Consider the following 108,246-nt stretch of genomic DNA (forward strand, 5'->3'; position numbering starts at 1 on the left):
CAGGCCGCCGTCACCACCTGGGAGATCGAGCCCGGCCGCGTGGAACTCGTTGCCTACTACGCACCCAAGACCGGCCTGCCAGCGATCTCCCGCGCTGATCTCGCCCAGATGATGAAGCGGCGCCTGCCGGACTACATGGTGCCCTCCTATCTGGAGGAACTGCCGGCGATCCCGATGACCGTCTCCAACAAGGTGGACCTTCGCCAGCTTCCGAAACCGACAAGCGTTCGGCTTTCGGCCGATCGCACGATGGTGCCGCCCGGTAACGACGACGAGCATTTCCTGGCTGATGCACTGGCCGCGGTGCTGAAATTCGACGCGGTGTCCGTCGAGGACAACTTCTTCGACGATCTCGGCGCCAACTCGCTGCTCATGGCGCATTTTTGCGCGCGCGTGCGCACCAGGAAGGAATGGGCGACGACGTCGATGCGCGACATCTATCTCTATCCGACGGTGGCGCGCCTCGCCAAGCATTTGTGCGTACCGGAGGAGATGACGACGGCCACCAATGAGCCGGTTCTCACCCGCCGCACGTCGAACCTTGTCTACTGGACCTGCGGAATGGCGCAGCTGCTGTTCTATGGTCTCTACAGCTACTTCGGATTGTGGTCGCTCAACTTTGGCCTCAACTGGGTCTATGACGCCCTCGACGAACCTCTGAAGCTCTACCTGCGCTGCGTGTCGCTCTCGGCTGGCGTGTTCTTCGGCATGACGGGCTTTGCCGTCCTTGCGAAATGGGTGCTCGTCGGCCGCTGGAAAGCGGAAGTATTTCCCATCTGGGGCCTGCGCTACTATCGCTTCTGGGTGGTCAAGACACTGATCCGCACCGCGCCCGTCGTCCTGTTCCGCGGCAGCCCGCTCTACAGCATCTATCTGCAGCTTCTCGGCACCAGGCTCGGGCGCAACGCCGTCATCGAATCGCGTTCGGTGCCCGTCTGCACGGACCTGATTTCGATTGGCGACAACACGATCCTGCGCAAGGAATCGATGATCCTCGGCTACCGCGCCCAGTCCGGCTATATCCATACCGGGCCGATCGCCATCGGCCGCGAGGCTTTCGTGGGTGTGGGCTGCACGATCGACATCGACACAAGCATCGGCAACAGCGCCCAGCTCGGCCATTCATCCTCGCTGCAGCGCGGGCAAAGCATTCCGGACGGCGAGCACTGGCACGGATCGCCACCCGTGCCGACCACGGCCGACTATTGCAAGGTGCGCAACGTCAATCCGTCCCATGTCCGGCGCGTGCTCTACGAGACGGTGCAACTGGTGGGCCTGTTTACCTTCGTGACCCCTCTGCCGCTTCTGTTCCACAGCTATTGGCAGAACGTCAGCGACGATTATCAGGAGACGATCGGCATCGTCGCGATCGGCACCGTGGTCACGCTGTTTGGCTACATTGCCTTGGCCTTCCTTGCGGCAACGCTGGTGCCGCGGCTGGTGAGCCTGCTTCTGAAGCCAGGCCGCACCTATGCGCTTTATGGTTTCCGGTACTGGCTGCAGACTGTCGCCGAATTCTCCAGCAATTCGCGCGTCCTCAATCTCCTGTGCGGCGACAGCTCGGCGATCGTGCATTACATGCGCGCCATTGGCTGGAACCTCAACAAGGTGGTGCAGACCGGCTCCAACTTCGGCAGCAACCAGCAGCACGAGAACCCGCTGCTGTGCGACATCGGCACCCAGACCATGGTGTCGGACGGACTTTTCATGATCAACATGCACAAGTCCGCCACCGCATTCAGGCTCGAGCGGACACGAATTGGCGAGCGCAACTATCTCGGCAACAACATCTACTATCCGCCGGACGGCCGCACCGGCGACAACTGCCTGCTCGGCACCAAGGTGATGGTCCCCATTGATGGACCGGTGCGTGAGAATGTCGGATTGCTGGGTTCGCCGTCCTTTGAAATCCCCCGCATGGTGAACCGCGACAAGGAACTGATCGCGGGCATAAGCGAGGAAGAGCGGCGTCAGCGCATCAGGCACAAGAACCTCTATAACGCCGTGACGGTGCTTCTGTTCGTGGCGGTTCAATGGATCATGCTGTTCGCCACGCTGGTGATCTGGGACCGCGCCCTCAACTATTATACCGACTGGGCGGAAGTAGCGCTGTTCGTCGCTGTGCTGCTCACCTCGGCGATCACCATTCCGTTCTACATTCTGATCGAGCGCGCAAGCCTTGGTTTCCGCAGGCTGAAGCCGCAGATGACGACGATCTATGACGTCACGTTCTGGCGCCATGAACGCCACTGGAAGCTGTCGGATTCGCCGATTGTCAGGCTTTTCGGCGGCACTCCATTCCGACCGTTGATCATGCGCCTGCTGGGCGTGAAGGTGGGCAAGAGGGTCTATGACGGCGGCAGCAACCTGACCGAGCGTTCCCTGGTGGAGATCGGCGATGACGTCACCCTCAACGAGGGGTGTGTCATCCAGGCCCATTCGCTGGAAGAAGGCGCGTTCAAGTCCGATTTCATCCGCATCGGCAAAGGCTGCACACTCGGACCTGCCGCCTTTGTCCATTACGGCGTCGTGATGGGCGAAGGGTCGGTGGTCGATGTCGACTCCTTCGTCATGAAGGGCGAAGAGCTTGAACCCAACTCCATATGGCGGGGCAATCCGGCCAAACTTCATCGGTTCGTGCAGCCGGTCACGGATGGTGGCTCCAAGACATCGGCTTGAGCCTTGGGCCAATCATCCCTCAGACCTCATCGGAGGCCGCGTGACAGAGCGATCCGGCAGTGTCATGGAAATCCGTATCGCTCCTGTGACCGAGGCCAATCGAGCCTTGGTCACGGCTCTGCGACTGGCCGCCGAACAGATGGATTTCGTCGCAAGCAATGCGGAGTCCCTCGATGAAGCCGAATCCGATGGGGACGCGCGGCCGCGCGTCGTGATGGCTGGGGGTAGTGTCGTCGGTTTCCTGATGTACGAGGCGCCGGAGGATGACGACGAGGCGCGGATCTACCGTTTCATGATCGACCGCACCTGGCAGGGCAGAGGTTACGGCAAGGCTGCGTTGCGTGAAGTGCTGGACGAAATCAGAAGCCTTGGCCACATCAGGCACGTTTCAATCTGCTACGAACCGGACAATGATGCAGCACGACAGCTCTACCGTACCGCCGGTTTCGTGGAAGAAGGGCTCGACGAGGATGGCGAAATGATCGCCGATCTGGTCCTTTCGACGGATGATCGTTGACGCGGCCGCCCCCCCTGAAATCGCGCTTGCGCAGACATCCCTGCTGCGGGCGATGATGGCCATTGCGCCCAAAAGTGTCCGGATCGGATGCCGGGTCATACGCGACGGAGACGAGGCCCATCTGCTGCCCGAGGAAGCGCGTTCCATCCTGGCGCGCCAGCCGGCCATGCGGCGCGCAAGCGGAGCGGCCCGCTGGATCGCACGCGGGCTGCTGGCGGATGTTGGTGTCAATGACTTCGCCATCCTGCGCGCGCCATCCGGCGCGCCGGTCTGGCCCAACGGGATAACGGGTTCGCTCGCGCATGACGACGAAATGGCGGTCGCGGCGGTCGCGCCTGTTGACCACGTCGCCTCCCTCGGCATCGACGTCGAGCCCCCCCAGCCCTTGCCCGACGACATCCTCGCGCTCGTTGCAGCCCGTGCTGATCAAGCAGACGCGGCGGACCGGCATCTTGCCGGTCGTATCCTCTTTTGCGCCAAGGAAGCAGTCTACAAGGCGGTCTATCCGCTCGATCGCGAGATCCTGGGCTATGAGGATATAGAAGTGGACCTCAACGCAGGCCGTGCGATGACGAAAACGGGCCGCGAGGTCAACCTCGCTTACTGCATTGCTCCGCGCGTGGTCGTATTGGCGTTTGTTGATGGCGCACCGCCGTATTCGCCAAGCTGAAGTTCACCTGCAACCACAAACGGGAGCCGAGGGGCAGCGCGCCTTCAAACCGGCAGCCTCACCTCTCCCACCGACATCTGGTTCTCAACCGCCACCAGCGCCTTCACCATTTCCCTGTCCCGCTGCCGGTGCCGCAGGTAGGCGACCACCAACCTGTCCAGCGAGATAGCGCCGGCGCCGGCGATAGCCAGCACCAACATGCCGCCTGATATCGCAAGATCTTTTTCGAAATGCAGCAACTCGTTCTGGCTGGCGAAGTTGGTGTGGAACAGCGTCGCTGTCGCCAGGCAGAACAGGCCGAGCCCGATGGCGCCGAGGCGTGTGAGCAGGCCGAATGCGATGGAAAGCCCTGCCCCCATTTGCAGGGCGATTGTCGCGACAAACAGCGGCAGGCTGACGCCCAGTGCAGCCATCGCCCTGGCGGCGCCGTCGAAATGGGTGGCCAGTGTCAGGCCTTCATGCAGGAAGAGCAGGGAAAGCAGCAGGCGGCCGGCAAGCAGTGCCACATCCTTGGCGTACAGCTTCGTGGCGAGTTCGGTCGGTGTCATGGTCAGGCTCCAATTCTTTAAACAGGCAGGCGCCGCGCGTCCGGTCGGACGCGCGAAATGGCGCTGTGTCTGATGTTTGAAAAAGGCCGGAGCCGGCGCGAGGGAGAGGATGCCAGCTCCGGCAATGGGCGCCAGCCACGAGCGCCCAAACTGCGGTGCATTAGAGGGCAGGCGCGGCGCCAAGGCCCCACTCCGGCCGCTTCGCGGCCACCCCCCTCACATTTCGTGGGCGAGAGGAAACGCCTTACTTCGTCACCTTGGTGTCGATGGCCTTCTGCAGGTCCGAAAGCTCCTCGCAGCCGGCCGGGCAGAGTTTTTCCAGCGACGCCAGTTGCTCGTTGGCCTTGGCCATGTCGCCGGTCTCGACATAGAGCTCGCCCAGATATTCTCGGGCGGCCTTGTGGTCGGGCTTCAGCTCCAGCGCCTTGCTGTAGTAGGTGAGCGCGGTCTTGTAGTCGCCGGTCTTGCGCAGCGTGAAGCCGAGCAGGTTGTAGACGTCGGGCTGCTGCGTGTCCTGCGCCAGGTCGCGCAGATCGGCCAGGGCGCCCTTGTAGTCCTTGGCGGCGATCTTGGCCTGCACCGCGGTGAGGTCGGGCGCGTCGGCCCCCTCGATGTCGTCCACCGCATAGGCCGGCATGATTGTGGCGACGGGAACCACGGTCAGCACGGCAATGGCGCCGAGCAGGCCGACCAGGGCATGCTTGTTGAAGAGGGACTGTTTCATTGTCTTTCTCGCTTTGGGTGGGTTTCCGCGCTTAGATTTGCACTGGAGCGAAGCCGTAGGCATCGCCGTCCTTGACGAAGGTGCCGGTGCCCGGGAACGGGAAGTGCGAGCCCGAGATCCGGATGTTGTCGGCAATCACGCGGTCGATGATCTTGTGGCGCGTGGCGATCGCCGCCGGCCCGTCCTGGTCGTAGCTGCCCTGCCACTCCGGATGCGGCGCCAGAAGCGCCGGCACATACATGGTGTCGGCAGAGATCATGATCTGCTCCTTGCCGGAGTTCGCCAGGTAGACAGAATGGCCGGGTGTATGGCCGGGAGCGGCGATGATCTGGATGCCGGGCGCGACCTCGGCGCCGTCCTCGACCAGTTTCCAGTTCTTCCATCTCGGGAAATTTTCGGCGATGCGCTTGCCCGCCGGCTTGCGCCCTTCCGGCAGCTTGGCCAGCCGGCCGGGGTCGGTCCACCAGTTGTATTCGGTGGCGTTGACGATCAGCTCGGCATTCGGGAACACCGGCGCGTTGGTGCCCTTTTCCATCAGGCCCCAGACATGGTCGGGGTGGAAATGCGAGATCATGATGGTGTCGATCGCCTTATAGTCGATGCCGGCGGCGGCCATGTTGCCCGGCAGATGGGTGGCGTTGGTCTGCCATTGGCCGACGCCCGAGCCGGCGTCCATCATGATCAGTCTGCCGTTCATCTTGAGCACGACGACAGTAAGCGGGATGGGCATGAAGTCTGTGGTCAGCCCCGCCTTGGCGAGCGCCGCCTTGGTGTCGTCGACCGAGGCGTTGGCGAAGAAGGCCGGGTCGTGCGGCTTGCGCCAGATGCCGTCATAGATGGCGGTGACCTCGATATCGCCGACCTTGTATCTGTAGAAGCCGACGGCCGGCTCGACCGGCGTTTCGGCAAAGGCGGGCCGGGTGAATTCCAACTTTCCGGCAAGGCCGAAGGCGGTGGCGGCGGCGGCGGAACCAAGCAACGTGCGACGTGTCATGCTGAACATGGTGATCTCCTCTGGGTTGCGGAAGGGATGACGGAGGGCCAAGCCCTAGGCCCCTCCGTTCCGATGCGGTTGGGGGGCCGGCCCGTCGGGATCCGGTCGTGCCCCCCGGCGAACTCAACGGCCCCAGATGCCCTGGCCGGGTTCCTGCGCATCGGATTGCATCGGCGCGTGCCGCGGCCCGGTCATCACCGTGGTGTCGACGCCGTCTGGGCGTGCGGTGTAGGGGATCGACGCCGTGGCGTTGGTGTCGACGGAAGCGATGGGCTGATTGGCATTGTTTGCGCCGTGGTCACTGCCGGCAAAGGCAGCGCTTGAAGCAAGCAGTATGGCAGCCACGCTGAGAGCGAGCTTGGTCATTTTCGTAGGTCCTTGTTTCGTTTCTTCGGATTGCGGGCCGGGCGAATGGCCTCGCTGAAGGGAAGACCTGGCAGGGCTTGCCTTTATTCCCGGATGCGATGAGATTTTTGGGGGGCGAAGGATTTGAGTAGCAGTGGGGTGCCGCAGGCGGGAGATTGCTGAAGTTGGCGCCGCCCCTCATCCGCCTGCCGGCACCTTCTCCCCGTATACGGCAGGGGAATCGCATTTGAGTAAAAGTAGGTCTTGCGGGCGGTGGAAAGGTTGATTCTTTAGGGGCTTTGTCTTTGAAGGAGAGGCCCAATGCCATTGCTGCTTTCGATTTTGCGGGAAGTTCAAGACCCGCGTGACGTCAACGCGCGTCATGATCTGGCGGAGCTTCTGTTTTTGGCTTTGGCTGCGACGTTGTGCGGCGCCAAAAGCTGCGTGGATATTGCCGATTTCGTCGAGGGTCAGGAAGAAGAGCTGAAAGAGATCGTGGTGCTGGAGCATGGCTGTCCGAGCCACGACACGTTCAGCCGGGTGTTTCGACTTCTCGATGCCGATGAGCTTGCGCGCAGCTTTGCCGGCTTCATGGCGGCGCTGCGCCAAACGCTCGGACTTTCGCCGCCACGCGGCGTGGTGGCAGTCGACGGCAAGGCGTTGCGGCGCGGCTATGCGAAGGGGCGGGCTTTCATGCCACCTTTGGTGGTGAGCGTGTGGGACGCCGAGACGAGGCTGTCGATTGCCGCTGCCCGCGCGCCTGAGGGCGACGAGGTCAAAGCCACGCTGGATCTTCTGAAGAGCTTGGATTTGAAGGGCTGTACAGTGACGGCCGATGCGCTGCACTGCCGCCCCGACACCGCCAAGGCGCTGATCGGCAAGAAGGCGCATTATGCGCTGGGGCTGAAGCCCAATCGTCCCAAGCTGTTTGCCGCGGCCGAACGAAGCTTCGCCCAAGCCGGCGAGATCGCGTTCTTTGAGACCAGCGACAGCGCGCATGGCCGCACCGAGACGCGAAGGGCTTCGGTCCTGCCGCTCAAGCGGCTGCTCGACCTGCCGGGCTTTCCCGGCCTCAAGGCGATCGGACGCATTGAGGCCTCTCGCAGCGTGGCAGGCGGCAAATCCAGTACCTCCGTGCGCTATGTCGCGCTCTCCAAAGTGCTTACCCCTAAAAGACTGGCCGAGACGCTCAGAGCACATTGGACAATCGAGAACCAGTTGCATTGGAGCCTCGACGTCGTCTTCCATGAGGACGACGCTCGCTCCCGCAAGGACAACGCCCCGCAAAACCTCGCCGTCATCAGACGCCTCGCGCAAAACATCTTGCAAGCCCATCCTCTCGACAAACCCATCGCAAGCAAAATGCGCAGAGCCAGATGGAACAAAGACTTCTTCTTCCAGCTCTTTACTCATATGCGATAGCCCTGCCGTATACGGGGAGAAGGGTTGGCCGCACCTTTGGTGCGTTCTCTTGCAACGCCGGCGATTGGCGAAAGCGGCGACGAGCGCCCCTCTCCCCGTCACCATACGGGGAGAGGATGCCGGCAGGCAGGTGAGGGGCAGCACAGACGCCGAATTGATATCACTTTGACGCCAGAAATCGGCCGCATTCCCTAGTCGCCCACCACCTCCGCATATCCCCTCGCCTCGCCATCCAGCCCGCGAATGCGCCAGCTTTCCCCGTCCCGCGCCTCGACATAGCAAGGCCCGATCGGCACCTTGCCGCCACCTTCCGGCAGGTCCAGCACATAGACGGGGTTGCAGATGCCCGACAGGCGGGCGCGCAGCGCGCCGGCCAGCGCCTGGCCTTGCGCGATGGTGGTGCGCCGATGCGCCATGCCGCGGGCAAGGTCGCCGTGGTGCAGGTAATAGGGTTTGACGCCGAGGCGGTACATCAGCTCGCGGCAGAGCTCCTCGAGCACCTCGACCGTGTCGTTGACGCCTTTGAGCAGGACGCTCTGGTTGAGTAGCACGAAGCCGGCTTGCCGCAAGGTGCGGCAGGCCGCTTCCGTGGCGTCGGTGATCTCGCGCGGATGGTTGAAATGGGTGACGACGGTCACCATCAGCCGGCCCTGCAAAGCCGTGACCAGCCCTGACGTGATGCGCGAAGGAAGCGCCACCGGCACGCGCGTGTGGATGCGTAAGAGCCGCACATGCGCAATCGCCTCGATGCGGGCGCGGATTTCGGCCAGCGCCTTGTCGGGCAGCGACAGCGGATCGCCGCCGGTCAGGATCACTTCACGGATTTCCGGGTGATCGGCGATGTAGGCGAGCGCCGGCTCCAGCGCCTCGCGCGTATAGCCGCGGCCGATCGCGGTCAGCGATTCCTTGCGGAAGCAGAACCGGCAATAGACCGCGCATTGATAGGTCGGGAACAACAGCACCCGGTCGGCATGGCGATGCGTCAGGCGCGGCACCGGGCTGAACGCATGGTCGGCGATCGGATCGTCGAGCTCGCCGTCCTGTTCGACCAGTTCGTCGGGCGACGGGATGACCTGCGCCCGGATCGGATCGGCGGGGTCGTTCCAGTCGATCAGGTCGAGATAGGTTTTGGGGATGCGCACCTTGTGGTTCGCGGCAGCAGCTTGAGCCGCCGCGCGCTCGGACGGCGACAGCGGCAGCGACGCAAGATCGCGCGCATGGCGCACGCCGGCGCGCACATCGGTCTGCCAGGCAGCGTCGGCGGCGAGGGTGTGGAGAGTGGCGTTTGAAGTCATCGGATATCTCGGGTGGGTATGCTTGGGCGGAGCTATCGGGCGGATGGCTGGCGAGGTCAACCACATGCTTACCGCAGATTGTCACGCGTCGCGTTCTGTCGCGCCCCCCTCTGTCCTGCCGGACATCTCCCCCACGAGGGGGGAGATCGGATGTCGCGCCGGCTGTCGCCAATCTGCAACATTGCAAGGGAGAGCCGACGCCCGAACTGCCAATCTCCCCCCTCGTGGGGGAGATGTCCGGCAGGACAGAGGGGGCGCGACGGAGTGCCAACCTACCCCACCACCAACTTTCGCCGCATCGACCAAAGCCCCAATTTCAGGCATCTATAAACCGACAGCGCCTCACAGGGAGATGCGGCGCCGCCTGGGAGGATGCCATGAGCCAAACACCAGCGCACTTGCAGCCCTATGCCGATGCCGTTCAACGCTTTCGCATCGAGGATGAAGTCGCTCGGCTTCAGGGCGACCCCGCCACCGGCATCAATGCCTGCATCGAATGCTGCGATCGCCACGCCGGCCAAAACCGGCTGGCGTTGCGCGCGATCTCCGCCGACGGCGCGCTACGGGAATTCAGCTTCGACAAGCTTCGCGACATGTCGGCCCGCGTCGGCAATATGCTGAAGGAAGCAGGTGTCGGGCCTGGTGATGTCGTCGCCGGCATGCTGCCGCGCATTCCCGAACTGGTGGCGACCATTTTGGGCACCTGGCGCATCGGCGCTGTCTATCAGCCGCTATTCACCGCCTTCGGTCCAAAAGCCATCGACCACCGGCTGAAGACCAGCGGCGCTAAACTCGTCGTCACCAACATGGTCAATCGCGGCAAGCTCGACGCGGTGGAGGATTGCCCTCGCGTCGCGACCATCCTTGTCCCGGGCGAAGCCTTGCCGGCGGGCGACATCGATTTCCGCGCCGCGTTTGCCGCCGCCTCGCCCGACTGCCAGCCGGTGATGCGCAAGGGCGACGACCTGTTCATGATGATGTCGACCTCGGGCACGACGGGCCTGCCCAAGGGCGTGCCGGTGCCGCTTCGCGCCCTGCTGGCCTTCGGCGCCTATATGCGCGATGCCATCGGGCTGAGGCCCGACGACGTCTTCTGGAACATCGCCGATCCGGGCTGGGCCTATGGCCTCTACTATGCCATCACTGGCCCCTTGCTGCTCGGCATCGCCACGACCTTCAACGAGGGCGCCTTCACCGCCACAAGTACCTACGGCATCATCGAGCGCCTCGGCGTCACCAGCCTTGCCGGTTCGCCCACCGCCTTCCGCCTTCTGCTGGCCGAGGGCGCGGCGCCCGCCGCGCGCGTCAAGGGCCGGCTGCGCGTGGTGAGCAGCGCCGGCGAGCCGCTTAACCCGGAAGTGATCCGCTGGTTTGACGCTCATCTTGGCGTGCCGATCCATGACCATTACGGCCAGACCGAGAACGGCATGATGGTCAACAACCATCACGGCCTGTCGCACCTGGTGCGCCCGGGCTCGGCCGGCTTCGCCATGCCGGGCTACCGCATCGTCGTGCTCGACGAGATGGGCAACGAGCTTGGCCCCAACCAGCCCGGCATTCTCGCCGTCGACATCGCCAACTCGCCGCTGCGCTGGTTCGGCGGCTACCACCAGGCCGAAACGCCGGCCATAGCAGGCGGCTACTACCGCAGCGGCGACACGGTCGAGTTCGAGCCGGACGGTTCGATTAGCTTCATCGGCCGCGCCGACGACGTCATCACCTCTTCCGGCTATCGCATCGGGCCATTCGACGTCGAAAGCGCGCTGATCGAGCACCCGGCGGTCAACGAGGCAGCGGTGGTCGGCGTGCCACATCCGCAGCGCACCGAGATCGTCAAGGCCTTCGTCATCCTGGCGCCCGCCTGGCAAGGCAGCCCGGAACTGGCCGAAGAGCTGGCGCAGCATGTCCGCAAGCGGCTCTCGGCCCACGCCTATCCGCGCGAAATCGATTTCGTCACCGAGCTGCCGAAGACGCCGAGCGGCAAGATCCAGCGTTTCTTGCTGAGGAAGGCGGAGGTGGAGAAGCGCAAGGGGTGAGGCATGGTCCGCGAAGCGGACGGGACCGGCCAATGCATGCAATGCCTGGTTTCGACCTCCTGCCGCGCAATCGCCGCAAAGCTGCTCGATGGCTCCCAGCCTGTCGATTGCACAAGGGGTTATGTCATGCGGTTGATCTGGACCATGGTGTTCGCACTTGCCACCGGCGCGGCTTTCGCGGCCTCGCCGGAGGATGACTATATCGCCGCACGCGACAAGGCGATTTCCGCCATCGCGGCGCTGCAAAGCGCGAATGCACCCGTGGAAACGCTCGATGCCACAGGAACGAAGGCGCTGGCCGATCTCGAAGGGCGTCTTTCCGCCCTTCTCGGCCCCTTGGCGGTTGCGGATTTCCCGACGACCGGCAAGATCAATCTCGAAAGCCTGAGCGATTCCGATCTCGGATTCGGCATGCTCGACGGGTTGCGATACGCCAAAAGCGACGACGGCCCGAGCCTGGTGGCGACGACGCGGGGGCTTCTCGAGCGCTGGCTCCAGTCCAGGGCGGCCGAGCTAGACGACAGCTTCAAACTGCCCGCCGGCATCGATGCGGCGCTGAAGCTCGATTCCTTCTACACCCAGGCGATCAACAGCGACGCCGCGTTCACGGGCACGCTCGACTTTCCGCTGAAGAAGCCCGAAGGCGCCGACATCGCCTTTGCGCGCCTCGGCGGCTGGGCGCAGGACATAGGGCCGAATCCAGACCAGCAGGTCATCGTCACGCTCGTCAAGGGCAACAGCGTCATGATCGCCTCGGCGCCCGCGGCACCGCCTGTTCCGAAGATCGCGGCCTGCGACGCCTTGTGGGCCTCGGCGGACGCCGCCGCCCAGAAATTCCAGGAGGCCTACCAGGCCTCGGACCTCAAGGATGAAAAGGCGTATGAGGCCGGCAATGCCGCCTGGGAAAAAGGTGACGCCGACTATCGCGCCTGCATGGGTGAGCACCTGCCGGGCGAGCCGGTCTTCCCCGCACTTCTCAGCCAGGCGCAGGCTCTTGCCGATCACATGGCCGGCAAGTAGGCCTGCCCCGGCGGGTCGGCGCCGCGCCTCCTCAGCCACGGCCCGCCGCGTCAGCCATGGCCACCAAGGCGCTTTCGATGCTCTCGAAAGTCAGCTCCGGGTAGAGCGTACCGACTTCCGGGGTGGCCGTTTCAATCGCGGTCTCGCCGCGATCCAGAACGCCCGCAGCAATCTGAGGCCGGGAGCTGCCGCGACCCCGGCGCCTCCTGTCCGGTGCGCTCGACATATTCGGTATAGCCGTCGCCATAGGCGCGGTACGAAGGCAGTTCCGACTGGTGGGCTGAGGGCGCCTCGCAAGGTGCCGCCTCTACTGTGGCTTCGACCTACCCGACATCGAGGCACCGCAATTACAGCCGTCTTCATCACTATGAAGGGGGACGCGAACCGGCGGCCGTGAGATGGTGCCTGCAAGGCAAGCACGCCTTGCCCCGAGGACCCAGGCCGCAAAAAAAGCGGGCTGGTCAGGTCTGGTCGCCATGAGCAGTTTGATGCTCCAGACGCTTGAGTGGCATTTCCAGTTCGGCTGGCATCGCAGGACGCAGCCGCCGCCGTCGCGGCTGGCCGAAGATGTTCGGAGATCGAAATCGGAGGCTGCGATGAAGCGCCTCTATCTCATGCTTGGCTGTCTTCTGCTTGGTCTCTTGCCGGCCGGCAGTACTCTGGCAGCCGGCGCAGTCTTCCTCGGCGACGATGAGTCCTACGGTTGGTGCTCCGGCTACACAAGCAGGGAAGCCGCGCGCAAATGCGCGCTCGAGCAGTGCAAGGAAGCCGAAGGCGTCAATTGCCAGCTGGCCTTGGAATGCCAGGGGCGGATGGGGCGCGGTCGCCATCGGCGACAATGGCGGCTATGGCATAGCCTGTGAGGCCTCCACGGAGGTCAACGCGCGCATTCAGGCCCAGCTGGCATGCATCTTCGCGGTGAAAGGCATGTGCCACACACAAGCCACCTTCTCCGAGCGCAATCAGTCCATCAGCCAGGAGGATAACGCGCTGTTTGACCGCACGATTCTCGCGCAGGTCCTGCTGACCAGGCTGGGTTACTATAAGGGCAATATCGACGCCAACGCGGGATCGGACACAAAGAGCGCGCTGAGATCGTTTCAGAGCCAGGCGGGGTTGCCGGCTACCGGCGAACCCGACGAGAAATCGCTCGACCAACTGACGGCCAAGCTCGGCGGCGCCGGCGCGCTCGTGGCGGCCATCCTGGAGGGGAATCGCGATATCGATACTTCGGACTGGCACATGAAGACGGCGGCGCCGCGCGCCGAGGCCGCGCAGGCATCGACGTCGCAGAACATACCGACCTCCCCGCTCGATTCATTCGGCGTGAACGAGGAGGCCCTGAATGGAGCCCTGTCGCAGGGCGTCAGTAACATCAATGGCCAGACGGGCAATAATTTCAGTTTCCAGGGAACGTTCACCTGTGGCCGTCTGGCGGGCGACAGCAAGATCAGGTGCACGACGACGGTGACCGATCCGGCCAGTCCGGAGGCGGATGTCGTCGATCTCTACCATGTCGATGGATCGGACGTATTCGCCCAGATGGAGGCAATGGCCGACAAGAGCGCGCGCGAGGAAGGCGGCGCCGACCACCTCGACAGGAAGTCGCAGGTGACGTTCACGACCAAGGACGGAGAAAAACGGGTGGTCGATTTCGGTTGCGTGCAGCGCATCGGAGACCGGGTCTCGCACGGGATCTGCTATATCGAAGTCACGAAAAGCATCGGCCTGATGACGACCGTGGCGCCGCCGTCGCCAAATCCCGATCCGGGCGGCGTGAAAACCACGGATGAAGGAACAGCCGAAATGCAAAGAGCGTTCGGCCTGTTGGCAGGGATGTCGCTCGCCCTGCTCGACGTTCCGCTGAAGAAGTAGGGAACGAGAGGTTCTCCGTTACAAGGCCGCCCGAGCGACAGGTAGCCATTCCTACCTCCTGAGCTCCGGCGCTTCGTGCCCGGTCCGCTCGACATATCCGGTGTAGCCACCACCAAAGATGCGGATGGCTTCGGGCGTCAGTTCGAGCACGCCAATGGCGGCTATGGACAATATCCGCCCTGCCCGCTCAACTCCTTAGCCCCGGCGCCTCCTGCCCCGTCCGCTCGACATATTCGGTATAGCCGCCGCCATAGGTGTGGATGCCTTCGGGCGTCAGCTCCAGCACGCGGTTGGACAATGCTGCGAGAAAATGCCGGTCGTGCGAGACGAACAGCATGGTGCCTTCATATTGCGAGAGTGCGGTGATCAGCATTTCCTTGGTGGCGATGTCGAGATGGTTGGTTGGCTCGTCCAGCACCAAGAGGTTGGGCGGGTCGAACAGCATCAGCGCCATCACCAGCCGTGCCTTCTCGCCGCCTGACAGCACGCGGCATTTCTTCTCGATTTCGTCGCCGGAAAAGCCAAAGCAGCCGGCAAGCGCCCGAAGCGGCGCCTGGCCGGCCTGCGGGAACGCATCTTCCAGCGTCTGGAACACCGTGCGCTCGCCCTCCAGAAGCTCCATGGCGTGCTGGGCGAAATAGCCCATCTTGACGCTCGGACCGCGCGCCACCGTGCCGGTGTCGGGCTCGGAGGCGCCGGCGACCAGCTTCAGCAGTGTCGATTTGCCGGCGCCGTTGACGCCCATGATGCACCAGCGCTCGCGGCGGCGGACCTGGAAGTCGAGTCCCTCATAGATGCTGCGGCTGCCATAGCCCTTGTGGACGTTCTTCAGCGTCACGACATCCTCGCCGCAGCGCGGCGCCGGCTGGAAATCGAAGGAAACGGTCTGGCGGCGCTTGGGCGGCTCGACACGGTCGATCTTGTCGAGCTTCTTCACCCGGCTCTGCACCTGCGCGGCGTGCGAGGCGCGCGCCTTGAAGCGCTCGATGAAGGCGATCTCCTTGGCCAGCATCGCCTGCTGGCGTTCGAACTGCGCCTGCTGCTGCTTGTCGGCGATCGCCCGCTGCTGCTGGTAGAATTCGTAATTGCCGGAATAGGCGGTCAGCGAACCGGCGTCGATCTCGACCACCTTGTTGACGATGCGGTTCATGAACTCGCGGTCGTGCGAGGTCATCAGCAATGCGCCGTCATAATTCTTCAGGAAGGATTCCAGCCAGATCAGGCTTTCGAGGTCGAGATGGTTGCTCGGCTCGTCGAGCAGCATGGCATCGGGTCGCATCAACAGGATGCGGGCCAGCGCGACGCGCATCTTCCAGCCGCCGGACAGCTTGCCGACGTCGCCGTCCATCATCTCCTGGCTGAAGCCGAGGCCATCCAGCACCTCGCGGGCACGGCCGTCGAGCGCATAGCCGTCGAGTTCCTCGAACCGGTGCTGCGCCTCGCCATATTGCTCGATGATCTCGTCCATCCGGTCGGCCTGGTCGGGGTCGGCCATGGCAGCCTCGAGCGCGGCCATTTCAGCCGCCACGTCGCTGACCGGCCCGGCGCCGTTCATCACTTCGGCCACCGCGCTGTGGCCTTCCATGTCGCCGACATCCTGGCTGAAATAGCCGATGGTAACGCCGCGATCGACCTGCACCTGGCCCTCGTCAGGCTGTTCCTGCCCGGTGATCATGCGAAACAGCGTTGTCTTGCCGGCGCCGTTAGGCCCGACAAGGCCGACCTTCTCGCCCTTCTGCAGGGCGGCCGAGGCCTCGATGAAGACAAGCTGACGGCCGTTCTGCTTGCTGATGCTTTCCAGTCTGATCATACGGTTTCCGGGGGCTTGGAGCTTGGAAGGATTTCCCCGGGGCCATACGCGATGGCGAGCGCCAGAGGAAGAGGCGCAAGCGCCGCAGAGCCCTCACCCTCCCCACAAGAGGGAGCGTGAGGGCCCAAGACACAATCCGGAAACAAGATTCAACACTCCGGAAAAACTGGCGAAAAGATCGACTGTCATAAGCATCCCTGCGGCGGCCGGAAAATGGTCGCGGCACAACGCAAACGGGATGGTTAGCGGCAATGCAACGAGGTTCGAACGGATGGATGGGTGCCCTGCTCGGCATGTCGCTCGCCGGGTGACACCGGACGATCAAGCCCAGTGACATCAGATCCTTGAAACCAGTTTTTGAAACCCAGACTTTCGACAACCAGACTTCAACACAAGGAATGCCACCCATGAACAAGACCTTCCTCTCCGCTCTCGGCCTGGCCGTCGCACTCGCCTTCACCATGCCGGTTCTCGGCACCACCGCCGCCAATGCAGCCGCCACCACCACGGCCGCCGCCCCGGCGGCAGCCACCGCCGTCAGCAAGCCGGTCCAGGCGGCCGCGCACAAGCACGTCAGGAAGCATGTCAAGAAGCACCGCAAGCATGTGAAGAAGCACGCCCACAAGCACACGGGCAAGAAGCACGGCAACAAGCACGCCAAGGCTTATTGATCGCCCGCTCTTCCTGACCTCCTCCCGGGAAAGGCCGCCACTCGCAAAAGCGAGGGCGGCCTTTTCTTGCACGCGTTTCCGGCAAAGCGCGTGCCGCGGATTCCCGTTCGGAATTCAGCAAAAACAGACGCTTACAGCACCTCCGCGATTCAGGTGCACTTCAAGCAACGTGGAGCGCCGCCGAACCTGAGGTCCGCTCATGTCGCTGTCGAACCGCGGTACCGGATCGAAGCGCCTGGCCTGCGACAACGGCCCGACTATCCACTGTCACCACGGCAGCCTTTTGCCGTCGCGGAAGAAGCCGCCGGTCGGGCCACCGTCCGGCAATGTCGCGGCCCAGACGATACCCGCCGCCCCTTGCGCGACCGGGCGGCCGCCCGCCCCGCCCATGTCGGTGGCGACCCAGCCCGGGCAGACGGCGTTGACCAGCACGCCGGCGCCGCGCAGTTCGGCCGCTAGGATGCAGGTCAGTGCATTGAGGGTCGCCTTCGATGTCGAATAGGCCGGCGCTCCCGCTCCCATCGAGGCCAGCGAACCGCCTTCGGACGACACGTTGACCAGCCTGCCATGGCCGCCAGCCTTGAGCAGCGGCGCAAAGGCGGACGCCGCCCGCCAGGCGCCGAAGACATTGGTCTCGAACGCTTCGCGGATCACAGTCCAATCGGGCAGAAGCGCCCGCGAACCACTGTCGTAGTGGATCGCGGCGTTGTTGATCAGCACGTCGAGACGGCCAAACCGACGCTCGACCTCCGCAGCCGCCAATGCCGCCGCATCGGGCGCCGCGACGTCGAACGCGATAGCCTCGACATGGCCATCGAGCCCCCTTGCCGCCGCCTCGCCCTTGGCAAGATCGCGCACGCCAAGCAGCACGGTGAAGCCGAGTTTCGCAAGCTGGCGCGCGGTTTCCAATCCGATACCGCGATTGGCGCCGGTAACAAGGGCGGCCTTGCTGGAATGGGTGTTCATGTTCGGCTCCTGGAGTCGATTGCTTTGGGAGAAAGATGGCACGATCGGAATTGATTTTTTAGGTGGTGGGGATCGCAGTCATCATGCGATGGCGTGCATGAAATCAGGGGCTATTTGTGCGACGCCGCGTTCCGTCGCGCGCCCTCTGCCCTGCCCTAACGCAGGAATCGGGTGGTGGCCGGGCGGGGCCACATGCAAGGCTACCCCATCGCGCCAGAAGGATTGCCATGCTCACGCTTCATGATTATCTGCCGTCGCAGAATGGCTGGAAGGTCCGGGTTCTGCTCGGGCTGCTCAAGATTCCGTATGACAGCCGCACCGTCTCGATTTTCGAGGGCGAGAGCCACACCGATGGCTTCCTTCAGCTCAATCCGGCCGGTGCCGTCCCCGTGCTCCAGCTTGAAGACGGAAGCGCCATCGCCGAGTCCAATGCGATCCTCACCTACCTCGCTGAAGGCACGTCTTTTCTGCCTGCGGACCGCTATATGCGCAGCAAGGTCATGCAATGGCTGTTCTTCGAACAATACAATGTCGAGCCGGTCATCGGCTCGCTGCGCTTCTGGACCTTGACCGGACGGCTCGAGCGCAACCAGGGCATGGTTGCGGGCAAGCGCGAAGCTGGAGCCCGTACATTGGCCGCGATCAACCGCAGCCTCGCGGACACGCCGTTTCTCGTCGGAGAAGACCTCACGATCGCCGATATCGCTGTCCATGCCTACAGCCATCGCGCCGGGGATTGCGGCTTCCTTCTGACGGACTATCCGGCGCTCATGGCGTGGACTGGCCGCGTGCGCGACGCCATCGGTCCTGGCTATCCGGTGCATCCCTACAGCATCGACCCGCATTCCGGCGCATGAAGAGCCACGTCTTGCCTTGCCGACGATCGTCCCTTGCCGATGATTGTCTCGCCGCGCTTCAGCATCGCGGCGGGCGTTGCGTGCGCCGGAACCGAGACCTGTCTGTTTACAGCGTAGTGGAATAGGGATATTAAATATCCTTAATAAAGCTCGATCAGTATCGACCCCGGAATCAATTGATGATCCTGAAAAGCCAAGTCGAATGGGCGCTGCACTGCTGCGCCATTCTCGCAGGCCTGCCTGAGGGGCGTTATCTCTCCACAAAAGCGCTTGCCGAGTTCCACGGCCTTCCCAAGGAGTATCTTTCCAAAGCACTGCAAAGCCTGTCGCAGGCAGGTCTCGTCAATACGACACTGGGTCCGTCAGGTGGATATCGATTGGCGCGGACACCAGCCGAACTGACCTTCCTGGATATCGTCGAAGCGGTCGAGGGCAAGGCGCGAACGTTTGTCTGTAACAATATCCGCGCAAACAACCCGTGTCGTCCGCAGGGCTATTGCGAAAGCAGCCCTTGCGCTGTGTCGCGCATCATGTGGGAAGCCGACGAGGCCTGGCGTGCGAAATTGCGCAGCGTCAGGCTTTCCGAGCTCACCGAAGCGCTGGCGCAAGAAATTCCGGCGGACCTTTGGAAGAACAGTTTCGAATGGGTGCTGGAGCGCGCCGGATGAACGTAAGCGGTGGAGACGACCGACCGGTTTCTCATCGCGGACAGAAGCCCGCATGATCGGGGTTCACAGGCACGGGCCGGACGCCAGAGGGGCGCCCGGCAATTTCGGCCTACTTCTTGACCGGATAGGTTAGTTCTTTCTGAGCGGTATCGACCACGAAGACCGCCAGCAGCTTCGCGGGCTTCGTCTCGCTGCCGTTCTCGCTTACGCTGTGGCGATCGCCCGGCAGCTCCGAAAAGCTCTCGCCGGCCTTGTAGACCTTGACCGGGCCGTCATTGACCTGGCTGCGGATGGAGCCTTCCAGAACCGTTGCATAGATGAAGGCGGAGGTCGGATGGGTGTGCGCTTCCGAGTGACCGCCGGGACGATATTCGACCAGAATGCCCTTGATGCTCTTGCCGGGGACATTGGGCAGTTCATGCTCATAGACGAGCGTAACTTTGGCGGCCTTCTCGCCTGCGTCCTCGGCCGCGACCGGGCCTGCCAAGGCTGCCGTCACGACGAGGGCGGCGACGATTGACTTGATCATTTCGAAACTCCTTTTATGCGTTGAGCGGAACGCTGCGCCCGAAGCTGCGGCGCATCGTGATGGTCATTTCCGCGCCGAGGTCGCGAACCACTGCTCGAAGGTGATGCGGCCGAGACGGGGATTGTTGTCGGACACGAGCGACGTGTCGTTCAGCCTCGCACCGAAGTAGCGCGCCTCCGGATCAGCCACGACCCTGCGAGGATCCCCGGCAGCCTTGAGATAGCGGGCGACCAGCTCGTTCATTCGCACACGCTCCGGGCCGGAAATCTCGATCATGCCGTTGATCGGCGCGGCGAGCGCGACACCGGCCATGACGTCGGCGACGTCGTCGGACGCGATGGGCTGCACATAGGCCGGCGACAGATGCACCGCGTCGCCGACCGTGCCGGATTTGGCGATGCCTCCCAGGAACTCCATGAACTGCGTGGAATGCACGATGGTGTAGGGAATGCCGGAGGCCTTGATCAGCTTTTCCTGGGCGAGCTTGGCGCGGAAATAACCGCAGTCCTGCAGGCGTTCGGTTCCGACAACCGAGAGTGCGATATGGTGCCTGACGCCAGCAACCTTGTCCGCCGCGAGCAGGTTGTGGCCCGATGTCTCGAAGAATTCCATCGCGGCCTTGTCCTCGGAGGAGGGTGAGTTGGCGAGGTCGATCACGACCTCGGCGCCAGCGAGCGCTTCCCCGAGGCCTTCGCCGGTGATGGTGTTGACACCGGTATCAGGCGAGGCGGCGATCACCTCACACCCCTGCTTGCGCAGGCGTTCGACCGTCTTGGAACCGACAAGGCCGGTGCCTCCGATGATGACGATTTTCATAAGACTGCTCCGTTGGCGGCCGCGCCGTCGCGCCGCATCGATTGATGGGTTTGCCCTGGGAAGGGGTTAATTCAGGCCAGCCTTGTCGAGGCCGTAGAGTTTATCTGCAGAGCCGGGCACGGTCTTGAAGGCGATGTTGGCGCGGTTCCAGGCGTTGATGGCCATGATCGAGAAGGTCAGGTCGGAAATTTCCTTTTCCGAAAGCTGCCCGCGCACACGCTCATAGAGCTCGTCTGGAATACCGCCTTCGGGGAGCTTCGTGACGGCTTCGGTCCAGGCCAGGGCGGCGCGCTCGCGGGGGATGAAAAGGTTCGATTCCCGCCAGATGGCGACATGGTAGAGCCGCAGCTCGGTCTCGCCGTGGATCTTTGCTTCCTTGACATGCATGTCGAGGCAGAAGGCGCAGCCATTGATCTGCGACGCCCGGATGTGGACGAGATCGCGAATCTTCTCTTCGATAGCGCCGTGTGCCTCGGCCATGCTGAGGTCGACAAACTTCTTGAACAGCTCAGGCGATTGTTGGGCGAGGTTCGGGCGTTGTGTCATTGCTCTCTCCTTAATTGAGGATATTTGATATCCTTAAGGATAGATGTTATCCATAATTTCTGGACAGTAAAGCGCCTCCCGCCTGGGATGCGGACATAAGGCATATGTCGAAAAGTATGAGGGTGAGGGATGGACATCGTATCGGCACTACGAACGTTCCTGCGGGTGGCGGAGACAAGGTCCTTCTCAGCGGCCGCGATCGACCTCAATCTGACGCAGCCGGCCGTATCCCGGCAGGTCTCTGCGCTGGAAGCGCATCTGAACACGCGCCTTCTGCATCGCACGACGAGCGCGCTTGCCTTGACGGCCGAGGGTGAACAGATGCTCCCGATGGCGCTGCGCGTCATAGAAGCGGTCGAAACGCTCGGCGAAGCCAGCTGTGCCGAAGGAGCATCCGCATCTGGAAAAGTAAGGCTTAGCCTGCCCGCGCCGCTCGGACTCTACATGAGCGACCGCCTCGCAAGGTTGCTGGAGAGCCACCCGTCGCTTGTTGTCGAACTGATCTTTCGAGAGGAACCCTCAGATCTGGTCGCGGACGCAATCGATCTCGAGGTACGCCTCGGGCCGGTCGGCGACAGCAGCCTGATGTGCCGCCGGATCGGCTGGACGACCGCCTTTCTCGTCGCCTCGCCCTGCTATCGCAAGGGACGGAATACACCGCGGGCGCCGCAAGACATCAGTGGTCACCGCTGCATTTGTTATAGCCGTGCCGGCGACGGCCGGACATGGTCTTTCTCCAACGGAGCGGATGAAGTGGTTCTACCGATTGAGCCTCGCCTGGTCGCCAACAATTCAATGGCCGTCCATCGGGCAACGCTGGCTGGAGGAGGACTTGCAGTGCTCTCCCATATTCTGGCCGGGCCTGACATCGAAGCAGGGAGGCTGGTTAAGGTGATGCCGGATTTTCCGCCGACGCGCCTGCCGATCAACGTCGTCTATCCATCCCGCCGGAACATACCGTTGCGTGTGACAACGGTCCTCGACTTTCTTGTCCAGGCCGTCCGCGACGACGCTTTGATGGCGTCATCCGCGCCTTGATCGACTGCATGATCACCTGAAGCCTGCGTCCGATCCAGTCCTGCGGAATCGACCCGCATTCCGGCGCCTGAAGGCCTACTTCTTGCTCTGCGGATAGATCGTCTCGCCGCGCTTCAGCATCGCGACGAACGTCTCGATCTTCTTCGTGCGGCCAGCCTCGGTCTTCATGTTGTGGGTGCGAAAGGCGAGCGCGAAACGGTTCTGTGCGCTGAGCTTTGCCAGCATTTCTTTCGCCGCCGGTTCGGCGTCGATCGCCGCCTGCAGATCATCGGGGATTTTCATCTCCTTGCTGCTGCCATAGGCGCGCGCCCAGCGGCCGTCGGCCTTGGCCGCCTCGACCTGTTTGAGCCCATGTTCGGTCATGCGGCCCTCCTCGACCAGCCGCGCGACATTGTCGATGTTGATCAGGCTCCAGATGCTCTTCTTGCCGCGTGGCGTGTAGCGTTGCAAAAAACTCTTGTCGTCCAGCCCCTTGCGCACCGCATCGATCCAGCCGAAGCACAACACCACGTCGATGGCCTCCTTCGGCGTGATCGACTTGAGCCCCGAGCCGACCTTGTGGACCTTGATCCAGACTTCGGTTTCCGTGGCGTGGTGCTGGCCGAGCCAGGCGCGGAAGCTGGCCGGATCCGGGAACTCCCTGACCTTGTCGGGATCGACCTTGACCGGCGCCATCAGCCGGCCTGCCCGTTCAGTGCTCTTATTGCTTGCGTCACCCTGTCCCCCGCTTTCACTGTCGCCTCCGGCATCTTGCCCACCAATGTCGTGATTGGCCAGCATCGTCGCATGGATCCCTGTCAATTTCCGGCAGCAGCAGAGCTTGCCGGCGGATGACGACTGAACGCCCCACCTATCGCCGCGTCGCAGTGCCATCGACTGGGCGATAGCCTTTTCGGCGAAGATGGAATCAACCGATACCCCCTTGTCCAACATGTTCTCTACTGGCCGGTGAGCAAAAAGCCCCGCCCGATCTTGGTGCGAACCGCAGCACCAGGCACAAGCCGGTTTCGATCGAAAGCCAGACCATCGCCTTCAAGGACTGGAACCCGGGCACCGCCTGCATCGCTTGTGGCGAGTGAGCCGCACCCCCTTCCCTCCGCCGGCGTCAGGCCGGCGGCGGTGCTGCCGGCGTCAGCCCATGGCGGCGCATGATGTCCATCATTTTGGCCTTGTCCGGCGGACCGCCGGCGGCGGCGTTGAACACCGCGAAAGCCTCACGGAAATAGTCCGGACCAATCGCCGCCGGCGTGATGACGCACAGCGCCTTCGCATCCCTGGCACCATTGTTGTCGAACCGATGGACGGCGCCGCGTGGAATGCACAGCGCCTCCCCCGGTCCGACCTCGATTGCCTTGCCGTCGACGGTCCAGGTCAACACACCGTCGACGCCGTAGATCGTCTCTTCGTAGTGATCGTGGCTGTGCGCCGGCGCCGGCAGCCGCTGCGCGCCGGGCACCATCAGTTCGAAGGCGGCGACGCTGCCGTTCGAGCTGTCGCCCGACACCAGGAAGCGAACCGACAGCCCCTTGGTACCGATGGTTTCGTTGGCTGGATTGACCTGAATATCCAAGGCTGGCATTGCGCAAACTCCCCGGGTAAATTACATTTACCGCCAATAAGTAAACTCAATTTACCGGATCGTCAGTGGCCACATCCACGGAAGTTCTGCGGACCAGGACCGAGGATCTGCTGATCGGCGCCCTGCTGCGTGTGCCGGCGCAGGCGATCCAGCGCCGGTTGATCAAGGAACTCAACGCCGCCGGTTTCGACGAATTGCGCCTGCCGCACATGGCGGTGCTGCAGTTTCCCGGACCGGACGGCGTGCGCCCGGGCACCATCGCCGAGCGCGCCGGCATGAGCAAACAGGCCATCAACCAGCTGCTCAGCAGTCTCGAAGGTTACGGCTATCTCGTCCGCTCCGACATTCCGGGCGAAGGCAGCGCCCGTGTAGTGCGATCCACCGAACGTGGGCATGCCGCCTTCTGGAAAATGGTCGACATCCTGCGCGACATCGAGGAGGAGTGGCGTGCCGAGCTCGGAGCGGAACGCTTTGCCCAGCTGAAAGCGCTGTTGTTTGTCGTCTGGGACAGCCCGCTGGCGCGGTGAGCCACCAGCCGAGCTTGCATGGCCGAGCTTCCATTCCGCACAGGACTGAGAACCATCGGCATTTCCGAAAGCGCCATCGGTTTCTTCCGTTTTCCCTTGCCGCACCGAACTGCCAATCCCCTGCCCTTGTCCATGCAAACAAAGGCAGAGCGAAATGAGCATTTCAAACCAGAAAATCCTGATCGTCGGCGGCGGTTCGGGCATGGGTCTGGCGCTGGCGCGGCGATGCGTCGAGGCCGGTGCCGAAATCATCATCGCCGGGCGTGACGAGGACCGGCTGCGGCAGGCGTGCGAGACGCTGGGCAACCCCGTCGGCCTGGCGGTGGCCGCCGTCGACATCACGCGGGAGGACCAGGTGGTTGAGCTTTTCGCACGGATCGGCGATCTCGACCACATCGTTAGCACCGCCGCCGACATCGAAGGCGCTTACCGGCTGTTGCCGGAGCTTGACCTGAAGGCGGCGCAAAGGGTGGTGGAGAGCAAGCTCTACGGCCCGCTGCTGCTCGCCAAGCATGGCGCACCACGGCTTGGCGGCACCGGGTCGATGACTTTCGTCTCCGGCATCGCCGCCTATCGGCCGGCGGCCCGCGGCTCCGTCGTTGCCGCCGTTAATGCGGCGCTCGAAGGGCTGGTGCGGGCGCTCGCCGTGGAGCTCGCGCCAATCCGCGTCAACGCCGTGTCACCCGGCTGGGTCGACACCACGATCTGGGCGCAGGTTGCCGGCGACAGAAAAGCCGAGACGCTCGCCGCGATGGCCGAACGGCTGCCGGTCGGCAGGATCGGCCAAGCCGAAGATATCGCCGACGCCATTGTCTTCCTGATCGGCAACGGTTTTACCACGGGAACGACACTGCATGTCGAGGGCGGACACCGCCTTGTCTAGGATGACCCGGTGTCAGGAATTGCTTTTAAAGCAAGGCCTTGGAGTGGTTCGCCGATTCAGACTCTGAACTGGTTTGAGAGCGCCCCGAAGCAGGCGCCAGCGTGTCACGCGCGGCAGCAAGAAGCCGCCTGAGCGCCGGCGGCTGAACGCGGCGGCGTCGCCAGATCATCGCCAGCGGTGCCGTCCGCATCTGGCCGGGCCATGGCAGTTCAACGAGGTCGCCCCGCGCGAGCGCGTCGCTGACGGCAAGGCGCGGAACGAGGCCCAGCCCCGCGCCGGCCGCGACCAGCCGCGCGATGGTGCCGATGCTGCCGACCTCGGCGGCAAGCTTGGGCGCGGCGACGCCCGCCTCGGCAAAGGCGGTGTCGAACATATGCCGGTAGATGCATCCGGGCTCCGTTGCCACGAAGCGCAGTGTGGCAAGCGCGGCGAGGTCTGATAGTACCAGCCCCTGCCCCGGAGCCCCGACAAGCACCAGCGGCTCGGACCCTATTGTGCGCCTGGCGAGACGATCATCGGCGTCGCCCCTGGTCATGTCACGACGGTCGAAGCAGAATGCGACGTCGATGTCGCCATCCTCCAGCAGGTGCCGCAGCGCACCGCTATCTGCCACCTTCATCCGCACGGTGATGTCGGGATGGCGGGTCTGAAACCCCGGCAGCCAGGGCGCCAGCCTGCCCGAGGCAATCGTCTCCAGCGCACCGATGGTCAGCGACCCGTTCGCCTGCGCGGCAGCCGCCTGCACGGCCGCGCGCGCCTCGCCGTCGAGCCGCAACAGGTCTTCGGCGATGGGCTTCAGCGCCAGTCCCGCCTGCGTCAGGTCGAGACCCGTTTTCGAGCGCGTGAACAGGGCAGCTCCCAGCTCGGCCTCAAGCGACTAGATCTGGTCGCTGACACTGGATTGCGCGAGATGAACCGCCTCGGCGGCGCGTGTGATGTTGCGGCTCCGCGCTACCGCGAGGAAGGTCTTGAGCAGTCTGGGATGCAACGAAATGTCCTGGTGGATGCGCCTACTGCAGCTGCGGCTTTTTCAGGAAACTGCCACGGTCGGCCGATTTGACGCGCAGCCAGGTCTCGCGGCCGTCGCGCACCACCCGCATCGGGATCTCGGCGCCGGCCGAGCCGCTGTCCCACAGCTTGCGATAGAAATCGGCGAGCCCGTCGACCGCGCCGTCGCGGACCTCGGAGATGACATCGCCCTGGCGCAGGCCTGCCTTGGCCGCCGGGCCACCTTCGGTCACACTCATCACCACCACCTTGCCGTCGCTTTCGGCCGACAAGGCGCCGAGCCACGGGCGCGGCGGCCTGGCCACCTGACCACGCGTCAAAAGATCGTCGAGAATCGGCGGCAGCAGATCGATCGGCACCACCATGTTGATATCGGCGACTTCGCCGTTGCGGCTCATCTGCAGGCGCAGCGAGCCGATACCAAGCAGCGCGCCATCGGTGCCGAACAGCCCAGCACCGCCCCAGGACGGGTGCGCGGGCGCTATGAAGATCGCCTCGTCGAGCAGATACTCCCAGTAGCCGGCGAATTCCTGCTTGGTGACGATCTTGGCCTGCACCGACTGGCCGATGCCGTCGGCAAGCACGACGGCGTCGCCGACCCTGGCCTTGCCGGCATCGCCCAGCGCCACGGCCGGCAGGCCGAGCGGGGCCAGCGCCTGCACCAGGCCGAAGCCCGATTCCTGGTCATAAGCCAGCGCGTGCGCGGGGATGACGCGGCCGTCATGGCTGGTCAGCCAGACTTCCTCCGCCTCGGTAATGAGATAGCCGATGGTCAGCACCAGCCCGTCGTCGCGGATGACGACGCCGCTGCCTTCCCTGAGCGTGCCCAGCGCGCCAGCGGTGAAGGCATCCTCGGGAACGGTGGCCCGCACGGCAACGACCGAGCGCGGATTGGGATTGATGGTCATGCTGTCATTCCTGGTCGGGTGATATTTCTATAGGTATGCCGCGTCCGCCGGGGCGCAAGGGCAAAGGGAGTAGGAGAGTCCTTTTAGGGCCTGCGTCGATAACAGTTCAACACAAGTTGAACTTCCTCATCCGCAGCCCTAGGTGTAGGGCGACCTGCCCATCCTTTCCCCACGACACGAGGCCCCGAGATGACCGATTACACCCCGCCGAAAGTATGGACCTGGAACAAGGCGAATGGCGGCGCCTTTGCCAGCATCAACCGGCCGATCGCCGGGCCGACGCAAGACAAGGAATTGCCGGTCGGCAAGCACCCGTTGCAGCTCTATTCACTGGCAACGCCGAACGGCGTCAAGGTGACGATCATGCTGGAAGAGCTTCTGGCGCGCGGCCACAAGGGCGCTGAATACGATGCCTGGCTGATCAAGATCAACGATGGCGACCAGTTCGGCAGCGGCTTCGTCGAGGTCAATCCCAACTCCAAGATTCCCGCTTTGATGGACCGCGGCGGCAAGACCCCGGTGCGCATCTTCGAATCCGGCTCGATCCTCGTCTATCTCGCCGAAAAGTTCGGCGAATTCCTGCCCGCCGAACAACCGGCCCGCGCGGAAGTCCTGTCCTGGCTGTTCTGGCAGATGGGCTCGGCGCCGTATCTGGGCGACGGCTTCGGCCATTTCTACGCCTATGCGCCGGAAAAATTCGAATATGCCATCGACCGCTTCTCGATGGAGGTGAAGCGCCAGATGGACGTGCTCGACCGCCGGCTGGCTGTGTCAGAATATCTCGGCGGCAAGGATTACAGCATCGCCGACATGGCCGTGTGGCCCTGGTACGGCGGACTGGCGCTCGGCCGCATGTACAATGATTCCGCCGAGTTCCTGTCGGTGCAGGACTACAAGCATGTGCAGCGCTGGGCGCAGGCGATCGACGCACGCCCGGCGGTCAAGCGCGGCCGCATGGTCAACCGCGCCTTCGGCGAACCGTCGATGCAATTGCACGAGCGCCACGACGCCGGCGACTTCGAGACGAAGACGCAGGACAAGCTGGCTGCGGCGGCCGAGTAGGCCCGGTAAAGCCTGCTTCAAAAAGCCAGCTTAAAAAAGAAAGCCCGCCACCGACGCGAAGTCGTGGCGGGCTTTTCTCAAGACAAGCCGGCGCGAGCAACTCGCTCACTCCGCGTCAGGCCTTCAATCAGTTCAGGACCTCGACGATCTGATGGGTCTCGGGATCGACCAGGACAGTCTGGTCATTGATGACGGCGACACGATACTTGACGTTGGGCACCTCGCGCAGTTTGACCGTATCCGGCACCGGCGACCCAAGCTTGAGCTCGACGCCCAGAAGGTTGACCGACGCCAGCGGCTCCTTCTTGATGTATTCGCGAACGACAGTGTTCTGCTCCGGCTGGACGACGATGACGTCTTGCGCCACCGCTGCACCAATGCCGCTCATCAGGACGACCGCGGCCGCCGCACTCGAAAGATAAAGTTTCATGACAATCTCCATAGGGCCGTTTGAAAATCCGCCCTGCATGAAAACTCTATGGCTGCCTTGAAGTTCCATCTATATTTTTCGAATAAAGAGATAATTATATCGGCGGGGCCACCGACACGTATTATTCTTGCTTATTGGTACAAACGGCAGATATATTTTAAATATTGCAGATGGATTGGGCGTCATGGCGGTTTTTCAGGGCAGAAAAGCACGCCTGCCGAGCCGGCGGGGCTATTGTCCCGCCGCATCCGTCGAAGGCCGAGGTCGATTTGCTGCAACACCTTAGGAACAGCCAACGTAGAAAACGCGATGTCGTTCCTGCCGCCTTCATCCAGCGGCACGAAAAAGGCTCGCCCCGCCGGGAGCAGAGCGAGCCCTAGACGGCGCCGGCGGAGGTAGCAGCCTCACCGGTCGCGCTCGAAAAACGCGAACCGTATGGGCTTGGTTCCAACTTTTAGTGTCCTGCACCCCGACGCAGCAGAGATGCCTTGGCGCACGCAACCATGTGGTCACGATGACGTTGTGGCGAAAATCTCCAGCAAAGGATGTGCCCAGATGGCTCCCCGTCCCTCCGTGACCAAGCATCCCTTCACCCTGATGTTCGTCGTGATCGCGCTACTGGCGCCATTCGCCGGGCTTGCCTGGCGCAGCCGCGAATGGATGGGCTGGTAGCGCGGCGCCGACACGGGCTGACACGCATGAGCAGGGTATGGTCGATTGCAATGAGGTGCGTTTCGCGGTGCCCTCTGCCGGCGCGCTCACCGAAACGTGACCAATCACTAATATAAGCTATATCTAAATAAAGTGACGCAGGTGGTATTGATGGCGGTTGCTGCCAATCCGGCGGCAGGAACAGGGAGAGATACCCCATGAACATCAAAACTGTGTGCCTCGGAGTATTGGCTGCAACCGTGATTGCCGGCTCGGCACTGGCCGGCATCCTCGACGAGCCAAAGATGATGGCCCCCTTCTTCACCGACAAGACCATGAAAACCATGAAGTCGGACGCTGAGATGAAGAAGGTCTGGATGAAGGAATCCAAGAAACACAAGACCGCCATGATGAAAGAATGCCAAGACGCCGCGATGAGCAAACCGCACGCCGAGTTCTGCGCGAAGTTGAACGCGCTCGCCGGCAAGGCCTGACATCTTTCAGGCATCGGAAACCACGGTCACGCCGAGCCCTCTGGCCATCGCGCCCTTGACGGTCGCTGCCACGCAAAAATCGGTCTGCGCGCCAAGGATCACGACCGCACCGGCGCCCTGCCCGGCAACCCATTCGCCGAAGGCGGGATTGCTGAAGGCATCGCGCACGGATTTGGCGAAAGTTGGCTCGTCCTTGGCCTGGCCAAGTGCGGGCCACACCGGCCAGCCAGGCTCGCCCGGTGCCAGCGGATCGCCCGCCGGTCCGTCATGCCTGACAAAGGCGACCTTACGCCCGCCGCGCCGCGCCCAGTCGATGACCGCGCGGGCACGATCGGCAATGGCTGGCGCCTCATGGATCGGCGGCTCGTGCACGCCGTCGAACATGCCGGTCTGCAGGTCGATCACGATGAGCGGCGCTTTGTCCGCGAAGCTGGGTGCTGACATGGTTTTTACATAGCACGGCGAGCAAGGTGATCAAGGTTTCCTTCACCCCGGCGCGCCGGCAAACAGCACCACGCCGTCGCCGCCTGTAGCCGGCCAGTCGCGGATGGTGCGGTCGTTGCCTCCGGTGAGCACCGTGCCGTCGGCGGCGAAGGCCACCGCATAGATCGGGCCGGTCTGGCTGTCGAATAGGGCGATCTGGTTGCCGGTCTCCATGTCCCACAGGCGCGCCGTGCCGTCGAGCGAGCCGGAGATCAGTCGCTTGCCGTCGGCCGACAGCGCCAGCGTATAGACGGTGCCCTCATGGCCCTCGAAGCGGTGCACTTCGCGACCGCTGTCGAGATCCCAGAGCTTGATCGTGTCGTCGCCGCTGCCGGTGATCAGATGATGGCCATCGGCGGTGAACACGGCGCCATAGGTGCCTTGCTCATGCCCGTGCCAGCTGCGCAGCTGCTTGCCGCTGTCGATGTCCCAAAGCTTTAGCGTGCCATCGATGCTGCCGGAGACCGCGCGGGTGCCATCGGGCGAGACGGCGACCGCGCTGACCGACCAGTCGTGCCCGCTCATCACATGCAACACGGTGCCCTTCTGGAGATCCCAGACGATGACGTTGCCGGCCTGGTGACCGGTCACGGCCCGTTTGCCGTCCGGGCTGATCGCCAGCTTGTTGACGCCGCCATTCTCGCCGGCCGAGAAGACATGCAGCACGGTGCCGTCGGAAAGTTTCCGCTGCACGATCTCGCCGTCGTCGCCGGCGGTCAGCGCGCTGATGCCATCGGGCATGAAAAGCGCCGTACGCGCCATGTCCTTGTGGGCGCCGAGGGTGCGGATCAGGTGCTTGCCGGCGATATCCCACAGTTTGATCGTGTGGTCGGTGCTGGCGCTGATGATCGAATGTCCGTCGGGTGCCACCGCCAGCCAGACGACGGCGTCGCGATGGCCCTCCGGCTCAGTCGGCAGCGGTGGCGGCGCCGGGGGCAGAGGTGCGACCGTGGGCGGCGGAATGACCGCGACCTCCGGCGGCGTCGGAGCGACGGGCGTCGGCGGCACAAGCGCAGGCGGGGTTACAGGTTCCGGGGCCGGCGGCGCGCTGACAACATCCTGGCCCTTGGGCTCGCCTGGCTTGGGTTCGCCGGGCTTCGGTTCGCTGGGCTGGCTGGCAACTTCGCCGCCGTCATGTGCCCGCCAAGAACCGAACCGGTCAACGGCCAGCACCGCAAGCACAACCAGTGGCAGGACGAGAAACACCTTGCGCAAGCCAGGCCTGCCGGTGTCCGGCACCTCCGCCGCGCGGCCGAACAGCGGCGCTCCGGCGGCATGTGCCGGCCGGCCCGGCAGAAAACCGGCCCAGAACAACAGCGTACCAAACAGGCAGGCAAGCGCCGCCACCAGGAATCCGACAGCACGCAAAGAGGTGGCATCCCCGGCGAAAGACGAGACGCCGTGCCAGACGAAACCCGTGTCGCCCAGCGCCAGCCAGGCACGCCAGGCGCAAGCCACGGCCAGCACCACCAGGAGGATTGCAATCAGCCTGTCAGCACCCCTGTTCATCGGTCCCCCCTCGAACCGTCTGGATTGCAGGCCTCGCCCGACGTGGCCGTCACACAGTTCAGTTCATGAGATTACCCGTGGAAAAGGTGTTCGCAAAATGGCGCATCCGAAAGGGGCAGCATCAAGGGTCCCGGCAAGTTTGCGCCCGCTCTACTTCAACTCCACCCAAACCGGCGCGTGGTCGCTGGCGCCGTCTTGCCCACGAACGTCTCGGTCGATGTCGGCCGCGGTCAGCTGGCGCGCCAGTTTCTTGGACAGCAATATGTGGTCGAGCCTCAAGCCCGCATCGCGCGGCCAGCGGTTGCGGCGATAATCCCAGAACGTGTAGAGCGTTTCCTTCGGGTGCTTCTTGCGCAACGCATCAGTCCAGCCTTGCTCGATCAGCGCGGCGAACGCCGCCCGGCTTTCCGGCTGCACCAGTGCGTTGTCGTCATAGGAGCGGGTGGCGTAGATGTCGCGCGGCTCGGGCACGATGTTGTAGTCGCCGGCCAACACCACCGGCAGGCCGGTATCGAGCAACTGCTCGGCATGCGCTTCCAACCGTTCGTGCCAGGCGAGTTTGTACTGGAATTTCGGCCCCGGCTGCGGGTTGCCGTTCGGCGCGTAGAGGCAAGCGATGACGATGCCACTGATCGCCGCCTCGATGTAGCGGCTCTGCTTGTCGGCATCGTCGCCGGGCAGCACGTCGCGGGTCAGTACCGGTTCCGAACCCCGCGCCAAGATGGCGACGCCATTCCATGTCGGCTCACCCTTCCACACCGCGCCATAGCCTGCCGCCGCAAGGGCCGAGCGCGGAAACTGCGTGTCGCGCGCCTTCAGCTCCTGCAGGCACACGATATCGGGTTTCGCCTGCGCCAGCCACGCCAGCAGGTTCTCCAGCCGACTGTTGATGTTGTTGATGTTGAAGGAGGCGATTTTCATCGTCTCAAGAAACGATCCGGTCAGCCCACGCCTTCACCGCCTCGGCCAGCGTCTTCAAATGATCGGCGGCGGAGAAGCCCGAAATGCTCTTGCGCGGCTTGAGATCATGGTCGCCGTCCTCCAGCCACAGCACCTCGATGCTGTCGGAAAGGTCATAGCCGGCAACCTCGTCCCTGGTCCCGAACTCGTCGCGTGTGCCCTGGAAGATCAGCGTCGGCGTTTTCAGCCCGGCCAGATGTTTTGTACGCAATTGCTCAGGCTTTGCCGGCGGATGAAAGGGATAGCCGAGGCACAGCAGGCCCGAGATCTCGCCCTTGGCAAACAATTCGTCCGCGACCATCGAGGCGACGCGTCCGCCCATCGACTTGCCGCCGATGATGAGCGGGCCGGTCACGCCCTTAGCCCTGAGGTCAGCGATCGCCTTGATATATTCTGGATTCACGGTTTCCGCCCGTGGCGGCGGCTTGCGATGCCCGTAGCGACGGGCGGACATGTAATGGAATTCGAAGCGGGCAACGCGTAAGCCGGCCGCGGCCAGTGCCTTGGCGGTGGCGGTCATCGAGGCCGAGTCCATCGGCGCGCCGGCGCCATGGGCAAGCAGGATGGTGGTTGGGGCGGTGTCGGGGCCGTCGAGGAGGAAGGTGGTCATGGGGCGACCCATCGATGAAGGCCGAGTACCTTCGCGCCCCCCTCTGTCCTGCCGGACATCTCCCCCTCAAGGGGGGAGATTGGCAGCTCTGACGTTCCGCTCGCCTTCCAATACTGGCGATTGGCGAAAGCGACGGCGACAGCGACGGCGACAGCCGATCTCCCCCCTTGAGGGGGAGATGGCCGGCAGGCCAGAGGGAGGTGTTCAAGCGCAAACATGAATCCCCTCACCCCGCCGCCGTCCGCGCCAGTTGCAGATCCACGAACTGCACCCCCTTGGCCGCCACACGGGCCCATTCGGAATCCGCGTCGAGTTCCAGGTACCGCGCCCAGTTGCGGCGCGCCTCCAGCAAATTGCCGGCGTCGAATTCCAGCCGGGCGAGGTTGAACACCGGATCGGCATAGGTCTTGTCGAGCGCGATCGCCTTCTGCAGGTGCCTTCGCGCCGAAGCTTCGCGGCCTTGCTCGCTCATCAGCCCGGCGAGGTTGAACCAGGCTTCGACGAAGGCCGGGTCGAGTTTTATCGCGCTGATATAGTCGTGCGCGGCTTCCCTCCCGTGGCCGCCGGCGCGCAGGCAGTTGGCGCGGTTGAAGGCGGCAATGGCATCGTTTGGGTCGATGGCCAGACAGCGCTGGTAGAGCGCCGCCGCGCCGTCATGGTCGCCACCCGCCTCCGCCGCTTCGGCCTCGGAAAACAGCTCCTCCAGCGTGTCGTCGCCCACTGCCCCGGCCTTGCCCAAATCGAACAGCAATTGCCCGTCGAGTTCGCTCTGTCCGCCTTCGAGATAGATCGCGTCCGCGCGCCCATGTTGTGAGCCGACGGCGAGCGACTTGGCGGTCAGCGATGCAATCGGGCCGGAGCGGTGCACCGAACGCGCAATCGCGCCCCAGGTCGCACCGCCTGCCACCAGCCCGGCATATTTGCGGGCCAGGATCAGGTCGCGGAAGGAATAGGGTTCGGCGTCATGCTCGAAGGCGTCGAACAGCGACAACAAATCGAGGTCGGCGCCTGACAGCCGCGACTGGTCGATCAGCGATTGCCGCGACAGCGAGGACGCCTCCGGTGCTTTCATCAGCCCGAGCAGGCGCAAAAAGCCGTTCTCGCTGATCAGCGTTCGCCCAGCTGCGCGCTCGGCGGCGACACGGCGCTCGATCTCGGCATCGCCGTTCTTGGTGAAGTCGGCCTTTGCCAGATAGGTCCGCCCGAACACGACATGCGCGGTGCGCCTGGTGACGCCGCGCCGCAACTGGCCATGCTGGCGCTCGACCTCGCGCGCCGCCAGCCTGAGCGGAAACGCCGCCAGCGCGCCGATCGTGCCGAAAGCGGCCCCCGCGACCGAGAAGGCTGGCGCCGTCATTTCTTGCTCTTGCCGACCGCCTTCAGCAGATTGGCCTTCAGCGGATTTTCAGCCGCACCGCCCGCCGCCGCCTTCTTGGTCGCCGGCTTGGCGGCCTCGTCGGCCTTGCTCTTCGACTTGGCCGGCGGCTTCGACTGCGACAGGCTGGCCTTCAGCGCATCCATCAAATTGATGACATTGCCGCGCTCGGGAGCTGCCGCGATGATCGGCTTGTGGCCCTTCAATTTCTCGCGGATCATGGTCATCAGCGCGATCTCGTAGCGGTCCTCGTAGTTCTTCGGATCGAAGGTGGTTTCCTTCTGCTTGATCAGTGCTTCCGCCAGTTGCAGCATTTCCGCGTCGGGCTTGCCGGCCGGGATGTTGCCGAAATATTCAGCCGTTCCACGCACTTCGTTCGGGTTCCTCAAGGTACACACGAACATGCCGTTTTCGCGCGCGCCGATCGTCACCACGCGCTCGCGGCTGGAGAGCACCAGCCGGGCGATCGCCAGCTTGCCGGATTTGCGCATCGCTTCGCGCAGCACGGCGAAGGTTTCCTCCGCCATCGCGCCATCCGGCGCCATGTAATAGGGCGCATCCTGATAGATGACGTCGACCTCGCCCTCGTCGACGAAGGCCTCGATGTTCATCGTGTGGTTGGATTCGATGCGCACTGCGTCGAGGTCTGCGTCATCGATGATGATGTACTGCTTGTCCTCGTATTCGTAACCCTTGACCAGATCCGAGCGCTCGACCAGCCCCAGTTCGGGATCGACCGGCTTCATATTGATGCGGTTGTGGGTCTTCTTGTGCAGCTGGTTGAAGCTGATGCGCTCGCTCGTGCTGCTCGCCGGATAAAGCCGGACCGGACAGCTGACGAGACTGAGCTTGAGGTAACCCTTCCAACTTGCCCTGGGCGCCATGAAACACTCCTACGCGGCCATGCACTGATACATCCAGCGCGTTTTCGTCCGAAGGACGATTGGCGCCGCGGAAATCCTACACCGACCCCGCATGATACAGGCAAATCCCTGACGAAATCTTCCATGAAGGCGCGGGCGTCACTGGAACAGAATAATTCAAATTGTCCGAAGCGTCGATGGAGTCCGGTATCTGCTTCGCAGAGCCCGGGTTCCTCAAGGAAACCCAAGCTTATTTAAACACCGGCAAATCCCGCGCAAAATCCTCCATATCCGCCCAGGGATCGCCCGACGTCGCCAGCAAGCCCGGCAGCGAGGAATAGTTCAGGTCCTGCGGCGCATCGATCGACTCCAGATCCGCCCAGCTCACCGGTGTCGAGGCCGGCAGATTGGTGCGGGCGCGCAGCGAATAGGGGGCCGCCGAGGTGTGGCCGCGCGCATTGCGGTGATAGTCGATGAAGATGCGCTTCTTGCGGTTGTCCTTGCCCATGGTGGTGGTGAAGGTATCGGGCGCGGTTGCCGCAAGATGCGTGGAGATGGCGCTGGTCGCCTGGTGCAGCTTCTTCCAGTTCTGCTTGCCCGTTACCGGCACTGTGATGTGGATGCCGCTGCCGCCAGAGGTCTTGGCGAACGGCACCAGCCCAAGCCCCTCCAGCTCGCCCTTGATATGCACCGCCGCCTCGACCACCTCGCGCCAGGAAATCCCCTCGCCCGGGTCGAGGTCGAAGACGATCTGGTCGGGCTTGTCGAGGCTGGTGCGATGCGTGCCCCAGATGTGGAACTCGACGACGCCGAACTGCGCCAGCGCCAGATAGCCCTTGGCGCCTTCGACCGAGAGATAAGACTTGGTCTCGCCTTCGGAATTGGTCGCCTCGAACGTCACCACCGAGGGCGGCATGCCGGTAAAGGCATGCCGCTGGAAGAAGCAGTCCTTCGGCAGGCCGGTCGGGCAGCGCACCAGCGAGACCGGGCGGCCGAGAATGTGCGGCAGCATGAAATCTCCGACCAGCGCGTAGTACACGGCGATGTCGAGCTTGGTCGGTCCGGTCTTGCCGAACAGCCGCCGCGTCGGGTTGGTCACCCAGATGGTGGCGAGGTCGGCCTCCGAGATCAGCCGCTTGCGTTTGGCCGACACCGGCGTCGACAGGCCGATATCCCTCAAGCCGCGAAACACCGCATGGCGCAGCGCGTTGTCCGCGGTGCGGTTGGCATAGTGGATGCGCGCCGAGAACAGCGGCTTCACCCAGTTCATCTCGCGCATGATCTCGCGCGGCGCCCCTTCGGGCGCCATCGCGCCTGAAGTGAGCGGCTCCAGCCTGGCGAGCAGTTCGGCTGATGTCTCAGCATCGAAGCCGGTGCCGACCTTGCCGCGATAATGCAGTTCGCCGCCCTCGAACTCGGCAAGCCCGAGCGCTGCCAGCCCCTCGGCCGCGTCGGAGGTGGTGTAGCCGGCGATGACGAAGTCGTCGCTCTTCAGCGCCTTGGTCTTGGTCCAGCTCTTGGTGCGGCCGCTCTGGTAGGTTGCGGTGGCGCGCTTGGAAACCACGCCTTCCAAACCAAGGTCGCTGGCCTGATCGTAGAGCCCTTGGCCCGAGCCTTCGACATGGTCGGAAAACTGGATGGCGGAATTGGCGCCGAGGCCGGACAGCAATTGCGCCAGCAGCGCCTTGCGGCGGACCAGCGGCGCCTTGGTCAGGTCCCAGCCGTCGAGATGAAGCAGGTCGAAAGCGTAGAAATGCAGTCTGCTGCCGGCGCCTTCGGCCAGCGCATCCTGCAGCAGCGCGAAGCGGCTGATGCCCTTGGCGTCGAGCACGACGATCTCGCCATCGATGATGGCGTCGCGGCACGGCAGCTTGGCAAAGGCATGCGGCAGGTCGCCATAGCGCTTCGTCCAGTCGATGCCGCCCCGGGTGATCAGCTTGACCGAGCCGTCGCTCAGATGCGCCATGGTGCGGTAGCCGTCGAATTTTATTTCGTGCAGCCACAGCTCGCTTGTATTCTCCGCAGGGCCTTCGCCACCGGGCGGTTTCGGCACCTGGGTCGCCAGCTGCGGCTCGATGCGGCTGAGCGCTGGGGCCTTGAATGCGCCCGGCAGCGTGCCCGGCTTCAGCGAACCGGGCTTGGGCCTGGCCGCGGGTTTCGCGGGCGCCACCAGCTCTTCGATGCGCAATCCCGACTTCACGCTTTCCGGCCGTGCTTCCAGGATATCGAGCTTGGTGTCGGCGGCAAGGTCGCGCTCCTTGAACAGCAGCCAGTTCTTCTTGTTCTCGTCCTCGCCGGGTTTTGGCTTCAGCCGGGTCAGCATCCAGCCGCCATTGAGCTTCTCGCCGGCCAGCCGGAACTTGAAGGCGCCAGTCCGCAGGCTCTTCTCGACATCGTCCATCGGCGCCCAACTGCCGGTGTCCCAGACGATCATCGGCCCACCGCCATACTGGCCCTCGGGAATGACGCCCTCGAAGTCGATATATTCCAGCGGATGATCCTCGGTCTCGACCGCCAGCCGCTTGTCGGCCGGGTTGAGCGAAGGCCCGCGCGGCACCGCCCAGCTCTTCAGCACATCGCCGACTTGGAGGCGCAGATCATAGTGATCGGCGGTGGCATGATGCTTGTGGACGACGAAGCGGTTGCCTTCGTCGGTAACCAGCCCGCCGGCCGGCTCCGGCGTTTTCGAGAATTCGCGCCTGGCGCGGTAGGTTTTGAGCTTGGGGGGCATGGTCACGGTCAGGCACGACCGCCGGCGGGTGGTATCCATGCCGCGACTTTTGCCGGGAGGTAGAGCGGTGAAGAGCAGACCACGTTGACGACCGCCGTTCTCTTCGTGCGGCTCAATCGTCGGTGGCAGGCGTCAACTCGAGCTCGGCCGGCGACAGCCCTTGCTGCAACTGGGCGAGCCGGAATTCGTCGACCCAGTAAGCCTCGCCGTCGACGAGCACGCGCGCCTGGTAGGCGCCGCCCGAAAAACTCTGCGCGGTGATGTAGACCTTGTGGCGGTCGAGCGCCTTGCGCACGGCGGCACGCTTGGAATTCTGGCCGATGACGGGACTGAACATGACACTGCCCTCGGTCGCCCTGGTGTGGCCGCTGTCCGCAGCCTGGCGACTGGTCTCAAGGATGACGGAGACACGCGGTCCTGTCAATTTCGCGCAAACCGCCCTCAGCCCTTCAAACGCCGAAGGCCGCGCACCAAACTTTGGCCAGCCTTGAACAGCCGCGGATTGGATCGCATGAAAAGCTCGGCCCGCTCGCGAAGCGAAGCGACGCCTGCCACGCCCTTGCCGAGCAGGGTCAACGTTTCGTCGATCTCGGCCAGAGCGGAACCCTTGGCGCCGAACTGTTCTTTGTAGGACTGGCTTCCCACCGAAAGGTCGAAATAGTCGAGCCCCTCCACACGCGCCCACACCATCAATTGACCCATCATCAAAAGGCCGGGCGAGACGTTCTTCACCACGTCCTCGTCGATCCCGATCACGAGGGTATGCAAGGTGCCTTGTCGGAGCAGCGCGTACTGGGCGGCGACCCAATCGTTACCGGCACGCAATCCGAAGACCCGCACCGATCCGTCGGACAGGCCGCGAAGAGCAGCGTCTCGATAGAAATCGACAACTGCCGGCTGAGCCAGCAGGTCGAAACGCCCCAGTTGGCGAAAGCGCCTTAGCCGCATCTCGATGAGCGTGTCGAAGATGGTCTCCACCAGGGCCGGCGTGCTGCCCTCGATCATATCCACGCCACCGTGCCGTTCGAGCCGGCGCCAATCCTTGTTGAAGGCTTTGACGAAAGACGGCCTGCCATTGCGCTTGACCAGGGTCTCCGGATCGCCCTCCAGAACAAGGCCGGATGTGATCAGGCTGGACTCTTGTGCGACCGCCAGCATCGCCAGTGGGTTGGCCACCCCATATATCTGGTGGGGAATTGCGGTGACGTGGATCCGATCCGAGGGCGGCAGGGCGGACCGTATCGCCGCCCAAGCCGCTTCGGCAGCCTGCGGGGTCCACGGGTCCCTGTCCGCCAGAAGCGGTGCTGAATAATCGCAAACGCCGCAGCTCAGCCATTCGATCACCCGATGTCCGAACCTTGAGCTCCGCATCAGTGGCATCAGCATCTTGAGGTCGCCAGTCCCGGCATCCACCACTTCCACGACCAGGAGTTCAGCGCCTTCGGGCATCAGCCGCTTGGCGATCCCCTCGACCCACGCGTAGAGCTGATGGGCGGTGCACACCCCATTCGCCTGGCATTGCAGCCAGAGCGGCATGACGGCTTCGAGGCTGGTGTGCAGCCGCGCCGTGTAAACCTTTCCGGCAATGCTGGCGCCTCGGGGTGCATCAAAAGCCTGCCCGGCCAGTATCGGTGCTCCTGTCATTGGGGTTGCTTCCATCAGCGCGTCGGGTGCGGGCGCCATCGTCATTCTCTGGATCGACATGTCCGTACCTATCTTTTTCCGGTGGCAAGCGGGGCGGGTTCGGCCCGTCGCCACGACGTTGACTTGCTGTCATGCCGGCTGTCCCCGCCCTCAAGCGCGAGCATATGGCGGCGCGCGAAATACCATGAGGCCGCGAGCACAACGGTCTCGGAGACAGCGGCACCCGCAAGCGACCATGGCGGGGAAGCGATGGCGAGCAGGATTGCGATCAAGACCAGCCCGACGACCGCGCCGGCTGTCATGATGAGCGCGACGGTGCGGAATTCGCCGAGTATCTCGAGGACGATGCGCGGCATGATATAGAGCATGATCGGTACAAAGTTCGCCACGGCGAGAAGCCCGATGAAGCCGACCGATGCATCCGCGAGGGCCTGCGATCTTATCGTCGGCAGAACGAACAGGATGCCGGCTCCGTAAACCAGGCTTCCGAGCCCCATGACAAGGGACCACAGCTTGGCGTGCGTCCACACGCGCCCGAACTCATTGTTCGCCATCAACTTCGCAAGCTCCGGCTGTGTCATGTTGACGAAAGCAAGGCTGACGATGCGCAGTGGGGCAAACAGCACGAGAACCGCCGCGATCGGCGCGAAGGCAGCCGGTCCAGCGATGCCCGCGACCAGCAGCGCCAGGCACTGCCCCTGGATGTTGGCGGTTGTCGCGCTGAAGCCTGACCAGCGCAGCTGGCGCCAGAGCTTAGCGTAACGTCGCCGCACCGGCGCACGGAAGCTCAGCCGAAGCGGACGGGGTGCCAGGCGAGCGAGCACGGCTATGCCGATCAGATTGGCCGCTGCAAGGGCATAGAACACCATCTGCAGCACATTCGACGCCGTCCAGATCGCCAGCGCGGTCATCACGGCACCGGTGACGGTGAAGGTGAAATCGCTGATACTGACGACTATCTGCTGGCGACGCGCAAAGAAAGCCGTGCGCATATGACTGCGTAGCGACCACGCGCCGACGAAGCAGCCGGCCGCGACGCCGCCCGCGTCGCCCCACAGCAGCATCAGCAGCGCGGTCGCGGCACCCACGATCGCAGCGACGACCAACGCCGCCGCTCCAAACGTCACGTCGTGCGCGTCGACGCCTGCGCTGTTGGTGCTCTTGCCCATCCATATGCTGGCGGGAACGGCGGTGAGCGATCTGATGTAGGACAGGCCGACGCCTCCCATCACCATCGCGATTGCGAAGATGCCGTATCCTTCCGCCGACAGCACATGCAGCAGTGCGATGTTCAGCGCGAAGTGAAATCCGCTCTGCATGGCCTCGCCGCCGATCATCAGCACAAGGCGGCGCAGCAGATGGCCTGGAAACGTAAAGGTCACGGGCTGGTCTCCGCTTCGCGGGCGACATGCGCCCGGCCAGGCTTCGCCAGCGCCGCCCTCAGCTTGTCCGTGGCGATCGCCGCGATCGCCGCCGCCGCCACCGGCTCGCTGAAAATCGCCTCGTAGCGCAACCGGCTCGCGGCGACGAAACCACGCCAGGCATCGGGCTGCAGAATGATCTCCCGCAGTTTGTCGGCCAGGGCGGCTGCGTCGCCGGGCGGAACATGCCAACCCGTCTCGCCGTCGCGGACCACTTCCACCAGCCCGCCGATGGCCGACACCAGCGGCGGACGGCCATAGGCCATCGCTTCGATGGCAACGCGCCCCAGCGATTCCGGACGCCGCGACGGCACGGTGACGATGTCGGCCCAGCGGTAGTGCTCCGAAGGGTCCGGCACGAAGGGCATAACGCTGACGCATCCGGTGAGGCCCCTGCTCTCGACCAGTTCGGCCAGCGCGCGCTCGCGGTCGGCGCTTTCGAAGGCGCCGCCGACCAGCCGCACCTCGATCCTCGCCCGCAGCGCCGGCGGCATCGAGGCGATCGCCTCCAGCAGGACTTCCTGCCCCTTGATCCTGTTGATGCGGCCGAGCAGCAGCGCGCGCAGCGGGCGCTTGCCGTCATAGGTCGCCGGTTCGGCCGCCGCCGGCCCGGCAACGCCGTTGTAGACGACATGCGTGCGCGCGACCCGGGGATCGCCGAAGGCGGCTCGCGTCGCGTTCGAGTTGAAGATGAGATCCGCATGGCTCCAGTGCATCAGGCCGATAAGTATCCTGCGCATTGCGCCTTCGGGGATCTCGTGGATGTGCAGGACGGCCTTGTGGGGAAGAAGGCGCGCGGCCAGCGCATAGTCGGCCACGATCGAGGTGTTGACGTAGGTGAGATCGCAATCCCTGAGACGCCGCCATGCTCTCCACACAGCCATCGGCAATCGCGCCATCTCGACCGTCGCCAGGCGCGCGATGGCCTGGCGCCTCAGCACCCAGAGCGGTTCGAAGACGATCCGGCTGGCATGTGGTTCGAGGATTTGCACGATCGGTCCGCTGCGCGGCAGCACCACTTCGATGTCGGCGGCCGGAAACGCGGCGCGCAACGCAGCGACACTCTCCGCGAAGCTGCGGTCTGAACCATAGAGTTCATAACCCTGATGAACGCAGGCAATCCGCATCTTTGTATCCCGCCGGGCGCCGCAACCACCGCGCCAGGGCGGCGGCATGCAGGAACCTTGTCGCAAGAACCATGCCTGATTGATCCGTCCGGCTGCCGGACACCATCCCTGGCAATGCCTCGTTTCGACACAAATACGCACAGAAGGGTTGACCGATAATGAAACAACCATCGGGTCAATACAGTTTTTTTACAACCCGGCGCGATGATCACCGCCCGAACGCCGAATTTGTGAGATGGCACGGAAGTTGCCGTTTTGCTTTTTATTGATGCAGCAATCGCTAATATATTCAGACACCTGAAAGTGCCACCGGCCATGAAACCAGAGACGCCTGCCATTCTGATCCTGGGGACGCGCGGTATACCCGCGGCCCATGGCGGCTTTGAAACCCTGGCCGAAAGGCTGGCCCTTTTTCTTGTCGGGCGAGGCTGGAAGGTCAGCGTCTACTGCCAAGAGGAGGTCGATCGGGTCGAGCAGAGGGTGCGCAGCGAAACCTGGCGCGGCGTCGAGCTCATCCATGTCCAGGTCGCCTCCACGGGACCGCGCGCGACACTTGAATTTGACTGGGAATGTGTGCGCGACGCCGCCAGACGGCCGGGTGTCTGCCTGGTGCTCGGCTATAACGGCGCGATCTTCCTGACCTGGCTCAGGCTGAAGCGGCGCAAGATCATCACCAACATGGACGGCATCGAGTGGCGCCGCGCCAAATGGGGGATGGTGGCGCGCACATGGTTCTGGCTTAACGAATGGATCGGCGCCTGGGCCTCGCATCGCCTGATCGCCGATCATCCTGCCATATCAGACCATCTGGCGACGCGCCGCCCGCGCAGCGCCATCGCCACCATCGCCTATGGCGCCGATCCGGTGACATCGGCACCCGAGGCGCCGGTGCGGGCACTCGGCCTCGAGCCTGGGCGCTATCTGATCTCGATCGCGCGCATCGAACCCGACAACAACATCCTGCCGATCGTCGAAGCCTTTTGCAGCCGCAAGCGCGACATGAAGCTGGTGGTGCTGGGAACGCTGACCGACAAAATCCCCTATCACGCCGCCATCCGCAAGGCAGCGAACGGCTCGGTGGTTCTGCCTGGAGCCATCTACGACCAGGCGACGGTGAAGGCGCTGCGCTTTCACGCCCGCGCCTATCTGCATGGTCACACGGTCGGCGGCACCAATCCGTCGCTGGTCGAGGCGCTGGCGGCTGGCAACATGGTGATCGCGCACGACAATCCGTTCAATCGCTGGACCGCGGGTGCTGCCGCGATCTACTTCACCGACACCGACAGTTGCGCCGAGCGGATGCAACAGGCGCAGGACGATGACGACCTGGTCAGGAACTGCGGCATCTCGGCCAGGGCGCGCGCCCGCGAAGCCTTCCGCTGGGAGGATGTCCTGGTTGCCTATGAGAATGAAGCCTACCGCTTACTGGGCGTGACCGCCGCCGGGACGGTCGCGACCAAACGCGCATCGCGCCGCACCGCATGACAGGCTGGTCGCGCCGGCGGGTGCTGCGCACGGCGCTGTCGACGGCGGCGGCATTTGGCTGCCTCTCGATCGCACCATCTCGCGCGGCCGGCGTCGAGCCGCCTTTTCGGCGCGGCGTCAACGCCTGGCCCTGGTTCTCGCTGACGCGCGAATTCCCGGCGCCGCGCACCGACTATGACTGGCCGCCCTTCCAATCGCAGCGGCCGGTGCCGACCGCGCACGACCTGCGCCGGTTGCGCCAGACCGGGCTGGACTTCATCCGCCTGCCCGTCGATCCCGGCCCTTTCCTGGCCGCCGACGCCACCTCGCGCGGCCTGTTGCTGGACATGCTGGACGCGGCCGTCACCGCCACCCTCGATGCCGATCTCGGCATCATCGTCAACGTCCAGGCCAATGGCGCCACCCACTATTGGAATCCCGACCGGATGGTCGCAAGTGTCGACGCACCCGCCTTCGATCTCTATCGCGGGCTGGTCGGCGAGCTTGCCGGCAGGCTGGAGCGCTTCCAGCCCGCCAAGGTGGCGCTCGAAGCGGTCAACGAGCCGCCGCAGGCTTGCGCCTCCAACGTCTGGTCGGACGTCCAGCTCGCGCTTCTGACCGCCGCAAGGGCATCGGCCGCAACCTTGCCGCTGGTCGTCACCGGCGGCTGCGGCTCGATGGTGAGCGGGCTGACCGCGCTCGATCCGGCGCCGCTGTCGCCGTTCGAGCCGATCCTGTTCACCTTTCACTTCTACGAGCCCTATCTGTTCAGCCATCAAGGCGCGCCGTGGATGCGCGAGCCCGTCTACCGCTCGCTCAACAATGTGCCATGGCCGGCATCCGCCGGCTCATTGGAACTGACGCTGGCGTCTGTCAGGGCGCGCATGGCGCAGGATAGCGAAACGTCGGAGGCGGCCAAGCAGGCCGCCTATGCCGAAACCGAGCGCGTGCTGAAGATCTATTTCGACGCCCAGCCCGACCGCAGGTTTGTCGACAAATACCTCGCCCAGGTCCGCGCCTGGGGCGATGGCCACGGCCTTGCGCCGGAACGCATCATCATGGGCGAGTTCGGCGCGCTTCGCACCGACGCCCGCTATGTGGCCGCGCCCAACCCCGATCGCGCACGCTACATCGCCGACGTGCGCCAGGGCGCCGAGGATCTGGGCTTTGGCTGGGCCTTCTGGAATCTCTTCGACGGCATGGGCGTGATGGACGACACCACGCGGGCCCTCGACGCGGCGATCATCGACGCGCTTGGCCTGACCATGCCGGGGGACTGACCGGCCTGAGCATCGACCGAGTCGGACGGTAAAGGACCAGGCACAGCACCACGACCTTGGTGAGCAGCGTGGTCTTGGAGGAGATGCTTTCCGAGGTGTTGAGAAGAATGAGCCAGCCCACTACCGGCAGCCAGACGCCAGGATGGCAGCGGCGGGCCACCTCATGCATGAACAGCCCGAAGCTGGACATCATCAGGAGGGTGAAGAAGGCGCCCTGGTAGACCGTCATGCGGATGAATGGGTTCTCGATACCCCATTCAAGGCCATTGATCCGGCGCAGGCTCTCGACGAGATCGACGCTCGGCCCGACTATCACGTCGCGCAGCTCCAGATAGTTGAAGATCTCGAACATCTCGACGCGGGCATTGGCACTGCCGCCATCGGAAACGAAGCGGCCAAGCAGCGCATCGAAAAAGCCCTGCGAGGCCAATACGACGATGGCAACCGGCAGCAGCGCGGCCAACATCATCGCCAGGGCGGCGCCGAGCAGGTTGACGCGTCCCGTACGCAATTTGCGAAAGCCGTGGAAAAGCACGTAGCTGCCACCCAGAAGGACGGTCACCACCATCGCCGACCGGCCGCCGAACGCAACGAGCGCCGCGCATTGCAGGCCGACCATTGCCAGCCGCAGCGGCGGCGGCAGCGATCTTGCGCTACTCAAAAGGGCAAGCACGTAGATCGACGTCAGGGTGGCATTGACAAGCGGATGCCCCTGCAGCGCGCTCGAACGCGGATCGGTGGCAAACACCTCGCCATCGAAACGATAGGGAAACACCAGTATCTTGGTGGCGAATTCGACAAGGGCGAGCAGCGCATTGACCGTCATGACGGCGTGAACGACGGTGCGCAGCCGGGCGAATGTCCATTCGTCATCTTCGCCCAGCATAAGCACCAGGAGCGCGGAAGCCACGAAAGTGTCGATCATGCCGGCCATGCCTGGACGTTGCCTGACGATAACGACGACCAGGAGCACGACAGCGATGACGAGCATCAGCGCGGTGGCCAGCCGCCTGTCGGCGACGTGGACGCAATAGCCGACCGGATTGCCGAACGTGCACGAACGCCAGGCAAACAGCAGGATGATGAGATAGGTGGAGGGATGTATCTTGGTCGCCGCGCTGCCTGACAGGCCGTCGTAATTGTAGCCCAGCAGCCACAGCATGCCGCCCGAGACGCTGAACAGCACCACCACGGTCGCGATCAGTCCAAACTGGGTCACCGCATCGACGGACGTGCCGGCGCGGGGTGCGGCAGCGCCGAAATTCGTGGCGGTTCCGCTCCAGCCGGATGCCATGTCAGGCCACCTCGTCGACCAGCAAGGCTCCTGTCGGCAGCCGCCCCATGACGGAAATCGCCTGCATCGTCGCTGTCACGTCACGCATCGGGGTGGCGTTCAACCTGGCGACGAGCACGATCTCGTCGACCATGGCGACAAGTGGCGAGGCATTCAGATTCTCAGCGAGCGCGCCGCCATCGATGACGACCAGTTCGAAACTCCGGCTCGCTTGGGCCAGCATGTGCTGCGCGAAATAGACGCCGTGCGCTTCCTGGAAGATCGCCTTCGGCCGGCCCCTGCCCAGAAGGGCAACGTTGCTGTTCGGGGCGTAACGGCTGACGGCTTCAAACGCATACTCGCCGCGCAACACATCGAGTATCCCGGGCTGCGGGTCCGTCTGGCCGTTGCCGGTGTTGGTATCGACGAACAGCACCCGGCTGCCCCTGGCCGCCGCGGCGTTGGCGAGCAGCCGTGCGATCCTGTTGCGTTGCTGGCCATCTTCTGGCGGCGACGTCACCAGGATGGATGGCACCAGCGGCCAATCCGGCGGACGTCGGCCCGAACTGAACATGCGCCGGAGCGCAAGGCCCACGACTGCGTCCGTCTTCTGACTGGTCGCGACGGCCGGGCTCGTGCCGAAAGGCCACCAGCGCCGTCCTGCCTTTGCTCCCGCCGGCAGGATGCCAAGCACGGGGGCATCGATCGTGGATTGCATCTGGGCGCTGGAGAGCACTGTCGGCGAGAAGTACTCCGCGATCAGCGCCAGGCCGGTGCCCAGTCCCAATCCGCCGAACACAGCGCCAAACAAAAGCAGCCCCAGCGGCGGCCAGCTCTTTTTCTGGGCCGGCATGGCATCCGAAATGACGCGCGCATTGGTGCTGTCGACATTGACCTGCTCGCGCGTTTCCTGAGCCCGCTGCAGATAGGTTGCGTAGACGGAACGGACCGCCTCGAGATCGCGCTGCAATTCGCGCAGCCGCACGGATGCCTGGTCGGTGTCGAGCGACTTGCTCTTCAGGCCGGCGACTTTCGCTTCCAGCGCCTGCTGGTTGGCGAGCGCCCGCTCGTAGTCGGTCTCGGCGGCCGTCTGGATCCGGCCGAGCTCGCGCGCGATCAACTGCCGCGTGTCGCGCAACTGCTGCTGCGCGGCGATCATCGACGGATGGCGTGGTCCAAGCTCCGTGCCAAGCTGCGAAACCTGGTCGACAAGCGTTGCTTCCTGTGACCGCAAACTCGAAATCACCGATGAGCGCATCGCTTCCGAGGTTGCATCCGGCGCGCCGCCCTGCCGGCGCATCTGGTCGACCTGCGCCTTCAGCGTCGCGGTGCGGCTTTGTGCCGCCGAAAGCTGCGTGTTAAGCTCGGTCAGCTCCTGGTCGCTGACCAGATTGCCTGCTGCCATCACCATGTTGTTGGCGGACTTGTAGGCTTCGACGGCATTCTCGGCCTGCTGAACGCGCTTGCGCTGCTCGTCCAGCCGAGCGGCGATCGCCTTCGACGCATCGGTGGCGGCTTGCGCGCGCGCGCTCCTCTGGTCGGCCAGATAGGCCTGCGCGATGGCATTGGCCAGAAGTGCAGCCTTGTCGGCGCTCTTGGCGGTGACGATCACGTCGATGACCAGAACCTTGTCCGCCCGCTTCACCGCCAGGCGGCGGCGCAGGTTGTCGAGCGTTGCCACTGTCCCGTCGGTCGCGGCTGAACCCGAACCGAGGACGCGCGACAGCGCGCCCTGCCCGTTGAATTCCGGATCCTCGGTCAGGTTGGTCGCCGCGATGGCCCTGAGCAACACGCCCGTCGACTGGACGACGCTGACCTGGCTTTCAACCTGCGTGATGCCACCATCGGGCGAGACCCGGCTCGGATTGACATCGTTGGTGACCACTTGCAGGTCTTGCGGATCGATGATGATTTCCGCCACCGAGCTGTAGAGCGCGGGGGTGAGGAGGCCGTAGAGCATCGTTGCGAGCGTCAGCAGCACCGCGGTGCCGATGATCCAGAGGCGACGGCGCACCAATATGCGCTTCAGATCGCCAAGCTCGACAGTCGAAGGTTGGTATGATCCCGCTGATTCCATCGATCCCGCTTCCGGAAAGTATTGCTGAGGCGCCGCGGGCAGAGATGATAGCATAGCTGCCTCCTACAATACTCCATTTGCCTGCAAGACCAAATTGCGGCTTGATCCTAGCTATTCCCCCAATTGTTAAAACATTATTAATTATGTTCGGAGCTTTTGTGATTTTTGGCACGGAGTTTGCTTGGAATGAACCCGGAGTGTTGAGATTGCAAAACCGAGCAGGAGACGGACGTAGATGGGGCAACACTTCAACCAGGCCGGCCGCGTCGGCAATGACATGTGTCAAACCCTCGGATGTTCGGTATGCAGGTAAGCCTTCGCCTGGACAGCCGATGCGTCCGCGCTTTTCACGTCATGTTGCTTCAGCGACTGGCCTCGCTTGCGGACGTGACGGTGGTCATCGACGCCCGGCCAGCTGGCGGCGTCCCGCGCAGCGCCGAGGCCTTGTTCCAACTCGAAACAGCAATACATGGCTTGCCTCGCGACGGGCTGGCCAGGCACGTGCCAGTTTCGGAACTCGCTCCCTACCGCACGGAGCGGCCCGTTTCACCCGACCTGGTGCTCGATCTCTGCGGTGACGTCAGGCTGGAAGGCACGCGGGTCTGGCGTGTCACCTACGATGGCGCCAGTGGAGAAGCGGCCTTGTTGGCCTTGATCCTCAACGGCCAGACGCCGTTAGCCCGGATCGAGGAAAACGGCGTTGCGATTGCCGCCGGGCGCCTGGGAACCGAGTATGGCGGCATCGCACTGGCGTCCTTCCAGGACATGCTGGCGCGCACGGCAAGCCTGATCGTCGCGGCTATGTCAGGCGCGGCAAAGGCCGTGCCGGCGCTGCCCGAGCCGGCGCAAGCTGGTGCCCCGCCGCCAATGCCGTCGGCCGGCAAGCTTGGCGTCAGGGCAGCCAAGTCGCTGGCGCGGCGGATCGTCCAGAAGATCTACCATCTTTGCTACAACGCGCCGCACTGGAAGGTCGGCTGGCGGCAAACCGGGGGCCGGGATCTCTTCGACCTGCGCGCGCATCCGGCATCGGGCTGGCAGGTGCTGCCGGACGATGGCAGCCGCTTCTATGCCGATCCGTTCCCGATCCTTCATCAGGGCCAGCTCACCCTGTTCGTCGAGGACTATATCCACCGGCTTGGCAAGGCCATCATCTCCGCCGTGCCGTTCGGTCCGGCCGGGCCGCTTGGAAGCCCGGTGCCCGTGCTCGAACTGCCCTACCATCTCTCCTATCCCTTCGTCTTCGAGCGCGACGGCGCGGTCTGGATGATCCCGGAAAGCTGTGCCAACAGCACGGTCGACCTCTACCGGGCGACCGTGTTCCCCGGTGGCTGGGTCAAGGAAGCCACACTCCTGTCTGGCGTCGTTGCCAGCGACGCCACGCTGGTCGAACATGACGGACGCTGGTGGATGTTCGCCACCGTCAGGAACGGTGAAGGCACCACCCGGGACGGCGGAGGTGCCTTCTCCGACGCGCTGCATCTGTGGTCGGCGCCGGATTTTCGCGGCCCCTGGACGCCGCATCCGAACAATCCCGTGCTGATCGACATCGCCTCGGCGCGACCGGCCGGCCGCATGGTGAAACGCGGCAATGATCTGCTGCGCCCGGTGCAGGATTGCCGCAGGAGCTATGGCGCGGCCCTCGGCATCGCACGCATTTCTCACCTTGATTTGATCGGCATGGAGCAAGTTGTCGAGACCATCTTGAACCCGGGTGCGCTATGGGGTGGACGCAAGCTCCACACCCTCAACGAGGCGGGCGGCTTCGAGTTCATCGATGGCTCGGCGATCTCGCCGCGCTGGAAGCGTCGGGCCGATTAACCTAAACACCGGTTACTATCGGCCTCACGCAAAGGTTGCTTGAGGTTGATAGGGCCGGCAAGATACTCAAGGGACGAATACCCGGAGAGGCATGATGAGTAGCCAGAAGGTTTCTGAAGTGCCTGCCGGAAACACCGAGCCGACCATGGTCGACGTGGCGATTGTCGGCGCTGGAATGGCCGGCACAACCCTGGCCACGCTTCTGGGCAGAGCCGGACGTCGGGTGGCGCTGATCGATCCGCATCAGACCCATCCTGACGAGTTCAGGGCCGAGAAGCTCGGTACGGGCCAGGCGCGTCTGTTCGAGAAACTGGGTCTCGACGCGACCGTCCAGCCTCTCATGACGCCGATGGACGATATTCATGTCTTTCGCCTTGGCCAATTGTTCTCACGCGAACGGCGCCTGGAATACGGATTTTCCTATGGTGCGCTGATCAATGGCTTGCGAGCCGCCTTGCCGCATCAGGTGCCGCTGACCGTGGCCAAGGTCGCCGAGATCACGACCGGACCGGACAAGCAGCGGCTTGTTTTGAACACCGGCGCCATCATCGAGGCGCGGTTGGTGGTGGTGTCCACCGGCCATAGCGAGGCGCTGCGGCGCGCCGTCGGCGTCCGCCGCATCGAAGACTCCAAGGCCCATTCGCTTTCGATTGGATTCGATCTTGCCATCGCGCCGGGCGAATGCGCCTTTCAAACCGTCACTTGTTTTGGCCGGCGAGCCGAAGACCGTATCGCCTATCTCAGCGTGTTTCCCATCGGCGGCACCATGCGCGCGAACATGTTCGTGTATCGGCAGGCGGGCGAGCCGTGGACCAAGGCGTTTCGCAAGGAGCCGCAGAAAATGCTCTGCGAACTCATGCCGGAGATCGCGGCGCAATGCGGGAACTTCAAGGTCGGCGGGCCTGTCGAGATCAGGCCGATCGATCTGACGCGGACGGAAGGGCATCGGCGTGACGGGGTTGTCTTCATCGGCGACGCGTTCTGCACGACGTGTCCGACGCCCGGCGTCGGCATCGAGCGGGTGATGACCGATGTCGATCAGCTCCATTCGCTCCACATCCCGCGCTGGCTCGAAACACCAGGCATGGCGGCCGACAAGATCTGTGCCTTCTATGACGACCCGGTCAAAATCGCCGCCGATGAGAACGGCATGCGGGCGAGCTACTATGCCAAGGCGATCACCATCGGCACAGGGCTGGAATGGCGCATCCGCCGCCTGCGCAACAACACAGCCCGCCAGCTGATGATCGTCGGCCGCAAGATGAAGCATTTGGGACAGCGGCGGTCGCCCGGTCTGGCGTGAGGGTCCTCCACCTGTTCTCGTCTTCGAAGGCGACAGCGTCTTCCTTTCTCCCCCCCTGCGGAGAAAGGAAACGTCCCCGCGTGTCTCCGGCGTTGCAAGAGGATAGCCGGCGCCAGAGCTGCCGATCTCCCTCCTCATGCGGGTTGAGAAGTGGGCTGCGCAGCGGACGAAAAGCCAATTGCTTGGCTTGCCGACCGACGAACGTCAGGCAGGACAAGGGGCGCCGTAGAGCGCTGCTTTTGAACAGTTCGGGGAACCATCCCCCGGTTGCGATTTTGCGACAACGCCATGTACAAAGCAAAAAGCGCGACGCGCCTCGCGGGAGGAACACCCATGTCAGACAACACCTTGCCGCTGGTCATCAGCGCGCCGGAACCACGCACGCTCCACCTTATCTTCACGCCGCCGCAGCTGGCGCGCTTGCGGAAAAAATACCGCATCGTCGAGACCACGCCCGACGGCGTGACGAAACTGCCGGGCGAAGTGCTGGCTGAAGCCCGCTACATCGTCGGCCAGCCGCCGATCACGCCTGAGACGCTGGCGAGCATGAAAGCGCTGCGCTGCGTCTTCAATGTCGAGAGCAATCTCATCAACAACATGCCCTACGAGACGCTGTTCGCGCGCGGCATCCATGTCGTCACCACCGGCCTGGTGTTTGCCGAGCCGGTGGCCGAGCTTGGCCTGGCCATGGCGCTCAACCTCGCCCGAAACATCGTCGACGCCGACCTCGCCTTCCGCCAGGGCAAGGAACTGTGGGGCGGCGACGGCAACCAGACGGCGCGGCTGCTGTCGGGCGCCGATGTTGGCATCATCGGCTTCGGCGATCTCGGTCGCGCGCTGAACAGGCTGCTGTCGGGCTTCCGCACCCGCACAAAAGTCTTCGATCCCTGGCTGCCGCCATCGATCCTCATCGACAATGGCGTCGAACCGGCCTCGCTCGATGAGGTGCTGTCGACGAGCGACTTCGTCTTCGTCGTCGCTTCGGTGACCAGCGAGAACCAGGGCTTTCTTGGTGCAAATGCCTTTGCCAGCATGCGCAAGGGCGCCGCATTCATTCTGCTCAGCCGCGCCGGCGTCGTCGATTTTCCCGCCCTGATGGCGGCGGTGACGAGCGGCCACATCGTCGCCGCCAGCGACGTCTTCCCGGAGGAGCCGCTGGCGCAGCACCACCCGGTTCGTGCCCTGCCCGGCTTTCTGCGCTCGGCCCACCGCGCCGGTGCGCTCGACATCGCCTTCAAGCGCATGGGCGACATGGTGCTGGAGGACATGGACCTGATCGACCGTGGCCTGCCGCCTCTGCGCTCCAAGCGCGCCGAACGCGAGACGGTGTCGCGCATGCGGTCGAAGCCGGTGGATAAGAACTGACGGCGCAGGAGCAGATGACAAGGCTGTCCTCGACCGGGTCAGCCGGTGACAATCTTCGGCGGGATGCGGCCCCTGGTTCGGCACTCGTCGTAAAACACAGCCACCTCCCGAAACGGCACCACCAAGCTGCCGGGTGTCCTTGACTTCATTGTCCTTGCCAAGCACGGCGACACGGTCGCCATTGTTAAGTTCAAATACCTGTCGACTGGTGAGCGACGATGCCTGGCGAAGTTGCCTGACGCCAGCCGATTGAAGTCGTTCGCCCCAATTGATGGCACCAAAATTCGTAGGAACTGGGTGCAAGACGAAGAGCTGGCCACCATAGGCACGCTATTCAATCGGTCCCACGATAGACATGGCCGACTGCAGGTGCATTAGTGACGCAAGGATATCTCCCTCAAAATACAGACAGCGTGCGGTCCTTGGGTAATGGAGATCAGGCGTGCTACTGAACTTTGTTGAGGTCTTTCGTCGCGAACTGAGCGTTGTCAATTTTCGTCGCGCCGCCATACGCAGCGGCACCGTGGCCGGACTCAGATCGAAGGCCGCCAGCAACGCTGCTCCCCATTTTCTTGTCGATCGCGGCGATGCGGCACTCGACGACGCAAATTCCGCCCCCAAGCGCGGTACGGTTCGGACGAAGGGAAACAGCAATCTCACGGGGATAGCCCTATCGGGTGGCGGGGTGCGCTCGGCCTCGTATTGCCTCGGCGTCTTACAGGCTCTGGAGTCCCTGTCGCCGGCGGGCAGTCCACGCCCGCTTGATGCCGTCGACTATCTCTCCACTGTGTCGGGCGGCGGCTATATCGGCACTTCGGTCGTGACCGGGATGATGCAGGACAACCGCTCATTCCCGTTCGAAAGCCGGCTCGATGAAGCAGAGACGCCCGAAACGCAGCATTTGCGTGACTTCTCCAATTTTCTGGCACCAACGGGTGCGGCGGACTATCTGGTCAGCATCGCACTCGTGATGCGTGGCCTGCTGGTCAATGCCTTGATCGTTCTGCCGGCTCTGCTGTTGCTCGCGGTGCTTACCATCTCGATCAATCCAACGGTATCCGACCTGGTGACGCCTGGTATCTTCGGCATTTCAGCGGCGAAATTGCCAATGCTCAGCGGGACCATGAAATACTTTGCGCATACCGTTGCTCTCGCAGCGCTGGCGGCATTGCTGATGTTCGGCAGCGCACTCTACACGTCGATGACGTTCCGCAATGGCACGCTGAAGAGCCGCGAAGTTCTCGGACGCGCCCTTGGTGTGCTGGTTGCGGTGGTGTTCGCCTCGTTCGTCGTCGACATCCAACCCCTGGTGCTTTCCGGGATGCTTGCAAACGCAAACGACAAGGTGATCACCTCGGCCGATCAGACATTGGTTCTGGCGGAACCATTTCAGGGCCTACTTTCGGCGTTCGCGAGCATTCTGCCGTCGATTGCCACGGTGCTGGTTCCGGCGGTGGCGGTTCTGATTTCAGTCGCGCAGAAACTGGCCAAGCTTGCGGAGGCAGCGTTTGGCGACGTTACCTGGAGCGCGACGATCAAGAAGAACAGCAGCCGATTTGTATTGTACCTTGCCGCCGTGATTGTGCCGTTCCTGCTGTGGACAGCATACATATACCTAAGTTACTGGGCGATCCGAAAAGGCGGCGAGTGGTGCGGCGTGGAAACCCCACGCTGGCTGAAAACGATCACGCAATGCGAGGCGGATTGGTACATTGGGCCCCTTTCTCGACTTGGTCCGATCGGCGCAACATATCTGGGCCTGGCTTTGGCTCTCTCGCTTGTCTGCCTGTTGATTGGGCCGAATTCGAACTCCCTCCATAGACTCTATCGTGATCGTCTCAGCCGTGCCTTTCTCATGGAAAGAAAGACCATAGGCCAGCGGCCATCGGAATCGATCGACACGTGGAAATTCTCATCGTTGAAGCCGTTCGATGAGAAGATCGGAAGATGGAAGGAAGGCGCTGCGTTTTCGCCGTATTTCTTGGCGAATACCGCCATAAATCTTGAAGGTTCTGACGACCTGAACAAGCGTGGACGCAACGCTGACAATTTCATTTTCAGCCCACTCCACGTCGGCAGCCAGTCGACCGGCTATGTCAGGTCGCAGGATATCGAGCGTGTGGTGCCCGACCTCAGTCTTGCAACGGCGATGGCAACCTCTGGTGCGGCGGCGTCCGCGAATATGGGACGAAGGACCATCAAGATTCTTACGTTCAGCCTATCGCTGCTGAACATTCGCCTCGGCTACTGGTTGGCCAATCCTGCTCGCATCGACGCATTCAAGAATCGTCTGACTCGATGGATCGCAAATGTCGGCACATGGTACTTCGCGGCGGAGACAGCCGGGCTTCTGAATGAGAAACAGCTCAATGTTTACCTGACGGATGGTGGTCACATCGAGAATCTCGGCATCTACGAGCTGCTTCGCCGGCGCTGCAAGGTCATCCTCGCGGTCGACGCCGAGGCCGACCCGGCTTTGACGTTTCCATCGCTGGTGAACCTGGAAGTTATGGCCCGTATCGATCTCGGCGCGAGAATTGATCTGGGATGGCAAGCGATCCAGGCCAATGCACTCGGCGTCACGCCAGCCGCTCCTTATGGCCCTGGCGGTGCGCCTGGGCGGCATGGTCCGCATGCCGCTATTGGCATCATAAAGTATGACGACGACGAAGCGGGCGTCCTGATCTATATAAAATCATCATTAAGCGGGGATGAGAACGACTACATTCTCGACTACATGCGGCGAAATCCAACGTTTCCTCACGAAACGACCGTTGATCAGTTTTTCACTGAAGAACAGTTCGAGGCTTATCGCGCCTTGGGGTTCCATGCGGCACGTGGAATCCTGACCGGCGTCGACAACTTTGGAAAACCGGCAGCGGCTCCGGAGGGCTGGAGCAGCGAGGTTGCCGAGGCTCTCGCCTTGCTCAACGTGCCAGGATCAATGGCGGCGGCGGCCGTGGCTCATATTTGATTTGACTGAAGGCCGGCAGGCCATGAGCATGCCTGCCGGATGCTGGCACTCGGCACCCGGTGCGCGCGCTGCTCCGTGGATCATGGCGACTATCGCAGATATCCGACCACGAGCCGCGTGGCCTCGTCGATGAGCGTTCGGATCGCTTCCGCCCCAAGCCTTTCAGGGCCGTGCGCGCCCATTGGCGCTTCATTGGTTTTCTCACCCCGCAAGGCCAGCGTTCGTTGCGTTGTGCCGATCTATCCGCTGGCTCCGGGTGGCACAGCCAAGGAGGTCGTGCCGGCCACGGGTGAGTTGCTGCGGAAGCTTCTGGAAGAGCCCGGGCCTGCCAAGGTCATTGTGATCGGCAATTCGGCGGGCCGGACTGGGGCTGGCGGCGGCGCAATGGCTGAGAGATTCCGGATACCGGCAACCGAACGGGCTGGTGCTGATCTCGCTCGGGGTGAATGCCTCGCTGGGCGGCACGGAGCGGATGGCGATCGCCGCTCGTGATCCCTTGCTGGATATTCAGGGCACGATCGAAGGGGCACGTCTCTATCCCGGCGAGCTGGATGTCACCCATCCCTATGTCAGTCCGTTGAACGGCGATTTCTATCGCCTGGCGCCGATGCTCGTCTTCTCCGGCACATCAGACCTGCTCTATCCCGACAGCGTCGATCTGGCCGCCAAGGCGCGGGCGACAGGTGTGCCGGTCGAGCTGCATCTGCGACTGGACCAGCCCCACAATTATGCCGGGCTGCCGACGCCGGAAGGCCGCCAGGCGCGCGCGATCATCCTGCGTGCGGCTGCCAAGGGACTGGCGTGATCCGTCACCCTGGTGAGCACACACGGCGAACCGCCTCGGCAGGGCGCTGGAACCTTTTCGCGGCGCTTGCGTTCTTCACCCGGGTCGTTTCCCATTCGATCCAGAACTCCTCCAATCAAATACCCCGTCAGGCTCCGGCCGGCGGGGTTTTTTCATCCGCGCGGCCAGGACGCACCGGCTTCCTGTTTTGGCGGAACAATCGTCCTGCCCCAAGGTTATGAAAGCAGCCGGGCGGTGGGAAGCCCGGTGTGCTCCAGAAGGCCCGTCACGATTCGCGTCGGTGGCGGGCCTTTTCGTTTTGGTCTCCCACAACATCCGGAACTTTCCAAACAAAGCGACGTTGGTCCTCGCCGGTCAGGCAACAATCCACGAAAAGGAAAATTCCATGGGAAGCACCAGCGACAAGGCCTCGGGTCTCGCCAATGAGGCCGTAGGCAAAGCCAAGGAAGGCGTCGGCAAGGCCGTCGGCAATGACCGTCTGCGGGCCGAAGGCGCCGCGCAGGAAGCCAAGGGCAAGGTCCAGAAGGCTGTCGGCGACGCAAAGTCCGCCGTCAAGGACGCGACAAACAAGACAGCGGCCGCGATCAACAAGAACCTCTGAGGGCTCTTAGCTCAATCCAAATTCCGAGGGCCGTCCGGCAGGGCGGCCTTCGTCGTTGCAGAACAGAGACCTAATTGGGCATGTGCGCATTACGTGTCCGAGGACCCTTCCTGAACGATGTGCCGCCCGGTCCGAAAGATCCGCCTGAGGATGTGGCGCGCGATCTCGGCCCGGTGCTTGTCCTGGCCTCGTAACTCAACGCCGCCGAGCCTTGCCGGCGCGCCGCCCTTATGGTCCCACACCATCCAGCTACCAGGCGTTTCCTGCAGACACTCGAATCTGTCCTTTGGCATCAGGCGAGTTTGTCTCTCGGCATCAAGTGTCCCCGTTCGCATGGCCCGTCGATCGAGGCACCTCTATCGATGGCCGACGCGGGGGTTGGGTTGGGCGGGGGTGGCTGGGTCCCCGCATCGGCCAGGGCGGCTCCTGAGGTCCACCGCGTCGCGAACCTAACGAGTTGCCCGCCCCCGAACAATTAAGCGGCTCACTTGGTACGCTTTCGGACAGTTCGCGGGACTCGCTAACCAATTGTCGGAAGCGTACAGTCCGTTTGTCGCTGGCCGTTGAATGGGCGCTGGCGCTTGAAAGAGCAGATCGCGCTTTCGCCCCCAACGATGGGAGAAGCGCGATGATTTTCAACGGCTCAGCGGATTCAGATCAGCTTTCGATCTTGGCCAAAGTGCTCGATGACTATTGCCGTCAGGCCGGCATTGCCGCGGGTCACCCGGCCAGGGAACGTCTTGGGCGACGCGCCATGGAGCTGTTCCAGGATGGCATGGACAAGTCCGCGGAACTGCTTGCGGCCCTGAACTCCAGCTACGACGAGTGGCTTGGCGAGGTTGATCCCCCCTCTTCATCGTTTCAACGGGCCCCCTTGTGGGCTGTCGAGGCAGCAGGCGCGGAACCATCCCCTACCGAGACAGTTGGTTCAGGTGGCGGCGGAGCATCGTGCTTCCCTCAAGCTGATATAGCGGACCACTCCGCTAATTCGTCGCCACGCCTCCTCCAGAGAAAAGATCCTGGCAAGCAGCGTTTCTAGCAGCAGGGAATGACTCGCTATCCGATTGTCGGAAGCGTACATTACTCTGGTCGCTGGCCACTGAATGGGCGCTGGCGCTTGAGAGTGTCGATCGTGCTCCCGCCCCTGCGGGAGCTACACATTGAACTACGAAATTTCAAAATCGACTGTCATCGGCCAAGCACTGGCTCGCGAGACCTCCTCTCGGTCAAGATTCCGAAATGAACTGTTGCGAAAAATGAGCGCGGAAGACCTCGCGCTGCTTGAGCCGAGTTTGCAACGAGTAGCCCTGCCGCTGAGAATGCCGCTTGCGACGCCCGACGTGCCGATTGAAGCCGTTTATTTCATCGAGCACGGAATTGCGTCGGTGGTCGCGCGCACGGCCAGCGGACACGAGGCGGAGATCGGGTTCATTGGCTATGAGGGGATGGCTGGATATTCGCTGGTGATGGCCGACGACCGCTCGTCGCAAGCCTGCTTCGTGCAACTCGACGGCGAAGCAATGCGCATCGATGCAGGCAGCTTTAATGTGGCTCTGACGACCAGCCCTACATTGCGGTTGTTCCTGTTGCGCTTCGTCAATTATTTGCAGATCCAGACCGGATGCACAGCGCTAGTCAATGCGCGGCTGAGGCTAGGGCACCGTCTGGCTCGATGGTTACTGATGTGCGACGACCGTGTTGTGGGGGTGCGTTTTTCCATTACCCACGAGTTCCTCGCCACGATGCTTGGCGTAAGACGGCCAGGCGTCACGGTCGCCCTTCAACAGTTGGAAGGTCTTGCTCTGATCCGGTCGCGCCGGGGTGAGGTCATCATACTGGACCGCCCTGGCCTGATCGCGCTGGCCAATGGCGGATATGGGGAGCCGGAAGCTGAATATATCAGGCTTTTGGGAGAGATCGGTTCGCGGGACTGATGATCGACCACGGAGCCTGTTGCCGTTGGTCGGCCCAACATTGTCGGTTTCATACAAATAATCCCTAAAGAATTGTCGAAATCGTACGGTTGCATCAAAGTAAATTTTGAAGTTGAACCTAATTGGATATTGCTCGCATAATGCGTCATAGTTAATAGACGGCGGCTTGTTTAAGTGCTTAAACAAAATTGTCATCAGCCATTGCAAGGGCGCTGATGCTTGAGAGCGCATAACATTCTCCCGCCCCCGCGAGAGCTATGCAATGACATTCAGTCAACCCAATATGTTTTCTGGAATCCCGATCGAGAGAAGTGATGGCACTATCTCGGTCCTTTCTACGCTTCCCCAAATGGCCGACGCTTTGGCAAACGACTGGCCATCCGATGGTCCAATGTTTTTAGCTGCGCTTGCTGCCTTGGTGGGGGAAAGAGTGGGATGTTGCAGCACAAGGGACGTCCACCGAGCCTTCATTGCTGCGGCGGTCGAAGCCGATTGTCTTCCCGACAGCTACATGAAGAAGTGAGCGCGAAATGCCCCTCACCCTGCGGACGACACTTTGCGAAACGAGAGATGCGTTGCACGTGCTGCGAAGAGCTTTGTTTGTTCGCGGGCATGTCGAAGCAATGGAAGAGATCGATTCCCTCATAGGCATCGCGGAAGACAAGGCAGTCCACGCGATCGGCGACATCGACCGGGCCGAGTTTCGAAAACCAATCCTCGTGGTCGTGGCGAACTCGGCGATGTCCGAAGACATCGTGGTTCCAGTGGCACTGCCCACGAGGCTCGGCGAGCTTCGCGAACAAGGCATGGGCCTCAGTGCATATTGCGGCAGTGCGCGCTGCGGTCATTTGGGGTCGCTGGATCTCGATGGCCTGATCGAGATCTACGGTACTCACTACGATTTCATCACCGAAAAGCGGCTGGCGTCGAAGCTGGTATGCAAACGGTGCCAAAATGTTGGGGGAAGGCTGGTCGTGGTCTCCGACAAAAGGCCCCGCTATTGAACTTCGGTCGCCGGACCGAATCTCGGCCACTCGTGCCTTTTCGCGCATAGACGGAACCTCTTGCATGACAGCCCGTTCCTGGAGGCGCCTCGGAAGCCCCCCGGCCGACACGGCGCCGGAAAGTTGGTCAAACAGCTTTCATTAAGCCCGCCACTGACCCCTCGGTGGTGGGCTTACGTTTGTCGGCTTCGTGCCAAGACTTGCTATCCGATTGTCGGAAGCGTACATTTCTCTGGTCGCGGGCCACTGAATGGGCGCTGGCGCTTGAGAGTGTACATCGTACTCCCGCCCTTGGGAGCCAGACGATGAACGACGACGCCGACAGCTCGGTCTCCGCAATCGATTTCCACACCCTTCGGTGCGCATTCAAAAGTTTGGTCGCCGAAGGTTTGCTGCCTGAAGCCACCTGGGTCGACCATGCCGAGGAAATGGTCAGAGACCTGACGGGATCGAGTGCTGTCGACCCTGAGATTATCCTTCGGATCATCCGCAAGTGACGCCATGACGCATTGGCAGGCTACGAAGTAATCTGCGGTCGTGGCTTGATAGCGTCTGCAGGGCTTGGAGGATCAGTCCGCGGCATCAGCGCGTTTGACGTGGATCGGAGTGCCTGGCTTCTAACGGGCTGCCAAAAGCGTCGGCCCATTGTCACGCAAGGACCAGAATAAATGTCGGAAACGTACAATTTCGGTCAGGCAGCACGCCCAAACTCGTTCTCGACGATATCGAGAAGCAGGCCGTCATTGTTTCGGCCGACAGGTTTTCTCAATCGCCAATCGCACCCCGACCGGTCGAACTCGATGGGCGCTGAATAGAACTCGGCGAAACCGAGCACCAACCGTTCGGCATCAACCAGGGACAGGTCGCTGCGGCGGCCGATCAGTTGTGCCGCCAGAACCGGAACGTTGACGATTCCAAACTCGTAGATTGTCTTGACCAGCGTGTGATTGAGATCGTCACGCAGCTCGATCGGGCAATTGTACATGGCAAACTCCTGTCCAAGAGGACTGGGTTTTCCCTCACTTTCACCATGCGCCGAGCACTTCGTTAAAGCAAGACAAATATCAAAAATATATTAATAAAATCAATTAGTTAGTATACTTAGCCAGTGGCGCAACCCAAGCACTTTGAGTACGTGGTGCAACAAAAGCGTTTGACTGTCTCGGAACCAAATAGGCCATTGGCAAATTGTGAGGCAGATAAGTCGCTTACTCATTCGGCTCACCGGCCCTGATCGCCGGCAGAAGGAGGCCCACCATGACTGACAATCTAGAGCGCCCAGAACGGCTGCAGGTCATGCTGAACGAGGAGGAATTCGCCGCCCTGGACACTTGGCGCTTCGACAAGCGCATGCCGAGCCGCGCGGCTGCCGTGCGTGAGCTGCTTCGTCGCGGCCTGGTCGCCGAGGGCTTTCTGCATGCCAGCAGTGGAACGCGGTCTGGCGACTTCGGTCTTCTGAAAGGCGAAGAAGACAAGCTTGCCCGTAGCGCAAAGAATTCGAGCGGATGAAAATGCGGCGCGCTGGCGTCCTATGGCTTGATAGCGTCGGCCGGAGCCTCGAAGGTTAAAACCTCGACCAGCAATTCGACAGGAGCCGCCAGGCCCTGAGGGTTGCGTGTATGCCCAGCGTCACCGCGGCCAGGTGATCCCCGGGGTCTGGTGATCCCTCCGGCTTGCCATTGTCGTTCGCCAGGTCGGCGGCAACCGGCGGCTTCACTTGCGGATGATCCACTCGACGACGCCGGCATCGACGTGAACATTGTCCGTCAGTTCGCGCATCATTGCCGTGGCGTGTTCCGCCCATTTCGTTTCGGGCAGTTGCAATTCGGCAATCGACGCCTTGAAGGCATTCCTCAGAATGTGGAAATCGAGCGCGGATATCACACCACTTTGGCTGTCGTCGTCTTCCATCGCATGTCTCCCGGCGGGGCGGGAGTACACGGCACTCTCAAGCACCGGCGCCCGTTTCGTGGCCGGTGACCTTTGGCCTCTTAGAGACTCTGCGCGCGCCCTCAACAACAAATGAGACCTGAGCGCGATGATGTTCTTTTCGTACAGAGCCGCTTGCGGTCGGAACGTTTTCTTGTCGCCGGCATTTTGAGTGCCACCGAACGACAGGAGACTTACTTGACCCGGCTGCCGCAGGACAAAGACCGGATTGAGCGCGCCACCCGCGAAGCCCAATCCATCATCGCCATCGAACGCGAGGCGCGTGCGGCAAAGACAGCCCGGCTGCGAGAGCAGCGGCTTTTGTCGGAGGCATCAGTTTCGACTGGGGCGGCCGCGGCAAAGCGCAAGCCCAACGCCCGAAAAGCGTCGCGGAAAATCATTGACGGGGACTGACGCTTCCGCATTCAACTGCTTGCTGAAACCGGCAAGGGCTACTTGCGCACGATCCAGTCGACAATGTCGTCGTCGATATCGTCAAGTTCGGTCAATTCGCGCGCCAGAAGCGTGGCCTGCATTCGCCATTCCCTTTCGGCGATGCGTCTTTCCACGACCGATTTTCTGAAGGCGCTACGAAGGATATCGCACTCGAAAGCCGATATTCTGTTGTCTGAATGGTCTAGCGCCATTTCAGTCTCCCGCGCAGAGGGCGGGAGCACCTGAGTTGGCTTCCAAGCGTCCGTGTGCCGTAGAAGGCGGACGACATGAGAAGCGTACGCTTTCGTACAGAAATAGCGAGTCAATTCGCAGTGGAACGTTGTCATCTCTTGGCGGTTGTAGAACGCAAGGGAGGGCTACCGGTGTCAGACCAGCCCAGCATTGTCGACACGCTCCGGATTGTCAGGGGGTTCCTGCGCCTTGCCCGCAAGGCCGTTGTCGACGCTCGCCATATCGAGGCGATGATTGAAATCGATACGCTTATGCAAATCGCTCAAGCTGAAGCGGAAAGACAGATTGCCATCATCGAACGGGCTGCCGGTTTGTCAAAGACATAGTCGCCGCGCATTGCCGCTGGCCTAACAATTGCGCGGGTCTTTGGCCGCTTTCGGACAGGTCGCGAGTCCGGACCTGGTGTGCCGGACTTGATAGCGCTTTGTTGTTAGCCGGCGGATTTTCTCGACGCGGCGCCCTCAGGGATATGTCGGTTTTGTACCATGCAGTGCTTGGTACGTTTCCGACACTAACGCTCAGGTCGATCTTTTCGTATGCGAACGGTGTTTGGGGGCCGCCGTGCATCGAATTCCATACCGCATTCCTAGGTTTCTCCGGTCCGAGTCCCTATGTGTAGCCGATCGTCGGCACGTTGTTACGGGCGCGGACGGCTGGGAGATCGGATGGCTCTTGCCCTGCATTGGGCCGCGCCATGTCTGATCCCCGCAAAATGTCTGATCCCGACAAAAACCACCAATACCGAAATCAACTCCTGCGGCTCATGCCTGCGGATGATCTGGCGCTGCTCGAGCCGCATATGCAGCGCTGCGACCTGCCGTTGCGCAAGATGCTGGTAACCCCCAATGTCCCGATCGAGGCCGTCTATTTCATCGAACAGGGCATTGGTTCGGTGGTCGCCAGGACGACGAGCGGCCACGAGGCCGAAGTGGGCTTCATCGGCCTCGAAGGCATGACCGGATCTTCGCTGGTGATGGGCGACGACCGTGCCGTGCATGCCTGCTTCGTGCAACTCCAAGGCGAAGCAATCCGCGTCGATGCCGGCCCTTTCAATGCGGCACTTGCGGCAAGTGCGACCTTGCGACTGTTCCTGCTGCGCTTCGTCAACGCCCTGCAGACCCAGACCGGCTGCACCGCGCTGGTCAACGCACGGCTGAAGCTCGAGGAGCGGCTGGCGCGCTGGCTGCTGATGTGCGACGACCGGGTGCCCGGCGAACGCCTCACCATCACGCACGAATTCCTGTCCATCATGCTTGGCGTGCGGCGGCCAGGCGTCACCGTTGCCCTCCAGTTGCTCGAAGGCCGCGCGCTCATCCACTCGCGCCGCGGTGAGATCGTCATTCGCGACCGCACCGGGCTGCTGGAACTCGCCAACGGCGGTTACGGCGAACCGGAGGCCGAGTATGCCAGGCTGATCGGCGAGGCCTGATCAAGGGCGCCCCGCGGCCGGCTTGCCCGATGGCGTCAGTTTGCCGGGCCGTGCCACACCGCCTTCAAATTCATCCGCCGCGCTATGCCGGCCAATTGGCCCATTTCTGCCAATCGGCAAGCCGGCATGCTCCAGGCTTGCCAGCTTGCATTTCGTCTGTTCGGCCGCTGCTCCGACAAGGCAATCGATGGCGAACATGGCACCGGCATGATCGCTCGCCGCGACCGCCTGGCGTATCTTGCTCAATTGAGCGTGCGTGTAGTCCAGAAGCTCGACTAGGCCGGTATGATCCAAACCGCCCTCCATCACAGGATGTCGAGAGGCCGATCGGGGTCGCTCTTGGTACCGAAATACGCCCATTTGCATGGCTTGCATAGCCAAACTGTCCAAAACGTACAGTCTCACGATGCCGGACCGGTCGCGGTATTGGCCAAAGGTCCCCTTTCGCCAAATCGTCGCGGCGTGCCAATTGATATATAAGCTAGCGCTTTAATACACGGTCCGTACGTCTGCCGCGGGGACGATGTCGTGCCAATTCGCGAGAATCTCGCCGCCAATCTCTGGCGGCTGATCCAACGCCACGCCTTCGACCGCCGACCGGCTCCTTCCCGTCGCCTCCCTTTTCCGACCATGTTGCACTGCGAAAGATTTGTTGCATTGCGATGCCGGCCTGCCCGGCCGACACTCCCGAGGGGTCGGGCCAAGGGGCGGGCTTACACGAAGGAGCCATCTTGGCAGCATCGTTCCGGCCGGACATACAGGGATTGCGCGCGCTCGCCGTCGGCGGCGTCGTCGCCTATCATTTCGGCCTCACCGGCCTGCCCGGCGGCTTTGCCGGCGTCGATATCTTCTTCGTCATCTCCGGCTGGCTGATCACCACCCACCTCATGCAGGAGATCACCGAGACCGGCAGGCTCGACCTCTGGCGCTTCTATGCCAGGCGTGCCCGGCGCCTTTTGCCGGCAGCATTGTTCGTCATCCTGGCCACGCTTGCCGCCGGCCATTTCATCCTGGCGCCACAGGAGCAGGCGCTCTATTCGCGCGGCGCCATGTTTGCCTCCGCCTACGCCATCAATCTGTGGCTGCTGCGCTGGTCGTTCGACTATTTCGCCGCTGATGCCACCAGCAATCCCTTCATCCACTTCTGGTCGCTGTCGGTGGAGGAGCAGTTCTATCTGGCCTGGCCGGCACTACTCCTGCTGGCCGCCTGGTTGCGTCCGGGCCGGCGCACGGCCGTGGCGGTGATCGGCGCGGCTGGCCTCGCCTCCTTTGCCGCCTGCGCCTGGTTGACCGTGGTCGCGCCAGCCTGGGCCTTCTATTTCTCGCCGCTGCGCGCCTGGGAGTTCGCCGCCGGCGGCCTGGCAACGCTGGTCCCAGTGACTTTCCTGCATCACCGCGCAGGGCTGCGGGCCGTGCAAGGCTGGCTCGGCCTGACGCTGATCGCGGTGGCCTATCTGCTGCTCAGCGAGGACCTGCCCTTCCCCGGCTATTACGCGCTGCTGCCGGTTGCCGGCACGATGCTGGTGCTGTTGAGCAGCGCAGGCGAGGAGCAGAACGGCAGCCCCTGCCGGCAGGCCTTTGGCCCGACCGCCGCCTTGTCGCTGCCACCCCTGCAATGGATCGGCGCGCTCTCCTATTCGCTGTACCTCTGGCATTGGCCGGTCATCGTCTATGCGCAGATGCTGGCGCCGGATCTTTCTGGCCCGCAGCGCCTCGGCTGCGGCGCGCTGGCGCTGGCGCTGTCGGTGTTCACCTATCACCTGATCGAGAACCCGGTGCGGCGCGGCGGCTGGTTGACGGCGGGTGCAAGGAGTCTTTATTTTAGCGCAATTCCGGACGGAAAACCGCGTCTCACTTTTCCTGGAATTGCGCTGGTGCCCGCACTGGCGCTGACCGGTGCCGGCGTGGCGGTGGCTTACGCCAATGCGCATCTGGCCCAGCGCAACGTCGACCCGCAGCAACGCGGCATCGAGCAGGCGGCCGAAAAACCCTCCATCGCACGTGCCGCAGACAAGGGCTGCCTGCTCGACTTCCACACGGTGACACCCAAGCCTTGCACGTTTGGCGCGGCTGACGCCGCCCACACCATCGTGCTGTTCGGCGATTCGCATGCCGACCACTGGTCGACGCCGCTGATCGAGGCGGCGAAGCGCAACGACACCAGGGTGGTCACCTATCTCAAATCGTCGTGCCGCGCCTCGCGGCTCTCCACCTTCAACACGGTGCTGAAGCGCGACTACACCGAATGCGACGCCTGGCGCGAGCAGGCGATATCAGACATCATCGCCCGCAAGCCGCGCCTGGTGGTGATCTCGGAATTCTCGATCGGCAATCTGACGCGCGACATGCCCGCCGCCCGCCGCATCGCCGAGACCGCGCGCTGGCAGGCCGGTCTGCGCTCGACATTGCAGGCCTTCAGCCGGGCCGGCGTCGAGACGGCGGTGATCCGCGACACGCCGATCAGCGACAGCTTCGCCGACTCCTGCGTGGCGCGCACGCTGTGGTGGCGCGAGGCGCCGTCACCGCATTGCGACACGCCAAGGACGGAAGCCGCCAATGACGGTGCCGCCGCCGCCGAGCGCGCCATCGTGGCCAGCGTGCCCGACACGCTCTATGTCGACCTCACCGACCGCTTCTGCGGGCGCACAGCCTGCCACGTCTTCATCGGCGGTAAACTCGCCTTCCGCGACCGCCATCATCTGGCCACCGCGTTTGCCGAGACGCTGGAGGGACCGCTGGAGCGGGCGCTGTTTTAGGGGTGGACTCCCTTCTCCCGGTTCACGGGAAGAAGGTGCCGGCAGGCGGATGAGGGGCAGCGCTGCCCTATCCCTTTGCGGCAAAGTCCCCCTCTCAGCCAAATGCACGCATCTCGAATTGATGAGCGACAACATTGGGCTCAACGGCGGCCAAGGTTCACCCATCACCGCCTCCCCATCATCATCCCATAGTGCACCGCCAGCAAATCCAGCCCGACCTTCAACAGCTTCGTCACGACGTCCCGCCCCTCGCCGGTCTGCTCGGCCAGGCTCTTGATCGAGCCGCCGGCGCAGCAGACTTTCTGCACCACGGCGGCAACCTCCCAGTGGCCTAGCGCCTTGGTGGCGGCGCCGTGCGCGCGGCCGGCGTCGAGCACGTTGTCGGCGATGCCGCCGCCGTGCCGGCCGCCGTCGACGCGTTCGGTCCAGCGCATCGGCTTGACGCTCGCCTGCTGGCTGCAGCGGAAATCCCCGCGGTAGCGCAGGCCGGCCTCGCGCTGCTGGCGCGACAGCGAGGTGATGCCGATAAGCGGATCGATGGTGCGCACCCGCACGATGCCGCCGGTGGAGGTGTGGCCGTCATTCGACACCTCGTAGACGCGGCTGGCCTCGAGCGTGCCGGCGGCCAGGCGTTTGCGGCCGAAGTCGTCGTCCTTCAGCGCGAAATCATGGCCGATCTCGCGGCGTATGCGCACCTGCTCGGCCTCGCCCTTCAGCAGTTTTGGCGCCTGCGGTTTTGCGGCTCTGGTTTTTTTGGGCATGGGTGGCTCCTCGTTTGGGGTCGGAGTTTGGTATGATGGCTCGGGCCTTGCAGGACTTGGGTTCCTCGCCCCCGCAGAGCGGGGGAGAGGTGGCCGCGAAGCGGTCGGAGAGGGGGCAGCGCGGCGAATCGTGGTCTGGTGCCTTATCCCTCAGCCCGCTTTGACTCACTGAGGTTGCCCCCTCTCCGTCTCGGCTGGGCCGAGCCACCTCTCCCCACTCCGTGGGGCGAGGAACCCAGGTTCTTGAGCGCCGCCCTTCTGGCGAGCAGCTCGCGGATGGCGCGGCGCTCGCGCAGTTCGATGCAGAGCTGGGCGCTGGAGGGCGCTGCCGGGGCGCGCCGCAGCCCCCGCATCCGGGCCGATGGAACCAGAGCGAATTCGCGACGTTATGCGGCGTCCATCAACACGGGAGACATGTCGATGACAGCCTTCATGCCGGTTACCCTGCGCTTTTGCGACAACAGAACCATGCTGGTCGGTTCGGTGGCCGCGGCCGCGACAGCACTTGGCCTGCAATGGCCTGACAAGACAGCACCCGCCTATGTCGAGGCGGCCCGGCTCGTCGCGCTCGCCGTCGATGGCACTTGCAGCCAGCGCATCGCCTTCGACGCCCTCACCAGGGCGGCCAGGCAACAGAACATACTGGTTGCCAGACCCAAGAGCCGCGCCCATGATTGGCTGGACGCCGTGGCCAGTTCGTGAGGACCGCGAGCCGGCCAAAAATGTGATGCAACCGCCTGGCAGCGTGGCGCGTTGATCATAGCGAGGTTTCATGCCTCGCGCAGAGTGAAGGTGAACGCCGTGGGTACGATGAAGACCGGAGTGCCGCTCAAGGTGCGGATGGACGGCCAGATCGAAGAGATCGACAGTGTCAGCGAGGCCGCCGACTTCCTGAAGCGCTGGCCGGTAGAGCGGCGCGGCCATGTCTACCGCAGCGCCCTCAACGCCTGCAGCGCCGCCATTGCCGCGCAGATTTCCGAATCCGACGCCATGAAAGTGTTCACCGGCTTTGCCCGGGTGGCCGACATCCTGGTCGCCGAAGGTGGGCCGGCCATGATGCTCGAGGCCAGGACGGTGCAAAGCCGCATGCCCAAGCAAGGCCGCCAGGCGCCGAAATAGGGTTGCGGCGCTTTCGTTTTTGGCTTGATTCATCTCAGATCCTCGCGGGTCGCTCATTGGTTTGGTTGCTGCGTCAGCGTCGCCCTCATCCGCTTGGGAGGGAGAAGGATTAAGCTCCGCGCCGACGTCCCCCTCTCCCCGTCCCTATACGGGGTGAGGGTGAGGGGCAGCGCCTGCGCCTTGGTAAGTGGCGTCTGACTGACGTTCCAAGTCACAAGCTGAGCTCTCAATTCTGCTACGCCGGCACCGCCCCTCATCCGCCTGCCGGCACCTTCTCCCCGTATAGTGACGGGGAGAAGGGATGCTCACCCGGCGTCGCTTCAAAAACGCGCCGGCGGAAGCGGGCCTGGTGGTAGGTGCAATAGCTTTTCAGCGCCCTGGTGCGCATGCCGCAGCACAGCATGTCGGCGCCCGGCCGGCCGCCCGGCGCATCCCCCTCTTCGGCAATGGACTTGTCGGGATCCTCTTCCAGCGTCAGGTCCAGCGGCGCGCGGCAGCGGCCGAACAGGCAGTCGATGAAGCGCATCGCCACGCCATGCGGCTGGCGGCCGATGACCGTCCGTCGCGGCACCGGCACCTCTAGGCGATAGGCTTCGCCATCGGCGATCAGCACGCCCTCCTCGCGCCCAAGCAGGCGCGGCGGCAGCCAGGCCGGCGGCGGTTCGCGCCTCAGTCGGGCGGCCGCCTTGCGCACGCCGGCGCCGCTGGCGGCGACCGCATCGACCTCCCCGGCAGGCGCCTTGGCGGTGGCCCTGCCCTTTGCCAATGTCCCACTCGCGCGCTTGCGCTTGCCCGCCGCGCGTTCGCCCGCTGCCTGTCCGGCTGCCCCCGGCGCACCTCTGGCAAAACCGATCGCGCACAGCATGGCGTTGCGGTGCACGATGCCGATGATGGCGTTGCGCGAGACCGCACTGCCGCGCAGCGCGCTGAATGCCGCTGCGATCTTCGCGGCGGAAAGCCCGTCCTTCAGCCAGCGGGCGATCTCTTGCAATTCCGTGTCGCTGTAGCTTGCCATCCGAGGCCTCCATCCAAAGTTCTGCCTTCGGCCGGTCGCCGTCAGGCAAGCGTCAAGGTTCGGCCACCGGGCCGCGGTCAGGGTTGTCTTGTTCGAGGGCCGGCTGGCGCCGGCTCGGCCGGCCAAGCCTCAGTCCGATTGGGCTCGCCGCCCGGCCGGTTCAACGAGGCGCGAAAGCAGCACCTCGGCCGTCTTTCTGTCGGGGGCGGAAACCGCCCTGCCCGTCAGCGGGTCGAACAGGATGACGGTGCCGTCCTGCGTGCGGATGCACGATCGGGCAGAGGAACCAGCAGAATCCGGGCCAGCGCCATCGCGGTCGAATTGGGGGCCGGAGCCGCAGGGAGCGGCGGCTCCGGCCGTTCCGGCCGCCGGTGACGGGCTGACCGGACCAGAGGCAATCAAGCAAGGAGCCTCGGGCTTCGCCCCGGCCGGGGAGGAGGACGGCCGGGACGGAAGGGAATGGGCGGCGGTGACAGTCGCCGGATGCGCCTCATGGGAGGCCGGCGCCACGGCGCCAAGGAAGCTGGACAGGTTTTGCATGACCGTATATAAGCATAACTCAAAAATTGATGCAAGCCATTCTTTCATGGACGAGAGCCGCTTTCATCGCTCACATGGGCGCCATGGCAAAAACGGAACTGTCGATCAAGGTTGGGGCGGCGATCCGCCAGGCGCGCAAGCAGCGCGGCCTGGTCATGCGCCACATTGCCGAGCACAACGACACCGATGTCGCCGCTGTCGGCAATTGGGAAACCGGCCGCAACCTGCCCAAGACCGAGAACCTTTTGAAGACCGCCGCCTTCCTGCGCGTCGACCCGGTGGCCCTGGGCAAGGGCGAGGTCGTTTTCCTCGACGAGGCCGGCTCGGTCGCCGACGCCGAGATCGTCACCGATGCCGCTCCCCTGCCCGCCGGGCCGATGGATATCGAACTGCTCGGCGCGGCGGTCGGCGGCGACGATGGCGACTTCACCTTCAACGGCGAGGTCGCCGGCTACGTCCAGCGCCCGCCCGGCATCGCGCATCTGCGCAAGGTATTTGCGCTGCATGTGCTTTCCGATTCCATGGTGCCGCGCTACGAGCCGGGCGAAATGCTCTACTGCGGTGGCCGCGACGCCGTGCCCGGCGACCATGTGGTGATCGAGACCTTTCCAGAAGAAAACGAGCGCAACGGCAAGGCCTTCATCAAGAAGTTGGCCAAGCGCACCGCCGCGGAACTGGTGGTCGAACAGTACAATCCGCCGAAGACGCTGACCTTCAACCGCTATGCCATCAAACACGTCTGGCGGGTGATTCCGCTGAAGGAGTTGCTGGGGTATTAGGGGAGGGAGAAGATCTTCCTTCTCCCCCTGTGGGAGAAGGCAAAACGAGCGTCACCGCCCCCACTTCTCAAGCCCGCTTCGATCCCTCCAGCGGAACCTCTCGGTCGCTTAGCATCTGGGCTTCGCTGCGCACGCGCTGGCGCTCGTCGATGAACGCTGCCTGGATCGAAACAGCCGCGCCCGGCAGCCCGTCGGCGCGGCAGGCGGAGCAGACGATGCGCCCTGAAAGGGCCGCCAGCGGCGTATTCCCGGTCACCCCGAACCGCTTTAGCTGATCGGGCCGCCACCACCTGTTGCGGCCGCAATCGGCGCACTCGACCGATATCGAGGCGACATGCGCGATCACTGGTTCCTTGCCTGGCAATGCCATCGCCCCTCCTCGCTATTTGTTCCTTGTTTGTTCACATATTCGTGTGTTTTCAGCCCGAAGTCGAGTCGAACCCATCAAAGATTTCCAAAAGTTTTTCTTCTGTCAATTTATGAGTTATGCTTATATTAACTCACAAATGTGAGTCGGGGCGCGAACCGCCTGCCGCATCGAACCCGGGAGCGACGATGGAAGCCCTAGCCGCCGACCTCGCTTGTGCCTGCGGCTACACCGGCGACAGCCCTGCTCTGCTCGAAGCTTTCGAGGCGATCCGCCGCAACGGCATCGCCCACACCCGCCAGGATCATCTCAGGCGCAAGGCGGTCATCGACGCGTTGAAGCCGTCGGAGATGCTGTTCCTGGCGGCGATCGGCCCGGCGCTGTCGGCGGAAGAAGCCCTCGAGGACGCCGCCCGCTTCATCGCCTTCTGGCGCAACATGCCGCGCTGGCGCCAGGAGCGGCGCCTGCCCGACCTCATCAGAGCCAAACAGCAGCGTTTGGTAGCGCGCTTCTTTCGCCGTCACAGTCACCGGCTCTGGGCGCTGGAAGTTGAGAAGCGGTTCGCGTAGCGTCCGAAAAGGCCAATTGACTGGCTTTTCGAGCTTCGAACGCCCTGAGCCTGCGAAGGGCGGGGCATGCGCCGGCTCTGGTGGCCACTTCTCCCCTTGTGAGCCTGGACCAGCCAATTTGCGGGTTCGAGGTGCCGCCGGACCAGATCAGTGGCGCCAGCCTGCTGGTCGCCGCGCGCCAGTTCGGCCCGCTCGACGCCCAGGCCCGCATCAGCCTCGATGCGCTGCAACCGGTGCCGATGGCCAGCCGGCGGACGTGCTGCCGCAATACGATCTGGACGCGCAACCGTAGGGAGGAAATCTAACTGCCCATGGCCTGTCGCAGCAACGCAATCACGTCCGCGACAGAAGGACCTTCGATGGGTGGCGGATCGGCCCGCTCACAAAATTCCCTCCAGATGAACAGCGTGAGTTCCGCGCCATCGGTACCCGGTTCACTCGATGCTTCAGCAAACTGTTCAAGGGCTCGATATCGATGGTCGGACCAAAAGAGCCGTTCGACCCAGTCATAGACAGGTATCAGGTGAAAATGGATCGGATGACCGGGAGAGTGGCCGTAGCGACTGATGTAGAGCCGGTTAGGCCGCAGACGCGACTGCAACGCCTTCTGCGTTTGCGCAAGCAGCGGGCCTAATTCGGCCAGAGCCTCTTGCGGCAGTTCCGAGAGGTCGTTGGTCGGCAGCTTGGAACCAAGCATCAGATATCCGGGCAGAGCCGAGTCAGTCCGGTGGCTAAGGAGCCAGAAATCCGTCGCGGAAATTTGGAGCGGTTGGGGAATCTGCAAAATCTGTTCTCCGATCCAGGGAACTCGACCGTTTGTCTCGGTTAAAACGCAAAGCAATTCCGGGAAGCGCGTGTAGCAGTTTGCGTCCGGAACTACCAACTGAGCAGGACCGATGGAAAGGCATGACCGCAGTTTCGACAAATGTCACACGCGCCGCCGGAGACGAGCCCGAGAAAAAAGCGCCAGCGCAGTTTTATCGCGCTTGCCATCCTGCTGCCGTTGACGCTTGCCGAAACCAGGTATGACAGCGTCCGTGAATGGCTGCACGGCCGAGACCTCATCGCCCACGATGTCGCCTTTGGCCAAAGCCTGCCGTTTAACGGCAACGACTGGCGGCTGGCCGATCTGCGCAGCGGCAAGGCCGGGCGCTTGCCCGCTTTCTAGCAAAGCTCGCCTGTTTTGCAACCGGGCCTGGACGTGCGGCGGCGAGACCGTGCATCCTCGTTCTTCGGGATTCATGATCGGGATAAGGCGAGCCCCATTGCGGCCCTCATTTCGTCGGATTGATGGGCCTGAGTGGGCTTGAAGAAATTCATCCGTGGCCGGAAGGATCTGACATGAAACGCCTTGTTCTCGCAGCCCTGTGGATGATGGCGCTTGCCTTGTCGGCCCATGCCGCCTCTGACGCCACGACCGGGTTGGCCGACGCCACGGTGCTGATCGTGCGTCATGGCGAAAAGCCCGACAGCGGCACCGGCCTGTCGCCCGCGGGTGAAGCCCGCGCCAACGCCTATGTCGCTTACTTTCAGCCTTTCATGCTCGACGGCGTGCCGTTCCGGCCCGATGTGCTGGTGGCCAGTGCCGATTCCAAGAACAGCGCGCGCGAGCGGCTGACGCTGTCGCCGCTCAGCAAAGCGCTGAAACTGCCCATCGACCAGCGTTTCGCCGACAAGGATGTCAAAGGCCTCGTTGCCGCTCTCGCCAGCGAAAGCCATGGCAAGTCGATCCTGATCGCCTGGCATCACGGCGAGTTGGCGAAGCTCATCAAGGCCTTCGGCGCCGACCCCAAGGCGCTGCTGCCGAACGGCAAATGGCCGGACGACGTCTTCAACTGGGTGGTGGTGCTGCGCTTCGACCACGCCGGCCAGCTTGTGCCCGGCTCGGCGCGCATCATCGAGGAAAAGCTGCCGGGCTAACGGGCGCGACTTTCCTTCTCTGAACGGTCACCGTCTCACGCGCGATTTCAGAAACCGGTCGAACGCCACCGCCAGGATCAGGATCAGGCCGATGACGATGCTTTGCGTGTAGGATGACACGTTGTTGAACTGCAGCCCGTTCTGCAGCACGCCGATCAGGGCCGCACCCACCACCGTGCCGCCGACCGAGCCGATGCCGCCGAACAGCGAAGTGCCGCCGATGACCACGGCCGAGATCACCGTCAGTTCGTAACCGATGCCGGCCACCGCTTCCGAGGAATTCAGCCGCGCCGACAGCACGAAGGCGGCGAGCCCAGCGAAGAAGCCGACGATGACATAGACCGAGACCAGGATGCGGTCGACGCGCAGGCCAGACAGCCGTGCCGCCTCGGCATTGCCGCCGACGGCATAGACGGCGCGCCCGTAGCGCGTGTAGCGCAGCACGATGTGGCACAGGATCGCCGCAATCGCGAAGATGAGCGCCGGCACCGGCACCGGGCCGATGAGGCCGGTGCCGAACCAGCGCATCGAGGCGTCGAAGCCGGAGATCGGGCCGCCATTGGAGATGGTCAGCGTCAGCCCGCGAAACACCGTAAGCCCGCCCAGCGTGACGACGAAGGGCGGCACTTTCAGCCGGGTGATGACAAGCCCCTGCACGCCGCCTGCCGCGGCGCCGACCACGACAGCGGCGAGCAGCGCGGCAAACCAACCATAGCCCTGCGTGCCCGTGGTCGACAGCGACAGCGTGTTGGCTGTGCCGCCCTTGGCGACCACGGCGGCGACCATGCCGCAGAAGGCGAGCAGCGAGCCTACCGACAGGTCGATGCCGGCGGTGAGGATGACGAAGGTCATGCCGAGCGCGATCAGCCCGGTGATCGAGATCTGCCGCGTGATGTTGAACAGGTTGATCGGGTCGATGAAGCTCGGCTTCAGCACGGTGAAGACGACGACCAAAGCGGCCAGGAACAGCAGCGGCCCAAAGCTCATCAGCAGCCGCGCGATGTTGACGCCGCCACGCTGGTTCTGTTCTCCCGCCACGCTCATCGTGCCTGACCCTTCGCATCCGGCCCGTTCGTGTCCCGCCCCCGGGTATCCCGCTTGTCGAGTGCCATCAATTCCATCAGCTTTTCCTCGTTTGCCTCGACGCCCGGCATCTCGCCGGTGATGCGTCCCCGGCGCATGGTGACGATCCGGTCCGAGACAGCCAGCACCTCGGGCAACTCGGACGAAATCATCATCACCGCGATGCCGCGCGCCGCAAGCTGCACCAGGATCTGGTGCACTTCCGTCTTGGCGCCGACATCGACGCCGCGCGTCGGTTCGTCGACGATCAGCACCTTCGGATCGCGCGCCAGCCAGCGCGCCAGGATCACCTTCTGCTGGTTGCCGCCCGACAGGCCTTCGATCGCCTGATCGACTGAGGCCATGCGGATCGACAGCATTTTCCTGAAGCCGGCGAGTGCGTCGCGCTCGCGCCGCTCGGCCATGAAGCCGAAGCCGTTGCTGAAGCTGCCGAGCGAGGCAACGGAGAAATTCGGCAGGATGCCCAACGCCGCAAAGATCGCCTGGTGCTTGCGGTCCTCCGGCACCAGTCCGATGCCGAGCGCGATGGCGTCCGCCGGTGACGCCGGCGCGATCGGCTTGCCGTCGAGCGTAATGGTGCCAGCGGCGATGCGGTCGGCGCCGAAGATGGCGCGCGCCAGCTCGGTGCGGCCGGAGCCGACGAGGCCGGCGACGCCGAGGATTTCGCCGGCCTTGACGTCGATGTCGACACCGTCGAGCACGATGGCATGTGGCGCTTCGGGGTCGCGCACGGTGCGCAGGCCGCGCACCGAAAGCCTGACATCGCCGGCCACCGCGCGCTGCGTCGGCCGTGCATAGAGTTCGGACGCCGCGCGGCCAACCATCTTCTCGATGATTTTCGGCAGTTCGATCGGCCCGTTCTCGCGGTCGAGATGCCCGGCCAGCCTGCCGTCGCGCAGCACCGTCATGCGGTCGCAGATGGCGGAGGCCTCCTCCAGCCGGTGGGTGACGAACATGATGGCGACCTTGTCCTGGCGCAGCCGGTCCATGATCGACAGCAGGCGCTGCACCTCGGTCTCGGTCAGCGCCGAGGTCGGCTCGTCCATGATGATCAGCCGGCTTTTCAGCGATAGCGCCCGGGCAATCTCGACCAACTGCTGTTCGGCCACCGACAGCGCCGACACCGGCGTCATCGGATCGATCGACAGGCCGACGCGAGCGATGATGGCGCGCGAGTCTTCCTCCATGCGCCGCCAGCTGACCAGCCCGAGCGGTCCGATCGGCGCACGGCCGATAAAGATGTTCTCCGCCACCGTCAGCGTCGGGATCAGGCTGAGCTCCTGGTAGATTGTGACGATGCCGTGCCGCTTGGCATCCTGTGGGCTCGCCGGCTGATAGTCGGCGCCGTCGAAAGTGATGCGGCCGCTCGACGGGGGCATGACGCCGGACAGTATCTTCAGCAGCGTCGACTTGCCGGCACCGTTTTCGCCCAAGAGGCCAAGGATTTCGCCAGGCCTGATGTCGAGCGAGACATCGCTCAGCGCGGTCACGCCGGAGAAATGCTTGGTGATGCCCTCGACGGCTAGCAGGATGGGCGGTGCGGCTTCAACTAACGGCAATGGTTGCTCCCGGATTGCGGTAGGCGGGACAGCGCCCCCCTCTGTCCTGCCGGACATCTCCCCCACGAGGGGGGAGATTGGCAGTTCCTTCGGCAGCGCCTCTTCTGCAAGGCCGGCGATTGGCGAAAGCCGGGGTGATAGCCAATCTCCCCCCTCGTGGGGGAGATGTCCGGCAGGACAGAGGGGGGCGCGACAAAGCGCGACCTCCATCCGCCATGCGCCCAGCTCTCACAGCCTACTTCGTCTCGCCAATCCGCTCCGCCTTGTCGAGATTGTCCTTGCCGATGACGATTGGCGTCAACAGCACCAGCTTCTCCTTCGGCTCGGTCTTGTCCTTGGCATAAGCGACCGCGATGCGCACCGCAGTGCGCGACTGCTCGCCAGGGAATTGCTCGACGGTGCCGGCAAGCTTGCCGTCGCGCACCGCGACCAGCGCTTCCGGCAGGGCGTCGAAGCCGTAGATCTTGACGTCGGTGAAGTTGCGGGCCGCACAGGCCTCCATGGCGCCGAGCGCCATGTCGTCATTGGCGCAGACGATGGCATCCGGCTTGCCGTTGGCGGCAAGGCCGGCCTCGGTCACCGACAATGCTTCGGCGCGGGCAAAGTTGGCGGTCTGCTCGAAGACGATCTGGTACTTGTCCTTCAAGGGATCGAGCACGTTGTGGACACCCTTGTTGCGGTCGATCGCCGGGCCGGCTCCGGGCTGGCCCTGCAGGTGGAAGATCTTGGCGCCATTGGGGAACGCCGCCACCATGGCTTTGGCCTCCGCCTCGCCGCCCTTGACGTTGTCGGCGCCGACATGGGCCAGAATGCCCGCGACGCCGTCGACGCGGCGGTCGATCGTCACCACCGGAACGCCGGCCTTGACCGCTTCCTCGATGGCCGGCGCCAGCGCGTTGACGTCAAGCGGCGAGATGACGATGGCGTTGACCTTCTGCACCAGCGCCGCCTCGATGTCGGCGGTTTGCTTGGTGGCCGAGTTCTGGCCGTCGCTCTCGGTCAAATTGACGCCTTGCGTGGCGGCCTCGGCCTTGATCTCGTTCAGCATGTGCACGAAGAACGGAAAGCCGAGATTGGGCACCGAGCCGAGGATGGTGAGCTTGCCTTCGGCAAACACCGAGGGTGCGGCAAGCATCATGGCGCCAAACGCCGCGGACGACAGCAGGACTTCACGTCTGTTCATAGGATCCTCCTCCACAGGGACGCATCATCCCCAAGGCCGGGATCGGTCTTGGGAAGGGATCATGCGCCGGTTCAAAGTGTTGGAGCATCCTCCGTGCGCCCGAAAAGCGCGTGCCGCTCCAGCTGATCACCGTTGTTGAAAAGTGCCTCCCACCGGCATCAGCGCGGGGATGCTAACCCAGGGTCAACCATTTGTGCAACATCGATATAACAGCGCTGGCGGGCAAATTATCGGAATTGTCTGAATTTTGGATTTTCTGGTTTGGGCGCCGCCTTGCCGGAGGCCGCAACCCGAAGGTCGAGCCCGCACCGGGTCACTGCCGGCGCCGTGCGCCGGCCGAGTGATGCTCGCTGAGATGCGGACGCCAGCCGTGGACCCGGTCCCGCCCCGCGACCTTGGCGCCATAGAGAGCCTCGTCGGCACGCCTGAGCAGATCGGCGACCTCGATCGACGAGCTGCCCGGATCGAAGGTTCCCACCCCGATGCTGACGGTGACAATGCCCTTCTCGCTGCCGGCGTGCGCGAGCTTGATGTCGCGCACCCCGGTTCTGAGATTTTCGGCGATCACGAATGCGCCTCGCGCATCGGTTTCAGGCAGGATGAGGGCGAACTCTTCTCCCCCATAGCGGGCTGCCGCGTCGGCCGGCCGCCGGGCCGCGGCTTTGATGCAGCCGCTGACGGCGCGCAGGCATTCGTCTCCGGCGGGATGGCCGTAATGGTCGTTGAACCGCTTGAACCAGTCGACGTCGATGATAAGCAGACTGAGCGGTGTCGTGTTGCGCTTGCCGCGGGCAAATTCGCATGCCAGCGCTTCGTCGAAGGCCCTGCGCGTCAACAGCTCCGTCAGGCCGTCGCGGCTCGCCAGCAGGTGCAGCTTCTCGTTGGCCGCCAGCAACTCTGCCTCGACATGCTTGGCATCGGTAATGTCGGAATAGACGCTGAGGCTGCCGCCATCGCCGGTCGGCCTCGTCCTGACATCAAGCCAGCGCCCGTCGGCAAGCCAGACCTCCTGGCGGTTGCTGGAAAGCTTCCGCGACGCCACGATGGCGCCGATCCAGTCCTCGACCCCGTCTGGCGGCACAATCTGTTCGCCGCGCGCGGCCGAGACGCGCAGGATATCGCGATAGTCGGCGCCGGGTACCCGGATGTCGGCCGTCTGGGGAAACATGGCAATGTATTGGGCGTTGCTGAGCACCAGCTTGCCGTCCCGGTCGAACATCACGAGGCCGTCTGCCATGTGCGTCAGCGCGTCCGCCAGCCTGACCCGGCTTTCCGCCAGTTCGTCCTCCAACTGCCTGCGCGTGGTGATGTCGCGATTGTGCGTGATCAGCCCGACGATGGTTCCGGTCTGATCCCGAAGGGGTGCTTTCAATGTCGACAGCCAGCCGTTGGTCCCGTCTTCATGATGAAGGCGCTGTTCGATGGTGGATGGCACGCCGGCCGCGAGAATGGCGAGCTCGTCCTCGCGGAATTCTCGGGCCGTTTCCTGCGAGTAGAAATCGAAATCGGTCTTGCCGATCAGCGCCTTGGCATCCGTTGCGTGCATCAGTGCCGCGGTTGCCGGATTCGCGGCGATAAACCGGCCATCCAGATCCTTGACATTGAGGCAATCGGGCAGCGCCTCGACCACCGCCTTGTAGATGCGCCGCGATTGCAGCGCCTCTATGCGGCGACGTTCCTGGTAGAGCGCAAGTCCCGACAGCATGATCGAGACGAAGATCAGCAGCGGAGTTGGCAGCGCCAGTTGCGGCAGCACCGCCTGCATGACCTCCCGTGGCAAGGCGAGCAGGCCGAGCAGCGAGCCGGCGGCGGCCGTCCGCGGCCAGGATCAGGACGTCGACACGGCCAGGCGCGCGGCCTCTGAGCGCGAGATGGCCGGCAATACCGATCAAAGTCGCGATCGCGATCCCGATGGCGCCGGCGAACACGCCGATACCGCCTTCATGGAAGCGGAAAGCAACCGCAAGCAGCCCGGCGATGACGCAAGCGACTGGGCCGCCGAAGAAGCCTGCCAGTGCGATCATCGTGCCGCGCAGATCGACGAAGACGCCCGGCTGCAACTGCATCGGCGTCAGCATAAGGATGACGGCGCCCACGCCCATCAGCAGGCCGAAGGCCGTCGCTCTCGTCAACGCCGCCTTGCGGTCCAGCCACACATGGGTGTGGATCCAGACCGAGACGAACATCGCCACAACGGCGAGATTGGCCAACAATTCGGACCAGGGCGAACCCATGCTTTATGCGTCCATTGGTGCGTCGGCCATTCGCGACGCGGCCCTTTTGGATACGCCGCGCAAGAAAACAAAGCGTTACGGACCGGGTTCGGATTGTCGCGATATGCGAGCAAGGGTTGCATTGCCAAGGTGATAGCCTGTTTCACCCCACCGCTCGCCGGTGGAACTACTCGTCGATCGCCAGTGAGCTTGAAAGCGCCCGGTAGGCTTCGATCTGCTGTTGCAATATCGCAATCTTCTGTTCAGCCGTGGCGATGGCATCAGCGCCGGCCAGGAAGCGCCGAGGAAGCTCGGCCTCTTTGTCCAGCGCGATCAGTGCTTGTGCCAGCTTTGCCGGGTCGCCACCCTGTGTTCCGTTCGCACCGGTCCAGAAGGCCTCCTGCTGCGCACGACGCCGACTGTAATCCTCGACGGCGAGGTCGGCATATTGGGTCGATTCCTCGGTGAGAAGTTCTGTGCGGAAAAAGCCCGGATTGACGATCATGGTCTCGATACCGAACGGAGAGACCTCGATCTGCAGCGCTTCCATCCAGCCGTCGAGACCGAACTTGGACGCCGAATAGGCAGTGCAAAATTCGTACCCCACGAGGCCCGCGGTCGACGAGATTGAGATGACTTTGCCTGATCCCTGCTTGCGCATCACCGGCAGAAACGCTCGAGTGACATTCATGGGGCCGACAAGGCTCGTGGCCAGTTGCAGATCCATTTGCCGAGGCGACAGCTCTTCAAAAAAGCCGGCGTAGAAGCTGGCCGCGTTGTTGACCAGGACGTCGATGCGGCCAAAGCGCTCGATAGTGGCCTTTGCCGCCGTTTCGGCGTCGACGGCGCTCGTAACGTCCAGTTTGACGACTAGCAGCTTGTCGGATTGGCCGACAGCCCTGGCCACCTTGTCCGTATCGCGGCCAGTGGCGACGACTTGATGGCCAGCGGCCAGGGCAGCCCTGGCAATGTGCAGGCCCATGCCTCGCCCGGCACCCGTAATGACCCAAACCTTGTTCATATCTCAAAATCCCTTCGTTGCTCGGGCATAGGTAGCCCCTCCTAACAAACAGGATTAGCTGGTATTATCGGCATGGACTTAGAAATGGGATTGATAAATGCGCCGGGAGAACGTGAACGACCTTCTGGCCTTTATCGCGGTCGCCCGTGAGCGGAGCTTCACCAGGGCAGCCGCCAAGCTCGGCGTATCGCAATCGGCATTGAGCTATACAATCCGTACCCTGGAGGAGCGGCTTGGACTTCGGGTTCTGACCCGTACGACGCGGAGTGTCTCCTTGACGGAGGCCGGCGAGAGGCTTCTGCGCAGTATCGGACCAAGGTTCGATGAGATCGAACGCGAAATCTCGGCATTGGGAGAGATGCGCGACAAACCGGCCGGCACAGTCAGGATCAATTCCGTTGAGCACGCCGCTGAAACACTTCTCTGGCCGGCCGTGGCGCGGCTGCTGTCTCAATACCCGGAGGTGAACGTCGAGATCATTTCAGAATATGGCCTTACCGACATCGTGGCGGAGCGCTACGACGCCGGCGTGCGACTTGGCGAGCAGGTGGACAAGGACATGATCGCGATGCGCATCGGTCCTGATTTCCAACAGGCGGTGGTCGGGGCACCGGCTTACTTTGAAGGCCGGACGCTCCCGAGCACGCCGCAGGAACTCACAGAGCACCAATGCATCAACCTACGCCTGCCGACCCTTGGCGGCTTCTATATCTGGGAGTTTCGCAAAGACGGCCGCGAGCTGAAAGCCCGTGTCCAAGGTCGCGCCGTATTCAACTCCATAAGCCTGATGCGACAAGCAGCGCTGGATGGATTGGGACTTGCCTACCTGCCATTAAACGTGGTGGCGCCGTGTATCGCCAGCGGTCGGCTGCTGCGCGTACTGGACGACTGGTGCACGCCACGTCCGGGGTATCACCTCTACTATCCGAGCCGTCGCCAGCCTTCACCTGCCTTTGCCCTCGTTCTCGAGGCACTTCGCTACCATTCCCCGGCCCGATAGCTATTTTGAGCTGATGCATGTCCGGTTTTGGGAAAACGACACGCACAAACAAAGACCTGAACCTTCGAAGCCTGTGACCTGGAGGAACTGCATGAAGCCGCAAATCATCTGCCATATGCTCGCGTCACTTGATGGCAGCCTTCATCCGAGCCGCTTCACCACCAGTCCCGATGGCAGCCAGGCCGAGTGGTCAAGCCTCTATGAACAGATCCACGGGGATTTCGCGGGTGACGCCTGGATGGTTGGCCGTGTCACCATGGCCGAGATGAGCAAGGCCGGCGCCCACCCGCCGGCGCATGCCGGCAAGGTCGACCGGCCCTATCATTTCGCGCAAAGCCGTGCGGGCAGCTATGCCGTGGCGCTCGATGCCTCGGGCAAGGTGCACTTTTCGCGATCTGAAATAGGCGGCGATCATGTCGTGATGCTGCTTGGGCAAGACGTGACGGACAGCCATCTGGCCGAGCTCGCGTCTGACGGCGTGTCCTACATCGTCGCGGAAACGGCGGACATCGATCTCGCCCACATGCTCGAGGTTCTCGGGCGCGAACTGGGTATCCGCCGGCTGCTGCTCGAGGGCGGTGCCGGCATCAATGGCTCCTTTTTCGCGGCCGGCCTCGTCGATGAATTGAGCCTGCTCGTTGCACCCGCGATCGATGGGCGGGCAGCAAACCAGGGCTTTGTCGAGTTCGGCGAAAGCGGCTTGGCGGACAAGGTGCAGTTGTCTCTGAAGAGTTGCGAAGCCCTCGCGCACGGGCTTGTCCATTTGCGCTACACGGTCACCAGCCGTTGAGGGCAAGATTCATGGAAAATGGCCGGCAACCCGGCCATCTCGGATTGCCGGCCATGCCGTCCGCCTCGGCATCGATACTTCGGTGCATCAATCGGCGTAGCGCATGGCGCCAAGGTCGGCGATCAGCGTTGGGCCGACCGGATGCCAGCCGAGCTGTGCCTGGGTCAGCGCGCTGGAGGCCGGGAGATCCATGGGAGCGAACATCGCCATCCAGCCGAAATGCTCCGCCGCCTTTTCCGGCGGAATGGAAACGACAGGCACTTTCAGGCCCCGGCCGATCGCCTCGGCGATCTCGCGCACCTCGACCCCTTCTTCGCCGACCGCGTGATAGCGTTCGCCCGGCTCCTGCTTTTCCACCACGAGCCGGTAGAGGCGCGCCACGTCCAGCAGATGGCCTGCCGGAAAGCGATTGCGGCCCTCACCGACATAGGCCGAGACGCCTTTCTGACGCGCGATTTCGATGAGCGGCGAGACGAGGCCCTGCTTGACCGGGTTATGAACCTGCGGCAGCCGCACCACCGACACGTTCACGCCGGCCTCCAGCAGGGCATTGCCGGCCAGTTCGGACGCGATCCGCGGATTGGGATGGCTGGTGTTGAAAACGTCCTCGGTCGCGGGTTGGCCGTGTCCGGGGCTGCCCATGCCGGTCCCGGACGTGATCACCAGCGGCCGATCGGATCCGGCCAGCACCGAGCCCAGCGCGGCGATGACGCGCCTGTCCTTTTCGCAATTCTCGGCAAATCGCGAAAAATCGTGGTCGAACGCCGTGTGGATGACGCCGTCCGCCTTCGCCGCGCCGCTACGCAAGCTCTCGGGATCTTCGAGGGTTCCCCGATGGACCTCGGCGCCTGCCGCAGCCAGTGCCTCGGCCCCGGCGTCGGAGCGGGTCACGCCGACCACCTGATGGCCCGCTTTTACGAGTTCGGGAACGAGGGCCGAACCGATGAAGCCGGTCGCGCCGGTGAGAAAGATACGCATGGCAAAATCTCCTGCATGATTGCCAGCGCACTATCGGATGATCTATTATTCCATTAAAGTAGTGATCCTATCCTATTATAATGGCTAACAGGATGCCCATCAATTCCGCCAGTTCGCTCGGAGCGTTCCTGAAAGACCGGCGCACCCGGCTCGATCCGGCCTCTTTCGGGTTCTCGGGGCGCAGACGGACGCCTGGATTGCGCAGGGAAGAGGTTGCCCAGCGCGCCAATATAAGCCCGACCTGGTACACATGGCTGGAACAGGGTCGTGGCGGTGCTCCGTCGGCCGATGTCCTGAACCGGATCGCCAAGGGGCTGCTGCTGACCGAGCCGGAGCGCGAGCATTTTTTCATGCTCGGGCTGGGGCGCCCGCCCGAAGTCCGCTACAAAAGCGTCGAGGGCGTCAATCCACGGCTGCAGCGCCTGCTCGACACGCTCGATGCAAGCCCTGCCTTGATCAAGACGGCCACCTGGGACGTCGTTGCCTGGAACCGTGCCGCCGAAGTCGTGCTGACCGACTACAGCGCCCTGCCCGCAGGCCAGCGCAACATCCTGCGCTTCATTTTCCGCAGTCCCGCCCTCCGCGAAAAACAGCACGATTGGCAAGGCCTTGCCCGTTTCGTGGTGGGGGCGTTCCGGGCCGATGCGGCACGCGCCGGCGCGGTCTCCGAGGTCGGCGAACTCGTGGACGAACTTTGCAGCGTCAGTCCCGAGTTTGACGCCCTGTGGCGGGAAAACGACGTGCTTGGCCACGGTGACGGAACAAAGCGCCTGAAGCACCCTGAACTCGGTGATATCGAGCTGGAATACTCGGCGTTTGCGGTCGACGGCCGGCCGGATTTAAGCATGATCGTCTACAACCCGGTCGACAGCACGGTGGCGGACCGCATCCGCGCCCTGGCCCGCCGACCCAAGGACAAAAGCCGTTGAATGAGCACCCGCTGCGATGACCCTGCTGACATTTGTGGCGACAGCGACCGCTTTCCCGACGCAACGCGTGGATGGTGCCGTGGTTCTCGAACGGCAGCCCATGCAACAGTCCGCGTATCACGATCGCGCCGCCGACCCCGCTCCTGCAGGCTGACGGTCAGTTCCTCGTCGGACATCCATTGCGGAATCATTTTAGGCGTCGTCAGCACCTGCCAGACTTTTGCCGGCGCGGCAGCGATGACGACAGTCTTGGTGATCGGCGCGAGCGACGTATTCATGACGCCTCGCCCTGGCCAGCGGGCTCGGGCGTCAGCATCAGCCCGGTCTCCTCGGCTGCCTGCGCGGCATGCCGCCGAACGGTGGCGAGGTCGAGCGTGCTGTAGCTGGTCGCCACATAGGGCACGGTAAGCGCCGCGACCGCGTGGCCGAAGGGCCCGATGACCGGGAAGGCAAGATCGATGACGCCGGGCTGCAGCCCGTCTGCCACCTCCTCGTGGCCGGCGGCGCGGACGCGAGCAAGCGCGCGCTCTACATCGGTCTTTTCATCAATAATACCAGATGTTTGCAGCCATTGGCTGACTCTCTCCTGCGGCTGGAATGCCATCAGCGCACGCCCGGTGGCGGTGGCAAACAGCGGGAACTCGGCGCCGACGCGGACCCGGAAGCCGAACGCCGCCGGGCTTTCCACTTGCGCCAGGATCAGCACGCGGCCAGCATTGTGGACGCCGAGATTACAGGACTGCTGGATCGCCTCGGACAGCCGCCGCATCGACGGCAGCGCCGCCTGCACGAGGCCGCGCAGCGGCTCATGCCGGTGCGCCAGTTCGAACATGCGGGTCGACAGGAAATAGAGCCCAGCCGGGCGATCGCGGAAGATGTAGCCGCGCCGCTCCAGCGCCTGCAGCACGCGGTAGATCTGGTGGATCGAGCGGCCGACCGCCTCGGAAATCTGGCCCTGGTTAAGCCCATCCTTCTGCTCGGCCAGCAGCTCGATGATGTCGAACGCCTTTTCCAGGGCAGGGACCGAATAGTCCGGCGCTTCCGCGATCTTGCCAGCCATGCCCGAAAACCTTCCAGAACCAGAATCAGGAACTGCGGAAAAGTATAGTCAGCGCGCCGCACCCATCGTAGCCATCATCAGCCGGGCGATCCGCCGGTTGATGTCGTCGGGCACCGGCTGCGCGCCATCAGCCAGCCGGCTGCCAGGAAGCTTTGAGCCCTTGACCACCCGCTCCAGCGACAGCGCCTGCAGCATGAAGCCGATGTCCATGGATTCGATCGAATTGCCCTTCGGCTCGCTGCCGGCAAGGTTGAACATGCGACCGTCGGCGACCAGGATGACATGCCTGCCATTGGCAAGGTCGAGACGCTGCAAGGTGCCGTCCAGATCGGTGACGCCGGTCGTCATGGCGCTGAGACCCTCGGTGTCGATCTCCCAGGGGAAATGCCCGGAATTGGCCAGCACCGCGCCATCCTCCATGGCGGCGATCGCGCCGACCGGCAGCACGCCGGGGCGCCCAGTGGCGGTGATGAACACCTGCGCCCAGGGTGCCAGGTCGGCAAGCGGCGCCACCCGGTAGCCGTCGAGGGCGGCCTCCAGCGCCTTGATCTCGTCGACCTCGACGACCGCCACGCGGCCGCCCAGCGCGCGCAGATACTGCGCGATGCCGCGCCCGCACCAGCCATAGCCGATGACGCAGAAGCGCCGCCCGGGGATCATCAGATTGGTGATGCGCATGAAGCTTTCGACCACCGACTGGCCGACCGCATGCTTGTTCTCGCCGATCGCCTTCAGCGGGCTGTCATTGATGACGATCGATGGGAACGGCACTTTGCCGGCCAACTCGCCGCGCAGCCGGTCGCCGCCCGAGGTCGTCTCTTCGGTGCCGCCGAGAATGGACGCCGCCATGCCGCGTTCGACGATGCCGGCGGCAAGGTCGGCGCCGTTGTCGAGCAGCATGTCGGGCTTGGCGTCCAGCAGCCGCGCCAGATTGGCGTGATGGTCGGCCAGCGTGTCGGCGCGGCTGCCGAACACGCCAATGCCCTGACTTTGCAGGAAGGCGACGACATCGTCCTGCGTCGAGCCGTGATTGCCGGTGCCGACAATCTCGGCACCGCCTTCATGCAGCACTTCAAGGAGCACCGCCGTCTTCGGCTCGACATGCAGCGACATGCCGATGCGCCGGCCGGCAAAAGGCCTGCTGTCACGGAACTCCGCCCTCACCTTGGCCAGCATTGCCATGCGCGAGCGTATCCAGGCGACGCGGCCGCGGCCGCGTTCGACAAGATCGATGTTCGCCGCAGGAAAGGTCATGCGAAGCCTCCAATTTTGGCACAAACAAAAATAGTTTTTGTATATGACAAACCCGGTTGATGATCGTCAAGCTCCAACATGCACCCGGCCCCGCCCGAAACGGTCCGGGTTGACGCGGCGGGTGATCCCCTTTATAGAACCAATAAGTTCCAGAACTAAATGGTTCCACAATGGCAATTCAAATCTCCCTCGACGACACATTTGCCGCCCTTGCCGATCCAACGCGCCGGGCGATCCTGGCCCGGTTGCTCGACGGGGAAGCCTCGGTCGCCGAACTGGCGCAACCTTTCGCGCTCACCGTGCGGGCAATCTCCAAGCACGTCGGCGTGCTGGAGCAGGCGGGCCTGGTCACCCGCAGCCGGGCGGCGCAGAAGCATCTGAGCCGCATCGAGCTCAAGCCGCTGCGTGACATCGATCGCTGGCTCGACGGCTATCGCAAGCTTTGGGAGGACCGCTTCGACCGCATGGAGGACTTGCTGCGGCGCGACGCGGACAAACCGGAATGAGCGCGCCCATGGCTTCGGCGACTGACCGCAGCTTTGCCATCGAACGGATTTTCGACGCTCCGGTCGAGCGTGTCTTCCGGCTGTGGACCGATCCGGCACTGGTGGCGCAGTGGTGGGGTATCAGGGACTGCACCATTCCGCATTGCGTGCTTGATGTGCGCGTCGGCGGCCGCTGGCGCATCGACATGCGCACCTCGAGCGGCGCTCTCTACCGCAACCAGGGCAGCTATCTCGAAATCGTCGAGAACATCAGGTTGATTTATTCCGACGAGCCGGATCCCGAATTGCGCGAATGGGCGGGCAAGCCGCCGGGTCAAAGCCGCCATACCGTAACCTTCACGCCGGATGCGCAGCGAACCCACGTCCATTTCGAGGTGACGCTGGCCAGTGTCGCCGACCGCGAGCGCCTGCTGGCGCTCGGCATGCGCGGTGGCTGGACGCAAAGCTTCGACCGGCTGGAGCAAATGATAGGAGCGAACCATGCTGGCTGAAAACGCCGAGCCGACCACGCAAGCCGTCCTGTCGCGGGATGGAACGCCGATCGCCTGCGAACGCAGTGGCCGGGGCCATCCGCTCATCCTCGTCGACGGCGCGCTTTGCTCCCGCACCATGGGTCCGAGCCTTCAGCTCGCCAGGGCCCTGGAAGGCAACTTCACCGTGTTCCGCTACGACCGCCGCGGCCGTGGCGACAGCGGCGACACCGCGCCCTACGCGGTCGAACGCGAGGTCGACGACATCGAGGCCGTGCTTCAGGCGGCCGGCGGCGAGGCTTTCGTCTGGGGCATGTCGTCGGGCGCCATGCTGGCGCTGATGGCGGCAACCCGCCTGCCCGGCATCAGCAAGCTGGCGCTCTACGAGGCACCGCTCATCGTCGACGACAGTCGTGAGACCACGCAAGCCGACTGGGCAACGATCCGGGCCGCCATCGCCGAAGGCCGGCGTGGCGATGCCGTGACCGCCTTCCTCAGATCGGTCGGCATGCCCGGCCTGCTGATTGTCTTCATGTGGCTGACGCCGATCTGGCGCAAACTCAAGGCGGTGGCGCACACCCTGCCCTATGACGGCGCCATCGTCGCCGGCGATCAGCTCGGCGAGACGCTCGACCCTGCCCGCTGGGCCTCGGTGCACGTGACGACGCTGGTGACCGATGGCGGCAAGAGCCCGCCATGGATGCAGCATGGCAACAAGGCGCTGGCCGAGGCGCTGCCCAATGCCCGCTACCGGACGCTGGCAGGCCAGAACCACATGCTGAAACCCGCCGCGCACGCGCCCGTGCTGACGGCGTTCTTCAACGAGCGGGATTAAGCGCAGACGATAACCCACAGCATCCTAAAGGAAATCCGGCCATGCAGCTTCGCCATATCCTCATCAAGGTGGACGACCAGGACAAGGCGCTGGCCTTCTACACCTCGGTCATCGGCTTCGTGAAAAAGCATGATTACGACGGCGGCCGGGCCCGCTGGCTGACGGTCGCAGCATCAGGCGATGCCGACGAGACCGAACTAGTGCTCGAACCCAACCGTGATGCGCCGGCGCTTGCCGCGCAGAAGGCGCTCTACGACGCCCATTTCCCGGCGGCACTGATCACCACCTGCGACATTCACGCCGACTTCGACCGGCTCACCGGGCGCGGCGTGAAATTTCTCGGGCCTCCGCAGTCTATGGGCCCGGTGACCGCGACCTTCTTCGACGACAGCTGCGGCAACATCATCGTCATGGCTGAGGAGGCTGGCTGACCGCGCCACCATCCCACGGTTGCCGGCCCTCGCCGCATCCGGCTTGCGAAACCGTCGCCACCCGTGGCATCTGTCCGACACAACGGACCGATCCGCAGCAGCATGGCAGCACGCCCACCACCGCCCGCCGGAAAACCGCCGAGGCCGCCCGCCGGCAGCTCGCACACCGGCAAGCCGCTGGGCGTCAGCCTCAACCGGGCGCTGTCGAAGCTCGGCCTGTGCTCGCGCACGCAGGCCGAGGTGCTGATCGCGGAAGGCCGCGTGCGCGTCGGCGGCAAGGTGGTGCGCAATGCGGCCCTGCGCGTCGACCTCAACCGCGACCGCATCGTCGTCGACGACACGCCGGTGGTTGCCGAGCGCAAGGTTTATCTCATGCTCAACAAGCCGCGAGGACTGGTCACCACACGCGACGACCCGCAGCAGCGCGACACCGTCTATGCCTGCCTCGACGAGCTCGACCTGCCCTTCGTCTCGCCGGTCGGCCGGCTCGACAAGGCGAGCGAAGGCCTGCTCCTGATGACCAACGACACCCAGTTTGCCAACCGCCTTATGGACCCGGCATCGCACTTGCCCAAGACCTACCACGTGCAGATCGGCACGGTGCCCGACGAAGCGATGCTGGAGACATTGCGCGCCGGTGTGACCGTCGACGGCGAGACCCTGACCACCAATGCGATCGAGCTCCTGCGCAGCGGCGGCCGCACCGCCTGGCTGGAGATCGTGCTCGACGAGGGCCGCAACCGCCACATCCGCCGCCTGCTCGCAGCGCACGGCATCGAGGTGCTGCGCTTGATCCGCATCGCCATCGGCCGCCTGCAGCTGGGCGACCTCGCCAAGGGCACAGCGCGGCACCTGACACCGGAGGAGCTGGCGCTGCTGACGGGATGAGCAAGCGTCCCGCCCACCGGGCCGGCAGCGGCCTGGCCATTCATTGGGCACTCGCGGTCGGACAGACCGGGTAGAGCGGTCAATCAGGCCTTGTTGGTGATCCACATGGTTGGCGCGCCAACGACGCCGGCACCCGCCATCGCCTTTTTCAGCTCCGGATTTTTGATGAAGGCCTGCGCGTCGGCGACACTGGCGAAATCATGGGTCACGGTGACGTCGTTGGGATTGTCCGCCGCCTGGTAGACGCTCTCTGCCTTCACGCCGTTGGCCTTTTGAACCGGGCCGAACGCGTCATAGGCTTTGCGCCAAGCCTTGTAATCGGACACGGCATGTCTCACGAACAATTTCGTCATCATCCATTCCTCCCAGGCTGTTGTTGTTATTGCGCCCAAGCGATCGGTCATGGGCCGTCCATTTTATCGCTCCAATCATGTCTTTGGCAAACGTGCGAACGAACGAGAGCCGCCTTGCAGGCTGCCCGAGAAAGATTTTTACGCCCGCACCGATGATTTCCTCTCGCCTGCGCTGTCCTGATCCACAGGCGCTGGAATAGTCCAGCCGCCGGACAAGCGAGGTGATCCATGGGATCGTTACAAGGTCAGAATGTCGTCGTGGTCGGAGGCAGCCGGGGTGTCGGCCGCGCGATCGTCGAAACCGTGTTGAGCGAAGGAGCGACGGTGCTCGCCGTTGCCCGTGGTGCAGCCGATCTGAAACAGCTGTCCTGGGAGAAACCCAGGGTGAAGACATTTGCCGCCGACGCCACCAAGGAGACCGCGCCCGATGCGGTGTTCGCCGCACTTCAGCCGGACGTGCTGGTCATCTGCGCCGGCGCCCTCGCGCCGTCCGCGCCGGTGCAGGACCAAAGCTGGGAGGGCTTCTCCGCGAACTGGGACATGGACGTCAAGGCATCGTTCCTGTTTTGCAAGGCAGCACTCCGGGGCCGGCTGAAGCCGGGCAGCCGGGTGGTGCTGATCTCAAGCGGCGCCGCGCTCAGCGGCGGCCCGCCGAACTCGGGCGGCTATTCCGGCGCCAAGCGCATGCAGATGTTCCTCGCCGCCCATTGCCAGAAGGAAGCCGACCGGCTTGGCCTTGGCCTGCGCTTCATGGCACTGGTGCCGATGCGGATCATGACGGGCACCGGCGTCGGCCAGGGCGGCATCGACGGCATCTCGGCCTATCTCGGCATCAGCCCAGCGGATTTCCTCGCCAGCATGACCGATGTGCAGACGCCGGCCGATGTCGGACACGCCGTGGTCACACTCGCCGGCGGCAAGCTGCAAGGCGTCTCCTTCACGGTCAGCGGCAGCGGCCTTGCGGCGGCGGCATGAGGCGCGCAGGATACCAGCCGAAATCAGCACCACAGGCTCGATATGACAGACGCTCCTGGCCCGGTTGAGCCATTGGGCACGCAAGGCCAACCGATCCTCGATCGGCTGGCCTTCGAGCGCCTGACGATAGCCCACCGCCGCGCGCTCAAGCTGCACTGTTACCGGATGATGGGCTCGCTGCACGAGGCCGACGATCTCGTCCAGGACACGTTCCTGAGGGCCTGGCGCGGCAGGGCGCAATTCGACGGGCGCGGCTCGCTGCGCGGCTGGCTCTACAGTATCGCCACCAACAGCTGCCTCAACGCCATCAAGGCGCGGGCGACAGTGCATCGCATTCTCGAAGAGCCGGACCGGCCGCCGACCGAAGGGCGCGCGTCTGCCGGGCCAGCAGCCGAGCTCGCCTGGCTGGAGCCCTACCCGGACGCCGAACTGCCGGACCTCGTTGACGGCGAGCCCGGCCCGGAGGCCCGCTACGAGACAAGCGAGGCCGTGCAGCTCGCCTTCGTCGCCGCCATCCAGTCTTTGCCACCGAGGCAACGCGCCGCTTTGTTGCTGTGCGACGTGCTGGGCTGGTCAGCGCTCGAGACGGCGCAATTGCTGGGCGGCTCGACCGCTTCGATCAACAGCGCCCTGCAGCGCGCCCGCGCGACACTTGGCAAGCGCTATCCCAGGGGACGTCCGCTGCACCGCTCACAGCCCAGTGGCGAAGAAAGCCTGCTGCTCAAACGCTACATGCAGGCCTGGCAAGCCGCCAATCTCGACGGCTTCATCGAACTGCTGCGTGAAGATGCCACCTACCACATGCCGCCATGGCTGGACTGGTACCAGGGACGCCAGGCGATCCACGGTTTCTTCAGGACCGTCTGGGGCAATTTCGCCGGCTACCACGCGGTTGCGACAAGGGCCAACGGCCAGCCCGCGGTCGCAATCTACGCACGCCGCCATCAGGATTCCGAATGGCGACCCCAGTCTCTGCATGTCATCGAGCCGGCCGATGGCGGGATCGCGTCGCTGACGGTCTATGTCGGCCCGCTCGGGACCGACTTGTTCGGCGCCTTCGGCCTGCCGCCTGTCTGGCCGGCCTCCTGACAGGAAGCTGTCAGGAGGCCTGGTCTATAGGTCGCTCATGGGCCTAGCCGCGGCTCCGGCAATCGGGAAACAAGAAAATGAATTTCGTCTCTGTCCGCATCATCACGTCTGATGTTCAGCGCCTCGTGCGCTTCTACGGTGAGATCACCGGCATGCCGGTGACGATGTACACGGAAGACTTCGCCGAACTGGTGACGCCGGCCTGCACGCTGGCGATCGGCAGCACGCGCACCTTGCAGCTGTTCGGTGGCGACGTCGCCCGCCCCGCCGACAACCACACCGCCATCATCGAATTCCGCGTCGGCGACGTCGATGCGGAATTTGCCAGGCTGTCGGACACCCTCAAGGACGCAACCGTGCAGGAACCGACCACCATGCCCTGGGGCAACCGCTCACTGCTGTTTCGCGACCCCGACGGCAATCTGGTGAACTTCTTCACGCCCGTGACCGCCGAGGCAATCAAGAAATTCGACAAATAGCGCGCTGCCGACCCGCGACCCGGGCGCTCAGGCCCGGGGCGGATTGCAAGGACGGGAGTCAGTTCGAATTCTGGAGAGATCGACGGCTGCTCGTCCAATGGTCCTGGGCAGTCGCATCCGTCCATCTTGTGTCTGGCGCTAGCAGTGAAATCCAGGTCTCGGCAAGCTTGCCGCCCTCGATCCGGTAGCTTTGCATGCCTGCCCGGCTGCGCCGCTCTCCGGTCTCGGGATCGGGCCACACGAACGAAAAGCGAAACCACGCGCTATCATCCGTGAAGGCGTGATCGTAGACAACGACGCGTATGCCCGGCCGACCTGCGCGGACGGCAGCGAGTTCCGCCGCATAGTCCTCCCGCGTCACCGTGCGGTCGCCTTTTTCATCGTGCCTGATGTAGTGCGATCCGACGCAAGCCGGGATCAGGTCGTATTGGCCATCCACCCAAACCCGTTCCCACCTGTCGAACAGGTCGCGCACCAACTCCTTGGACATGGACAAATCTCCTTCTGACTCAGGCGTCGACCATACCACCGGGAGGCGCGGGATTTGTGTCAGGAGACTGAAGGACGCCGGAGCGGCCATTCCTACTTCTGGTTCCATTTGCGCACGACCGGCTCGCTCAAATCGTGCTCGTAGCCGAGCACGCTGATGCTCGCCGTATCCAGCACGAACAGCGCGCCGCCTTCCGGCGGCAGGCCGATCCAGCGCGCCGCCAGCACACGCAGGAAATGCGCGCTGGAAAACACCAGGATGCTGACATTGGCCTTGCGCAGCGCGGCGATGATCGTATCGGCCCGCGCGCCGACGTCGGCGGCCATCTCACCCTTCGGGCAGCCATCGCGAAACACATTCCAGCCCGGCCGCTCGGCCAGGATCTGTTTTGTCGTCAGCCCCTCATAGGCGCCGTAGTCCCACTCCTGCAGATCGTCCTTCTTGACGCTCTCGGCACCGAAGCCGGCGAGCACGCTGGTGTTGTAGGCGCGCTGCGACGGGCTCGACCAAACGGCCGAGAACGACAGGCCTTTCAGCCGCTCAGCCACGCCGCGCGCGGCCGCCTCGCCGGCCGGCGTCAGCGGCATGTCGGTGCGGCCGGTGTGCTGCCCTGAAAGGCTCCACGCCGTCTCACCATGCCGGACCAGATGGATTTGGGGAAACGTGCTGCTCATGCGGGCGCCCTTCGAAGTTGCCGGCACTGTAAAGGACGATGCGGGAAAGGGGAATCTGGGTGGAGCCGAAAGAGTATGCCAGGCGGCGTCCGCTCACTGGGCAATTGCTTCAGTTTGAATTGGTAACTCCGAGCGTTTGCGGGATCCACAATTGATCTCTTCAACACGCGATGGCACCTGGCCCTGATCCGCATCGAGCTGGCCCTGTGATGAGCCCGATGGCGCAACTATATCAAGGTCAGCCTCGACAAGGCTCCCGCCACCACAAGGGCGCATCGGCCCTGCACAACAGGTCAAGATCATCATGTACACACATTTGCTGATTGCCACGGACGGATCGGAACTGGCCGACAAGGGCGTTGCCCAAGGCCTGGCGCTGGCCAGCCGCCTCGGCGCCACGGTTACCTTCGTCAACGTCACCGAGCCATTCCCGTTGTTCGCCTGGGGCGGCGCCATGGCCGGCTATGCCGCGGGCGACGAATTGGCCGCCTATAAGGAAGAGGCGGGCCGATTTGCCAGGGAAGTGCTCGACAAATGCAAGGCGTCCGCCGATCTGGCCAACGTGCGCGCCAAGGTCGTGCATATCGAGGACAAGAAGCCCGCCGAGGCGATCCTGGAACTGTCGCAGGCGCAGGGCTGCGACCTGATCGTGATGGCCTCGCACGGGCGCCGGGGACTGGGCAGGCTGCTTTTGGGCAGCCAGACCGCCGAGGTGCTGTCCTTCACCGAGATTCCGGTTCTGGTGGTTCGCTAGGTCCTAGCCCTAAGAGACGGAAACCGGCATGCGTCGGCCATTCGTTAACCGCGCCCAGAGGAAAACTACGAATGGCGGATGACGGTAGCATCAGGATAATCCCCGGCAGAACGCCGCAATCCGCAGCCATGCTAGCAGACGTCAAACGAGCGATGGCGATCACCGCCAGTCTCAACCGTTTGACGTTCAGCGACGCGGATGAAATCCGCACCGTGTTCAGCGAACTCATCGGCAAGAAGGTTGACGACAGCTTTTTGCTGATCCCACCGTTCTACACGACCGGTGGGGCCGACATCTGTATCGGCCGCAATGTTTTCATAAATCAGAACTGCACTTTTTATGATCTTGGAGGGCTCGACATTGCCGACGATGTGATGATCGGGCCGAATGTGAGCCTCATCACGTCAGGCCATCCCGTCGAGCCGTCCCGGCGGCGCGCCTTCACAATTGCAAAGCCGATCGTCATTGAACGAAACGCCTGGATCGCAGCCGGCGCAACGGTCATCGGCGGCGTGACGGTCGGCGAAAACTCTGTTGTTGCGGCGGGTTCCGTAGTCAGCCGGAACGTTCCCCCGAACACGCTTGTCGGAGGAAACCCGGCGAGGGTCATTCGTTCCATTGCCGAGTGAGGGCAACCTCACCACAGCGCCTCCAGCGCAAGGTACCCCCCCAGCGCCAGCAGTCCGAAGAAGAACACCGTGCGGAAGGTCTCGACGCTCATCCGCTGGTGCAGCGCCTGACCGGCGAACATGCCGGCCAGCGCCGGCGCCAGTACCACGACCGACGCCGCCAGCTGCGCCGCTGGCGACGTGAAGGCGCCGGTCCTGAACAGCCCGATGGCAAGGGCCGCCGTCGAGACGGTGAAGGACAGGCCGAGCGCCTGGATCAGGTCCTCCTTCTCCAGCCGCAGCGATTGCAGATAGGGCACCGCCGGGATGACGAAGATGCCGGTGGCGCCGGTGACCAGCCCGGTCGCTACCCCGACCAGCGGCGACACCCACGCCTCGTGGCGCGCCGGTGTGGTGAAGCCGGCCTTGGCGAGGCCGACAAGGGCATAGAGCACCAGCGCCGCGCCCAGCCCCGCCGAGGCGAACGCCGTGTGCGTGCCGGTCAAAAGGCCGGCGCCGGCGATAGTGCCGGGCATCACGCCGGCCATCATCGTCGACAGCCGTTTGCACAAGTCGCCGAAGGACGGACCGGTCAGCAATTGCCAAAGGTTGGTGACCAGCGACGGGATCAGCAGCAAAGCGGCGGCTTGCGCCGGCGGCATCGTCACCGCCAGCAGCTCCATCGCCACGGTCGGCAGCCCCATGCCGACGACACCCTTGACCAGGCCGGCGGCAAGGAAGACCGCGCCGATCCAGGCGAGGACGCCGACGCTCAGCATGGTGGCCCCTTCAGAACAGCGACCGGGTCAGTCATGCAACAACATGTCGGTCGCGTCGGCGTCCGGGCTGGCGGCATCGGGAAAGGGTTTTGCCGGCACGGCATCGCGGCTGACGGGAGCGACCGTCGCCGTACAACCTCGCAAGCCGGATTCCGCCCGCACTGCCGCAAGGCAAGCCACTGCGATGGCCAGCACGATCGCCGTGCTTTCAAGAATGCCGGGCCGGCCTGACGCTCGTTCGCTCATCACACATCTCCAGCCGAAACTGTTTGACGAAGATGCCGGCCGGCCACAATGTGGAAGTTGCGATGTCAGCCTTCGGCCAGGACGAAGGCTGAAGCTGGGAGCCGCCCGGCCTTGCCTGGCTGCCGGACCGTTTGCAGGAGCAAAAAATGCGCTTCGATCTGGTCGATCTCCGACTGTTCCTGCTGGTGGCCGAGCGCGGCAGCATCACCCATGGCGCCGAACTCGCCGGGCTGGCTTTGGCCTCGGCCAGCGCCCGCATCAAGGGCATGGAGGAACGCCTCGGCGCGCCGCTGCTTGAGCGCCGCCGTCGTGGCGTGGTTCCGACTGCGGCTGGACAGGCGCTGCTCCACCATGCGCGCGCCGTGCAGAACCAGATCGAGGCGATGGCCGGTGACCTCGGCGCCTACGCCACCGGCCTGCGCGCGCGCGTCCGGCTGCAGGCCAACACCGCAGCCACCAGCGAGCTGCTGCCCGAAATCCTGCCGGCTTTCCTTGTCGCGCATCCCCAGATCGACATCGATCTCGACGAGCGCCCCAGCCACGTGATCGCCGAGGCGGTAGCGAGCGGTGCGGCCGATCTCGGCATCGCCGCGACCTGGGCCGGTCTTTCGCATCTCGAACAGAAACCGTTCTTCATCGATCGGCTGGTGGTGATCGCCGCGCGGAACTGGTCGGGCCTCGAAGGCCGTACAGTCAGCCTCGCGGGCGTTCTCGGGGAATCCTTTGTCGGTCTGAGCACCGGCCACGCGCTGCAGGAGCACATCACGCGGCAGGCCGCCCGCCTTGGCGGCCATCTGCATGTCCGCATCCGCGTGCCTGGCCTCGACAACGTCTGCCGGCTTGTCGCGCAAGGCGCGGGCATCGCCATCGTGCCGCAAAGTGCGGCGCGCCGGTCGGCACGCACGCTGCGCAGCCTGCGCCTGACCGACGACTGGGCAACGCGCCAGCTCAATCTGTGCGCCCGCCGCTTCGATGAGTTGACGCCGCAAGCGAAATTGCTGGCCGCCGCGCTGGTCTGAAGCCCCGCCGGCACCCACAACGGCGCGCCAAGCGGCGCCAACATATCCCACCAGCGCTGAATCATTGCCTTGCATTTCAAAAATCCGTGACGTAGCTTGTTTGCATATAGGCAAAATTATTGCCTGAATTTTTTCCTTTTGTGAAAGACAGGACCTTGCGGGAACATCTCGATCTGACCGATCGGCGGCTGGTCAAACAGCTGTCGCAGGACGCGCAGCCGGGCATCAACCGGATTGCAGAGATACTGGCGATTTCGGTGCCGACGGTGCGCACGCGGCTGCGCAATCTGCTTGACCGCAACCTGCTCAAGATCGTCGGGCTCTTGAACCTGACCGAGCGCCCCGAGCTGATCTCGGCCATTGTCGGCATCAACGCCCAAGGGCGCGGCCGTGCCCGCGAACTGGCGCAGCGCATTTCCGAACTGCCCTTCGTCAACTCGGCTTCGGTGGTCACCGGGCGCTTCGACATCATCGTCGACGTGACGGTGGCCGGTGATGTCGCCGATCTCTACCGCGTCACCAGCGAGCTGATCCCGGGTGCCGGCGAGCCGGGCGAAGTCGTGCGCAGCGAGACCTTCGTCGTCATGGCGTCCTGCAACAAATGGGTCAGCCTGCCGGAAGGCTGCTGGTCGGACGACAGCGTCCGCAAGGAGCCGGCATGAGAATAGCGGTTCTCGGCGGCCTCGGCCTGCAGGGCCGGGCGGCGATCGCCGATCTCGTCGCCAGCGGTGTCGAGGAGGTGGTCTGCGTCGACACGGCGCCGGACGGTGCGGCTCGCCTTGCCGGCCTGGCCGACCTAGCCCGCGTGCGCTTCATGGTACCCGAGGGCGCGATCGGCCCGGCGCTGGCCAATGTGCTGGCGGATGTCGACGCCGTCATCGACCTGTTGCCGCAGCCGCTGATGCGCGAAGCGATCCAGGCCGCGATCGCAACGCGCACGCCGCTGGTGACCACCAATTACGGCAAGGCCATCGCCGACCTGGCGCCGGCGGCTGAACAGGCCGGCGTCTCGATCATGACCGAATGCGGGCTCGATCCCGGCATCGACCTGGTGCTCTACGCGCGCGCCGCAAGGCAGTTCGATAGCATCACCGCGATCGATTCCTATTGCGGCGGCATCCCCGAACCGAAGGCGATGGCCAAGCCGCTGTGCTACAAGGTGAGCTGGAACTTCGACATGGTTCTGGTCAGCCAGAACCGCGACAGCGTGATGATCGAGGACGGCGAACGCGTCGAGGTGCCGGCCGGCCGGCAGCACGACAATCCTTTCATTCACGAGATCGAGGTCGCCGGCCTGGGCACGCTGGAAGCCTTCCCCAATGGCGATGCGCTGCATTATGTCGAGATGCTGGCCGCGGCAAAAGGGCTGCGCCGCTCCGGCCGCTATACGCTGCGCTGGCCGGGATGGTCGGCCTTCTGGGCGCCGCTGAAGGAACTCGGCTTCCTCTCCGAGGACAAGGTTTCCGGTACCGCGGTGAGCCCGCGCGAATTCCTCGGCCGGCTGCTTGGGCCGCAACTGCAATATGGTCCCGGCGAGAAGGATCTGTGCGTGATGCGCAATGTCTTTTCCGGTCTCGAAAGCGGCCGCCGCAAGACCGTGACGTCGGACCTGATCATCGAGCGCGACCTGGCCTCCGGCCTGTTCGGCATGAGCCTCGGCGTCGGCTATCCCGCCAGCATCGTGGCGCAGATGCTGGCGCAGCGCGCGATCACCAAACCAGGCCTGCTCAACCCGCTGCTCGATGTGCCCGATGGCCCTTTCTTCGACGAACTGGCCAGGCGCGGCATCACCGTAGCCGAGACGGTGGCCTGGGACTGAGAATTTTCGAACGGTGGCTGCCGCCGGCAACGGCGCTGCCGTTCAAAAAAAGGCCCAAGGGAATCCGCGGGCGAGACATCAACGACAACAGGGAGGAATGCCAAATGAAGCTTGCCAGACTTTTCATCGCCGGACTTGCCCTCGCCGGGCTCACCGCTGCCGCCAGCGCCGGAACGCTGGACGACATCACCAAGCGCGGAGAACTGCGCGTCGCCGTGCAGACACAGGGACCGCCCTTCTCGCTGGTCGGCGCCAATGGCGAACGCACAGGCAGTTCGGTCGAACTGGCCGAACTGATGGCCAAGGAAATGGGCGTCAAGATCACCTTCCTCGACTTCGACTGGGACGGATTGATCCCGGCGCTCTTGTCGGGCAAGGCCGACCTTCTGGTCGCCGACATGACGCCGACGCTGGCGCGCGGCATGAAGGTCGCCTTCACCACACCTTACATGTACACGGGCAGCACCGTCTTCACCAAGGCCGGCAGCAAGTTCAAGACCACCGAGGACTGCAAGGCCAAGGGCACCAAGATCGCCGTGCTGCTTGGCGCCACCGGCGAGAAGGAAGCCAAGACCGCCTTCCCCGATGCCGACATCAAGAGCTACAAGGGCGGCGGTCCGCTGCTGCTCGATGCCGTCAACAACGGCCAGGCCGATTGCGGCGTCAATGACGTCTCGGCCGTCAAAGGCCAGTCGACCGCCTATCCGGCCGGCACCTTCACCATCATGCCGGAACTTTTGTCGAAGGAGCCGCTTGCCTTCGCCACCCGCTATGACGAGCCGGACCTGTTGATCTGGATGAACCTGTTCCTCAACCAGGTCAACATCGACGGCCGCCTGCAGAAGAACCTCGACTACTGGGTCAATTCCGACGCCTGGAAGAAGGACCACTAAGCAGCCATAGAACCCGGGCGGTTTCGCGCGTCTTGAGCGCCGCGAAGCCGCCCGGACTTCCGCTTCGCCCGCTTCGGGGAATAGCCCAGCGATGCTCGAAAATTTCAGTTTCCGCACCATCGTCGAATACCTGCCTCTGTTCGGGCAAGGCCTGGTCACGACGGTCTGGCTGTCGGCGCTGTCCTTTGCCGGTGCGCTTGCCGTCGGCATCGTGCTGTGTGCCATGAACCTGCAGCGCGGCTGGCTGTTTCGCGCCCCGGCCAAGGCCTATATCGACGCCGTGCGCGCCACGCCCTTGCTGGCGCAGCTCTATTTCCTCTATTTCGGCCTGCCCCGGCTCGGCTTCGTCCTGCCAGAGCTCGTCGTCGGCATCCTGGCGCTGTCGCTGAACAGCGGCGCCTATGTCGCGGAAATCATTCGCGCCGGCATCCTGTCGATCCCGCGCGGCCAGGTCGAAGCCAGCGTCGCCTCGGGCATGACCTATGTGCAGCGCATGCGCCTGGTCATCCTGCCGCAAGCCTTCAAGGTGACGATTCCGCCGCTGCTCGGCCAGGCGATCGTGCTAGTCAAGGATTCCGCCCTGCTGTCGCTGATCTCGGTCGCCGAGCTGACACGCGCCGGCCAGTTGCTCGCCTCCGACCGCTTCATGCCGGCGGAGGGTTTTCTCACCATCGCCGCCTTCTATCTCTTGCTCTACTACTGCCTGAAGGCACTGGCTGTTGTCTCCAGCCGCTGGCTCGGCTCCGCGGGGGCACGGACATGATCTGGCAACAGCTGCAAAGCCTCGCCGGCAGCTATCCGCTGGCACTGCGCGGCCTCGGCATGACGGTGGTGCTGTCGCTGATCAGCCTGGTGCTCGGCACCTTGCTCGGCTTCGGCCTCGGCATCTTGAGGACCGGCGGCAACCGGCTGATCGGCAACGTCATCGGCGCCTGGGTCGACCTGATCCGCGGCACGCCGTTCCTGGTGCAGATCTTCCTGATCTTCTTCATCCTGCCGGAATTCGGCATCGAGCTGGACGCCTTCACCGCCGGCATCATCGCGCTGACCAATCTTGCCGCCTGCTTCATCTGCGAGATCGTCGCCGCTGGCATCCGCTCGGTGCCGACCGGACAGGTCGAGGCGGCACTTGCGTCCGGCCTGTCGCGCTGGCAGCGCATGCGCCAGGTGGTGCTGCCGCAGGCGATGCGCATCGTGCTGCCGCCGCTGGTCGGGCAATATGTATTGCTGATCAAGGATTCTTCGGTCGTTTCGGCGATCGGACTGACCGATCTCACCCGCGTCGGCTGGCTGGTGGTGCAGCGTGTGCCGAACGGCCTGCTCGTCTTCTTCCTCGTCGGCGTCGGCTATTTCATCGTCTGTTATCCCCTGATCATGCTCGCCCGCAGGCTCGAGCGGCGCATGGGTGCGGCGCATGGCGAGGTGCAATTGTGACATCGAACCCCAAAGAGCCAGCAAGCATGACCAAAACCGGCATGACCAAAACCGGCATGATCGACTTTCGCGGCGTCAACAAATGGTTCGGCGCGCTCAACGTGCTGAAGGACATCACGCTGAGCGTCGAACCGCGCGAGGTGGTCGTCGTCTGCGGCCCGAGCGGCTCGGGCAAGAGCACGCTGATCCGCTGCGTCAACGGCCTGGAGGCGATCAAGGACGGCGATCTCGTCGTCGACGGACAGCGCCTTGGCGACCCCGCCACCAACATGACGCAGTTGCGCACCGAGATCGGCTTCGTCTTCCAGTCGTTCAACCTCTACCCGCACAAGACCGCGCTCGAGAACGTCACGCTCGCCCCCATCCATGTCCGCAAGATCCCGCGCGCAGAGGCCGAAAAGGCCGGGCGCGAATTGCTGGCCAAGGTCGGCCTCTCCGACAAGGTCAACGCCTATCCGGCGCAGCTCTCCGGCGGTCAGCAGCAGCGCGTGGCGATCGCGCGTTGCCTCGGCATGCGGCCCAAGATCATGCTGTTCGACGAGCCGACCTCGGCTCTCGACCCCGAGATGATTTCCGAAGTGCTCGACGTCATGGTCGCGGTCGCCGAGGAAGGCATGACCATGATGGTGGTGACGCATGAGATGGGCTTTGCCCGCAAGGTCGCCCAGCGCGTCGTGTTCATGGACGCCGGCGCCATCGTCGAAAGCGGCACGCCGGACGAGTTCTTCTCGCACCCCAGAACCGACCGCAGCCGCGCTTTCCTGAGCAAGATCCTGCGGCACTGAAGCATACCGCAACGCCAGGCTTATTGTGGCTCCGAAACCAGTCGATCGTTCAGGCGCCGAAGCCGGCCAAGGCTCGCATAGTTCTTGCGCGGGCTTTTGACCTGCCAGACTTCCACCCATTCGTCGCGGCTGCCGTGCCGACGATCAGCTTGAGCGACCGTGCCTGGGGGCAACCCGGCAACTCGAGAGTCCTCGCCGTGGTCATGTGACCGACAGAACCTTTCCCGTATCGTGCTGGCGCACGAAATCCACGCGCGCGCCGTCCCAATGATAGCTGTAATGGCGGCCCTGGACGGGAATGCTGATCGCGTCGGGCCAGAAGACGCCGATGCAGCGCCCACCCGGCATGCGCACGCTGTTCCACGCCAGCCCGTCGCTGCCGGCCGCCCGCAGCGCCCGCCCCTGCGCCTGCGAGGCGGTGTAGTCGTCGGGGTCAAGCACGCCGGGCACGGCGTTCACATCGTCGAGGTCACGGTCGACGCTGCCGACCAGCACGCGGAAATCCGCCGTCCAGCCCGGATCCTCATGGGTGGCTCGCATGAAGTTCTGGTGGTGGTGGATGGTCTCGGCCAGCGCGACCTCTTCCGTGTCGCCGGCATAATAAATGCCGTAGCTACCATCCGAGAAGCGGCCGGGCCGCAGCATCGAGCAATGCACGAAGGGCGCCATCACGAAGCTCGCGCCCGGACCTGCAACCCGCCGCGACGCCACCACCTTGCCGATGTCGCCGATCTCCAGCCGGATGCGCGGGTTGGTCTTCTCCTCGACCGAGGCCAGCGCCTCCCAGTCGCGTGGATCGGCAATGTCCTCGAAGAGGTCGATCGGCGGATGGATGGAGCGGATGATGCGAAAGGTCTGATGCCAGTGGACGCGGCGCCCGACCGCAAGCCCACTCACCATGCGCCACGCTCCGCGTCGAGCCATTCGCGCATCGCGGCCAGGTCCGAGATTTCGCCGCGCAGCATCAGGTCGAGCGCCGACTGGCCGGCAAAAATGGCATTGGGTTTGCGGATCCAGGCATAGCCGCGTGCCGGCTCCGTGAACAGATAGCGCAAGCCCTTGTGGATGCCCATCAGATGCGCCATGCGGGTGCGCAGGTCGCGGTCGATCCTGCCGATTGCGCCTTCCTTCCAGCGCGCCCAGGTGCGCGCCGACACGCCGCCAAGCAGGGTGCAGGCCTCCAGGTCGGTGAGATTCCAGGCCTTGAACAGGTTGACCGTGGTGCGCGCCAGCGCCCCCGCCTCCTCGTCTGAAATGGCACTGCCAACCGTGGCCGGCGTGATGACTATGGACTGAAGCTGCATTTTTGCACCTCTGCTATTGGCAGAGATATAGCATATTTTTGCCAAATGGCAAGGAGAAGGCCAGTAAGCCACGGGCGATCGTTCGGATTGAACGTGCCGTCACCCCTCCCAGCGTTTGAGCTGCCCCTCACCTGCCTGCCGGCATCCTCTCCCCGTATAGGGACTGGGAGAGGGACGCTGTCTTCGGCGATTTCGCCAATCGCCAACAAGTTACAAGAAGGGAGCCGAGGATCGCACCAGCCCCTTTTTCCCCGTCACCATACGGGGAGAAATGTCCGGCAGGACAATGAGGGGCGGCGCCGACTCGGCAAGAAATCCGGCCCACAAAACGTTCTGCCTACTCCGCCGCCCTCGTACCCCGCGATGCCCTTGATCTCGAGGAAATCCTCGAGGCCGTATTCGGCATATTCGCGGCCGTTGCCGGACTGTTTGTAGCCGCCGAACGGCAGGCCGGCGTCCCAGGTGGGATAGTTGATGTAGACATTGCCGGTGCGCATGCGCGCCGCCACTTCGCGCGCCTTCTTCATGTCCTTGGCCTGGATGTAGGAAGCAAGGCCGTAGACGGTGTCGTTGGCGGTGTCGATCACCTCGTCGACGCTGTCATAGGGCATGATCGCCAGCACCGGCCCGAAGATCTCCTCGCGCGCGATGCGCATGTCATGGGTGACGTCGGCGAAAACCGTTGGCCGGATATAGTAGCCGCGGTTGAGTTCGGCAGGCCGGCCGGGGCCGCCGGCGACCAGTGTCGCGCCTTCGTCGATGCCGCTCTGGATCAGGTCCTGGATCTTGTCGAACTGGATCTGGCTGACGACCGGGCCAAGCTTGGTGCCAGCAGCATCGGCCGGGCCGACGGTGAACTTTTCCGCCGCGGCCTTGGCATAGCCGGCGGCCTCGTCGTGGCGGTCGCGCGGCACGAACATGCGCGTCGGCGCGTTGCAGGACTGGCCGCTGTTGCTGAAGCAGCCGGCGACGCCCTTGGTGACGGCGTTTGCGAGGTCGACATCCCCAAACAGGATGTTGGCCGACTTGCCGCCGAGCTCCTGATGCACGCGCTTGACCGTGTCGGCGGCCGCCTTGGCCACCAAGATACCGGCGCGGGTCGAACCGGTGAACGACATCATGTCGATGTCGGGATGGCTGGACAGCGCCTGGCCGACACCCGGACCGTCGCCATTGACGAGGTTGAAGACGCCCTTCGGCACGCCGGCTTCGTCGAGGATTTCGGCGAAGATGATGGCATCGAGCGGCGCGATTTCGGACGGCTTCAGCACCATGGTGCAGCCGGCGGCAAGGGCCGGTCCGACCTTGCAGGTGATCTGGTTCAAAGGCCAATTCCAAGGCGTGATCAGGCCGACGACGCCGATCGGCTCCTTGACCACCAGATGGTTGCCCTTCACATGACGGAACTCGAAACTCTTGAGCACGTCGGCCATCTTCTGCAGATGCGCGAGACCGATGCCGACCTGGCTGTCCAGCGCCATCTGGCGCGGCGCGCCCATTTCGCGCGAGACCGCAACCGCAAGATCGGCGCTGCGCTTCTTGTAGATCGCGATGATGCGGTTCAGCAGCTCGAGCCGCTCGCCGACCTCTGTGAAGCCAAATGTGTTGAAGGCGCGCTTGGCCGCGGCCACCGCCTTGTCGACATCGGCCTTGGAGCCGAGCGATATCTGCGCGAAGGCATCCTCATTCGACGGATCGATGACATCGAATGTGTTGGGCACAACTGGATCGACCCACGCGCCATCGATATAGAACTGCAGATTGTGTGACATGGTTTTCTCCCTGGGGTGCACCGCATGGCCGTGCCGGCCGTCATATGTGGCTAGAGATAACGATGCACAAACGGCGCTGTCAAACGCAACCCCCGAACTCGTTGAGCCAGAGTGGCAGTCATTGAGCCAGAGGGGTTGGGCCAGCTGTTCCGGAACGCAGGTGGGACAGCACCCCCGTCTGTCCGGCAGGACAGACGGGGTGTGAAGGAACTCGACGAAGGGTGCTTGCGCCTTCATCGCTCCACCTTTGGCCGACGGCAACATTCCTTTCAGGCCAGGGAAAGAGGCAAATCCTTCTGCGCCGAGGAACTAGTATTCCTGCGCTGTCGGCCGGAACAGGATTTCGTTGATGTCGACCTCATCCGGCTGGCTCATGGCGAACACCACGGTCCTGGCGAAGGAATCGGCAGGGATGGCCACCCGGTCGTAGAGCGCGCGCACGCCCACGGCGACGTCGGCCTCGGTGACGCTGTCCGGTAGCTCGGTCGCCACCGCGCCCGGCGAGATGATGGTGGTGCGGATGTTGTAGGGTTTCACCTCCTGGCGCAGGCCCTCCGAGATGACGCGCACCGCGTGCTTGGTGGCGGCATAGACGGCGCCGCCCGGCCCGACCTTGTGGCCGGCGACCGACGACACATTGATGATGTGGCCGCTCTTCTGCGTCTTCATGTGCGGAAGGGCGGCGGCGATGCCGTAGAGCACGCCCTTGATGTTGACGTCGATCATCCGGTCCCAGTCCTCGACCTTGCCGCGCTCCAGCGGCGAGTGCGGCATCAGGCCGGCATTGTTGATGATGACGTCGACACGGCCATGAATCTTGACCGCATGGTCGACGAGACGCCGGACCTGGCCGACATCGGTCACGTCCGTTTGCAAGATGGCGTCCTTGCCCAGCGACAACTCGCCGGCCAGCGCCTGCAGCCGGTCGAGGCGGCGCGCCCCCAGTACCAGCTTCGCGCCCTCCTTGGCCAGAAGCCGCGCGGCGGCTTCGCCCAGCCCGCTGCTGGCGCCGGTGATGACGACGACTTTATCCCGGATGTTCTCGGTCATGATCTCTTCCTTGTTCTATCGATCGCTTAACGCCCAACCCGCGCCTGCAGATGCGCCGGATAGCGATCGCCCTGCACGATGATGACGGACAGCGCGGTCTCGATGTCGCGCAGCTCTTCCGATGTCAGCACGACGCTGGCCGCGCCGATGTTTTCCTGGAGCCGGCTGATCTTGGTGGTGCCGGGGATCGGCACGATCCACGGCTTCTGCGCCAGGAGCCAGGCTAGCGCGATCTGGGCCGGCGTCGCCTGCTTGGCCGTTGCGATGGTGCTGAGCACATCGACCAGCGTCTGGTTGGCCTTGCGCGCCTCGGGTGAGAACCGCGGCACGATGTTGCGAAAATCGTCGCTGGCGAAGGTGGTGGTTTCGCTGATGGCGCCGGTCAGAAAGCCTTTGCCGAGCGGGCTGAACGGCACGAAGCCGATGCCAAGCTCTTCCAGCGTCGGCAGGATCTCGGTCTCGGGCTCGCGCCACCACAGCGAATATTCGCTCTGCAAGGCGGCGACCGGCTGTACGGCATGCGCCCGCCGGATGGTCTGCGCGCCAGCCTCGGACAGGCCGAAATGCCCGACCTTGCCTTCCGTGATCAGGTCCTTCACCGCACCCGCCACATCCTCGATCGGCACGCTGGGGTCGACGCGATGCTGATAGAGCAGGTCGATGTGGTCGGTCCTGAGCCGCTTCATCAGTGCCGCCTCGGCGACCTCGCGGATATGTTCGGGCCGGCTGTCCATGCCGCGCGACACCTCGCCGCCGGCAAAGCCGAACTTGGTCGCGATGACCACCTTGTCGCGGACCGGCGCCAGCGCCTCGCCCAGCAGCTCCTCATTGACGAACGGGCCGTAAGCCTCCGCCGTGTCGAAGAAGGTGACGCCGCTTTCGACCGCCGAGCGGATGAGGTCGACGGCCTGTCCCTTGTCCGTCGCCGGACCGTAGCCATAGCTCAGCCCCATGCAGCCGAGGCCAATGGCCGAGACTTCGAGACCGCTTGTTCCGAGTGTGCGTTTTTGCATTGTCGTATTCCTTTGTTCAGGCTTGGTATTGCGCGTCGCTGACATGCTCCATCCAGTCGACGGCCTTGCCGTCGAGCGCCTCCTGGATGGCGATATGGGTCATGGCGGTGGTGGGTGCGGCGCCGTGCCAGTGCTTCTCGCCGGGTTCGAAGCGAACCACGTCGCCGGGGCGGATCTCCTCCACCGGGCCGCCCTCGCGCTGCACGCGGCCGCAGCCGGAGATGACGATCAGCAACTGGCCGAGTGGATGGGTGTGCCATGCGGTGCGCGCGCCGGGCTCGAAGGTGACGGCATTGCCGGCCGCGCGGGCCGGTGCGATGGCTTGAAACAGCGGGTCGATGCGCACCGTGCCGGTGAACCAGTCGCCCGGACCCTTGCCGGAAGGCTGCGAGCCGCTTCGCTTGATGTCCATGGTCTTATCCCTTCTTCACACGGGGCCAGATACGGCGG

At 63.8% G+C, this 108,246-nt stretch carries 113 protein-coding genes and 4 pseudogenes (1 of these 117 cut by a window edge); 61 read left to right on the forward strand and 56 right to left on the reverse strand.

Annotation, left to right across the window (positions count from 1 at the left end; translation table 11 throughout):
* The 3 genes from BPNPMPFG_RS10085 to BPNPMPFG_RS10095 form a co-directional block, all read left to right on the forward strand.
* A protein-coding gene (locus tag BPNPMPFG_RS10085) for a Pls/PosA family non-ribosomal peptide synthetase (protein WP_413776867.1) crosses the window boundary here: on the forward strand, window positions 1-2,679 show its 3' portion. Its footprint begins 1,434 nt before the window's first position; 2,679 of the gene's 4,113 nt are visible here — the last part of the coding sequence; the start codon falls outside the window, past its left edge; its stop codon occupies window positions 2,677-2,679.
* Between the two features lie 64 nt (window positions 2,680-2,743).
* Window positions 2,744-3,196: a GNAT family N-acetyltransferase gene (locus BPNPMPFG_RS10090; RefSeq protein ID WP_258596694.1), complete on the forward strand. Its 453-nt coding sequence runs from the start codon at window positions 2,744-2,746 to the stop codon at window positions 3,194-3,196.
* On the forward strand, window positions 3,186-3,866 hold the full coding sequence (locus BPNPMPFG_RS10095; RefSeq protein WP_258595124.1) for a 4'-phosphopantetheinyl transferase family protein: 681 nt from the start codon (window positions 3,186-3,188) through the stop codon (window positions 3,864-3,866). The genes BPNPMPFG_RS10090 and BPNPMPFG_RS10095 overlap by 11 nt, the downstream gene beginning before the upstream one ends.
* Window positions 3,867-3,910: 44 nt before the next feature.
* Here the strand turns inward: BPNPMPFG_RS10095 and BPNPMPFG_RS10100 are convergent, their stop codons facing one another.
* From BPNPMPFG_RS10100 to BPNPMPFG_RS10115, 4 genes are all read right to left on the reverse strand, one after another.
* Complete coding sequence (locus BPNPMPFG_RS10100) at window positions 3,911-4,414, reverse strand: DoxX family protein (protein ID WP_258595126.1); 504 nt, start codon at window positions 4,412-4,414, stop codon at window positions 3,911-3,913.
* 244 nt (window positions 4,415-4,658) lie between these two features.
* Window positions 4,659-5,138, reverse strand: a complete 480-nt coding sequence (locus BPNPMPFG_RS10105) for a tetratricopeptide repeat protein (RefSeq protein WP_258595127.1) — start codon at window positions 5,136-5,138, stop codon at window positions 4,659-4,661.
* Between the two features lie 31 nt (window positions 5,139-5,169).
* A complete protein-coding gene (locus BPNPMPFG_RS10110; RefSeq protein WP_258595128.1) occupies window positions 5,170-6,141 on the reverse strand; it encodes an MBL fold metallo-hydrolase in 972 nt (323 codons plus the stop codon).
* A gap of 114 nt (window positions 6,142-6,255) precedes the next feature.
* Window positions 6,256-6,498, reverse strand: coding sequence for a DUF680 domain-containing protein (locus tag BPNPMPFG_RS10115; protein ID WP_258595129.1), 243 nt, complete (start codon window positions 6,496-6,498; stop codon window positions 6,256-6,258).
* A 300-nt stretch (window positions 6,499-6,798) separates the two neighbouring features.
* Between BPNPMPFG_RS10115 and BPNPMPFG_RS10120 the strand changes: the two genes are divergently transcribed.
* Complete coding sequence (locus tag BPNPMPFG_RS10120) at window positions 6,799-7,899, forward strand: ISAs1 family transposase (protein WP_258590528.1); 1,101 nt, start codon at window positions 6,799-6,801, stop codon at window positions 7,897-7,899.
* 191 nt (window positions 7,900-8,090) lie between these two features.
* On the opposite strand, the gene BPNPMPFG_RS10125 is transcribed toward BPNPMPFG_RS10120, so the two are convergent.
* Window positions 8,091-9,194 (reverse strand): KamA family radical SAM protein, encoded by a 1,104-nt coding sequence (locus BPNPMPFG_RS10125; RefSeq protein ID WP_258595130.1) that lies wholly within the window; start codon window positions 9,192-9,194, stop codon window positions 8,091-8,093.
* A gap of 377 nt (window positions 9,195-9,571) precedes the next feature.
* On the opposite strand from BPNPMPFG_RS10125, the gene BPNPMPFG_RS10130 reads away from it, so the two are divergent.
* From BPNPMPFG_RS10130 to BPNPMPFG_RS10145, 4 genes are all read left to right on the forward strand, one after another.
* Window positions 9,572-11,230: an acyl-CoA synthetase gene (locus BPNPMPFG_RS10130; protein WP_258595132.1), complete on the forward strand. Its 1,659-nt coding sequence runs from the start codon at window positions 9,572-9,574 to the stop codon at window positions 11,228-11,230.
* Window positions 11,231-11,233: 3 nt separating this feature from the next.
* Window positions 11,234-12,250: a hypothetical protein gene (locus BPNPMPFG_RS10135; RefSeq protein ID WP_258595133.1), complete on the forward strand. Its 1,017-nt coding sequence runs from the start codon at window positions 11,234-11,236 to the stop codon at window positions 12,248-12,250.
* A gap of 488 nt (window positions 12,251-12,738) precedes the next feature.
* Window positions 12,739-13,113: a DUF4189 domain-containing protein gene (locus tag BPNPMPFG_RS10140; protein ID WP_258595134.1), complete on the forward strand. Its 375-nt coding sequence runs from the start codon at window positions 12,739-12,741 to the stop codon at window positions 13,111-13,113.
* Between the two features lie 64 nt (window positions 13,114-13,177).
* Entirely contained in the window at window positions 13,178-14,125 is a 948-nt protein-coding gene (locus tag BPNPMPFG_RS10145; protein ID WP_258595136.1) for a peptidoglycan-binding domain-containing protein, read from the forward strand.
* A 187-nt stretch (window positions 14,126-14,312) separates the two neighbouring features.
* Here BPNPMPFG_RS10145 and BPNPMPFG_RS10150 read toward each other — a convergent pair whose 3' ends face one another.
* Window positions 14,313-15,935, reverse strand: coding sequence for an ABC-F family ATP-binding cassette domain-containing protein (locus BPNPMPFG_RS10150; RefSeq protein WP_258595137.1), 1,623 nt, complete (start codon window positions 15,933-15,935; stop codon window positions 14,313-14,315).
* Between the two features lie 407 nt (window positions 15,936-16,342).
* Here BPNPMPFG_RS10150 and BPNPMPFG_RS10155 point away from each other — a divergent pair, with 407 nt between their 5' ends.
* Window positions 16,343-16,606, forward strand: coding sequence for a hypothetical protein (locus BPNPMPFG_RS10155; RefSeq protein ID WP_258595139.1), 264 nt, complete (start codon window positions 16,343-16,345; stop codon window positions 16,604-16,606).
* Between the two features lie 267 nt (window positions 16,607-16,873).
* Here BPNPMPFG_RS10155 and BPNPMPFG_RS10160 read toward each other — a convergent pair whose 3' ends face one another.
* Entirely contained in the window at window positions 16,874-17,572 is a 699-nt protein-coding gene (locus BPNPMPFG_RS10160) for an SDR family NAD(P)-dependent oxidoreductase (protein WP_258595141.1), read from the reverse strand.
* Between the two features lie 227 nt (window positions 17,573-17,799).
* Between BPNPMPFG_RS10160 and BPNPMPFG_RS10165 the strand changes: the two genes are divergently transcribed.
* Window positions 17,800-18,429 (forward strand): glutathione S-transferase family protein, encoded by a 630-nt coding sequence (locus tag BPNPMPFG_RS10165; protein ID WP_258595142.1) that lies wholly within the window; start codon window positions 17,800-17,802, stop codon window positions 18,427-18,429.
* 179 nt (window positions 18,430-18,608) lie between these two features.
* Window positions 18,609-19,097 carry an RrF2 family transcriptional regulator gene (locus BPNPMPFG_RS10170; RefSeq protein ID WP_258595144.1) on the forward strand — a complete coding sequence of 163 codons (489 nt, stop codon included), beginning with the start codon at window positions 18,609-18,611 and terminating at the stop codon, window positions 19,095-19,097.
* Between the two features lie 109 nt (window positions 19,098-19,206).
* On the opposite strand, the gene BPNPMPFG_RS10175 is transcribed toward BPNPMPFG_RS10170, so the two are convergent.
* The 3 genes from BPNPMPFG_RS10175 to BPNPMPFG_RS10185 all read right to left on the reverse strand — a co-directional run bounded on the left by BPNPMPFG_RS10175 (window position 19,207) and on the right by BPNPMPFG_RS10185 (window position 20,988).
* Complete coding sequence (locus BPNPMPFG_RS10175) at window positions 19,207-19,626, reverse strand: cupin domain-containing protein (protein ID WP_258595146.1); 420 nt, start codon at window positions 19,624-19,626, stop codon at window positions 19,207-19,209.
* Between the two features lie 63 nt (window positions 19,627-19,689).
* Window positions 19,690-20,442 carry an SDR family oxidoreductase gene (locus BPNPMPFG_RS10180; protein ID WP_258595147.1) on the reverse strand — a complete coding sequence of 251 codons (753 nt, stop codon included), beginning with the start codon at window positions 20,440-20,442 and terminating at the stop codon, window positions 19,690-19,692.
* A gap of 66 nt (window positions 20,443-20,508) precedes the next feature.
* Window positions 20,509-20,988, reverse strand: coding sequence for a carboxymuconolactone decarboxylase family protein (locus BPNPMPFG_RS10185; protein ID WP_258595148.1), 480 nt, complete (start codon window positions 20,986-20,988; stop codon window positions 20,509-20,511).
* Window positions 20,989-21,117: 129 nt separating this feature from the next.
* Here BPNPMPFG_RS10185 and BPNPMPFG_RS10190 point away from each other — a divergent pair, with 129 nt between their 5' ends.
* Window positions 21,118-22,026, forward strand: a complete 909-nt coding sequence (locus BPNPMPFG_RS10190) for a LysR family transcriptional regulator (protein ID WP_258595149.1) — start codon at window positions 21,118-21,120, stop codon at window positions 22,024-22,026.
* 75 nt (window positions 22,027-22,101) lie between these two features.
* Here the strand turns inward: BPNPMPFG_RS10190 and BPNPMPFG_RS10195 are convergent, their stop codons facing one another.
* Both BPNPMPFG_RS10195 and BPNPMPFG_RS10200 read right to left on the reverse strand, forming a co-directional pair.
* Window positions 22,102-22,701: a YdeI/OmpD-associated family protein gene (locus BPNPMPFG_RS10195; RefSeq protein WP_258595151.1), complete on the reverse strand. Its 600-nt coding sequence runs from the start codon at window positions 22,699-22,701 to the stop codon at window positions 22,102-22,104.
* 430 nt (window positions 22,702-23,131) lie between these two features.
* Window positions 23,132-23,605 carry a cupin domain-containing protein gene (locus BPNPMPFG_RS10200; RefSeq protein ID WP_258595153.1) on the reverse strand — a complete coding sequence of 158 codons (474 nt, stop codon included), beginning with the start codon at window positions 23,603-23,605 and terminating at the stop codon, window positions 23,132-23,134.
* 65 nt (window positions 23,606-23,670) lie between these two features.
* Between BPNPMPFG_RS10200 and BPNPMPFG_RS10205 the strand changes: the two genes are divergently transcribed.
* Together BPNPMPFG_RS10205 and BPNPMPFG_RS10210 are read left to right on the forward strand one after the other, a co-directional pair.
* On the forward strand, window positions 23,671-24,132 hold the full coding sequence (locus BPNPMPFG_RS10205; protein ID WP_258595155.1) for a MarR family winged helix-turn-helix transcriptional regulator: 462 nt from the start codon (window positions 23,671-23,673) through the stop codon (window positions 24,130-24,132).
* A gap of 154 nt (window positions 24,133-24,286) precedes the next feature.
* Entirely contained in the window at window positions 24,287-25,015 is a 729-nt protein-coding gene (locus BPNPMPFG_RS10210) for an SDR family oxidoreductase (RefSeq protein WP_258595156.1), read from the forward strand.
* A gap of 25 nt (window positions 25,016-25,040) precedes the next feature.
* Here the strand turns inward: BPNPMPFG_RS10210 and BPNPMPFG_RS10215 are convergent.
* Window positions 25,041-26,003 (reverse strand): annotated as a pseudogene (locus BPNPMPFG_RS10215) (LysR family transcriptional regulator).
* A 22-nt stretch (window positions 26,004-26,025) separates the two neighbouring features.
* The gene (locus tag BPNPMPFG_RS10225; RefSeq protein WP_258595160.1) at window positions 26,026-26,931 is read right to left on the reverse strand and encodes a S1C family serine protease; all 906 of its coding nucleotides are present in this window, start codon (window positions 26,929-26,931) and stop codon (window positions 26,026-26,028) included.
* Window positions 26,932-27,120: 189 nt separating this feature from the next.
* On the opposite strand from BPNPMPFG_RS10225, the gene yghU reads away from it, so the two are divergent.
* The gene (gene yghU / locus BPNPMPFG_RS10230) at window positions 27,121-27,993 is read left to right on the forward strand and encodes a glutathione-dependent disulfide-bond oxidoreductase (protein WP_258595162.1); all 873 of its coding nucleotides are present in this window, start codon (window positions 27,121-27,123) and stop codon (window positions 27,991-27,993) included.
* 127 nt (window positions 27,994-28,120) lie between these two features.
* Here the strand turns inward: yghU and BPNPMPFG_RS10235 are convergent, their stop codons facing one another.
* Window positions 28,121-28,423 carry a DUF1236 domain-containing protein gene (locus tag BPNPMPFG_RS10235; RefSeq protein ID WP_258595163.1) on the reverse strand — a complete coding sequence of 101 codons (303 nt, stop codon included), beginning with the start codon at window positions 28,421-28,423 and terminating at the stop codon, window positions 28,121-28,123.
* Window positions 28,424-29,292: 869 nt separating this feature from the next.
* Here BPNPMPFG_RS10235 and BPNPMPFG_RS10240 point away from each other — a divergent pair.
* Complete coding sequence (locus BPNPMPFG_RS10240; protein WP_258595165.1) at window positions 29,293-29,568, forward strand: hypothetical protein; 276 nt, start codon at window positions 29,293-29,295, stop codon at window positions 29,566-29,568.
* A gap of 6 nt (window positions 29,569-29,574) precedes the next feature.
* On the opposite strand, the gene BPNPMPFG_RS10245 is transcribed toward BPNPMPFG_RS10240, so the two are convergent.
* From BPNPMPFG_RS10245 to BPNPMPFG_RS10295, 11 genes are all read right to left on the reverse strand, one after another.
* The gene (locus tag BPNPMPFG_RS10245; protein WP_258595167.1) at window positions 29,575-30,012 is read right to left on the reverse strand and encodes an isochorismatase family protein; all 438 of its coding nucleotides are present in this window, start codon (window positions 30,010-30,012) and stop codon (window positions 29,575-29,577) included.
* A 42-nt stretch (window positions 30,013-30,054) separates the two neighbouring features.
* The gene (locus BPNPMPFG_RS10250) at window positions 30,055-31,560 is read right to left on the reverse strand and encodes a WD40 repeat domain-containing protein (RefSeq protein WP_258595169.1); all 1,506 of its coding nucleotides are present in this window, start codon (window positions 31,558-31,560) and stop codon (window positions 30,055-30,057) included.
* Window positions 31,561-31,710: 150 nt separating this feature from the next.
* On the reverse strand, window positions 31,711-32,481 hold the full coding sequence (locus BPNPMPFG_RS10255; protein WP_258595172.1) for an exodeoxyribonuclease III: 771 nt from the start codon (window positions 32,479-32,481) through the stop codon (window positions 31,711-31,713).
* 4 nt (window positions 32,482-32,485) lie between these two features.
* Window positions 32,486-33,130 carry an alpha/beta hydrolase family protein gene (locus tag BPNPMPFG_RS10260; RefSeq protein WP_258595174.1) on the reverse strand — a complete coding sequence of 215 codons (645 nt, stop codon included), beginning with the start codon at window positions 33,128-33,130 and terminating at the stop codon, window positions 32,486-32,488.
* Between the two features lie 226 nt (window positions 33,131-33,356).
* Window positions 33,357-34,487 carry a tetratricopeptide repeat protein gene (locus BPNPMPFG_RS10265; protein ID WP_258595175.1) on the reverse strand — a complete coding sequence of 377 codons (1,131 nt, stop codon included), beginning with the start codon at window positions 34,485-34,487 and terminating at the stop codon, window positions 33,357-33,359.
* Window positions 34,484-35,389 (reverse strand): non-homologous end joining protein Ku, encoded by a 906-nt coding sequence (gene ku / locus BPNPMPFG_RS10270; RefSeq protein ID WP_258595177.1) that lies wholly within the window; start codon window positions 35,387-35,389, stop codon window positions 34,484-34,486. The genes BPNPMPFG_RS10265 and ku overlap by 4 nt, the downstream gene beginning before the upstream one ends.
* Before the next feature lie 229 nt (window positions 35,390-35,618).
* Window positions 35,619-38,099 (reverse strand): DNA ligase D, encoded by a 2,481-nt coding sequence (ligD, locus tag BPNPMPFG_RS10275; protein ID WP_258596696.1) that lies wholly within the window; start codon window positions 38,097-38,099, stop codon window positions 35,619-35,621.
* Window positions 38,100-38,211: 112 nt separating this feature from the next.
* Window positions 38,212-38,523, reverse strand: a complete 312-nt coding sequence (locus BPNPMPFG_RS10280; RefSeq protein WP_258595179.1) for a hypothetical protein — start codon at window positions 38,521-38,523, stop codon at window positions 38,212-38,214.
* A 17-nt stretch (window positions 38,524-38,540) separates the two neighbouring features.
* Window positions 38,541-39,743 (reverse strand): GNAT family N-acetyltransferase, encoded by a 1,203-nt coding sequence (locus BPNPMPFG_RS10285; protein WP_413776868.1) that lies wholly within the window; start codon window positions 39,741-39,743, stop codon window positions 38,541-38,543.
* Between the two features lie 68 nt (window positions 39,744-39,811).
* Window positions 39,812-41,125, reverse strand: a complete 1,314-nt coding sequence (locus BPNPMPFG_RS10290) for an MATE family efflux transporter (RefSeq protein ID WP_258595180.1) — start codon at window positions 41,123-41,125, stop codon at window positions 39,812-39,814.
* Entirely contained in the window at window positions 41,122-42,291 is a 1,170-nt protein-coding gene (locus BPNPMPFG_RS10295) for a glycosyltransferase family 4 protein (protein WP_258595181.1), read from the reverse strand. Before BPNPMPFG_RS10295 ends, BPNPMPFG_RS10290 begins: the two co-directional genes overlap by 4 nt.
* 315 nt (window positions 42,292-42,606) lie before the next feature.
* Here BPNPMPFG_RS10295 and BPNPMPFG_RS10300 point away from each other — a divergent pair, with 315 nt between their 5' ends.
* The gene (locus BPNPMPFG_RS10300) at window positions 42,607-43,776 is read left to right on the forward strand and encodes a DUF1972 domain-containing protein (RefSeq protein WP_258595182.1); all 1,170 of its coding nucleotides are present in this window, start codon (window positions 42,607-42,609) and stop codon (window positions 43,774-43,776) included.
* A complete protein-coding gene (locus tag BPNPMPFG_RS10305; protein ID WP_258595184.1) occupies window positions 43,773-45,035 on the forward strand; it encodes a glycoside hydrolase family 5 protein in 1,263 nt (420 codons plus the stop codon). Before BPNPMPFG_RS10300 ends, BPNPMPFG_RS10305 begins: the two co-directional genes overlap by 4 nt.
* On the opposite strand, the gene BPNPMPFG_RS10310 is transcribed toward BPNPMPFG_RS10305, so the two are convergent.
* Together BPNPMPFG_RS10310 and BPNPMPFG_RS10315 are read right to left on the reverse strand one after the other, a co-directional pair.
* Window positions 44,998-46,329, reverse strand: a complete 1,332-nt coding sequence (locus BPNPMPFG_RS10310; protein WP_258595185.1) for a VpsF family polysaccharide biosynthesis protein — start codon at window positions 46,327-46,329, stop codon at window positions 44,998-45,000. The genes BPNPMPFG_RS10305 and BPNPMPFG_RS10310 overlap by 38 nt on opposite strands.
* 1 nt (window position 46,330) lies before the next feature.
* Entirely contained in the window at window positions 46,331-48,385 is a 2,055-nt protein-coding gene (locus tag BPNPMPFG_RS10315; protein ID WP_258595186.1) for a GumC family protein, read from the reverse strand.
* 303 nt (window positions 48,386-48,688) lie between these two features.
* Here BPNPMPFG_RS10315 and BPNPMPFG_RS10320 point away from each other — a divergent pair, with 303 nt between their 5' ends.
* The 11 genes from BPNPMPFG_RS10320 to BPNPMPFG_RS10370 all read left to right on the forward strand — a co-directional run bounded on the left by BPNPMPFG_RS10320 (window position 48,689) and on the right by BPNPMPFG_RS10370 (window position 60,686).
* Window positions 48,689-50,203, forward strand: coding sequence for a glucosamine inositolphosphorylceramide transferase family protein (locus BPNPMPFG_RS10320; RefSeq protein ID WP_258595188.1), 1,515 nt, complete (start codon window positions 48,689-48,691; stop codon window positions 50,201-50,203).
* 94 nt (window positions 50,204-50,297) lie between these two features.
* A complete protein-coding gene (locus BPNPMPFG_RS10325; RefSeq protein WP_258595189.1) occupies window positions 50,298-51,506 on the forward strand; it encodes an FAD-dependent monooxygenase in 1,209 nt (402 codons plus the stop codon).
* Window positions 51,507-51,839: 333 nt separating this feature from the next.
* Window positions 51,840-52,871 carry a hydroxyacid dehydrogenase gene (locus BPNPMPFG_RS10330; protein ID WP_258595190.1) on the forward strand — a complete coding sequence of 344 codons (1,032 nt, stop codon included), beginning with the start codon at window positions 51,840-51,842 and terminating at the stop codon, window positions 52,869-52,871.
* A 442-nt stretch (window positions 52,872-53,313) separates the two neighbouring features.
* On the forward strand, window positions 53,314-55,845 hold the full coding sequence (locus BPNPMPFG_RS10335; RefSeq protein ID WP_258595192.1) for a patatin-like phospholipase family protein: 2,532 nt from the start codon (window positions 53,314-53,316) through the stop codon (window positions 55,843-55,845).
* Between the two features lie 421 nt (window positions 55,846-56,266).
* Window positions 56,267-56,650 (forward strand): alpha/beta hydrolase fold domain-containing protein, encoded by a 384-nt coding sequence (locus BPNPMPFG_RS10340; protein ID WP_258596698.1) that lies wholly within the window; start codon window positions 56,267-56,269, stop codon window positions 56,648-56,650.
* Window positions 56,651-57,035: 385 nt separating this feature from the next.
* Window positions 57,036-57,251 carry a CsbD family protein gene (locus BPNPMPFG_RS10345; protein WP_044548173.1) on the forward strand — a complete coding sequence of 72 codons (216 nt, stop codon included), beginning with the start codon at window positions 57,036-57,038 and terminating at the stop codon, window positions 57,249-57,251.
* A gap of 628 nt (window positions 57,252-57,879) precedes the next feature.
* On the forward strand, window positions 57,880-58,290 hold the full coding sequence (locus BPNPMPFG_RS10350; protein WP_258595195.1) for a hypothetical protein: 411 nt from the start codon (window positions 57,880-57,882) through the stop codon (window positions 58,288-58,290).
* A gap of 217 nt (window positions 58,291-58,507) precedes the next feature.
* A complete protein-coding gene (locus BPNPMPFG_RS10355; protein WP_258596699.1) occupies window positions 58,508-59,185 on the forward strand; it encodes a Crp/Fnr family transcriptional regulator in 678 nt (225 codons plus the stop codon).
* A gap of 262 nt (window positions 59,186-59,447) precedes the next feature.
* Entirely contained in the window at window positions 59,448-59,708 is a 261-nt protein-coding gene (locus BPNPMPFG_RS10360; protein ID WP_258595197.1) for a DUF982 domain-containing protein, read from the forward strand.
* Between the two features lie 7 nt (window positions 59,709-59,715).
* The gene (locus tag BPNPMPFG_RS10365) at window positions 59,716-60,189 is read left to right on the forward strand and encodes a hypothetical protein (RefSeq protein WP_258595198.1); all 474 of its coding nucleotides are present in this window, start codon (window positions 59,716-59,718) and stop codon (window positions 60,187-60,189) included.
* A gap of 305 nt (window positions 60,190-60,494) precedes the next feature.
* On the forward strand, window positions 60,495-60,686 hold the full coding sequence (locus tag BPNPMPFG_RS10370) for a hypothetical protein (protein WP_258595200.1): 192 nt from the start codon (window positions 60,495-60,497) through the stop codon (window positions 60,684-60,686).
* Window positions 60,687-60,880: 194 nt separating this feature from the next.
* Here BPNPMPFG_RS10370 and BPNPMPFG_RS10375 read toward each other — a convergent pair whose 3' ends face one another.
* Window positions 60,881-61,174, reverse strand: a complete 294-nt coding sequence (locus BPNPMPFG_RS10375; protein ID WP_258595202.1) for a hypothetical protein — start codon at window positions 61,172-61,174, stop codon at window positions 60,881-60,883.
* A gap of 272 nt (window positions 61,175-61,446) precedes the next feature.
* Here BPNPMPFG_RS10375 and BPNPMPFG_RS10380 point away from each other — a divergent pair, with 272 nt between their 5' ends.
* Window positions 61,447-61,698 carry a hypothetical protein gene (locus BPNPMPFG_RS10380; RefSeq protein WP_258595204.1) on the forward strand — a complete coding sequence of 84 codons (252 nt, stop codon included), beginning with the start codon at window positions 61,447-61,449 and terminating at the stop codon, window positions 61,696-61,698.
* Between the two features lie 204 nt (window positions 61,699-61,902).
* Here the strand turns inward: BPNPMPFG_RS10380 and BPNPMPFG_RS10385 are convergent, their stop codons facing one another.
* Window positions 61,903-62,100 (reverse strand): hypothetical protein, encoded by a 198-nt coding sequence (locus BPNPMPFG_RS10385; RefSeq protein WP_258595205.1) that lies wholly within the window; start codon window positions 62,098-62,100, stop codon window positions 61,903-61,905.
* Window positions 62,101-62,316: 216 nt separating this feature from the next.
* Between BPNPMPFG_RS10385 and BPNPMPFG_RS10390 the strand changes: the two genes are divergently transcribed.
* From BPNPMPFG_RS10390 to BPNPMPFG_RS10400, 3 genes are all read left to right on the forward strand, one after another.
* The gene (locus BPNPMPFG_RS10390; RefSeq protein ID WP_258595207.1) at window positions 62,317-62,532 is read left to right on the forward strand and encodes a hypothetical protein; all 216 of its coding nucleotides are present in this window, start codon (window positions 62,317-62,319) and stop codon (window positions 62,530-62,532) included.
* A 404-nt stretch (window positions 62,533-62,936) separates the two neighbouring features.
* Window positions 62,937-63,131, forward strand: a complete 195-nt coding sequence (locus BPNPMPFG_RS10395; RefSeq protein WP_258595209.1) for a hypothetical protein — start codon at window positions 62,937-62,939, stop codon at window positions 63,129-63,131.
* 386 nt (window positions 63,132-63,517) lie between these two features.
* Window positions 63,518-64,234, forward strand: coding sequence for a Crp/Fnr family transcriptional regulator (locus tag BPNPMPFG_RS10400; RefSeq protein WP_258595210.1), 717 nt, complete (start codon window positions 63,518-63,520; stop codon window positions 64,232-64,234).
* On the opposite strand, the gene BPNPMPFG_RS10405 is transcribed toward BPNPMPFG_RS10400, so the two are convergent.
* Window positions 64,235-64,609 carry a hypothetical protein gene (locus tag BPNPMPFG_RS10405; RefSeq protein ID WP_258595212.1) on the reverse strand — a complete coding sequence of 125 codons (375 nt, stop codon included), beginning with the start codon at window positions 64,607-64,609 and terminating at the stop codon, window positions 64,235-64,237.
* Window positions 64,610-64,965: 356 nt separating this feature from the next.
* On the opposite strand from BPNPMPFG_RS10405, the gene BPNPMPFG_RS10410 reads away from it, so the two are divergent.
* Window positions 64,966-66,990, forward strand: a complete 2,025-nt coding sequence (locus BPNPMPFG_RS10410) for an acyltransferase family protein (RefSeq protein WP_258595214.1) — start codon at window positions 64,966-64,968, stop codon at window positions 66,988-66,990.
* A 164-nt stretch (window positions 66,991-67,154) separates the two neighbouring features.
* On the opposite strand, the gene BPNPMPFG_RS10415 is transcribed toward BPNPMPFG_RS10410, so the two are convergent.
* Window positions 67,155-67,751: a DUF6456 domain-containing protein gene (locus tag BPNPMPFG_RS10415; protein ID WP_258595216.1), complete on the reverse strand. Its 597-nt coding sequence runs from the start codon at window positions 67,749-67,751 to the stop codon at window positions 67,155-67,157.
* Between the two features lie 243 nt (window positions 67,752-67,994).
* Between BPNPMPFG_RS10415 and BPNPMPFG_RS10420 the strand changes: the two genes are divergently transcribed.
* Window positions 67,995-68,453 carry a DUF982 domain-containing protein gene (locus BPNPMPFG_RS10420; RefSeq protein ID WP_258595217.1) on the forward strand — a complete coding sequence of 153 codons (459 nt, stop codon included), beginning with the start codon at window positions 67,995-67,997 and terminating at the stop codon, window positions 68,451-68,453.
* 108 nt (window positions 68,454-68,561) lie between these two features.
* Complete coding sequence (locus tag BPNPMPFG_RS10425) at window positions 68,562-68,870, forward strand: DUF982 domain-containing protein (protein ID WP_258596700.1); 309 nt, start codon at window positions 68,562-68,564, stop codon at window positions 68,868-68,870.
* A 253-nt stretch (window positions 68,871-69,123) separates the two neighbouring features.
* Here the strand turns inward: BPNPMPFG_RS10425 and BPNPMPFG_RS10430 are convergent, their stop codons facing one another.
* Entirely contained in the window at window positions 69,124-69,885 is a 762-nt protein-coding gene (locus BPNPMPFG_RS10430) for a GcrA cell cycle regulator (RefSeq protein ID WP_258595218.1), read from the reverse strand.
* A 614-nt stretch (window positions 69,886-70,499) separates the two neighbouring features.
* On the opposite strand from BPNPMPFG_RS10430, the gene BPNPMPFG_RS10435 reads away from it, so the two are divergent.
* Window positions 70,500-71,204 (forward strand): XRE family transcriptional regulator, encoded by a 705-nt coding sequence (locus BPNPMPFG_RS10435; RefSeq protein WP_258596701.1) that lies wholly within the window; start codon window positions 70,500-70,502, stop codon window positions 71,202-71,204.
* Window positions 71,205-71,271: 67 nt separating this feature from the next.
* On the opposite strand, the gene BPNPMPFG_RS10440 is transcribed toward BPNPMPFG_RS10435, so the two are convergent.
* Window positions 71,272-71,574, reverse strand: a complete 303-nt coding sequence (locus BPNPMPFG_RS10440; protein WP_258595219.1) for a hypothetical protein — start codon at window positions 71,572-71,574, stop codon at window positions 71,272-71,274.
* Between the two features lie 185 nt (window positions 71,575-71,759).
* Between BPNPMPFG_RS10440 and BPNPMPFG_RS10445 the strand changes: the two genes are divergently transcribed.
* The gene (locus tag BPNPMPFG_RS10445; protein WP_258595220.1) at window positions 71,760-72,140 is read left to right on the forward strand and encodes a hypothetical protein; all 381 of its coding nucleotides are present in this window, start codon (window positions 71,760-71,762) and stop codon (window positions 72,138-72,140) included.
* Window positions 72,141-72,238: 98 nt separating this feature from the next.
* A complete protein-coding gene (locus BPNPMPFG_RS10450; protein WP_258595221.1) occupies window positions 72,239-72,445 on the forward strand; it encodes a hypothetical protein in 207 nt (68 codons plus the stop codon).
* On the opposite strand, the gene BPNPMPFG_RS10455 is transcribed toward BPNPMPFG_RS10450, so the two are convergent.
* Window positions 72,442-72,924 carry an HIT family protein gene (locus BPNPMPFG_RS10455; protein ID WP_413776840.1) on the reverse strand — a complete coding sequence of 161 codons (483 nt, stop codon included), beginning with the start codon at window positions 72,922-72,924 and terminating at the stop codon, window positions 72,442-72,444. The two genes, BPNPMPFG_RS10450 and BPNPMPFG_RS10455, sit on opposite strands and share 4 nt — an antisense overlap.
* 141 nt (window positions 72,925-73,065) lie before the next feature.
* Here BPNPMPFG_RS10455 and BPNPMPFG_RS10460 point away from each other — a divergent pair, with 141 nt between their 5' ends.
* Complete coding sequence (locus BPNPMPFG_RS10460) at window positions 73,066-73,308, forward strand: hypothetical protein (RefSeq protein WP_258595222.1); 243 nt, start codon at window positions 73,066-73,068, stop codon at window positions 73,306-73,308.
* Between the two features lie 173 nt (window positions 73,309-73,481).
* The gene (locus BPNPMPFG_RS10465) at window positions 73,482-74,060 is read left to right on the forward strand and encodes a flagellar basal body-associated protein FliL (RefSeq protein WP_258595223.1); all 579 of its coding nucleotides are present in this window, start codon (window positions 73,482-73,484) and stop codon (window positions 74,058-74,060) included.
* Between the two features lie 27 nt (window positions 74,061-74,087).
* Here the strand turns inward: BPNPMPFG_RS10465 and BPNPMPFG_RS10470 are convergent, their stop codons facing one another.
* From BPNPMPFG_RS10470 to BPNPMPFG_RS10495, 7 genes and pseudogenes are all read right to left on the reverse strand, one after another.
* Window positions 74,088-75,104 (reverse strand): ABC transporter permease, encoded by a 1,017-nt coding sequence (locus BPNPMPFG_RS10470; RefSeq protein ID WP_258595224.1) that lies wholly within the window; start codon window positions 75,102-75,104, stop codon window positions 74,088-74,090.
* Complete coding sequence (locus tag BPNPMPFG_RS10475; RefSeq protein ID WP_413776869.1) at window positions 75,101-76,189, reverse strand: sugar ABC transporter ATP-binding protein; 1,089 nt, start codon at window positions 76,187-76,189, stop codon at window positions 75,101-75,103. The genes BPNPMPFG_RS10470 and BPNPMPFG_RS10475 overlap by 4 nt, the downstream gene beginning before the upstream one ends.
* Window positions 76,190-76,231: 42 nt before the next feature.
* Window positions 76,232-76,612, reverse strand: a pseudogene (locus BPNPMPFG_RS43130) (ATP-binding cassette domain-containing protein); the annotation flags it as partial.
* A 325-nt stretch (window positions 76,613-76,937) separates the two neighbouring features.
* Window positions 76,938-77,885 carry a substrate-binding domain-containing protein gene (locus tag BPNPMPFG_RS10480; RefSeq protein WP_258595226.1) on the reverse strand — a complete coding sequence of 316 codons (948 nt, stop codon included), beginning with the start codon at window positions 77,883-77,885 and terminating at the stop codon, window positions 76,938-76,940.
* A 313-nt stretch (window positions 77,886-78,198) separates the two neighbouring features.
* Window positions 78,199-79,650: a sensor domain-containing diguanylate cyclase gene (locus BPNPMPFG_RS10485; RefSeq protein WP_258595227.1), complete on the reverse strand. Its 1,452-nt coding sequence runs from the start codon at window positions 79,648-79,650 to the stop codon at window positions 78,199-78,201.
* Between the two features lie 154 nt (window positions 79,651-79,804).
* A pseudogene (locus tag BPNPMPFG_RS42875) lies at window positions 79,805-80,119 on the reverse strand (LytS/YhcK type 5TM receptor domain-containing protein); the annotation flags it as partial.
* Between the two features lie 166 nt (window positions 80,120-80,285).
* Window positions 80,286-81,119: an SDR family oxidoreductase gene (locus BPNPMPFG_RS10495; protein WP_258595228.1), complete on the reverse strand. Its 834-nt coding sequence runs from the start codon at window positions 81,117-81,119 to the stop codon at window positions 80,286-80,288.
* Window positions 81,120-81,216: 97 nt separating this feature from the next.
* Between BPNPMPFG_RS10495 and BPNPMPFG_RS10500 the strand changes: the two genes are divergently transcribed.
* A complete protein-coding gene (locus tag BPNPMPFG_RS10500) occupies window positions 81,217-82,119 on the forward strand; it encodes a LysR family transcriptional regulator (RefSeq protein ID WP_258595229.1) in 903 nt (300 codons plus the stop codon).
* A 91-nt stretch (window positions 82,120-82,210) separates the two neighbouring features.
* Entirely contained in the window at window positions 82,211-82,909 is a 699-nt protein-coding gene (locus tag BPNPMPFG_RS10505) for a RibD family protein (protein WP_258595230.1), read from the forward strand.
* An 87-nt stretch (window positions 82,910-82,996) separates the two neighbouring features.
* Here BPNPMPFG_RS10505 and BPNPMPFG_RS10510 read toward each other — a convergent pair whose 3' ends face one another.
* On the reverse strand, window positions 82,997-83,887 hold the full coding sequence (locus BPNPMPFG_RS10510; RefSeq protein WP_258595231.1) for an SDR family oxidoreductase: 891 nt from the start codon (window positions 83,885-83,887) through the stop codon (window positions 82,997-82,999).
* A 92-nt stretch (window positions 83,888-83,979) separates the two neighbouring features.
* Between BPNPMPFG_RS10510 and BPNPMPFG_RS10515 the strand changes: the two genes are divergently transcribed.
* The gene (locus BPNPMPFG_RS10515) at window positions 83,980-84,816 is read left to right on the forward strand and encodes a helix-turn-helix transcriptional regulator (RefSeq protein WP_258595232.1); all 837 of its coding nucleotides are present in this window, start codon (window positions 83,980-83,982) and stop codon (window positions 84,814-84,816) included.
* 274 nt (window positions 84,817-85,090) lie between these two features.
* On the opposite strand, the gene BPNPMPFG_RS10520 is transcribed toward BPNPMPFG_RS10515, so the two are convergent.
* Both BPNPMPFG_RS10520 and BPNPMPFG_RS10525 read right to left on the reverse strand, forming a co-directional pair.
* Window positions 85,091-85,876, reverse strand: a complete 786-nt coding sequence (locus tag BPNPMPFG_RS10520) for an IclR family transcriptional regulator (protein ID WP_258595234.1) — start codon at window positions 85,874-85,876, stop codon at window positions 85,091-85,093.
* Window positions 85,877-85,924: 48 nt separating this feature from the next.
* A complete protein-coding gene (locus BPNPMPFG_RS10525) occupies window positions 85,925-87,130 on the reverse strand; it encodes an adenosylhomocysteinase (protein ID WP_258595235.1) in 1,206 nt (401 codons plus the stop codon).
* 170 nt (window positions 87,131-87,300) lie between these two features.
* Here BPNPMPFG_RS10525 and BPNPMPFG_RS10530 point away from each other — a divergent pair, with 170 nt between their 5' ends.
* The 5 genes from BPNPMPFG_RS10530 to BPNPMPFG_RS10550 all read left to right on the forward strand — a co-directional run bounded on the left by BPNPMPFG_RS10530 (window position 87,301) and on the right by BPNPMPFG_RS10550 (window position 90,260).
* Window positions 87,301-87,636, forward strand: coding sequence for an ArsR/SmtB family transcription factor (locus tag BPNPMPFG_RS10530; RefSeq protein WP_258595237.1), 336 nt, complete (start codon window positions 87,301-87,303; stop codon window positions 87,634-87,636).
* Window positions 87,633-88,127 carry an SRPBCC family protein gene (locus BPNPMPFG_RS10535; RefSeq protein WP_258595239.1) on the forward strand — a complete coding sequence of 165 codons (495 nt, stop codon included), beginning with the start codon at window positions 87,633-87,635 and terminating at the stop codon, window positions 88,125-88,127. Before BPNPMPFG_RS10530 ends, BPNPMPFG_RS10535 begins: the two co-directional genes overlap by 4 nt.
* Window positions 88,117-88,941, forward strand: coding sequence for an alpha/beta fold hydrolase (locus tag BPNPMPFG_RS10540; RefSeq protein ID WP_258595240.1), 825 nt, complete (start codon window positions 88,117-88,119; stop codon window positions 88,939-88,941). The genes BPNPMPFG_RS10535 and BPNPMPFG_RS10540 overlap by 11 nt, the downstream gene beginning before the upstream one ends.
* 41 nt (window positions 88,942-88,982) lie before the next feature.
* Window positions 88,983-89,372, forward strand: a complete 390-nt coding sequence (locus BPNPMPFG_RS10545) for a VOC family protein (RefSeq protein WP_258595242.1) — start codon at window positions 88,983-88,985, stop codon at window positions 89,370-89,372.
* 102 nt (window positions 89,373-89,474) lie between these two features.
* Window positions 89,475-90,260 carry a pseudouridine synthase gene (locus BPNPMPFG_RS10550; protein ID WP_258595243.1) on the forward strand — a complete coding sequence of 262 codons (786 nt, stop codon included), beginning with the start codon at window positions 89,475-89,477 and terminating at the stop codon, window positions 90,258-90,260.
* An 83-nt stretch (window positions 90,261-90,343) separates the two neighbouring features.
* Here BPNPMPFG_RS10550 and BPNPMPFG_RS10555 read toward each other — a convergent pair whose 3' ends face one another.
* Window positions 90,344-90,613 (reverse strand): cyclase, encoded by a 270-nt coding sequence (locus BPNPMPFG_RS10555; RefSeq protein ID WP_258596703.1) that lies wholly within the window; start codon window positions 90,611-90,613, stop codon window positions 90,344-90,346.
* Between the two features lie 228 nt (window positions 90,614-90,841).
* Here BPNPMPFG_RS10555 and BPNPMPFG_RS10560 point away from each other — a divergent pair, with 228 nt between their 5' ends.
* The 3 genes from BPNPMPFG_RS10560 (at window position 90,842) to BPNPMPFG_RS10570 (ending at window position 93,156) form a co-directional block, all read left to right on the forward strand.
* Window positions 90,842-91,588, forward strand: coding sequence for an SDR family oxidoreductase (locus BPNPMPFG_RS10560; RefSeq protein ID WP_258595244.1), 747 nt, complete (start codon window positions 90,842-90,844; stop codon window positions 91,586-91,588).
* A gap of 42 nt (window positions 91,589-91,630) precedes the next feature.
* Window positions 91,631-92,677: an RNA polymerase subunit sigma-70 gene (locus BPNPMPFG_RS10565; protein ID WP_258595246.1), complete on the forward strand. Its 1,047-nt coding sequence runs from the start codon at window positions 91,631-91,633 to the stop codon at window positions 92,675-92,677.
* Between the two features lie 77 nt (window positions 92,678-92,754).
* Complete coding sequence (locus BPNPMPFG_RS10570) at window positions 92,755-93,156, forward strand: VOC family protein (RefSeq protein ID WP_258595247.1); 402 nt, start codon at window positions 92,755-92,757, stop codon at window positions 93,154-93,156.
* 58 nt (window positions 93,157-93,214) lie between these two features.
* Here BPNPMPFG_RS10570 and BPNPMPFG_RS10575 read toward each other — a convergent pair whose 3' ends face one another.
* Together BPNPMPFG_RS10575 and BPNPMPFG_RS10580 are read right to left on the reverse strand one after the other, a co-directional pair.
* Window positions 93,215-93,646, reverse strand: coding sequence for a nuclear transport factor 2 family protein (locus BPNPMPFG_RS10575; RefSeq protein ID WP_258595249.1), 432 nt, complete (start codon window positions 93,644-93,646; stop codon window positions 93,215-93,217).
* Between the two features lie 92 nt (window positions 93,647-93,738).
* On the reverse strand, window positions 93,739-94,320 hold the full coding sequence (locus BPNPMPFG_RS10580; protein ID WP_258595251.1) for a histidine phosphatase family protein: 582 nt from the start codon (window positions 94,318-94,320) through the stop codon (window positions 93,739-93,741).
* Window positions 94,321-94,624: 304 nt separating this feature from the next.
* Between BPNPMPFG_RS10580 and BPNPMPFG_RS10585 the strand changes: the two genes are divergently transcribed.
* Together BPNPMPFG_RS10585 and BPNPMPFG_RS10590 are read left to right on the forward strand one after the other, a co-directional pair.
* On the forward strand, window positions 94,625-95,074 hold the full coding sequence (locus BPNPMPFG_RS10585; protein WP_258595252.1) for a universal stress protein: 450 nt from the start codon (window positions 94,625-94,627) through the stop codon (window positions 95,072-95,074).
* A gap of 71 nt (window positions 95,075-95,145) precedes the next feature.
* The gene (locus BPNPMPFG_RS10590) at window positions 95,146-95,703 is read left to right on the forward strand and encodes a sugar O-acetyltransferase (RefSeq protein WP_258595253.1); all 558 of its coding nucleotides are present in this window, start codon (window positions 95,146-95,148) and stop codon (window positions 95,701-95,703) included.
* Window positions 95,704-95,711: 8 nt separating this feature from the next.
* Here the strand turns inward: BPNPMPFG_RS10590 and BPNPMPFG_RS10595 are convergent, their stop codons facing one another.
* On the reverse strand, window positions 95,712-96,461 hold the full coding sequence (locus BPNPMPFG_RS10595) for a sulfite exporter TauE/SafE family protein (protein WP_258595255.1): 750 nt from the start codon (window positions 96,459-96,461) through the stop codon (window positions 95,712-95,714).
* A 27-nt stretch (window positions 96,462-96,488) separates the two neighbouring features.
* Entirely contained in the window at window positions 96,489-96,707 is a 219-nt protein-coding gene (locus BPNPMPFG_RS10600) for a hypothetical protein (protein WP_258595256.1), read from the reverse strand.
* Between the two features lie 146 nt (window positions 96,708-96,853).
* On the opposite strand from BPNPMPFG_RS10600, the gene BPNPMPFG_RS10605 reads away from it, so the two are divergent.
* From BPNPMPFG_RS10605 to BPNPMPFG_RS10635, 7 genes are all read left to right on the forward strand, one after another.
* Complete coding sequence (locus BPNPMPFG_RS10605) at window positions 96,854-97,726, forward strand: LysR substrate-binding domain-containing protein (protein ID WP_258595257.1); 873 nt, start codon at window positions 96,854-96,856, stop codon at window positions 97,724-97,726.
* A gap of 155 nt (window positions 97,727-97,881) precedes the next feature.
* Window positions 97,882-98,388: an Lrp/AsnC family transcriptional regulator gene (locus BPNPMPFG_RS10610; RefSeq protein ID WP_258595258.1), complete on the forward strand. Its 507-nt coding sequence runs from the start codon at window positions 97,882-97,884 to the stop codon at window positions 98,386-98,388.
* Entirely contained in the window at window positions 98,385-99,545 is a 1,161-nt protein-coding gene (locus BPNPMPFG_RS10615; protein ID WP_258595260.1) for a saccharopine dehydrogenase family protein, read from the forward strand. The genes BPNPMPFG_RS10610 and BPNPMPFG_RS10615 overlap by 4 nt, the downstream gene beginning before the upstream one ends.
* A gap of 104 nt (window positions 99,546-99,649) precedes the next feature.
* Complete coding sequence (locus BPNPMPFG_RS10620; RefSeq protein ID WP_258595261.1) at window positions 99,650-100,438, forward strand: ABC transporter substrate-binding protein; 789 nt, start codon at window positions 99,650-99,652, stop codon at window positions 100,436-100,438.
* Between the two features lie 91 nt (window positions 100,439-100,529).
* Entirely contained in the window at window positions 100,530-101,201 is a 672-nt protein-coding gene (locus BPNPMPFG_RS10625; RefSeq protein ID WP_258595263.1) for an amino acid ABC transporter permease, read from the forward strand.
* Window positions 101,198-101,872 carry an amino acid ABC transporter permease gene (locus tag BPNPMPFG_RS10630; protein WP_258595265.1) on the forward strand — a complete coding sequence of 225 codons (675 nt, stop codon included), beginning with the start codon at window positions 101,198-101,200 and terminating at the stop codon, window positions 101,870-101,872. The genes BPNPMPFG_RS10625 and BPNPMPFG_RS10630 overlap by 4 nt, the downstream gene beginning before the upstream one ends.
* Before the next feature lie 41 nt (window positions 101,873-101,913).
* Window positions 101,914-102,657 (forward strand): amino acid ABC transporter ATP-binding protein, encoded by a 744-nt coding sequence (locus BPNPMPFG_RS10635; RefSeq protein ID WP_319945997.1) that lies wholly within the window; start codon window positions 101,914-101,916, stop codon window positions 102,655-102,657.
* Between the two features lie 201 nt (window positions 102,658-102,858).
* On the opposite strand, the gene BPNPMPFG_RS10640 is transcribed toward BPNPMPFG_RS10635, so the two are convergent.
* The 6 genes and pseudogenes from BPNPMPFG_RS10640 to BPNPMPFG_RS10665 form a co-directional block, all read right to left on the reverse strand.
* Window positions 102,859-103,557 carry an RES family NAD+ phosphorylase gene (locus BPNPMPFG_RS10640; RefSeq protein WP_258595266.1) on the reverse strand — a complete coding sequence of 233 codons (699 nt, stop codon included), beginning with the start codon at window positions 103,555-103,557 and terminating at the stop codon, window positions 102,859-102,861.
* Window positions 103,551-103,961, reverse strand: coding sequence for an MbcA/ParS/Xre antitoxin family protein (locus BPNPMPFG_RS10645; protein WP_258595267.1), 411 nt, complete (start codon window positions 103,959-103,961; stop codon window positions 103,551-103,553). Before BPNPMPFG_RS10645 ends, BPNPMPFG_RS10640 begins: the two co-directional genes overlap by 7 nt.
* Window positions 103,962-104,311: 350 nt before the next feature.
* A pseudogene (locus BPNPMPFG_RS10650) lies at window positions 104,312-105,733 on the reverse strand (aldehyde dehydrogenase family protein); the annotation flags it as partial.
* 309 nt (window positions 105,734-106,042) lie between these two features.
* Window positions 106,043-106,783 carry an SDR family oxidoreductase gene (locus tag BPNPMPFG_RS10655; protein ID WP_258595269.1) on the reverse strand — a complete coding sequence of 247 codons (741 nt, stop codon included), beginning with the start codon at window positions 106,781-106,783 and terminating at the stop codon, window positions 106,043-106,045.
* Window positions 106,784-106,809: 26 nt separating this feature from the next.
* On the reverse strand, window positions 106,810-107,796 hold the full coding sequence (locus BPNPMPFG_RS10660; RefSeq protein ID WP_258595271.1) for an aldo/keto reductase: 987 nt from the start codon (window positions 107,794-107,796) through the stop codon (window positions 106,810-106,812).
* A 16-nt stretch (window positions 107,797-107,812) separates the two neighbouring features.
* Window positions 107,813-108,208, reverse strand: coding sequence for a (R)-mandelonitrile lyase (locus BPNPMPFG_RS10665; RefSeq protein ID WP_258595272.1), 396 nt, complete (start codon window positions 108,206-108,208; stop codon window positions 107,813-107,815).
* Window positions 108,209-108,246 lie beyond the last annotated feature (38 nt).

Source organism: Mesorhizobium sp. AR07 (assembly GCF_024746815.1).
Classification (GTDB): domain Bacteria; phylum Pseudomonadota; class Alphaproteobacteria; order Rhizobiales; family Rhizobiaceae; genus Mesorhizobium.

What these genes read in the sequence shown, in the direction of transcription:
- BPNPMPFG_RS10090 (WP_258596694.1), top strand. Translation starts at nt 2,744, where the DNA reads ATGGAAATCCGTATCGCTCCTGTGACCGAGGCCAATCGAGCCTTGGTC.
- BPNPMPFG_RS10095 (WP_258595124.1), top strand. Translation starts at nt 3,186, where the DNA reads ATGATCGTTGACGCGGCCGCCCCCCCTGAAATCGCGCTTGCGCAGACA.
- BPNPMPFG_RS10100 (WP_258595126.1), bottom strand. Translation starts at nt 4,414, where the DNA reads ATGACACCGACCGAACTCGCCACGAAGCTGTACGCCAAGGATGTGGCA.
- BPNPMPFG_RS10105 (WP_258595127.1), bottom strand. Translation starts at nt 5,138, where the DNA reads ATGAAACAGTCCCTCTTCAACAAGCATGCCCTGGTCGGCCTGCTCGGC.
- BPNPMPFG_RS10110 (WP_258595128.1), bottom strand. Translation starts at nt 6,141, where the DNA reads ATGTTCAGCATGACACGTCGCACGTTGCTTGGTTCCGCCGCCGCCGCC.
- BPNPMPFG_RS10115 (WP_258595129.1), bottom strand. Translation starts at nt 6,498, where the DNA reads ATGACCAAGCTCGCTCTCAGCGTGGCTGCCATACTGCTTGCTTCAAGC.
- BPNPMPFG_RS10120 (WP_258590528.1), top strand. Translation starts at nt 6,799, where the DNA reads ATGCCATTGCTGCTTTCGATTTTGCGGGAAGTTCAAGACCCGCGTGAC.
- BPNPMPFG_RS10125 (WP_258595130.1), bottom strand. Translation starts at nt 9,194, where the DNA reads ATGACTTCAAACGCCACTCTCCACACCCTCGCCGCCGACGCTGCCTGG.
- BPNPMPFG_RS10130 (WP_258595132.1), top strand. Translation starts at nt 9,572, where the DNA reads ATGAGCCAAACACCAGCGCACTTGCAGCCCTATGCCGATGCCGTTCAA.
- BPNPMPFG_RS10135 (WP_258595133.1), top strand. Translation starts at nt 11,234, where the DNA reads ATGGTCCGCGAAGCGGACGGGACCGGCCAATGCATGCAATGCCTGGTT.
- BPNPMPFG_RS10140 (WP_258595134.1), top strand. Translation starts at nt 12,739, where the DNA reads ATGCTCCAGACGCTTGAGTGGCATTTCCAGTTCGGCTGGCATCGCAGG.
- BPNPMPFG_RS10145 (WP_258595136.1), top strand. Translation starts at nt 13,178, where the DNA reads ATGTGCCACACACAAGCCACCTTCTCCGAGCGCAATCAGTCCATCAGC.
- BPNPMPFG_RS10150 (WP_258595137.1), bottom strand. Translation starts at nt 15,935, where the DNA reads ATGATCAGACTGGAAAGCATCAGCAAGCAGAACGGCCGTCAGCTTGTC.
- BPNPMPFG_RS10155 (WP_258595139.1), top strand. Translation starts at nt 16,343, where the DNA reads ATGAACAAGACCTTCCTCTCCGCTCTCGGCCTGGCCGTCGCACTCGCC.
- BPNPMPFG_RS10160 (WP_258595141.1), bottom strand. Translation starts at nt 17,572, where the DNA reads ATGAACACCCATTCCAGCAAGGCCGCCCTTGTTACCGGCGCCAATCGC.
- BPNPMPFG_RS10165 (WP_258595142.1), top strand. Translation starts at nt 17,800, where the DNA reads ATGCTCACGCTTCATGATTATCTGCCGTCGCAGAATGGCTGGAAGGTC.
- BPNPMPFG_RS10170 (WP_258595144.1), top strand. Translation starts at nt 18,609, where the DNA reads ATGATCCTGAAAAGCCAAGTCGAATGGGCGCTGCACTGCTGCGCCATT.
- BPNPMPFG_RS10175 (WP_258595146.1), bottom strand. Translation starts at nt 19,626, where the DNA reads ATGATCAAGTCAATCGTCGCCGCCCTCGTCGTGACGGCAGCCTTGGCA.
- BPNPMPFG_RS10180 (WP_258595147.1), bottom strand. Translation starts at nt 20,442, where the DNA reads ATGAAAATCGTCATCATCGGAGGCACCGGCCTTGTCGGTTCCAAGACG.
- BPNPMPFG_RS10185 (WP_258595148.1), bottom strand. Translation starts at nt 20,988, where the DNA reads ATGACACAACGCCCGAACCTCGCCCAACAATCGCCTGAGCTGTTCAAG.
- BPNPMPFG_RS10190 (WP_258595149.1), top strand. Translation starts at nt 21,118, where the DNA reads ATGGACATCGTATCGGCACTACGAACGTTCCTGCGGGTGGCGGAGACA.
- BPNPMPFG_RS10195 (WP_258595151.1), bottom strand. Translation starts at nt 22,701, where the DNA reads ATGGCGCCGGTCAAGGTCGATCCCGACAAGGTCAGGGAGTTCCCGGAT.
- BPNPMPFG_RS10200 (WP_258595153.1), bottom strand. Translation starts at nt 23,605, where the DNA reads ATGCCAGCCTTGGATATTCAGGTCAATCCAGCCAACGAAACCATCGGT.
- BPNPMPFG_RS10210 (WP_258595156.1), top strand. Translation starts at nt 24,287, where the DNA reads ATGAGCATTTCAAACCAGAAAATCCTGATCGTCGGCGGCGGTTCGGGC.
- BPNPMPFG_RS10225 (WP_258595160.1), bottom strand. Translation starts at nt 26,931, where the DNA reads ATGACCATCAATCCCAATCCGCGCTCGGTCGTTGCCGTGCGGGCCACC.
- yghU (WP_258595162.1), top strand. Translation starts at nt 27,121, where the DNA reads ATGACCGATTACACCCCGCCGAAAGTATGGACCTGGAACAAGGCGAAT.
- BPNPMPFG_RS10235 (WP_258595163.1), bottom strand. Translation starts at nt 28,423, where the DNA reads ATGAAACTTTATCTTTCGAGTGCGGCGGCCGCGGTCGTCCTGATGAGC.
- BPNPMPFG_RS10240 (WP_258595165.1), top strand. Translation starts at nt 29,293, where the DNA reads ATGAACATCAAAACTGTGTGCCTCGGAGTATTGGCTGCAACCGTGATT.
- BPNPMPFG_RS10245 (WP_258595167.1), bottom strand. Translation starts at nt 30,012, where the DNA reads ATGTCAGCACCCAGCTTCGCGGACAAAGCGCCGCTCATCGTGATCGAC.
- BPNPMPFG_RS10250 (WP_258595169.1), bottom strand. Translation starts at nt 31,560, where the DNA reads ATGAACAGGGGTGCTGACAGGCTGATTGCAATCCTCCTGGTGGTGCTG.
- BPNPMPFG_RS10255 (WP_258595172.1), bottom strand. Translation starts at nt 32,481, where the DNA reads ATGAAAATCGCCTCCTTCAACATCAACAACATCAACAGTCGGCTGGAG.
- BPNPMPFG_RS10260 (WP_258595174.1), bottom strand. Translation starts at nt 33,130, where the DNA reads ATGACCACCTTCCTCCTCGACGGCCCCGACACCGCCCCAACCACCATC.
- BPNPMPFG_RS10265 (WP_258595175.1), bottom strand. Translation starts at nt 34,487, where the DNA reads ATGACGGCGCCAGCCTTCTCGGTCGCGGGGGCCGCTTTCGGCACGATC.
- ku (WP_258595177.1), bottom strand. Translation starts at nt 35,389, where the DNA reads ATGGCGCCCAGGGCAAGTTGGAAGGGTTACCTCAAGCTCAGTCTCGTC.
- ligD (WP_258596696.1), bottom strand. Translation starts at nt 38,099, where the DNA reads ATGCCCCCCAAGCTCAAAACCTACCGCGCCAGGCGCGAATTCTCGAAA.
- BPNPMPFG_RS10285 (WP_413776868.1), bottom strand. Translation starts at nt 39,743, where the DNA reads ATGACAGGAGCACCGATACTGGCCGGGCAGGCTTTTGATGCACCCCGA.
- BPNPMPFG_RS10295 (WP_258595181.1), bottom strand. Translation starts at nt 42,291, where the DNA reads ATGCGGATTGCCTGCGTTCATCAGGGTTATGAACTCTATGGTTCAGAC.
- BPNPMPFG_RS10300 (WP_258595182.1), top strand. Translation starts at nt 42,607, where the DNA reads ATGAAACCAGAGACGCCTGCCATTCTGATCCTGGGGACGCGCGGTATA.
- BPNPMPFG_RS10305 (WP_258595184.1), top strand. Translation starts at nt 43,773, where the DNA reads ATGACAGGCTGGTCGCGCCGGCGGGTGCTGCGCACGGCGCTGTCGACG.
- BPNPMPFG_RS10310 (WP_258595185.1), bottom strand. Translation starts at nt 46,329, where the DNA reads ATGGCATCCGGCTGGAGCGGAACCGCCACGAATTTCGGCGCTGCCGCA.
- BPNPMPFG_RS10315 (WP_258595186.1), bottom strand. Translation starts at nt 48,385, where the DNA reads ATGGAATCAGCGGGATCATACCAACCTTCGACTGTCGAGCTTGGCGAT.
- BPNPMPFG_RS10320 (WP_258595188.1), top strand. Translation starts at nt 48,689, where the DNA reads ATGCAGGTAAGCCTTCGCCTGGACAGCCGATGCGTCCGCGCTTTTCAC.
- BPNPMPFG_RS10325 (WP_258595189.1), top strand. Translation starts at nt 50,298, where the DNA reads ATGAGTAGCCAGAAGGTTTCTGAAGTGCCTGCCGGAAACACCGAGCCG.
- BPNPMPFG_RS10330 (WP_258595190.1), top strand. Translation starts at nt 51,840, where the DNA reads ATGTCAGACAACACCTTGCCGCTGGTCATCAGCGCGCCGGAACCACGC.
- BPNPMPFG_RS10345 (WP_044548173.1), top strand. Translation starts at nt 57,036, where the DNA reads ATGGGAAGCACCAGCGACAAGGCCTCGGGTCTCGCCAATGAGGCCGTA.
- BPNPMPFG_RS10350 (WP_258595195.1), top strand. Translation starts at nt 57,880, where the DNA reads ATGATTTTCAACGGCTCAGCGGATTCAGATCAGCTTTCGATCTTGGCC.
- BPNPMPFG_RS10355 (WP_258596699.1), top strand. Translation starts at nt 58,508, where the DNA reads ATGAGCGCGGAAGACCTCGCGCTGCTTGAGCCGAGTTTGCAACGAGTA.
- BPNPMPFG_RS10360 (WP_258595197.1), top strand. Translation starts at nt 59,448, where the DNA reads ATGACATTCAGTCAACCCAATATGTTTTCTGGAATCCCGATCGAGAGA.
- BPNPMPFG_RS10365 (WP_258595198.1), top strand. Translation starts at nt 59,716, where the DNA reads ATGCCCCTCACCCTGCGGACGACACTTTGCGAAACGAGAGATGCGTTG.
- BPNPMPFG_RS10370 (WP_258595200.1), top strand. Translation starts at nt 60,495, where the DNA reads ATGAACGACGACGCCGACAGCTCGGTCTCCGCAATCGATTTCCACACC.
- BPNPMPFG_RS10375 (WP_258595202.1), bottom strand. Translation starts at nt 61,174, where the DNA reads ATGTACAATTGCCCGATCGAGCTGCGTGACGATCTCAATCACACGCTG.
- BPNPMPFG_RS10380 (WP_258595204.1), top strand. Translation starts at nt 61,447, where the DNA reads ATGACTGACAATCTAGAGCGCCCAGAACGGCTGCAGGTCATGCTGAAC.
- BPNPMPFG_RS10385 (WP_258595205.1), bottom strand. Translation starts at nt 62,100, where the DNA reads ATGGAAGACGACGACAGCCAAAGTGGTGTGATATCCGCGCTCGATTTC.
- BPNPMPFG_RS10400 (WP_258595210.1), top strand. Translation starts at nt 63,518, where the DNA reads ATGTCTGATCCCGACAAAAACCACCAATACCGAAATCAACTCCTGCGG.
- BPNPMPFG_RS10405 (WP_258595212.1), bottom strand. Translation starts at nt 64,609, where the DNA reads ATGCAAGCCATGCAAATGGGCGTATTTCGGTACCAAGAGCGACCCCGA.
- BPNPMPFG_RS10415 (WP_258595216.1), bottom strand. Translation starts at nt 67,751, where the DNA reads ATGCCCAAAAAAACCAGAGCCGCAAAACCGCAGGCGCCAAAACTGCTG.
- BPNPMPFG_RS10425 (WP_258596700.1), top strand. Translation starts at nt 68,562, where the DNA reads ATGAAGACCGGAGTGCCGCTCAAGGTGCGGATGGACGGCCAGATCGAA.
- BPNPMPFG_RS10430 (WP_258595218.1), bottom strand. Translation starts at nt 69,885, where the DNA reads ATGGCAAGCTACAGCGACACGGAATTGCAAGAGATCGCCCGCTGGCTG.
- BPNPMPFG_RS10435 (WP_258596701.1), top strand. Translation starts at nt 70,500, where the DNA reads ATGGGCGCCATGGCAAAAACGGAACTGTCGATCAAGGTTGGGGCGGCG.
- BPNPMPFG_RS10440 (WP_258595219.1), bottom strand. Translation starts at nt 71,574, where the DNA reads ATGGCATTGCCAGGCAAGGAACCAGTGATCGCGCATGTCGCCTCGATA.
- BPNPMPFG_RS10445 (WP_258595220.1), top strand. Translation starts at nt 71,760, where the DNA reads ATGGAAGCCCTAGCCGCCGACCTCGCTTGTGCCTGCGGCTACACCGGC.
- BPNPMPFG_RS10460 (WP_258595222.1), top strand. Translation starts at nt 73,066, where the DNA reads ATGTCACACGCGCCGCCGGAGACGAGCCCGAGAAAAAAGCGCCAGCGC.
- BPNPMPFG_RS10465 (WP_258595223.1), top strand. Translation starts at nt 73,482, where the DNA reads ATGAAACGCCTTGTTCTCGCAGCCCTGTGGATGATGGCGCTTGCCTTG.
- BPNPMPFG_RS10470 (WP_258595224.1), bottom strand. Translation starts at nt 75,104, where the DNA reads ATGAGCGTGGCGGGAGAACAGAACCAGCGTGGCGGCGTCAACATCGCG.
- BPNPMPFG_RS10475 (WP_413776869.1), bottom strand. Translation starts at nt 76,189, where the DNA reads ATGGACGAGCCGACCTCGGCGCTGACCGAGACCGAGGTGCAGCGCCTG.
- BPNPMPFG_RS10480 (WP_258595226.1), bottom strand. Translation starts at nt 77,885, where the DNA reads ATGAACAGACGTGAAGTCCTGCTGTCGTCCGCGGCGTTTGGCGCCATG.
- BPNPMPFG_RS10485 (WP_258595227.1), bottom strand. Translation starts at nt 79,650, where the DNA reads ATGCAGGCGGTGCTGCCGCAACTGGCGCTGCCAACTCCGCTGCTGATC.
- BPNPMPFG_RS10495 (WP_258595228.1), bottom strand. Translation starts at nt 81,119, where the DNA reads ATGAACAAGGTTTGGGTCATTACGGGTGCCGGGCGAGGCATGGGCCTG.
- BPNPMPFG_RS10500 (WP_258595229.1), top strand. Translation starts at nt 81,217, where the DNA reads ATGCGCCGGGAGAACGTGAACGACCTTCTGGCCTTTATCGCGGTCGCC.
- BPNPMPFG_RS10505 (WP_258595230.1), top strand. Translation starts at nt 82,211, where the DNA reads ATGAAGCCGCAAATCATCTGCCATATGCTCGCGTCACTTGATGGCAGC.
- BPNPMPFG_RS10510 (WP_258595231.1), bottom strand. Translation starts at nt 83,887, where the DNA reads ATGCGTATCTTTCTCACCGGCGCGACCGGCTTCATCGGTTCGGCCCTC.
- BPNPMPFG_RS10515 (WP_258595232.1), top strand. Translation starts at nt 83,980, where the DNA reads ATGCCCATCAATTCCGCCAGTTCGCTCGGAGCGTTCCTGAAAGACCGG.
- BPNPMPFG_RS10520 (WP_258595234.1), bottom strand. Translation starts at nt 85,876, where the DNA reads ATGGCTGGCAAGATCGCGGAAGCGCCGGACTATTCGGTCCCTGCCCTG.
- BPNPMPFG_RS10525 (WP_258595235.1), bottom strand. Translation starts at nt 87,130, where the DNA reads ATGACCTTTCCTGCGGCGAACATCGATCTTGTCGAACGCGGCCGCGGC.
- BPNPMPFG_RS10530 (WP_258595237.1), top strand. Translation starts at nt 87,301, where the DNA reads ATGGCAATTCAAATCTCCCTCGACGACACATTTGCCGCCCTTGCCGAT.
- BPNPMPFG_RS10535 (WP_258595239.1), top strand. Translation starts at nt 87,633, where the DNA reads ATGAGCGCGCCCATGGCTTCGGCGACTGACCGCAGCTTTGCCATCGAA.
- BPNPMPFG_RS10540 (WP_258595240.1), top strand. Translation starts at nt 88,117, where the DNA reads ATGCTGGCTGAAAACGCCGAGCCGACCACGCAAGCCGTCCTGTCGCGG.
- BPNPMPFG_RS10545 (WP_258595242.1), top strand. Translation starts at nt 88,983, where the DNA reads ATGCAGCTTCGCCATATCCTCATCAAGGTGGACGACCAGGACAAGGCG.
- BPNPMPFG_RS10550 (WP_258595243.1), top strand. Translation starts at nt 89,475, where the DNA reads ATGGCAGCACGCCCACCACCGCCCGCCGGAAAACCGCCGAGGCCGCCC.
- BPNPMPFG_RS10555 (WP_258596703.1), bottom strand. Translation starts at nt 90,613, where the DNA reads ATGACGAAATTGTTCGTGAGACATGCCGTGTCCGATTACAAGGCTTGG.
- BPNPMPFG_RS10560 (WP_258595244.1), top strand. Translation starts at nt 90,842, where the DNA reads ATGGGATCGTTACAAGGTCAGAATGTCGTCGTGGTCGGAGGCAGCCGG.
- BPNPMPFG_RS10565 (WP_258595246.1), top strand. Translation starts at nt 91,631, where the DNA reads ATGACAGACGCTCCTGGCCCGGTTGAGCCATTGGGCACGCAAGGCCAA.
- BPNPMPFG_RS10570 (WP_258595247.1), top strand. Translation starts at nt 92,755, where the DNA reads ATGAATTTCGTCTCTGTCCGCATCATCACGTCTGATGTTCAGCGCCTC.
- BPNPMPFG_RS10575 (WP_258595249.1), bottom strand. Translation starts at nt 93,646, where the DNA reads ATGTCCAAGGAGTTGGTGCGCGACCTGTTCGACAGGTGGGAACGGGTT.
- BPNPMPFG_RS10580 (WP_258595251.1), bottom strand. Translation starts at nt 94,320, where the DNA reads ATGAGCAGCACGTTTCCCCAAATCCATCTGGTCCGGCATGGTGAGACG.
- BPNPMPFG_RS10585 (WP_258595252.1), top strand. Translation starts at nt 94,625, where the DNA reads ATGTACACACATTTGCTGATTGCCACGGACGGATCGGAACTGGCCGAC.
- BPNPMPFG_RS10590 (WP_258595253.1), top strand. Translation starts at nt 95,146, where the DNA reads ATGGCGGATGACGGTAGCATCAGGATAATCCCCGGCAGAACGCCGCAA.
- BPNPMPFG_RS10595 (WP_258595255.1), bottom strand. Translation starts at nt 96,461, where the DNA reads ATGCTGAGCGTCGGCGTCCTCGCCTGGATCGGCGCGGTCTTCCTTGCC.
- BPNPMPFG_RS10600 (WP_258595256.1), bottom strand. Translation starts at nt 96,707, where the DNA reads ATGAGCGAACGAGCGTCAGGCCGGCCCGGCATTCTTGAAAGCACGGCG.
- BPNPMPFG_RS10605 (WP_258595257.1), top strand. Translation starts at nt 96,854, where the DNA reads ATGCGCTTCGATCTGGTCGATCTCCGACTGTTCCTGCTGGTGGCCGAG.
- BPNPMPFG_RS10615 (WP_258595260.1), top strand. Translation starts at nt 98,385, where the DNA reads ATGAGAATAGCGGTTCTCGGCGGCCTCGGCCTGCAGGGCCGGGCGGCG.
- BPNPMPFG_RS10620 (WP_258595261.1), top strand. Translation starts at nt 99,650, where the DNA reads ATGAAGCTTGCCAGACTTTTCATCGCCGGACTTGCCCTCGCCGGGCTC.
- BPNPMPFG_RS10625 (WP_258595263.1), top strand. Translation starts at nt 100,530, where the DNA reads ATGCTCGAAAATTTCAGTTTCCGCACCATCGTCGAATACCTGCCTCTG.
- BPNPMPFG_RS10630 (WP_258595265.1), top strand. Translation starts at nt 101,198, where the DNA reads ATGATCTGGCAACAGCTGCAAAGCCTCGCCGGCAGCTATCCGCTGGCA.
- BPNPMPFG_RS10635 (WP_319945997.1), top strand. Translation starts at nt 101,914, where the DNA reads ATGACCAAAACCGGCATGATCGACTTTCGCGGCGTCAACAAATGGTTC.
- BPNPMPFG_RS10640 (WP_258595266.1), bottom strand. Translation starts at nt 103,557, where the DNA reads ATGGTGAGTGGGCTTGCGGTCGGGCGCCGCGTCCACTGGCATCAGACC.
- BPNPMPFG_RS10645 (WP_258595267.1), bottom strand. Translation starts at nt 103,961, where the DNA reads ATGCAGCTTCAGTCCATAGTCATCACGCCGGCCACGGTTGGCAGTGCC.
- BPNPMPFG_RS10655 (WP_258595269.1), bottom strand. Translation starts at nt 106,783, where the DNA reads ATGACCGAGAACATCCGGGATAAAGTCGTCGTCATCACCGGCGCCAGC.
- BPNPMPFG_RS10660 (WP_258595271.1), bottom strand. Translation starts at nt 107,796, where the DNA reads ATGCAAAAACGCACACTCGGAACAAGCGGTCTCGAAGTCTCGGCCATT.
- BPNPMPFG_RS10665 (WP_258595272.1), bottom strand. Translation starts at nt 108,208, where the DNA reads ATGGACATCAAGCGAAGCGGCTCGCAGCCTTCCGGCAAGGGTCCGGGC.